Source organism: Nonomuraea polychroma (assembly GCF_004011505.1).
GTDB lineage: Bacteria > Actinomycetota > Actinomycetes > Streptosporangiales > Streptosporangiaceae > Nonomuraea > Nonomuraea polychroma.
This window is the reverse complement of the sequence record NZ_SAUN01000001.1, coordinates 2,854,108-2,968,180: the sequence shown is the minus strand read 5'-3', so window position 1 is coordinate 2,968,180 and position 114,073 is coordinate 2,854,108. Positions and strand designations below refer to the sequence as shown.

103 protein-coding genes and 1 riboswitch (2 of these 104 running past the window's edge) are annotated in these 114,073 nt (G+C 70.9%); of the genes, 51 read left to right on the top strand and 52 right to left on the bottom strand.

The window, feature by feature from the left end; all coding sequences use genetic code 11:
* From EDD27_RS13150 to EDD27_RS13130, 5 genes are all read left to right on the top strand, one after another.
* On the top strand, positions 1-52 hold the end of the coding sequence (locus EDD27_RS13150; protein ID WP_127932690.1) for an ABC transporter permease. It extends 752 nt beyond the left edge of the window; the window shows 52 of its 804 coding nt (coding positions 753-804); the start codon falls outside the window, past its left edge; it ends in the stop codon at positions 50-52.
* Positions 53-60: 8 nt separating this feature from the next.
* On the top strand, positions 61-567 hold the full coding sequence (locus EDD27_RS13145; protein ID WP_241564007.1) for a DUF1707 SHOCT-like domain-containing protein: 507 nt from the start codon (positions 61-63) through the stop codon (positions 565-567).
* A gap of 123 nt (positions 568-690) precedes the next feature.
* Positions 691-1,227 (top strand): GNAT family N-acetyltransferase, encoded by a 537-nt coding sequence (locus EDD27_RS13140; protein ID WP_241564006.1) that lies wholly within the window; start codon positions 691-693, stop codon positions 1,225-1,227.
* 182 nt (positions 1,228-1,409) lie between these two features.
* Complete coding sequence (locus EDD27_RS13135; RefSeq protein WP_206641379.1) at positions 1,410-2,834, top strand: serine hydrolase domain-containing protein; 1,425 nt, start codon at positions 1,410-1,412, stop codon at positions 2,832-2,834.
* 43 nt (positions 2,835-2,877) lie between these two features.
* Positions 2,878-3,597 (top strand): MerR family transcriptional regulator, encoded by a 720-nt coding sequence (locus tag EDD27_RS13130; protein ID WP_164903600.1) that lies wholly within the window; start codon positions 2,878-2,880, stop codon positions 3,595-3,597.
* 96 nt (positions 3,598-3,693) lie between these two features.
* On the opposite strand, the gene EDD27_RS13125 is transcribed toward EDD27_RS13130, so the two are convergent.
* The 5 genes from EDD27_RS13125 to EDD27_RS13105 all read right to left on the bottom strand — a co-directional run bounded on the left by EDD27_RS13125 (position 3,694) and on the right by EDD27_RS13105 (position 9,462).
* A complete protein-coding gene (locus tag EDD27_RS13125) occupies positions 3,694-4,656 on the bottom strand; it encodes a DUF7847 domain-containing protein (protein WP_127932686.1) in 963 nt (320 codons plus the stop codon).
* Positions 4,653-5,426: a hypothetical protein gene (locus tag EDD27_RS13120; RefSeq protein WP_127932685.1), complete on the bottom strand. Its 774-nt coding sequence runs from the start codon at positions 5,424-5,426 to the stop codon at positions 4,653-4,655. Before EDD27_RS13120 ends, EDD27_RS13125 begins: the two co-directional genes overlap by 4 nt.
* A 291-nt stretch (positions 5,427-5,717) precedes the next feature.
* The gene (locus EDD27_RS13115) at positions 5,718-6,926 is read right to left on the bottom strand and encodes an acyl-CoA dehydrogenase family protein (protein ID WP_127932684.1); all 1,209 of its coding nucleotides are present in this window, start codon (positions 6,924-6,926) and stop codon (positions 5,718-5,720) included.
* Positions 6,927-7,008: 82 nt separating this feature from the next.
* Positions 7,009-7,935: a glucosyl-3-phosphoglycerate synthase gene (locus tag EDD27_RS13110; RefSeq protein WP_127932683.1), complete on the bottom strand. Its 927-nt coding sequence runs from the start codon at positions 7,933-7,935 to the stop codon at positions 7,009-7,011.
* Positions 7,936-7,989: 54 nt separating this feature from the next.
* Positions 7,990-9,462 (bottom strand): helix-turn-helix transcriptional regulator, encoded by a 1,473-nt coding sequence (locus EDD27_RS13105; RefSeq protein WP_421915172.1) that lies wholly within the window; start codon positions 9,460-9,462, stop codon positions 7,990-7,992.
* A 237-nt stretch (positions 9,463-9,699) separates the two neighbouring features.
* Here EDD27_RS13105 and aceA point away from each other — a divergent pair, with 237 nt between their 5' ends.
* Positions 9,700-10,986: an isocitrate lyase gene (aceA, locus tag EDD27_RS13100; RefSeq protein ID WP_127932682.1), complete on the top strand. Its 1,287-nt coding sequence runs from the start codon at positions 9,700-9,702 to the stop codon at positions 10,984-10,986.
* Positions 10,987-11,086: 100 nt separating this feature from the next.
* On the opposite strand, the gene EDD27_RS13095 is transcribed toward aceA, so the two are convergent.
* Together EDD27_RS13095 and EDD27_RS13090 are read right to left on the bottom strand one after the other, a co-directional pair.
* Positions 11,087-11,923 (bottom strand): siderophore-interacting protein, encoded by an 837-nt coding sequence (locus EDD27_RS13095; protein ID WP_127932681.1) that lies wholly within the window; start codon positions 11,921-11,923, stop codon positions 11,087-11,089.
* A 90-nt stretch (positions 11,924-12,013) separates the two neighbouring features.
* Positions 12,014-12,889, bottom strand: a complete 876-nt coding sequence (locus tag EDD27_RS13090; RefSeq protein WP_241564005.1) for an alpha/beta hydrolase — start codon at positions 12,887-12,889, stop codon at positions 12,014-12,016.
* A 212-nt stretch (positions 12,890-13,101) separates the two neighbouring features.
* Between EDD27_RS13090 and EDD27_RS57690 the strand changes: the two genes are divergently transcribed.
* The 4 genes from EDD27_RS57690 to EDD27_RS13075 all read left to right on the top strand — a co-directional run bounded on the left by EDD27_RS57690 (position 13,102) and on the right by EDD27_RS13075 (position 15,652).
* Entirely contained in the window at positions 13,102-13,236 is a 135-nt protein-coding gene (locus EDD27_RS57690) for a hypothetical protein (protein ID WP_277750707.1), read from the top strand.
* Positions 13,237-13,424: 188 nt separating this feature from the next.
* On the top strand, positions 13,425-14,120 hold the full coding sequence (locus EDD27_RS13085; RefSeq protein ID WP_241564004.1) for an ABC transporter permease: 696 nt from the start codon (positions 13,425-13,427) through the stop codon (positions 14,118-14,120).
* Positions 14,113-14,901, top strand: coding sequence for an ABC transporter permease (locus EDD27_RS13080; protein ID WP_127932680.1), 789 nt, complete (start codon positions 14,113-14,115; stop codon positions 14,899-14,901). Before EDD27_RS13085 ends, EDD27_RS13080 begins: the two co-directional genes overlap by 8 nt.
* 1 nt (position 14,902) lies before the next feature.
* The gene (locus EDD27_RS13075; protein ID WP_127932679.1) at positions 14,903-15,652 is read left to right on the top strand and encodes an ABC transporter ATP-binding protein; all 750 of its coding nucleotides are present in this window, start codon (positions 14,903-14,905) and stop codon (positions 15,650-15,652) included.
* Here EDD27_RS13075 and EDD27_RS13070 read toward each other — a convergent pair.
* Entirely contained in the window at positions 15,646-16,047 is a 402-nt protein-coding gene (locus tag EDD27_RS13070; protein ID WP_241564003.1) for a hypothetical protein, read from the bottom strand. The two genes, EDD27_RS13075 and EDD27_RS13070, sit on opposite strands and share 7 nt — an antisense overlap.
* Before the next feature lie 193 nt (positions 16,048-16,240).
* Between EDD27_RS13070 and EDD27_RS13065 the strand changes: the two genes are divergently transcribed.
* Positions 16,241-16,786: an MFS transporter gene (locus tag EDD27_RS13065; protein WP_127932677.1), complete on the top strand. Its 546-nt coding sequence runs from the start codon at positions 16,241-16,243 to the stop codon at positions 16,784-16,786.
* Between the two features lie 47 nt (positions 16,787-16,833).
* Positions 16,834-17,547, top strand: coding sequence for a YcnI family copper-binding membrane protein (locus EDD27_RS13060; RefSeq protein WP_127932676.1), 714 nt, complete (start codon positions 16,834-16,836; stop codon positions 17,545-17,547).
* A 426-nt stretch (positions 17,548-17,973) separates the two neighbouring features.
* Here EDD27_RS13060 and EDD27_RS13055 read toward each other — a convergent pair whose 3' ends face one another.
* From EDD27_RS13055 to EDD27_RS13035, 5 genes are read right to left on the bottom strand one after another with little or no spacing between them, the layout of a single operon-like run.
* On the bottom strand, positions 17,974-20,634 hold the full coding sequence (locus tag EDD27_RS13055; protein ID WP_241564002.1) for a sugar-binding protein: 2,661 nt from the start codon (positions 20,632-20,634) through the stop codon (positions 17,974-17,976).
* A gap of 15 nt (positions 20,635-20,649) precedes the next feature.
* Complete coding sequence (locus EDD27_RS13050; protein ID WP_127932675.1) at positions 20,650-21,450, bottom strand: carbohydrate ABC transporter permease; 801 nt, start codon at positions 21,448-21,450, stop codon at positions 20,650-20,652.
* A complete protein-coding gene (locus tag EDD27_RS13045) occupies positions 21,447-22,331 on the bottom strand; it encodes a carbohydrate ABC transporter permease (RefSeq protein ID WP_127932674.1) in 885 nt (294 codons plus the stop codon). The genes EDD27_RS13050 and EDD27_RS13045 overlap by 4 nt, the downstream gene beginning before the upstream one ends.
* A complete protein-coding gene (locus tag EDD27_RS13040; RefSeq protein ID WP_127932673.1) occupies positions 22,328-23,689 on the bottom strand; it encodes an extracellular solute-binding protein in 1,362 nt (453 codons plus the stop codon). Before EDD27_RS13040 ends, EDD27_RS13045 begins: the two co-directional genes overlap by 4 nt.
* A gap of 5 nt (positions 23,690-23,694) precedes the next feature.
* A complete protein-coding gene (locus tag EDD27_RS13035; RefSeq protein ID WP_127932672.1) occupies positions 23,695-24,879 on the bottom strand; it encodes a carbohydrate kinase family protein in 1,185 nt (394 codons plus the stop codon).
* A gap of 133 nt (positions 24,880-25,012) precedes the next feature.
* On the opposite strand from EDD27_RS13035, the gene EDD27_RS13030 reads away from it, so the two are divergent.
* The 3 genes from EDD27_RS13030 (at position 25,013) to EDD27_RS13020 (ending at position 28,927) form a co-directional block, all read left to right on the top strand.
* Positions 25,013-25,771: a DeoR/GlpR family DNA-binding transcription regulator gene (locus EDD27_RS13030; protein WP_127932671.1), complete on the top strand. Its 759-nt coding sequence runs from the start codon at positions 25,013-25,015 to the stop codon at positions 25,769-25,771.
* Positions 25,772-25,781: 10 nt separating this feature from the next.
* Positions 25,782-27,122, top strand: a complete 1,341-nt coding sequence (locus EDD27_RS13025) for a 6-phospho-beta-glucosidase (protein ID WP_127932670.1) — start codon at positions 25,782-25,784, stop codon at positions 27,120-27,122.
* 287 nt (positions 27,123-27,409) lie between these two features.
* Positions 27,410-28,927 (top strand): protein kinase domain-containing protein, encoded by a 1,518-nt coding sequence (locus EDD27_RS13020; protein ID WP_164903599.1) that lies wholly within the window; start codon positions 27,410-27,412, stop codon positions 28,925-28,927.
* Between the two features lie 15 nt (positions 28,928-28,942).
* Here EDD27_RS13020 and EDD27_RS13015 read toward each other — a convergent pair whose 3' ends face one another.
* From EDD27_RS13015 to EDD27_RS13005, 3 genes are read right to left on the bottom strand one after another with little or no spacing between them, the layout of a single operon-like run.
* Positions 28,943-29,911, bottom strand: a complete 969-nt coding sequence (locus EDD27_RS13015) for an ABC transporter permease (protein WP_127932668.1) — start codon at positions 29,909-29,911, stop codon at positions 28,943-28,945.
* The gene (locus tag EDD27_RS13010) at positions 29,898-30,869 is read right to left on the bottom strand and encodes an ABC transporter ATP-binding protein (RefSeq protein ID WP_127932667.1); all 972 of its coding nucleotides are present in this window, start codon (positions 30,867-30,869) and stop codon (positions 29,898-29,900) included. The genes EDD27_RS13015 and EDD27_RS13010 overlap by 14 nt, the downstream gene beginning before the upstream one ends.
* Positions 30,866-32,005, bottom strand: a complete 1,140-nt coding sequence (locus EDD27_RS13005) for a LolA family protein (RefSeq protein WP_127932666.1) — start codon at positions 32,003-32,005, stop codon at positions 30,866-30,868. Before EDD27_RS13005 ends, EDD27_RS13010 begins: the two co-directional genes overlap by 4 nt.
* Positions 32,006-32,132: 127 nt before the next feature.
* Between EDD27_RS13005 and EDD27_RS13000 the strand changes: the two genes are divergently transcribed.
* Together EDD27_RS13000 and EDD27_RS12995 are read left to right on the top strand one after the other, a co-directional pair.
* On the top strand, positions 32,133-32,807 hold the full coding sequence (locus EDD27_RS13000; protein ID WP_127932665.1) for a response regulator transcription factor: 675 nt from the start codon (positions 32,133-32,135) through the stop codon (positions 32,805-32,807).
* A complete protein-coding gene (locus EDD27_RS12995; RefSeq protein ID WP_241564001.1) occupies positions 32,800-34,179 on the top strand; it encodes a sensor histidine kinase in 1,380 nt (459 codons plus the stop codon). Before EDD27_RS13000 ends, EDD27_RS12995 begins: the two co-directional genes overlap by 8 nt.
* 213 nt (positions 34,180-34,392) lie before the next feature.
* Here EDD27_RS12995 and EDD27_RS12990 read toward each other — a convergent pair whose 3' ends face one another.
* Complete coding sequence (locus EDD27_RS12990; protein WP_127932664.1) at positions 34,393-35,262, bottom strand: LysR family transcriptional regulator; 870 nt, start codon at positions 35,260-35,262, stop codon at positions 34,393-34,395.
* A gap of 559 nt (positions 35,263-35,821) precedes the next feature.
* On the opposite strand from EDD27_RS12990, the gene EDD27_RS12980 reads away from it, so the two are divergent.
* The 4 genes from EDD27_RS12980 (at position 35,822) to EDD27_RS12965 (ending at position 42,853) form a co-directional block, all read left to right on the top strand.
* Positions 35,822-36,793 (top strand): neutral zinc metallopeptidase, encoded by a 972-nt coding sequence (locus EDD27_RS12980; protein WP_241564000.1) that lies wholly within the window; start codon positions 35,822-35,824, stop codon positions 36,791-36,793.
* 134 nt (positions 36,794-36,927) lie between these two features.
* Positions 36,928-38,481: an LCP family protein gene (locus tag EDD27_RS12975; RefSeq protein ID WP_127932662.1), complete on the top strand. Its 1,554-nt coding sequence runs from the start codon at positions 36,928-36,930 to the stop codon at positions 38,479-38,481.
* A 560-nt stretch (positions 38,482-39,041) separates the two neighbouring features.
* A complete protein-coding gene (locus tag EDD27_RS12970; RefSeq protein WP_127932661.1) occupies positions 39,042-41,078 on the top strand; it encodes a spermine/spermidine synthase domain-containing protein in 2,037 nt (678 codons plus the stop codon).
* A 416-nt stretch (positions 41,079-41,494) separates the two neighbouring features.
* Positions 41,495-42,853, top strand: a complete 1,359-nt coding sequence (locus EDD27_RS12965) for a S8 family serine peptidase (RefSeq protein WP_127932660.1) — start codon at positions 41,495-41,497, stop codon at positions 42,851-42,853.
* A 66-nt stretch (positions 42,854-42,919) separates the two neighbouring features.
* Here EDD27_RS12965 and EDD27_RS12960 read toward each other — a convergent pair whose 3' ends face one another.
* Together EDD27_RS12960 and EDD27_RS12955 are read right to left on the bottom strand one after the other, a co-directional pair.
* Positions 42,920-43,645: an ABC transporter permease gene (locus EDD27_RS12960; protein ID WP_127932659.1), complete on the bottom strand. Its 726-nt coding sequence runs from the start codon at positions 43,643-43,645 to the stop codon at positions 42,920-42,922.
* Positions 43,645-44,385, bottom strand: coding sequence for an ABC transporter ATP-binding protein (locus EDD27_RS12955; protein ID WP_127932658.1), 741 nt, complete (start codon positions 44,383-44,385; stop codon positions 43,645-43,647). Before EDD27_RS12955 ends, EDD27_RS12960 begins: the two co-directional genes overlap by 1 nt.
* 66 nt (positions 44,386-44,451) lie before the next feature.
* Between EDD27_RS12955 and EDD27_RS12950 the strand changes: the two genes are divergently transcribed.
* On the top strand, positions 44,452-45,087 hold the full coding sequence (locus EDD27_RS12950) for a TetR/AcrR family transcriptional regulator (protein ID WP_127932657.1): 636 nt from the start codon (positions 44,452-44,454) through the stop codon (positions 45,085-45,087).
* Here the strand turns inward: EDD27_RS12950 and EDD27_RS12945 are convergent.
* Positions 45,084-45,398, bottom strand: coding sequence for a DUF4190 domain-containing protein (locus tag EDD27_RS12945; protein WP_127932656.1), 315 nt, complete (start codon positions 45,396-45,398; stop codon positions 45,084-45,086). The genes EDD27_RS12950 and EDD27_RS12945 overlap by 4 nt on opposite strands.
* A gap of 85 nt (positions 45,399-45,483) precedes the next feature.
* On the bottom strand, positions 45,484-47,214 hold the full coding sequence (locus EDD27_RS12940; RefSeq protein ID WP_127932655.1) for a zinc ribbon domain-containing protein: 1,731 nt from the start codon (positions 47,212-47,214) through the stop codon (positions 45,484-45,486).
* Positions 47,215-47,635: 421 nt separating this feature from the next.
* Here EDD27_RS12940 and EDD27_RS12935 point away from each other — a divergent pair, with 421 nt between their 5' ends.
* Positions 47,636-48,424 carry an ion transporter gene (locus tag EDD27_RS12935; protein ID WP_127932654.1) on the top strand — a complete coding sequence of 263 codons (789 nt, stop codon included), beginning with the start codon at positions 47,636-47,638 and terminating at the stop codon, positions 48,422-48,424.
* On the opposite strand, the gene EDD27_RS12930 is transcribed toward EDD27_RS12935, so the two are convergent.
* From EDD27_RS12930 to rpsD, 3 genes are all read right to left on the bottom strand, one after another.
* Positions 48,398-48,790 carry a hypothetical protein gene (locus tag EDD27_RS12930; RefSeq protein WP_164903598.1) on the bottom strand — a complete coding sequence of 131 codons (393 nt, stop codon included), beginning with the start codon at positions 48,788-48,790 and terminating at the stop codon, positions 48,398-48,400. The two genes, EDD27_RS12935 and EDD27_RS12930, sit on opposite strands and share 27 nt — an antisense overlap.
* Before the next feature lie 222 nt (positions 48,791-49,012).
* Complete coding sequence (locus tag EDD27_RS54130; RefSeq protein ID WP_164903597.1) at positions 49,013-49,150, bottom strand: hypothetical protein; 138 nt, start codon at positions 49,148-49,150, stop codon at positions 49,013-49,015.
* Between the two features lie 261 nt (positions 49,151-49,411).
* Positions 49,412-50,026, bottom strand: a complete 615-nt coding sequence (gene rpsD, locus EDD27_RS12925; protein ID WP_127940647.1) for a 30S ribosomal protein S4 — start codon at positions 50,024-50,026, stop codon at positions 49,412-49,414.
* A gap of 68 nt (positions 50,027-50,094) precedes the next feature.
* Here rpsD and EDD27_RS12920 point away from each other — a divergent pair, with 68 nt between their 5' ends.
* The 3 genes from EDD27_RS12920 to EDD27_RS12910 all read left to right on the top strand — a co-directional run bounded on the left by EDD27_RS12920 (position 50,095) and on the right by EDD27_RS12910 (position 52,876).
* Complete coding sequence (locus EDD27_RS12920; RefSeq protein WP_127932652.1) at positions 50,095-50,796, top strand: DUF2470 domain-containing protein; 702 nt, start codon at positions 50,095-50,097, stop codon at positions 50,794-50,796.
* Between the two features lie 77 nt (positions 50,797-50,873).
* Positions 50,874-51,380 (top strand): hypothetical protein, encoded by a 507-nt coding sequence (locus EDD27_RS12915; protein ID WP_127932651.1) that lies wholly within the window; start codon positions 50,874-50,876, stop codon positions 51,378-51,380.
* 92 nt (positions 51,381-51,472) lie between these two features.
* Entirely contained in the window at positions 51,473-52,876 is a 1,404-nt protein-coding gene (locus tag EDD27_RS12910) for an MFS transporter (RefSeq protein WP_127932650.1), read from the top strand.
* Positions 52,877-52,905: 29 nt separating this feature from the next.
* Here the strand turns inward: EDD27_RS12910 and EDD27_RS12905 are convergent, their stop codons facing one another.
* A complete protein-coding gene (locus tag EDD27_RS12905) occupies positions 52,906-53,556 on the bottom strand; it encodes a TetR/AcrR family transcriptional regulator (RefSeq protein ID WP_127932649.1) in 651 nt (216 codons plus the stop codon).
* A 75-nt stretch (positions 53,557-53,631) separates the two neighbouring features.
* On the opposite strand from EDD27_RS12905, the gene EDD27_RS12900 reads away from it, so the two are divergent.
* The gene (locus EDD27_RS12900) at positions 53,632-55,206 is read left to right on the top strand and encodes an ABC-F family ATP-binding cassette domain-containing protein (RefSeq protein WP_127932648.1); all 1,575 of its coding nucleotides are present in this window, start codon (positions 53,632-53,634) and stop codon (positions 55,204-55,206) included.
* Here EDD27_RS12900 and EDD27_RS12895 read toward each other — a convergent pair.
* Positions 55,203-56,399 (bottom strand): ROK family transcriptional regulator, encoded by a 1,197-nt coding sequence (locus tag EDD27_RS12895; protein WP_127932647.1) that lies wholly within the window; start codon positions 56,397-56,399, stop codon positions 55,203-55,205. The genes EDD27_RS12900 and EDD27_RS12895 overlap by 4 nt on opposite strands.
* Positions 56,400-56,542: 143 nt before the next feature.
* Here EDD27_RS12895 and zwf point away from each other — a divergent pair, with 143 nt between their 5' ends.
* From zwf to EDD27_RS12855, 7 genes are all read left to right on the top strand, one after another.
* Complete coding sequence (gene zwf / locus EDD27_RS12890; RefSeq protein ID WP_127932646.1) at positions 56,543-58,045, top strand: glucose-6-phosphate dehydrogenase; 1,503 nt, start codon at positions 56,543-56,545, stop codon at positions 58,043-58,045.
* Positions 58,042-59,994 (top strand): phosphogluconate dehydratase, encoded by a 1,953-nt coding sequence (gene edd, locus EDD27_RS12885; protein ID WP_127932645.1) that lies wholly within the window; start codon positions 58,042-58,044, stop codon positions 59,992-59,994. Before zwf ends, edd begins: the two co-directional genes overlap by 4 nt.
* Before the next feature lie 178 nt (positions 59,995-60,172).
* On the top strand, positions 60,173-61,138 hold the full coding sequence (glk, locus tag EDD27_RS12880; RefSeq protein WP_127932644.1) for a glucokinase: 966 nt from the start codon (positions 60,173-60,175) through the stop codon (positions 61,136-61,138).
* Positions 61,139-61,213: 75 nt separating this feature from the next.
* Positions 61,214-61,825, top strand: a complete 612-nt coding sequence (eda, locus tag EDD27_RS12875) for a bifunctional 4-hydroxy-2-oxoglutarate aldolase/2-dehydro-3-deoxy-phosphogluconate aldolase (RefSeq protein ID WP_127932643.1) — start codon at positions 61,214-61,216, stop codon at positions 61,823-61,825.
* Positions 61,826-62,026: 201 nt separating this feature from the next.
* Positions 62,027-62,818 (top strand): IclR family transcriptional regulator, encoded by a 792-nt coding sequence (locus tag EDD27_RS12865; RefSeq protein ID WP_127932641.1) that lies wholly within the window; start codon positions 62,027-62,029, stop codon positions 62,816-62,818.
* 190 nt (positions 62,819-63,008) lie between these two features.
* Positions 63,009-64,151, top strand: a complete 1,143-nt coding sequence (locus EDD27_RS12860; RefSeq protein ID WP_127932640.1) for a cytochrome P450 — start codon at positions 63,009-63,011, stop codon at positions 64,149-64,151.
* 138 nt (positions 64,152-64,289) lie between these two features.
* Positions 64,290-66,062 carry a serine/threonine-protein kinase gene (locus EDD27_RS12855; protein ID WP_127932639.1) on the top strand — a complete coding sequence of 591 codons (1,773 nt, stop codon included), beginning with the start codon at positions 64,290-64,292 and terminating at the stop codon, positions 66,060-66,062.
* A gap of 9 nt (positions 66,063-66,071) precedes the next feature.
* On the opposite strand, the gene EDD27_RS12850 is transcribed toward EDD27_RS12855, so the two are convergent.
* The 6 genes from EDD27_RS12850 to EDD27_RS12825 all read right to left on the bottom strand — a co-directional run bounded on the left by EDD27_RS12850 (position 66,072) and on the right by EDD27_RS12825 (position 72,141).
* Complete coding sequence (locus EDD27_RS12850; RefSeq protein WP_127932638.1) at positions 66,072-66,977, bottom strand: D-isomer specific 2-hydroxyacid dehydrogenase family protein; 906 nt, start codon at positions 66,975-66,977, stop codon at positions 66,072-66,074.
* Entirely contained in the window at positions 66,977-67,600 is a 624-nt protein-coding gene (locus tag EDD27_RS12845) for a bifunctional 4-hydroxy-2-oxoglutarate aldolase/2-dehydro-3-deoxy-phosphogluconate aldolase (protein WP_127932637.1), read from the bottom strand. The genes EDD27_RS12850 and EDD27_RS12845 overlap by 1 nt, the downstream gene beginning before the upstream one ends.
* Before the next feature lie 147 nt (positions 67,601-67,747).
* Positions 67,748-68,662 carry a sugar kinase gene (locus EDD27_RS12840; RefSeq protein WP_127932636.1) on the bottom strand — a complete coding sequence of 305 codons (915 nt, stop codon included), beginning with the start codon at positions 68,660-68,662 and terminating at the stop codon, positions 67,748-67,750.
* Between the two features lie 90 nt (positions 68,663-68,752).
* Positions 68,753-69,628 (bottom strand): carbohydrate kinase family protein, encoded by an 876-nt coding sequence (locus EDD27_RS12835; RefSeq protein WP_127932635.1) that lies wholly within the window; start codon positions 69,626-69,628, stop codon positions 68,753-68,755.
* Positions 69,629-69,640: 12 nt separating this feature from the next.
* Entirely contained in the window at positions 69,641-70,666 is a 1,026-nt protein-coding gene (locus EDD27_RS12830) for a LacI family DNA-binding transcriptional regulator (RefSeq protein ID WP_127932634.1), read from the bottom strand.
* Positions 70,663-72,141: a glycoside hydrolase family 13 protein gene (locus tag EDD27_RS12825; protein ID WP_127932633.1), complete on the bottom strand. Its 1,479-nt coding sequence runs from the start codon at positions 72,139-72,141 to the stop codon at positions 70,663-70,665. The genes EDD27_RS12830 and EDD27_RS12825 overlap by 4 nt, the downstream gene beginning before the upstream one ends.
* Before the next feature lie 231 nt (positions 72,142-72,372).
* On the opposite strand from EDD27_RS12825, the gene EDD27_RS12820 reads away from it, so the two are divergent.
* Positions 72,373-73,656 carry an ABC transporter ATP-binding protein gene (locus EDD27_RS12820; RefSeq protein ID WP_127932632.1) on the top strand — a complete coding sequence of 428 codons (1,284 nt, stop codon included), beginning with the start codon at positions 72,373-72,375 and terminating at the stop codon, positions 73,654-73,656.
* 6 nt (positions 73,657-73,662) lie between these two features.
* Here EDD27_RS12820 and EDD27_RS12815 read toward each other — a convergent pair whose 3' ends face one another.
* The 5 genes from EDD27_RS12815 to EDD27_RS55470 form a co-directional block, all read right to left on the bottom strand.
* Complete coding sequence (locus tag EDD27_RS12815; protein WP_127932631.1) at positions 73,663-74,307, bottom strand: Uma2 family endonuclease; 645 nt, start codon at positions 74,305-74,307, stop codon at positions 73,663-73,665.
* Positions 74,308-74,416: 109 nt separating this feature from the next.
* Positions 74,417-75,604 carry a hypothetical protein gene (locus EDD27_RS12810; protein ID WP_127932630.1) on the bottom strand — a complete coding sequence of 396 codons (1,188 nt, stop codon included), beginning with the start codon at positions 75,602-75,604 and terminating at the stop codon, positions 74,417-74,419.
* Between the two features lie 425 nt (positions 75,605-76,029).
* Complete coding sequence (locus EDD27_RS12805; protein WP_127932629.1) at positions 76,030-77,346, bottom strand: acyltransferase family protein; 1,317 nt, start codon at positions 77,344-77,346, stop codon at positions 76,030-76,032.
* A 488-nt stretch (positions 77,347-77,834) separates the two neighbouring features.
* Positions 77,835-78,824: a cation diffusion facilitator family transporter gene (locus EDD27_RS12800; protein ID WP_241563998.1), complete on the bottom strand. Its 990-nt coding sequence runs from the start codon at positions 78,822-78,824 to the stop codon at positions 77,835-77,837.
* On the bottom strand, positions 78,818-78,973 hold the full coding sequence (locus tag EDD27_RS55470; protein WP_206641377.1) for a hypothetical protein: 156 nt from the start codon (positions 78,971-78,973) through the stop codon (positions 78,818-78,820). Before EDD27_RS55470 ends, EDD27_RS12800 begins: the two co-directional genes overlap by 7 nt.
* A 108-nt stretch (positions 78,974-79,081) precedes the next feature.
* On the opposite strand from EDD27_RS55470, the gene EDD27_RS12795 reads away from it, so the two are divergent.
* Complete coding sequence (locus EDD27_RS12795; RefSeq protein ID WP_127932627.1) at positions 79,082-79,444, top strand: ArsR/SmtB family transcription factor; 363 nt, start codon at positions 79,082-79,084, stop codon at positions 79,442-79,444.
* Here EDD27_RS12795 and EDD27_RS12790 read toward each other — a convergent pair.
* Positions 79,435-80,049 carry an ACT domain-containing protein gene (locus EDD27_RS12790; RefSeq protein ID WP_127932626.1) on the bottom strand — a complete coding sequence of 205 codons (615 nt, stop codon included), beginning with the start codon at positions 80,047-80,049 and terminating at the stop codon, positions 79,435-79,437. The genes EDD27_RS12795 and EDD27_RS12790 overlap by 10 nt on opposite strands.
* Before the next feature lie 199 nt (positions 80,050-80,248).
* Entirely contained in the window at positions 80,249-83,362 is a 3,114-nt protein-coding gene (locus EDD27_RS12785) for a bifunctional cytochrome P450/NADPH--P450 reductase (RefSeq protein ID WP_127932625.1), read from the bottom strand.
* A 55-nt stretch (positions 83,363-83,417) separates the two neighbouring features.
* Here EDD27_RS12785 and EDD27_RS12780 point away from each other — a divergent pair, with 55 nt between their 5' ends.
* On the top strand, positions 83,418-83,978 hold the full coding sequence (locus EDD27_RS12780; RefSeq protein WP_164903593.1) for a TetR/AcrR family transcriptional regulator: 561 nt from the start codon (positions 83,418-83,420) through the stop codon (positions 83,976-83,978).
* Between the two features lie 220 nt (positions 83,979-84,198).
* Here the strand turns inward: EDD27_RS12780 and EDD27_RS12775 are convergent, their stop codons facing one another.
* The 6 genes from EDD27_RS12775 to EDD27_RS12750 all read right to left on the bottom strand — a co-directional run bounded on the left by EDD27_RS12775 (position 84,199) and on the right by EDD27_RS12750 (position 91,412).
* Positions 84,199-84,498, bottom strand: coding sequence for a hypothetical protein (locus EDD27_RS12775; protein ID WP_127932623.1), 300 nt, complete (start codon positions 84,496-84,498; stop codon positions 84,199-84,201).
* 140 nt (positions 84,499-84,638) lie between these two features.
* On the bottom strand, positions 84,639-85,889 hold the full coding sequence (locus EDD27_RS12770; protein WP_241563997.1) for a NosD domain-containing protein: 1,251 nt from the start codon (positions 85,887-85,889) through the stop codon (positions 84,639-84,641).
* Positions 85,890-85,949: 60 nt separating this feature from the next.
* Positions 85,950-87,722, bottom strand: a complete 1,773-nt coding sequence (locus EDD27_RS12765; protein WP_127932622.1) for a glycoside hydrolase family 13 protein — start codon at positions 87,720-87,722, stop codon at positions 85,950-85,952.
* Between the two features lie 5 nt (positions 87,723-87,727).
* Complete coding sequence (locus tag EDD27_RS12760) at positions 87,728-88,561, bottom strand: sugar ABC transporter permease (RefSeq protein ID WP_127940645.1); 834 nt, start codon at positions 88,559-88,561, stop codon at positions 87,728-87,730.
* 2 nt (positions 88,562-88,563) lie between these two features.
* Entirely contained in the window at positions 88,564-90,138 is a 1,575-nt protein-coding gene (locus EDD27_RS12755) for an ABC transporter permease subunit (protein ID WP_127932621.1), read from the bottom strand.
* Between the two features lie 5 nt (positions 90,139-90,143).
* Positions 90,144-91,412, bottom strand: coding sequence for a sugar ABC transporter substrate-binding protein (locus tag EDD27_RS12750; protein ID WP_127932620.1), 1,269 nt, complete (start codon positions 91,410-91,412; stop codon positions 90,144-90,146).
* 246 nt (positions 91,413-91,658) lie between these two features.
* On the opposite strand from EDD27_RS12750, the gene EDD27_RS12745 reads away from it, so the two are divergent.
* From EDD27_RS12745 to EDD27_RS12735, 3 genes are all read left to right on the top strand, one after another.
* Positions 91,659-93,152: a glycoside hydrolase family 13 protein gene (locus EDD27_RS12745; RefSeq protein ID WP_127932619.1), complete on the top strand. Its 1,494-nt coding sequence runs from the start codon at positions 91,659-91,661 to the stop codon at positions 93,150-93,152.
* Between the two features lie 65 nt (positions 93,153-93,217).
* Complete coding sequence (locus tag EDD27_RS12740) at positions 93,218-94,558, top strand: sensor histidine kinase (protein WP_127932618.1); 1,341 nt, start codon at positions 93,218-93,220, stop codon at positions 94,556-94,558.
* A gap of 47 nt (positions 94,559-94,605) precedes the next feature.
* Entirely contained in the window at positions 94,606-95,418 is an 813-nt protein-coding gene (locus EDD27_RS12735) for an SAM-dependent methyltransferase (protein WP_127932617.1), read from the top strand.
* Here EDD27_RS12735 and EDD27_RS12730 read toward each other — a convergent pair.
* Entirely contained in the window at positions 95,415-96,752 is a 1,338-nt protein-coding gene (locus EDD27_RS12730; RefSeq protein ID WP_127932616.1) for a cation:dicarboxylate symporter family transporter, read from the bottom strand. The two genes, EDD27_RS12735 and EDD27_RS12730, sit on opposite strands and share 4 nt — an antisense overlap.
* A gap of 110 nt (positions 96,753-96,862) precedes the next feature.
* Between EDD27_RS12730 and EDD27_RS12725 the strand changes: the two genes are divergently transcribed.
* The 5 genes from EDD27_RS12725 (at position 96,863) to EDD27_RS12705 (ending at position 103,391) form a co-directional block, all read left to right on the top strand.
* A complete protein-coding gene (locus EDD27_RS12725) occupies positions 96,863-98,377 on the top strand; it encodes a sensor histidine kinase (protein ID WP_127932615.1) in 1,515 nt (504 codons plus the stop codon).
* Positions 98,374-99,039 (top strand): response regulator, encoded by a 666-nt coding sequence (locus tag EDD27_RS12720; protein ID WP_127932614.1) that lies wholly within the window; start codon positions 98,374-98,376, stop codon positions 99,037-99,039. The genes EDD27_RS12725 and EDD27_RS12720 overlap by 4 nt, the downstream gene beginning before the upstream one ends.
* Positions 99,040-99,112: 73 nt before the next feature.
* On the top strand, positions 99,113-101,149 hold the full coding sequence (locus EDD27_RS12715) for an N-acetylneuraminate synthase family protein (protein ID WP_127932613.1): 2,037 nt from the start codon (positions 99,113-99,115) through the stop codon (positions 101,147-101,149).
* Positions 101,150-101,175: 26 nt separating this feature from the next.
* Complete coding sequence (locus tag EDD27_RS12710; RefSeq protein WP_127932612.1) at positions 101,176-102,156, top strand: glycosyltransferase family 2 protein; 981 nt, start codon at positions 101,176-101,178, stop codon at positions 102,154-102,156.
* Complete coding sequence (locus tag EDD27_RS12705; RefSeq protein ID WP_127932611.1) at positions 102,156-103,391, top strand: polysialyltransferase family glycosyltransferase; 1,236 nt, start codon at positions 102,156-102,158, stop codon at positions 103,389-103,391. The genes EDD27_RS12710 and EDD27_RS12705 overlap by 1 nt, the downstream gene beginning before the upstream one ends.
* Positions 103,392-103,658: 267 nt before the next feature.
* Here EDD27_RS12705 and EDD27_RS12700 read toward each other — a convergent pair whose 3' ends face one another.
* From EDD27_RS12700 to EDD27_RS12690, 3 genes are all read right to left on the bottom strand, one after another.
* A complete protein-coding gene (locus EDD27_RS12700; protein ID WP_241564797.1) occupies positions 103,659-104,819 on the bottom strand; it encodes a DUF6716 putative glycosyltransferase in 1,161 nt (386 codons plus the stop codon).
* A gap of 2 nt (positions 104,820-104,821) precedes the next feature.
* The gene (locus tag EDD27_RS12695; protein WP_127932609.1) at positions 104,822-105,766 is read right to left on the bottom strand and encodes a hypothetical protein; all 945 of its coding nucleotides are present in this window, start codon (positions 105,764-105,766) and stop codon (positions 104,822-104,824) included.
* Between the two features lie 99 nt (positions 105,767-105,865).
* The gene (locus EDD27_RS12690) at positions 105,866-106,600 is read right to left on the bottom strand and encodes a hypothetical protein (RefSeq protein ID WP_127932608.1); all 735 of its coding nucleotides are present in this window, start codon (positions 106,598-106,600) and stop codon (positions 105,866-105,868) included.
* Positions 106,601-106,735: 135 nt separating this feature from the next.
* Here EDD27_RS12690 and EDD27_RS12685 point away from each other — a divergent pair, with 135 nt between their 5' ends.
* From EDD27_RS12685 to EDD27_RS12675, 3 genes are all read left to right on the top strand, one after another.
* Positions 106,736-107,557, top strand: a complete 822-nt coding sequence (locus EDD27_RS12685; RefSeq protein ID WP_127932607.1) for an aldo/keto reductase — start codon at positions 106,736-106,738, stop codon at positions 107,555-107,557.
* A gap of 20 nt (positions 107,558-107,577) precedes the next feature.
* A complete protein-coding gene (locus EDD27_RS12680; RefSeq protein ID WP_164903592.1) occupies positions 107,578-108,531 on the top strand; it encodes a Gfo/Idh/MocA family protein in 954 nt (317 codons plus the stop codon).
* A 117-nt stretch (positions 108,532-108,648) separates the two neighbouring features.
* A riboswitch (cyclic di-AMP (ydaO/yuaA leader) is annotated at positions 108,649-108,784 on the top strand.
* 13 nt (positions 108,785-108,797) lie between these two features.
* Positions 108,798-109,490 (top strand): C40 family peptidase, encoded by a 693-nt coding sequence (locus tag EDD27_RS12675; protein WP_127932606.1) that lies wholly within the window; start codon positions 108,798-108,800, stop codon positions 109,488-109,490.
* Positions 109,491-109,723: 233 nt separating this feature from the next.
* Here EDD27_RS12675 and EDD27_RS12670 read toward each other — a convergent pair whose 3' ends face one another.
* Positions 109,724-110,542: an alpha/beta fold hydrolase gene (locus EDD27_RS12670; protein WP_127932605.1), complete on the bottom strand. Its 819-nt coding sequence runs from the start codon at positions 110,540-110,542 to the stop codon at positions 109,724-109,726.
* 57 nt (positions 110,543-110,599) lie between these two features.
* Here EDD27_RS12670 and EDD27_RS12665 point away from each other — a divergent pair, with 57 nt between their 5' ends.
* Positions 110,600-111,463, top strand: coding sequence for a LysR family transcriptional regulator (locus EDD27_RS12665; protein WP_127932604.1), 864 nt, complete (start codon positions 110,600-110,602; stop codon positions 111,461-111,463).
* Positions 111,464-111,525: 62 nt separating this feature from the next.
* Here EDD27_RS12665 and EDD27_RS12660 read toward each other — a convergent pair whose 3' ends face one another.
* Both EDD27_RS12660 and EDD27_RS12655 read right to left on the bottom strand, forming a co-directional pair.
* Positions 111,526-111,732: a hypothetical protein gene (locus tag EDD27_RS12660; RefSeq protein WP_127932603.1), complete on the bottom strand. Its 207-nt coding sequence runs from the start codon at positions 111,730-111,732 to the stop codon at positions 111,526-111,528.
* Positions 111,733-111,853: 121 nt separating this feature from the next.
* Positions 111,854-112,624 carry an aminoglycoside phosphotransferase family protein gene (locus EDD27_RS12655; RefSeq protein WP_206641376.1) on the bottom strand — a complete coding sequence of 257 codons (771 nt, stop codon included), beginning with the start codon at positions 112,622-112,624 and terminating at the stop codon, positions 111,854-111,856.
* A 144-nt stretch (positions 112,625-112,768) separates the two neighbouring features.
* Here EDD27_RS12655 and EDD27_RS12650 point away from each other — a divergent pair, with 144 nt between their 5' ends.
* Together EDD27_RS12650 and EDD27_RS12645 are read left to right on the top strand one after the other, a co-directional pair.
* Positions 112,769-113,209 (top strand): YciI family protein, encoded by a 441-nt coding sequence (locus tag EDD27_RS12650; RefSeq protein WP_127932602.1) that lies wholly within the window; start codon positions 112,769-112,771, stop codon positions 113,207-113,209.
* Positions 113,210-113,298: 89 nt separating this feature from the next.
* Positions 113,299-114,073 carry the 5' portion of an RNA polymerase sigma factor gene (locus EDD27_RS12645; protein ID WP_127932601.1) on the top strand. 476 nt of this gene lie beyond the right edge of the window, so 775 of the gene's 1,251 nt are visible here — the first part of the coding sequence; the start codon lies at positions 113,299-113,301; its stop codon lies off the right edge, out of view.

Sequence of the window (114,073 nt, the reverse complement as noted above, 5' to 3'; positions counted from 1 at the left end):
CGTGTTCGTGCCACTGGCCACGCGGCTGTACAAGAGGGCCGTCAGTCAATGAACCAGGCGATGGCACACGTCTCCGACGGAGAGCGTGACAGGGCGGTGGAGCTGGTCCAGCAGGCGTACGCGGACGGCCGGCTCAGCCCCGCCGAGCTGGAGCAGCGGCTTGAAGTGGCGCTCACCGCCACCTCCTCCCACGAGCTGGAGCCGGTCGTCGCCGACCTGCCGGACGAGGTGGTCCAGCTCGCGTCCACCGGCGGACGCATCACGCGGGCGGGCGACTGGCACGTCCCGCGCAGGCTGCGCATCGAATCCGAGTACGGCAGAGTGCGGCTCGACCTGTCCCGGGCCCACATCCCGCATGCGCGGATCGACATCGAGCTCTGGCTCGCCTACGGCGGTGCCACGATCATCCTGCCCGCCGGCGCGAGCGCGAACGCCGACGGGGTGCGCACCGAATGGGGCCGGGTGGCCTGCAAGGCCGCGGGCCGGCAACGTCCAGGCAAGCTGCACGTCCACATCACCGGAGAGCTCCCCTACGGCCGCCTGACCGTCCGTAGCGCGCGTAGGTGACGCGGCACCCATGCCATTGATCACCTCAACTCCAGCCATGCTCGCGATCGTCGCCGCAAGCATGGTGGACCAGGCCGGCCAGCGGTCGATCTCACTGGGCCAGTCGGTACGCAGCGCTTCCTCATGACTCATCGGGAAGCGTTCGCCATGGGCGGGACGGCCCGTGAGCCGGCCCGCTGGATGCTGCCCAGCAGGTCCAGCAGCAGCCGGGGATGCTCAATGTGCTACTTTCCCCGCATGGGGGAGGTCAACGTCCGTTTCGGCGGACCGGGCGATGTGGACGCCGTTGTTGATTTTTGGTTGTTGGCTGCCGAGGGCACCGACCGCCATGACTCGGCCGACAAAGTGATGGCGCTCATCGAGCGTGACCCGGAGGCCCTCCTGATCGCAGAGCTCGAGCGCGAGCTGGTCGGGACGCTTGTCGCAGGCTGGGACGGATGGCGGGCTCACCTGTACCGCCTGGCCGTCCACCCCGGCCACCGCCGTGAAGGCATCGCCTCGACACTGCTGGCCGCCGCCGAGGCTCGCTTCGCCGCGTTCGGCGCCTTCCGTGCCGATGCCATGGTCCTGGACGCCAACACGCTCGCCCACCCAGCCTGGTCCGCCGCCGGGTACGCTCCCCAGTCCCAGTGGTCCCGCTGGGTCAAGCCGCTGGCCTGACGCCGGCACGGGCACGGTCAGGCCCACCGCGCCGACAGCTTCGCGCATCGCAAGCTCTACGGCCGGACTGCCCAAACACACGATCATTGATCGCTCGCGCATCTGAGGGCGGGGATGCTCACCGGCTTTCTTTGTTTCAGGGCTTGACCCTGCCCTAAGGTCAAGGTTCGACGATGATGCGCATGAACGACAACGCACTGCACACAGTCGAAGCCCAGATCCGCGAGCAGGTCGCGGCCTCCTGCGAGGCCGACAACGTCCCCGGGTTCGTCGCCGGCGTCTACCACGCCGGCCAGCAGATCGTCGTCGCCCATGGCACCGCGAACGTCGCCACCGGCGCACCGATGCTGGAAGACACCGGATTCCTCTTCGGCTCTGTCACCAAGGTCCTGACCACCACGCTGGTCCTCCAGCAGGTCGAGCGCGGAGTCCTGGACCTCGACACGCCGGTGGTGACGTACCTGCCCGAATTCGCCCTGACCGCACCGGGCGCGGCGGACAAGATCCTGGTCCGGCACCTGATCTCGCACACCAACGGCATCGACGCGGACCTGTTCTTCCCTGATGCCAAGGGCCGCGACGCCCTGAAGACCTACGTCAACGGCCTCGCGAGCAACTGCGGCACCCTGTTCGAACCCGGCGAGCAGCTCAGCTACTCCAATGGCGGCATGATCGTTGCCGGCCGCCTGCTGGAAGTGGTGACCGGCATACCCTTCCCCGGCCTGCTCGAGCGCGATATCTACGCACCCGTCGGCATGAAGGACTCCAGCACCTCAGCCGAGCAGGCCATCCTGCGCAGCACCGCTGTCGGCCACTTCCTGGACCCCGAGACCATGACGGCCAAGCCCACCGGCATGTTCATGCTGCCCGACACCTGGGGGCCGGCCGGCGGCACGCCGATCGGCACCGTCGCCGACCTGCTCGCCTTCGGACGCACCCACCTCGCGGGCGGTGTGTCCCCATCCGGCACACGCGTCCTGTCGGCCGAGTCGACCGCGCTGATGCAGCAGGTCTCGCACGACATGGCCACCCCGAACGTCCCGCCGATGGGCCTGGGCTGGGTGCTGTACCCGTTCGGCGACACGACCGTCCTGGCCATGTCGGGCGCGTCGCCCGGCGGGGTGTCCATCCTGTGCGTCGTGCCCGAACATGACCTGGTCTTCACCGCCTTCGGCAATACCCAGGGGGCGATCATGCTGCAGGACCAGATCCTGCAGCGGCTCCTGAGCGAGCATCTCGGCGTCCAGATCCCCACTCTGGTCACCGAAGTGGGGCAGGACATCGACCTCACCCCCTACGTGGGCACCTACCGCTCCCATCAGCTCCGCATCGACGTCAGCGTCGTCGAAGGCCGGCTCGAGGAGCGGATGACCTACGAACCGGCGGACGAATCGCAAGAGCGGATCTTCACCGAGTTCGCCGGAGGCGCGACCTCCGCCCCGCCGCAGCGCTACGTGCCGATCCGGCCCGGCCTATTCGCCCCCGCCGGATACCCGCTGGAGACGTTCGACGGATACCTGCGACTGCTGCTCGTCTCCTACCACGACCTCCGCGACGGGCAGGCACGCTTCCGCAACGGCGGCGGCCGCCTGACCCGACGGGCCTGACCGTTCCTGCATGACCTGACCGCCGAGTGGAAGGATGCCCACCATGATCACGATTGGCCGGCTCGCGGACTACGCCGGAGTGACCATCAAAGCCATCCGCCACTATCACCAGCGCGGTCTGCTCGCCGAGCCCGACCGCGACCCGTCCGGCTATCGGCGCTACACCGCCAAAGACGCCATCGACCTCGTCAAGATCAGGACCCTCGCCCATGCGGGCGTGCCACTGGCCCGCATCAAGGACCTCCTTGACGCCGACCCGGACACGCTCACGGCAGCCATCGCCGAGATCGACCACGACCTCCAAGACCGCATCGCGCAGCTGCGGCGAGCCCGCGATCAACTCGCCCAGCTGCGCGGCGGCGACCGGCTTTTCGTCTCCCCGGAAGTCGCCGACTATCTCGACGATTTGCGCGAACTCGGCGTCAGTGAGCGCCACATACGCCTGGAACGCGACGGCTGGATCCTCATGCAAACAGCCTCACCGGAGGACGCTGCCGTGTGGATCACCGAAAAGCGCGAACTGATGACCGATCCCGAGTTCCGCGCCCTCTGCCTTGACCATGACGCCGCCTACGACTGGTCGCCGAACGATCCCCGCCTCCCCGCCCTGGCGGACCGTACCCGGAACTGGTTCGCCAACCGCCACAGCCGATCCGAGTCCCGCCCCGTCGACAACCCGGCTATCGCCCGGTTGGCCGAGCAGTCCCTGCCCGGAGCCTCATCCCCAGCCTGGGACCGCCTCGCCCAACTGATGAAAGGCTAGTCTCGTGAGTCATGTGCGGAGGTTGACGTAACCGTGGCCTGCACGGGTGTGGTGGGCATCCATTGTGGGGACGAAAGGCCCGGCCCGGGGACGGACTCACCGGTCCTCGCTGCCCGCCGCCTCCTGCTCATGGGCCGTCCAGCGGCGCCAGAGCTCCGTTCCGAGACCCTCGTAGCGTATGCGGAGGTCAAGATAGAGCAGGACGACGGCCGCGACGAACCAAGCGCCCATCGCGGCCACCACGGCATCGACCACCCAGGTCCACGCCTCCGCGGCCGTCGCGAGCGCCGCCGACCCGGTCCGCATGCTCGCCGCCGCCAGCGCCACGCTCACCACCATCAAAGGCAAGGACACGGCCACCCCGAGCAGCGCGTACGTGACCAGAGCAATCACCAGCACGCCGACGACGCGCAGCAGGTGACGGCCCGCCAGCACGAATGATCGGCGCAGCGCGCCACCCGTCCCCACAGGTTCCAAAGCGGCCGTCACCGGCGCGAACACCAGGAACAACATCAGCAGCAGGTATAGAGGCAGCAGCGCCGTCAGTGCGGCGCTCATCCCGCCCGACAGGAGCACGGCCGTCATCAGCTCGGCCCGCCACATGATCACCGCGATGGCCACGGCCAGCAGCAACATCACCATCTGCGGGCCGGTGAACAACGCCGCCGCCACGCCGATCACGGGCCGTACGCGGCGGCGCAGCAGGCCCAGCGCCGAGCGAAGCCGCACGGGCTCGCCGGTGATGGCCTGGACGACGAGCACCGCCTGGACTGCCTCGGCCAGCGCGAAGGCCAGCAACCCGACTGCGGCCGACAGCAGGAGCGAGAGCACGCTCGCCTGCGCCAGCTGCGCGGGGCCGGTGCCCGGGGCCTCGAGGGTGACGCCGGCCAGCCGGTCCCACGCCCACAGCACGAGGTCGGCCGAGACGCCGATCACCAGCGCGCTGCCGAAAAAGGGACGGGGATGGCGTCCCAGCAGGCGGAAGGCGCCAGTCCAGATGTCGGGCAGTGACAGCGGCCGGATCGGCACGATGGGCTGCCCGGCGGGAACATTCGTCACGGATTGCCCCCCTCGTCGTGGAGCCGGGCGTCCTGGCGCAGGTACTGCAGCAGGGCCAGCATGGAGGTCATCGACAGGACGCACGTGAGCACGAGCCACTTGACGGCGACGACAACAGCCCAGCCGGTCGGCCCCGGGTCGTGCGAGGCCACCTGCGCCGTGCCGGCCAGCAGCACGACGGCCGCGGTCCCCAGGATCCCGCCGAAGCCCTCCAGCAGCGCCCGGGCCAGGCACCGAACGGTCACGACCTTGACGAACAGGCCGCGCGTCAGCCGCCGGGACATCCTGAGGGCGTCCCGGCCCCGCAACCCCTTCAGTGTCACGCCGGGCGCGGCGAAACTGAAGCGAATCTCCACTGCGGAGATCGCAATGAGGCTGGCCAGGTAGAACGGCAGGCCGGGTCCCAGCCATGCCGACAGCGGCGCGTCCACGTCCTGGAAACTCGGAATCGCGGCGCACAGGCCCAGCGCCGTACCGCTGAGCAGGAAGGTCAGCCCACACAGGCGCGTCAGTCCACCCAGTCGCCCAGCCACCGGCCGGGATCCGGTGACGTGGGGAGCGAGCAGCCCGCTGAGCACGACGATCGCAACGCTGTTGACCACGAGCATCGTCGTCGCGCGCAGGGAGTCGGCGATGTCGGCCGCCGCGAACGGGTAGCCGAGCCAGACCAGCGGCCGCTCGGTGGCCCGCGCCAGCAGTAGCTGCGCCACCAACGTGGGAACCGCCACGACCGCGGCCCGCGCGACGATCGCTCGAGGACGTCGCCGCACCTCGCGGACGGCGTCGCCGACCTGCTCCTCGATGGGAGCCCACCGGGGCGGATCGGGTGGAGCCTCGCCCGGAGCCCCGGGGAGGCAGGCGGATAACGGAAGGTCTGCCGATTGTCTGCCGTCGGCCACGCGTCCATTCAACATCACGGCCGCGGCACGCGCGCCGTCCGGGCGCCGGCGCGGCCTACCGCGTGGAAACGGTCACATGCATGAACCGGGCGCTCTGCCGGAACACTGGCGGAACAGGCTGCATATCCCTCTCCAGGAGCAGCACACGAAGATCGGACATTTTCAGCGAACCTGCAGGCCGGTGACCGCACGCCCGATGATCAACCGCTGGATCTCCGACGTACCCTCGAAAATCGTGTAGATCTTGGCGTCACGGTGGAAACGCTCCACCGGATGCTCCCTCGTATACCCCGCGCCGCCCAGGATCTGGATCGCCTGCTCCGTCACCCACACCGCCGTCTCCCCCGCCACCAGCTTCGACATCGAGCCCTCCGCCTGCTCGAACTGCCTGCTGTGGCGGGCCATCCAGGCCGCCCGCCAGGTCAGGAGGCGGGCGACGTCCACGCGGGTGGCCATGTCGGCGAGGAGGAAGGCGATCGCCTGGTTCTCGCCGATCTTGCGGCCGAACTGTTCACGCTCGCGGGCGTAGTCCCTGGCGTACTCGAAGGCCGCCCGGGCGATGCCCACGGCCATGGCGGCGACCGACGGGCGGGTGGTCTCGAACGTCCGCATGGCGGCCTGCTCGCCGGACCGTTCGCCGTTGCGTACGCGGGCCAGCCGGGCGTCGAGCTTGTCCTTGCCGCCGAGCAGGCAGGAGCCGGGAACGCGGACGTCGTCCAGGATCACCTCGGCCGTGTGCGAGGCGCGGATGCCGTGCTTGCGGAACTTCTGGCCCATGGACAGGCCGGGCGTGCCCGGGGGGATGACGAAGGAGGCCTGGCCGCGGGTGCCGAGTGACGGCTCGACGGAGGCCACCACCACGTGGACGTCGGCGATGCCGCCGTTCGTGGCCCAGGTCTTGACGCCGTTCAGCACCCAGTCCCCCCGGTCGTAGACGGCGCGGGTGCGGATCGAGCCGACGTCTGAGCCGGCGTCGGGTTCGGAGGCGCAGAAGGCGCCCAGCTTGACGTCGTCCTCGGTGCCGAACATCTGCGGCAGCCACTCCCCCATCTGCTCGGGGGTGCCGTTCGAGGACAGGGCGGCGGCGGCCAGGCCGGTGCCGACGATGGACAGGCCGATGCCCGCGTCGCCCCAGAAGATCTCCTCGAACGCCACGGGCAGCCCCAGCCCGCTCTCCTCGAACCACTGGGTGGCGAAGAAGTCCAGGGAGTAGAGACCGATCTTGGCGGCTTCCTGGATGACGGGCCAGGGGGTCTCCTCGCGCTCGTCCCATTCGGCGCCTGCGGGGCGGATCACGTCGCGGGCGAACTCGTGCACCCAGTCACGTACCTGGATCACGTCATCACTGAGTTCAGGACAGAACCCGCTCATGCGCCGCACACTCCTCACCCGTAGGGGTTACCACTGGTAACACCTTACCCAGCGGTAGCGTCCTCCGGAACGACCGGGGTGGTCAGGCGGTCACGGTGATCATGGGTGGGCGTTCGGAGATCCGGACGTCGCGGTCAAGGATGTCGTGTCCGGCCGTGCCCCGCCGGAACTGTGCCAGCTCGAGCGACGGCTCGTGGAAGGCCTGGATCTTGCCCTGGCGTTGCAGGCGTGACCAGGCGGCCAGCATGATCTGGCACGCCATGCCGCCGAGCGCCTCGGTCGACTGCGGGGCGTGCTCCCGTGAGCCCAGGTCCACCTGCGCGAACGCGTCGAGCCCGGCCAGGTCGAGCAGGTCGATCAGGAGGCCCAGCTCGACGCCGTACCCGGTGAGGAACGGGACACGTTCGAGTGCCGAGCGGCGGCCGGCGTACTCGCCGGCCAGCGGCTGCACGAAACCGGCCAGCAGCGGCCAGTGCAGGTTGATGAGCGGGCGCGCGACGAGCTCGGTGACCCGGCCGCCGCCGTTGGGCGTGCCGTGCAGCGGGCGGTCGTAGCAGCCCTTGACGTAGCCGACGGTGGGATCGGCGAGCAGCGGCCCGAGCACCCCGCAGATCAGCGAGGAGCGGAATCCCCTGATGTCGGCGTCGGCGAACACGACGACGTCACCGCCGGTGACCGCCAGTGACTTCCACAGCGCCTCGCCCTTGCCGTCCAGTGGCTCGAGCTCCGGCAGGATCTCGTCCTGGGCGTGCACCCGGGCTCCGGCCCGCGTGGCCACCCGCGCGGTGTCGTCGCAGGAACGTGAGTCGATGACCACGATCTCGTCGACGAGCCCGTCCAGCTCGCGCCGGATGACGCGGACGATCTCGCCGATGGTCTCTCGTTCGTCGCGGGCCGGGAGCACCACGCTGACGGTGGTGTCGCCCTTGGCGGCCACCAGGTCCCGGACCGGCCAGTCCCCGGCGGACGAAGTACGGCGCCGCAACCATCCGGACACTTCTGGAAGCATGCGACACCTCCCCCCGAATCCCCCAACTCCTCCCAATTCCCGCTAGATGTCAACTTATGTACCGGCCGTATGGCGCTCCAGGAAGGTGTACACGTCCGCCTCGTCCACCCCGGGAAACGACCCGGGCGGCAGCGCGGCCAGGACGTGGGAGTTGGCACGGGCCGACGGCCAGGCGTACCCCTCCCAGCGCTCGGCCAGCTCGGTGGGCGGGCGGCGGCAGCAGTCGCCATTGGGACAGTTGGACTTCGTGCGGTTGGTGCTCTCACGGCCGCGGAACCACCGCGACTCCTTGTACGGCACCCCCAGCGTGATGGCGAAGTCCCGCTCGCGCGAGGGATCCACGTGCGCGACGCAGAAGTACGTCCCGGTGGGCGAGTCGGAGTATTGGTAGTAGACGGAGAACCGGTCCGGCGAGGCGAACACCTGCCGCCCCGACCACTGCAGGCACATCCGCTGGCCCTCGATGGCGCCCTGCTCGTCGGCGGGGAACTCGATGCCGTCGTTCTCATAGGCCTTGTAGATGGTGCCGCCGGCGTCATTGCGCACGAAGTGGCAGGCGAGGCCCAGGTGATGGGTGGCGAGGTTGGTGAAGCGGTGGGCGGCCATCTCATACGACACCGCGAACACGTCCCGCAGGTCCTCCACCGACAGCGCCCGGTCGCTCTTGGCCTCCTGCAGGTAGAGCGTGGCGGCCCGTTCGGGGACGAGGACGGCGGCGGCGAAGTAGTTGGCCTCGGTGCGCTGGCGCAGGAAGTCGGCGAAGTCGCGCGGCTTGTCGTGGCCGAGTGCCAGGTGTCCCAGCGTCTGGAGCAGGATCGTGCGCGGGGTGTGCATGCCGAGTTGCTCGTGCTTGACGTAGATGCGGCGGTTGCGCAGGTCGGTGATGGAGCGTACGGAGCGGGGCAGGTCCTGCGCGGTGTGCACGGTGTAGCCGAAGTGCGTCACCAGGCTCTGGATCATGCTCTGGGACAACGCGCCGGTGCGGTAGCCGACCGCGTCGAGCGCCTTGGCGGCGGCCTGCTCGATCTCGGGGAAGTAGTTGCCCACCTCCCGCTGGCGGCGGCGCAACTCGGCGTTGGCCGCCCTGGCCTCTTCCGGGGTGGCGGTTCGGCGGGCCTGCCTGGCGCGCAGCTCGCCGTACAGGCCGAGGATGTGCTCCAGCACGTCGTTGGGCACGCGGGCGGAGACCTTCAGCCGCGGCAGGCCGAGCCCGGCGTAGACGGGGTCGCGCTGCGCCTCCTCCAGGGCGATCTCGAGCTGGGCGCGGCGGTTGGGCGGCTGGCGGCGCAGCAGCTCCTCCACGGGCACGCCGAGCGCGGACGCCAGCGCTTTGAGCAGCGACAGCTTGGGCTCGCGCTTGCCGTTCTCCAGCAGCGACAACTGGCTCGGCGCCCTGCTGACGCGCGAGCCCAGGTCGGACAGGGTCATGCCGCGCTGTTTACGCAGGTGGCGCAGGCGCTGGCCAAACGCGATGAGATCCAGCTCTTGCGTCAAAGACAGCGGTTCTTCACCCAGCAAGGACGCCATGGCCCGATCTTAGACAGAAATTCGGTCCATCTTCTAGCCTCCAGCGCCAGATCGCCCGGCACGACGTGATTGGTCTAGTCCAACGGTAAAACTCACGATTTCTTCTTGCCTGAATACCCGCGAGTAATAGACAGATGAAGAATTTTCGCAAATCTTCTCACCGGTTGTGCCTATGGGACGAGCTGTCCCGGGCACGAGACTCGGCATAAGCCCCAGGGGACGACACAAGGAGTGAACATGATCGATCGCCTCAAGGGAGCTGCGGAGCAGCTGCGGGACGAATGGGAGAACGACCCTCGCTGGGCGGGCGTCGAGCGCACCTACAGCGCAGAAGACGTGGTCAGGTTGCGCGGCAGCGTCCAGGAGGAGCACACGCTGGCCCGGCTCGGCGCCGAGCGGCTGTGGGACCTCCTGCACACCGAGGACTACGTCAACGCCCTCGGCGCGCTGACCGGCAACCAGGCCGTGCAGCAGGTGAAGGCCGGCCTGAAGGCGATCTACCTGTCCGGCTGGCAGGTCGCGGCGGACGCGAACCTGGGCGGGCAGACCTACCCGGACCAGAGCCTGTACCCGGCCAACTCCGTGCCGGCCGTCGTGCGCCGTATCAACAACGCGCTCCTGCGCGCCGACCAGATCACCTGGTCGGAGGGCGTTTCCGACGCGCCGCACTGGCTGGCGCCGATCGTGGCCGACGCCGAGGCCGGATTCGGCGGCGTGCTCAACGCGTTCGAGCTGATGAAGGGCATGATCGCGGCCGGTGCCGCGGGCGTGCACTGGGAGGACCAGCTCGCCTCCGAGAAGAAGTGCGGCCACCTGGGCGGCAAGGTGCTGATCCCGACCGGCCAGCACATCAAGACCCTCAACGCCGCCCGCCTCGCCGCCGACGTCTGCGGCGTCCCCTCACTGATCATCGCGCGGACCGACGCCCAGGCCGCGACGCTTCTGACCAGTGACGTGGACCCGCGCGACCAGCAGTTCGCCACCGGCGAGCGCACCGCGGAGGGCTTCTACCGGGTCAGGAACGGCATCCAGGCGTGCGTCGCGCGCGGCCTGGCCTACGCGCCGTACTCCGACCTGCTGTGGATGGAGACCGGCACGCCCGACCTGGACGTGGCGCGCGAGTTCGCCGAGGCGATCAAGGCCGAGTACCCGGACCAGATGCTCGCCTACAACTGCTCGCCGTCGTTCAACTGGAAGAAGCACCTGGACGACTCCACGATCGCCAAGTTCCAGCGGGAGCTCGGGCACATGGGGTACACGTTCCAGTTCATCACGCTCGCCGGGTTCCACTCGCTGAACCACAGCATGTTCGACCTCGCCCAGGGGTACGCGAACGAGGGCATGACGGCGTACGTCGAGCTCCAGGAGGCCGAGTTCGCCGCCGAGTCGCGCGGCTACACCGCGACCAGGCACCAGCGCGAGGTCGGCACCGGCTACTTCGACCTGGTCAGCACGGCGGTGGCGCCCGACTCCTCGACCACCGCGCTCAAGGGCTCGACGGAGGAGGAGCAGTTCGCCCACTGACCTTCTGATCTCGCCGGCCACCTCCAGGGCATGGGATGGTTCCCCGGCGAACGGCCGCGCCGGTCTTCCCCCAGCGACCGGCGCGGCCGCTTTTTGCGCGTCAGCTCGCGATCGCGGCGGATTCCTCGGCTTCGACCTGGCTGTTCCAGTCGCGCTTGAGCGCGCGCCAGCCCTCGTCGTCCACCCCGGCCCGCCAGTATCCGGAGATCGACAGCCGGTCCAAGGAGACCCCCCGCTCCAGGCGCAGGTGACGGCGGAGCTGCTTGACGAAGCCGGCCTCACCGTGCACGAACGCGTGGACGTCCCCGTCCGGGAACTCCAGCTCGCACACGGCCTTCACCAGGACCTCGCCCACGGGCCGATCACCCCGGTACAGCCACGCGATCCGCGCGTCCGCCGCCGTGTCGAGCTTCAGCTCGTCCTCCGGCCCGTCCACCTCCAGCAGGACGTGCGCGAGCGCCCCCTCCGGCAGCGCCTCGAGCGAGGCCGCGATGGCCGGCAGCGCGCTCTCGTCACCCACCAGCAGATGCCAGTCCGCCTCGGGGTCGGGCGCGTAACCGCCGCCGGGGCCCAGCAGGAGCACGACATCTCCCGGCGCGGCGCGGTCCGCCCACGGCCCGGCCAGTCCCTCGTCGCCGTGGACCACGAAGTCGAGGGTCAGCTCGCGCGTGTCCGGGTCCCAGGCGCGCACGGTGTACGTGCGCAGCCGCGGCCAATGCTCGCGCGGCATGGTCTCACGACACGCCTTCACGCTGAACGGCTCGGGATATCGCACACCCTCATAGGGAAAGACGATTTTCACATAGTGGTCGGTCAGGCCCGAGGTGGCGAAGTCGGCCAGCCCGTCACCGCCGACCACGACACGGACCATGTGCGGCGAGAGCCGCTCGGTCCGCAGGACGACACCTCGATGATGGTCCGCGGGCTTTTCAGCCATAAAGAACATCCCCCTGACAGAGTTAGGTATGCCTAACCTTATACTCTGTCTCGCCGACCTCGCCAGTACGGGTCCAGATCTTCCTCGCACTCAGGCAGCCGCGATGTCGTCCGCCGACGCGGCGGGACCGGCCCCCACCGCGGCCAGGAACCTCGCCATGTGCTGGAACGCCAGCCGCGCCTCGGGCAACACGTCCGCCAAAAGAGGGAACACATGCGGCATGCGTCGCCATTCCTCATACCTGACGAGCACCCCGTCGCGCCGCGCCCGCTCGGCCACCCGCCGCGCCTCGTCACGCAGCACCTCGGTGGACCCGGTCACGATCATGAGAGGCGGCAGCCCCGTGAAGTCGCCGTGCACCGGCGACACGAGCGGGTCGCGCGGATCCAGCCCCGAGGTCCACCGGCGCGCCAGCCATCGCACCCGGCTGGCCGGCAGCAGAGGATCCTGCCAGCGGTTCGCGTGGCGCGGGATGTCGGTCAGGTCCGCCCAGGGCGACAGGCAGATCGCGGCCGCGGGCAGCGGCAGCCCCCGGTCGCGCATCGCCAGCAGGGCCGCCAGCGTCAGATGGCCGCCGGCGGAGTCGCCCGCGACGATGATGTCCTTGGGGGCGTGACCGCGCCGCAGCAGGCAGTCGTAGGCGTCCAGGGCGTCGGCCAGCGAGTCCGACAGCTTGTGCACCGGCCCCTGGCGGTAGTCGAGCGCCAGGACGGGCCGCCTGGCCACCACCGACAGCCGCCACGTGATGGACCGGTGCGTACGCGGCGAGCCCGAGAAGTAACCGCCTCCGTGGAAGTACAATAAGGCCTTGTTCTCGTCCAGCCCTTCGCCGGCGCGTACCCACTCGCCGCCGCAGTCCGAGAAGGCGGCGGGCACGATGGAGACGTGCGCCGGGTGCGGCACCTGCACCAGCCGCGCGAGCCGGCCGATGTGCGCCGCCCCCACCAGCGCGAGCGGATGGCGCATCAAGAGACTGGAAGCCGGCTTCAATGTCCCGCGCATCAGGCCGATCAACGCGCGGGCCTGCCAGCTCAAGGGGTATTCAGGTATCAGATCCCCGTCAATCCGCATATTTGACCCTCCGTTGACTGTCCTTCCCCGCTGAGCCGTTTTACTACCGGCCGGTAAGTATCTCGTCTCTTACACGGACATTTCGGCGTTGTGTCACGCTGAGGGACATGGCCGGATATTCGGGGACACCGCTGCCGCGCAAGCTCGGCGTCAAGCACGGGTACCTGGTCGACAACAAGGTCGCCGCCATCGACGCGACCTGGTCCGGCCTGCGCTTCGTTTATCGCGTTGCGGACCGCTGACGCCCCGACGGATAATTCCATGCTTTCTGTCGGCAGACCCGTGCACGGGTCCGGACACGGCATGTAGCCATGTCCTCACACTCCGGAGGTGCACAACCATACCCCTGTATGCCCGGCTCGTCCGGTACGGCTTCCGCAAACACGCCACTTACGTCTGGGCGGCACTCGCCGGCGCGTTCACCAACAGCGTGTTCGGCGTCCTGCGCGCCTACATCCTCATCGCCCTGTGGCAGAGTCGCCCGGGGCTGGCCGGCTACGACGTCACCGACGCCGTCACCTACTGCTTCGTCACCCAGGCCTTCATCGGGCCGATGCAGCTGTTCGGCGGCGGCCTCGGCATCCCCGAGCGCATCCGCAGCGGCGACATCGCGCTCGACCTGGTCCGCCCGGCCTCGCTCCAGCTCTGGTCGCTGGCCGAGGACCTCGGCAGGGCCGCTTACCTGTTCCTCGTCCGCGGCATCCCGCCGATGCTGCTCGGCGCGGCGTTGTTCGGCATCGTCGTGCCCGCCGACCCCGGCCGGTGGGCGGCGTTTCTGACCGGCTTCGCGATCGCGGTGGTGGTCAGCTTCGGCTGGCGCTACCTGATCGCGCTCTCGGTCTGCTGGCTGGCCGACGACCGCGGCATGGCGGTGCTGTCCCTCGTCCTGACCACGTTCTTCTCCGGGATGATGGTGCCGTTGCACATCTTCCCCGGCTGGCTCGGCGACCTCGCCGCGTCGCTGCCGTGGGCGGCCATGGTCCAGTTGCCCACCGACCTCTACCTCGGCAAGGCGCCGATCCTGGAGACCCTGGCCTTCCAGACGTTCTGGGCGGTGGTCCTGCTCGGGCTCGGCGCGCTCGGCACCCGGGCGATCCGCCACAAGGTGGTGATCCAGGGTGGTTAGGACCTACTGCCTGCTGGCCTGGACGTGGACCCGCGCCGCGGCCGCGTACCCGGCGTCGTTCTGGCTGATGACCGTGTTCGGCATCGTCATCGCGGCCCTCGACGTCGCCGTCATCCTGGTCATCTTCACCAACACCACCTCACTCGGGGGTTTCTCCCGCGATGAGGTGCTTTTCCTGTACGGCGCCTCCAGCGTCTCCTTCACCCTCTGTGACACGTTCGTCAGCAACATCGATCGGGTCAGCCAGCACATCAAGGCGGGCACGCTGGACACGTTCCTGATCCGGCCCGTCGGCGCGTGGCTGCAACTGGCCACCGACCGTTTCAACGGCAACAGGATCGGGCGGGTGCTGCAGGCGGTCGCGGTGCTGGGCTACGCGCTGGCCGCGCTCGACCTCGGCTGGGGGCGTGCCTGGATGATCCCGGTCATGGTGGCCACCGGGATCGTCATCTACACGGCGCTGTGGACGCTGGCCGGCGCGCTGCAGTTCGTGCTGACCGACGCCCCGGAGGTGACCAGCTCCTTCACCTACGGCAGCCACCAGCTCAGCCAATACCCGTTCAGCATCTACGGCCGCGACCTGGTCAGGGGCGTGACCTACGTGGTCCCGCTGGCCTTCATCAACTGGCAGCCAGGACTTTACGTGCTGGGCCGCGACGATCCGTACGGCACGCCGGAGTTCATGAGGTTCGTCGGGCCGGCCGCCGCGCTGGTCCTCGCCCTGCTGGCGGCGCTGGCGTGGCGGCAGGGCGTCAGGCACTACCGATCCACGGGGAGTTGAGATGATCGAGCTCGAGAGCGTGGGACGCTCGTTCAAGGTGAAGAGAAACCTCGTCCACGCCGTACGCGACCTGTCGTTCACCGTGTCAGCCGGGGAGTTCGTCGGCTACCTCGGGCCCAACGGCGCGGGCAAGTCCACCACGATCAAGATGTTGTGCGGCATCCTCACGCCCACCTCGGGCCGGGTGCGGGTGGCCGGGCTGGACCCGTCGCGCCGGCGCACCACGCTGGCGCGGCGCATCGGCGTGGTGTTCGGGCAGCGCACGACGCTGTGGTGGGACCTGCCGCTCGCCGACAGCTTCGAGCTGATCCGGCTGCTCTACAAGGTCGAGCGCGCCGCGTTCACGTCGCGGCTCGACGAGCTGACCGAGACCCTCGACCTGGGCGCGTTCATGCGCACGCCGGTGCGCCAGCTCAGCCTCGGCCAGCGCATGCGCGGCGACCTGGCGGCGGCGCTGCTGCACGCGCCCGACGTGCTGGTGCTGGACGAGCCGACGATCGGGCTCGACGTGGTCAGCAAGGCCGGCATCCGGGACTTCCTGCGGCGGCTCAACGCCGAGCAGGGCACGACCGTGTTGCTGACCACGCACGACCTCGGCGACATCGAACGCCTGTGTCGCCGGGTGATGCTGATCGACCACGGGCGGCTGGCGTTCGACGGGACGCTGGAGGAGCTGATGGCCACCGCCCCGGACCAGGCCACGATCGAGGACGTGGTCACCCGCCTCTACACGGGCAGCGCAGCTCAGTAGTAGGTGCTCTCGGACGCGGGCTCGTAGTCCTCGTCCATGTCGTCGCGCTGGCGCGACCAGCGCGACGGCATCAGCACCGGGATGAACAGCGCCACGCCGAGCAGGGCGAACACGCCCGTGGTCAGCATGGTCTTGGCGCCGAACCCGGCGTCCCTGATGATCTGGTTCACCGACGGCTCGGACGGGATGAGGGACAGCGCCCTGTTCACGTCCAGCGCGTAGATCACGGTCCACGCCAGCAGGACCATGGACGGGACGAAGGTCGCCAGGGGCGAGACACGGCCCGCGACCACGAGCCCGACGACGAGGCCGACGGCCGCCATCGCCCCGAGCGCGATCCACATCTGCTGGCTGTTCGGTGGAGCCGCCGCGGCACTGCCGACGGCTTGCTGCACAGCCCATCCCCCACCTGCAACCAGGGCCGCTGTCACTACAAGCCCGATGAGCAAACCCGCAAAGTGCCGCAACGTTCTCACCTCTACGTTCAACGTAATCGGCACGACCCTAGCGACAATGCCGCAAAGCGACCAGGCATTGCGTCATCAAGGTCTCATACACCCCTGCCCCATGAGAGCATGTGGCACACACATGCGCGCGCAACTTCCCCTACGGCTCGCGCGGACGGCGGCCTTCTCCGCCGTCTGCGTGGCCCTTGCCGCCCTCGCGCACGTGGCGGGCGGCGGCGCGGGTCCCGAGCCGTGGGCCGCCGGGCTGGGGCTCGCCGCAGTGGCCGGGCTCGGGCTTGCGCTGTGCGGCAGGGAGCGTTCGCCCGCCACGATCAACGGTGTGCTGGTGGTGGCGCAGCTCGGGCTGCACGAGCTGTTCGCCGGCGACGACACCGCCTACGTTTCCGTTTCGGTCTCCGTGCACGGACACGGGGACGGCCTGGCGGTCAACGCCGGGATGTTGCTCGCCCACCTGACGGCCACCCTCATCACCGGCGTGTGGGTGGCGCGCGGCGAGGCCGCGCTCTGGTCGTTGCTGCGCCGCCTCGGCCGCCGTCTCCTCCTGTTGCGCTCGGTGGCGGTGCCCGCCGTGCGGGCGTGCGTGCCGGTCGTCTTCACCCGTGTCGTCCCGCCCCATCCGGGGTTCCGGCACTGTCTGGCCAGGCGTGGTCCTCCACTTCCCGCCTGACCTTCTGACACCCCTTTTTCCCTCAATCAGCCAAGTGGAGTTTCGCCATGTCCTTCGTACGCCGTGCCGCGACCGTGCTCGCCGCCACCGCCGCCCTCACCGCCGGCCTCGCGCTGCCCGCGCTGGCCCACGTCACCATCCAGCCGGGCACGGCCGAGCAGGGGGCGTTCACCAAGGTCGCGTTCCGGGTGCCGAACGAGCGTGACAACGCCTCGACCACCAAGATCGAAGTCAGCTTCCCCGCCGACCATCCGCTGGCCTTCGTGTCGGTCAAGCCCGTGCCGGGATGGGCGGTGAAGGTGACGGAGAGCAAGCTGGCCACGCCGGTCAAGACGGAGTACGGCGACCTGGAGGAGGCCGTCACCACGGTCGTCTGGTCGGGCGGGAAGATCAACCCGGGTGAGTTCCAGGAGTTCGAGGTGTCCATGGGGCAGCTGCCCAAGGACACGGATCGGCTACTGTTCCCGACGAAGCAGACGTACTCGAACGGGGAAGTGGTGGACTGGTCGGAGGCGCCGAAGGCGGACGGCACGGAGCCGGAGCACCCGGCTCCGCTGCTCAAGCTCGTCCCCGCCGCCGCCTCCTCCCCGTCCGCGTCTCCCAGCACCGCCGCGGCGGCCGCCTCCCCGGTGGCGACCTCGGTGGTCTTGAACCCGGCTGCGTCTGACGGCACCGCGCGGCTGCTGGGCGGCGCGGGGCTGGTGGTGGGCGTCATCGGCGTCGTCGTCGGCGCCCTCGGCCTGCGCCGCCGCTCTGCCTGATCCGCCCGGCCTGTCGGGCGCTGCCTAGTGCGCCCGGACCGGCACGCCCAGCGCCGCACACCCGGCCCGGCGCGCCGCCTGCCGGACGCGGCCTGACACGCCCCATGTGACGCCCGGTCTACCGGAGGCGGCCTGACACGCCCTATGTGACGCCCGGTCTACCGGAGGCGGCGTGACGCGGGCGGCGTCACGCGCCCGGCGTGCGAATGGCGAGCCGCGTGGTGCGGGTCGACATTCAGGTGCAGGCGGCCGGAGAGGGAGGCACGACGTATTCCGAGATGACCGCGCGCGACCAGCGAGACGCGCGGTGCGGTGGGCCGATCTTCGGGTGCGGGCGGCCGGAGACCGGCGCGCGCGAGCGGCCTGTCGTGTGCCGGCCGAGAAGACGCCCGCCGGCTGCCGGAGTCCGCAGCCGGCGGGCGGCCGTTACCGGACCGGGGCCTGGGAGGCTGTGGTGCCGCCGCTCGGGGCCTGCCAGCCGGCCACCACCCTCGGGGAGGCGGTCAGGGCGCGGGTCAGGGGCACGGTCACGGTGGTGGTGCCCGCGCCGGACACGGTGACGACCCGGCTGCCCGCCGTCCCCTGGGCGTCGCGGACGAACAGGTGTGCCGTGCCTGCGGCGCCCGTACGGACCGTCACCTTCACTCCGTCCTGCGCGCCCGTGGCCGCGGTCACCCGGCCGCTCTCGGACGCCTGCGCCGCGGGCCCGCCGGCGAGCGGGACGTTCACGCGGACCGCCTGCTCCAGCGACTGCGGCGAGTCCAGGCTGGACAGGGCGGTGTCCGGGATCACCGGATCGGGCACCGGCCGGTCCGCGGGCGGCCGGTAGCCCGGCAGGGTGGCGACGCCCCACCGGTACGGGTCGCCCTGCACCCCGCCCCACGTCGACCAGCCGATCCGGGTCTGGCCGGTCTTGTCCTGGGTGTCGGAGTCGTACACCAGGATGTTGAGGCCGAGGTGCTCGGGGTCGACGGAGCCGGGCAGGACCTCCATCGGGATGGACATCTCCACCGTGTACGCGCCCGAGGAGACCGCCGAGGCGATCCGCACGCCCGTGGCGGGACCCTGGCGGTTGTCGGCGTCGCGCAGTGCGCACGGCGGGCCCGGTGTCGCGGACGCGGCGACGTTGGAGTCCGCCGTCACCGGCAACACCGCCGCCTTGAAGGTCGTCGAGGTGTTCTCGGACGTGCCGCGCGGGTCGAGGGCGACCTCCACGGCGTCGGTACGCCAGTGCCGCTTGCAGTCGGCCGCGGCCAGCCGTGTGCCGAGCACGTCGTCCCGCACGTGCACGAGCACGTACAACGTGTCGTCGCGCCAGGCGAGCTTGGCCGTGCCCGAGCAGTCGGCCGCCGACGAGCACGCGGTGCCCTCCCACCGGCGGGAGATGTCGAGCGCGGTCCCGGTGTACTCGCCGTCGCCCTCGGCGCCGTCCACCGTCGGCTGGGCCTGCGGGATCGTGGTGGCCGGGACGAGTTCGAGCGCGGGCCGGCCGGTGACCGTGCCGTCCACGGTGACGGTGTAGGCGTAGTCGCCGCCCTCGTTGGAGGTCTTGAGCGAGGTGTCGGTGTTGGTGACGGCGAACGGCACCGTCACCGAGGCCCCGGGGGCCAGGTCGCGGTAGGCCGCCTCGGTCCGGTCGGCGGCGAAGCCGGCGGGCAGGTCCACGCGTACGGTGCCGGACCTGGCGGCGTCGCTCACGTTGGTCACCACGACGCCGACCTGCCGGGAGCCGCCGGACGGCAGCGTGAGGACAGGGGTGACCAGCCCGCGCAGCTGCGGCACGCCCACCTCAGTCACCCACTTCTCGTACTGGCCGACCTGCGGGAGCAGCTGCTGCTGACCCCGTACGCCGGATCCGGCCTCGACCTGCCGATCGGTGTAGCCCCGTCCCCGTTCGGTCGTCAGGACGGCCCCGATCCTGGCTCGCCCGGCCGCGCCCGCGGCAGGTGTCACGGTGAAGGTCGCCGACCCCGTACGTCCGGCGGCGATCCTGCCGAGATCGCCGGAGCCCTTGACCACCCAGCCTTCGGGCACGCGCAACGTGGCGGAGGACCGGCCCAGCGGCTCGCGCGCGGCGGTCGCGGTGACCTCGACGGTGAAGGGCGTCCCAGGCCGGACGTCGAACGTGCTGGTGCGCAGGCTGAGCCGGGTCCCGAGCGGCACGCTCCCGCTGGGCCGGGTCAGCGCCCCGTCGAGGATCGCCGTCGGCGCGGCGGCCGCCGGGGTGCCCGGCTCGGGGAACGGCACCCGCGCGTCCACCTGGGTGAAGAAGTCGCAGCCGAGCTGGGCGGGGTCGGACGGCACGTCGGGGAGGACGGCCCAGCCCTGGGAGGCGTACGTGCGCTGGGCGTCACGCTCGATCGCGGCCCACGTCCGTCCGCTCTGCGACGGTCGCCCGCTCCACACGCCGTACACGTTCTGCGCCGGGTTGGCGGGCCGGAACGACGCGGCGCACGAGGGCCCGGTCTGCGAGGTGCCGCGCCCGCCGCCCGTGAGCAGCCGGGCGGGCGCGAAGGGACGCAGCCCCTCCCGGGTGATCTGCGAGGGGAACGCCTTGGGGTCGGCCGCCGCGTAGAACGCCTCGATGGCCAGCCGCGCGGCCTCCTGATGGTTGCCGTGATTGCCGGGCGTGGGGGCGGGGTCCATGGTCAGCAGGATCTCGGGCCGGGTCTGCCGGACGGTCCTGACGACCTTCTCCAGGGTGTCGCCGCCCCAGACCTGGTCGGTCAGCGGGGCGCTCACCGTGTAGTAGAAGTCGACGTCGTCGAGGTTGAACACCTCGCCGATCCCGGCCTTGGCGACCGCCGCTCGCTCCTCGGCCTCGCGCAGCAGCCCGAGCGCCGGGCCCTCCTCGGGGCCGACGGCGTTGCCGCCGCCCTCGCCGCGCGTGACGGTGACGACGCCGGTGCGCACGTCGTGGTCCTCCTTCCACTGGCCGAGGGTGGAAAGGGTGAACGCCTCGTCGTCCGGGTGCGCGCCGACGAACAACGCGTCCAGGTCCACGGGCGACTCGGTGGACTCGGCCTCGGCGGGGAGAGCGGACAAGAGGGCGAAAAGGGTGACCAACGCCATCAACAGTCGTCGCATGGAACCTCCGTGTGGTTACTCGCGGACTGCCCCCTGCAGCAGTCCGCGGACGAAGTGTCGCTGGAGGAACAAGTAGAAGATCACGACCGGGGTCGCCACGATGACGGACCCGGCCGCGAGGAGGGTGAAGCCGGAGGTGTACTGCCCCTGGAAGAACGCCAGCCCGAGCGGCGCGGTCCGCAGCGACTCGCTGGTCACCATGATCAGCGGGATGAGGAACTCGTTCCACGTCCACATGAAGACCAGCACGGTCAGGGTGACGAGGGCGGGGCGGGCCGGCGGCACCAGCACCTGCCACAGGATGCGCCACGTCGAGGCCCCGTCGATGCGGGCGGCCTCGACGATCGCCCGGTTGGAGGCGCGGAAGTAGGCCCGCATCCAGAACGTGCCGAACGCCACCGACAACGCCACCTGCGGCAACGCCACCGACCAGAACGTGTCGATCAGGCCGAGCGTGCGCAGGTCGAAGTAGAGCGGCACCGCGACGGCCTCGCTCGGCATCATGATCCCGAGCATGAACAGGTAGAACAGCACCGACTGGCCGCGGAAGCGCATGGTGCCGAACGCGTACCCGCTCATGATGGACAACAGGACGCTGACGACCACGACGAACGCCGACACCATCAGGCTGGTCCGCAGATAGGTCCCGAACCGGCCGATCTCCCACGCCGCCGCGAAGTTCCCGAGCCCGGCCGTGCCGCCGCTGTCGGCGGGCCCGAGCGCGGCCGCCAGGATGGTCACGATGGGGAAGAGCGCGAACGCGGCGAACACCGACAGGATGACGTAGTTGGCCACCCGTTCCCCGCGCGAGATCACGTGACCCTCCTGTCCGCGAACCGGTTGATCCCGAACGAGATCACGAAGATGACGACGGTCAGCGTGACGCCGATCGCCGCCGCCGAGCCGACCTGGCTGAGCCCGAAGGCCCGGTGATAGACCTCGTACGACGGCACCGACGTCGAGTCGCCGGGCCCGCCCCGCGTCGTGATGTACACCAGGTCGAACGTGCGCAGGGCGGCGATCACCGTCAGCGTCAGGGCGACCGCGATCTCCCCGCGCACCGACGGCAGCGTGACCGCGAAGAACTCCCGGACCGCGCCCGCCCCGTCGAGCCGCGCCGCCTCGTACAGCTCGCCGGGGATGCGGCTCATCCCGGCCAGCAGCAGCACGGTCACCAGGCCGGTCTCGAACCAGGTGCCGACCACGCCGACCGCGGGCAACGCGAACGTGTAGTCGCCCAGCCAGCCCCGCGTCAGCGCGTCCAGTCCCAGCGCGCCGAGCAGCGTGTTGAGCGTGCCGTCGGGGGCGTAGACGCGCCGCCACGCCACGGCCACCACGACCATGGCGACCACCTGGGGCAGGAACACCACGGTGCGGAAGAACCCCAGCCCGCGCACCTTGGCGTGGTTCAGTATCGCGGCCAGCCCCAGCCCGATCACCAGCGGCCCCAGCGCGTAGAAGACGATGAGGACCAGCGCGTGGCCGAAGGCGGCCCGCAACCCTTCGTCGGCGACGATCGCGGCGTAGTTGTCCAGGCCGACCCACCTGCCCAGGGACAGCCCGTCCCAGTCGTACAACGAGAACTGCACCGCCCGCCCGATGGGGAAGAGCAGGAACGCCGCGTACACGGCGAAGGCCGGCAGCAGGTACAGGTAGGCGACGCGGCGCGGCTCCCCCGGAGGCCGAGCCGCCGTCATCCGTTGCTCTCGGCGAAGCTCTTGTAGTCCTTCTCCAGCGTGGCCAGAAACTCCTGCGGCGTCGCCTTCTTGGCCAGCAGGTCCTGCAGCGCCGCCCCCAGCGTGTCGGCGAACGTCGGGGTGGCGTAGTCCAGGTACGGCACCAGCCCGTTCTTCGCGGTCACGGTCCCGAACGCGGTGAAGACGTCCTGCTGCGGCCCCTTGGCCACGCTCTGCTGCCCGGTCTCGGCCACCGGCAGGTTCCCGGTCGCGGTGAGCACCTTCATGGCGTCGGCGCTGGTGATGAAGTTGATGTACGCCGCCGCCGCGTCCGGGTGGGGACTCTTGGCGGTGATCGCGAACGGCAACCCGGTGCCGCCCGTCGCGACCGGGGGCGCGTCGGCCGTGGTGCCCGGCGGCAGCATGAACCCCAGGTCGTCGCCCAGGGCCTTCTGGAGGTCGGCCAGGAGCCAGGTGCCCGCGATCATGAAGACGCCCTGGCCCTTGCCGAACGCCTGCCACGCCGGGTCGTACCCCTGGCCGTTGAAGCCCTTGGCGAAGTAGCCCTTGTCGACCCAGCCGACGAGCTGCTCGGCGGCCGTGGTGTTCTCGGTCGTGTTCCACGAGGCGCCCTTGCGGCCGAAGGCCAGCGTGCCGATCTGGTCGGGCGGGACGTGGCGGCCCTGCACGGTGCCGAACACGTGGACGGCCGGCCACTTGTCGAGGTTGCCGAACTGCAGCGGCACCTCTCCGCCTGCCTTGACGGTGGCCAGCGCCGTCTCGAAGTCGGCCCACGTCTTGGGCGGCTGCAGGCCGAGCTTGGCGAGCTTGGCCCGGTTGTAGAAGATGCCGACGACCTCGCCGACCTGCGGCAGGCCGTAGAGGTTGCCCTCGCCGAACAGCTTGCCGTCGGCGCTGTAGCGCGAGTACCGCAGCACGGACTCCGGGTAACGCTGCTTCCACCCGTAGACGTCGGCGTAGGCGTCCAGCGGGCGCAGCTGGCCGGCCTTCACGAACGCGCCCATCGCGGAGCGGCCGTTGTTGGCCTCCACCACGTCCGGCGGCTCGTTGCCGCTCAACGCCAGGCGCAGGGTGGTGTTGAGGTCGTCGAAGGAGCGGGACACCCGGTTCAGTTTGATGTTGGGGTATTTGGCCTGGAAGGCGTCGTTGAGCTGCTTCATCTGAGCCGCCTGCCCGCCGCGTACCTCCTGGTCCCAGACGGTGAGCGTGACGTTGCCGAGTGCGGCGGCGTCGGTGCGCACCGCGCTCGCCGTCGCCGAGGTCGACGGTGCGGACGGCGGGGCCGAGGAGCCGGGCGCGCACGCGGTCAGGACCAGCACGCCTGCGGCGAGCAGGGCGAGTCGCGTCGGGGGGTTCATGGGTGTCACTCCTTCTGCGCAGGCACGCGAGGCGCGTCCGGGTCTTCGCCTTCGGGGGTGGACTTGGGCGGGATGCCCACGTCGGCGTAACGGGCGATGGTGGCGACGGCGCGGCGTACCGCGCCGACCGGGACGGTGGGCACCAGCCGGTCGAGGAAGGCGTAGCGGCGGGCCAGCGAGCTGCCGTACGCGCCGCTGTGCCCGGCCGCCTCCCGCACCTCGTGCCACCAGTCGGCGATGTCCCCCCAGCCCGGCGCGGCCAGCGACCCGCCGAACTGCTGCACCGCCAGCGCGGCGCACACCTCGGCGAACGCCAGCCGGTCCGCGAGCGGCCAGCGGCACAGGGTGCCGAGCACGAAGCCGGCGCCGAAGACGTCGCCCGCGCCGGTCGGGTCGAGCGCCGTCACCCGCGGCGCGGGCACGAACGCCTCCTCGCCTGTGATCGAGTCGATGGCCATGGCGCCGTTGGCCCCGTCGGTCACCACGGCCAGCGGCACCCGGTCGGCGATCGCGTACAGCGCGTCGCGGGGCGTGTCGGTGCGGGTGTAGGCCATCGCCTCGGTCGCGTTCGGCAGGAACGCGTGGCAGATCGACAGCTGCTCCAGCACGTCGGACGACCAGGCGCCGGACGGGTCCCAGCCGACGTCAGCGAAGATCAGCGCCCCGTCGCGGTGCGCCAGCTCGGCCCAGTTGCACGAGCTGCCCGGCGTGCCGAGCGGCTCTTCGGGGGAGAGCGTCACGATCACGGCCTTGGAGGGGGGCGGCTTGCCGATCATCTCGGACGCCGGCATGGGCGCGGGATGGCCGTGGGTCACCATGCTGCGGTCGCGGTCCACCGCCATGGACACGGTCACCGGCGAGTGCCAGTGCTCGAAACGCCGTGACCTGGACAGGTCGACCGACTCCTGCTCCGCGAGCGTGCGCCAGCAGAAGTCGCCGTAGTCGTCGTCACCGAACGCGGCCGCCAGCGACGTGCGCAAGCCCAGCCGGCTGGTCGCGATGGCGAGATTGGCGATGCCGCCCGGGCACGAGCCCATGCCCTCGGCCCAGATCTCGGTGCCGGCCGCGGGCATCGCGGGCAGGCCCGTGAAGATGATGTCCAGGAAGACCGTCCCGGCCAGGAACACGTCGAACTGCGGGCCCTCGGGGGTCCGCTCGCCGGCCAGAGGGTCGTACGCCTGGACAGACACGGGAATGGGTCCTCCTCGACACACCGAGATGTGCGCAATCTTGCACGTTTACTCGCACACTTCAAGTATTTCCACGCACGCGTTTAGAGCAAGATGCTTACTTCTGCGCGAATTTGGTTGATACACTCGCGCCGTGCTGCAGCGTCTGAGACATGCCGAGATCATGCGCCGCGTCCGGCTCTCAGGCGCCACGAGCGTTCGCGATCTCGCCAGCCAGCTCGGCGTGAGCCCGTCGACCATCCGCAGGGACCTCGAGGTGCTCGACCGCGACGGGACCTTGCGGCGCGTCCGCGGCGGCGCCCTGGCCAGCGTGGACGCCGACGCCGACCGGCCCTTCGCCGCGGTCGAGCCGGTCGACGAGCAGGACAAGGAGGCGGTGGCCGCGCGCGCCGCCCAGCTCGTGGCCGACGGGGACGTGATCCTGCTCGACATCGGGACGACCACGATGCGGCTGGCCAGGCGGCTGCGCGGGCGCCGCGTCACCGTGGTCACCTCCAGCCTCGCCGTGCTCGACGTGCTCCGCGCCGACCCGGAGGTCGAGCTGCTGCTGCTCGGCGGCATGCTGCGCCGCCCGTACCACTCGCTGATCGGGGTGCTGACCGAGGCGGCGCTGAGCCAGGTGGTCGCCGACCGCGTGTTCCTGGGCGCCAGCGGCGTGCGGCCGGACGGGCAGCTCGTCGACACCACGCTCGCCGAGGTGCCGCTGAAACGCGCCATGATCGCGGCGGCGCGGCAGGTGGTGCTGCTCGTGGACCGGCACAAGTTCCCCGGCACCGGCGCGTTGCGGGTGTGCGGGCCCGAGGACATCGACGTGATCGTCACGAACGAGGGCGCCGACGCGGCGACGCTGCGCCACTGCGCGGCCGCGGGCGCCGAGGTGCTGCTCACGTGAAGGGATGCGGATGAGACTGGCCGTCCTCGGAGGCGGGGGCTTCCGGGTGCCGCTCGTGTACGGCGCGCTGCTGCGCGACCGGGTCAAGCCGCGGGTGGAGGAGGTGGTCCTGTACGACGTGTCGGCCGAGCGGCTGGAGGTCATCGAGCACGTGCTGCGCCGGCTCGCCGCCGGGCACGACGACCCGCCTGCCGTGCGGACCACCACCGAGCTCGACGCCGCGCTACGCGATGCCGACTTCGTCTTCTCCGCCATCCGGGTGGGCGGCCTGGCCGGGCGCACCGCGGACGAGCGGGTGGCGCTGGACCTGGGCCTGCTCGGCCAGGAGACGACCGGCCCCGGCGGCATCGCCTACGGCCTGCGGACCATCCCGGTCGCGCTGCGCGTGGCCGAGCGGGTGGCCGCGCTCGCGCCCCGGGCCTGGGTCATCAACTTCACCAACCCCGCAGGCATGATCACTGAGGCCATGCGGCGGGTGCTGGGCGACCGGGTGATCGGCATCTGCGACTCGCCGATCGGCCTGATCCGGCGGGCCGCCGCCGCGCTCGGGCTCGATCCGGCCCGCGTGTCGCCCGACTACGTCGGCCTCAACCACCTCGGCTGGCTGCGCGGCCTCGTCCACGAGGGCCGTGACGTGCTGCCCGGCCTGCTCGCCGACGACGCGGCGCTGCGGCAGGTCGAGGAGGCCTGCATCTTCGGCCCCGAGTGGGTGCGCACGCTGGGGGCGCTGCCCAACGAATACCTGTACTACTACTACTTCACGCGTGAGGCCGTCGCCGCGATCTCCGGGCCCACCAGGGGTGAGTCCCTGCTGAGCCAGCAGGAGGCGTTCTACGCGGCCGTGCGGGCCCGGCCGGACGACGCGCTCGCCGAGTGGCTGAGCGCGCGCAGGCAGCGCGACGCCTCGTACATGGCCGAGGCCCGCGACGCCACCGACGCCGGCGAGCGGGACGCCGCCGACCTGGAGGCGGGCGGCTACGAAGGCATCGCGCTGGCCCTCATGGCCGCCATCGCCCGCGGCGAGCCCGCCACCATGATCCTCAACGTGCGCAACGGCTCAGCGGTGCCGGGCCTGCCCGAGGACGCGGTCGTGGAGATCCCGTGCACGGTCGGCGGCGCCGGCGTGCGCCCTCTGGCCACCCGGCCGCTCCCCGGGCGTTTCCTGGGCCTCGTCCAGCAGGTCAAGGCGGTGGAGCAGACGGCCATCGAGGCCGCGCTGACCGGCTCGTCCCGGCTGGCCGTCGAGGCGTTCGCCCTGCACCCGCTGGTGGACTCGGCGTCCGTGGCCCGCAGGTTGCTCGACGGCTACCGCGCCCGCATCCCCGAACTGGCGGCCGTCTTCCCGAGCTGAAACGCCGCGCTGTCGCAGCGGGCGACGGGGTCTGTGGCGCGGGACCGGCGGACGCTCCTGTGAGCGCCGTCATTCTCGCCGCGGTCACACAAAGGGCGAAACGCCACTTCAGGCCGTTAAATCACACCGCTTACTTACTTCGGAGGTATGACCGCCTTACCACCAATACCCCTTATGTAAGACATGCGGAAAGGCCCCGCGGATCCGGTCACAGTGTGCTTGCCGTGTCCAGATCAAAAAGAGGCGAGGGTCGGATGGCGCGTGGTGAGAGCGGCATGCCTCCTGGCGTGCGACCGCTTACGGTGGGCGACCCGGTCATCATCGGCCGATACCTGCTCCTGGGCCGTCTCGGCACCGGGGGAATGGGAGTGGTGTATCTGGCCGAACACCCTCAGGGTGGCCTGGTCGCACTCAAGACACCGCATGCGGTGCATCTCAACGATGCCACGTTACGGGCGCGCTTCGCTGAGGAAGTGGCATTCTCGCGCAGATTGGTGCCCTTCTGCACGGCGGCGGTCGTGGAGGACGGCACCGACAAGGACCGCCCGTACCTGGTCACCGAGTACATCCCCGGCCCCGCGCTCTCGCAGGTCGTCATGGCCAGGGGGCCGCTCACGCCCGACCTCGCCTACGGCGTGGCGCTCGGCGTCGCAGCGGCGCTGGTGGCGGTGCACGAAGCAGGGCTGGTGCACCGCGACCTCAAGCCGGGCAACGTCCTGCTGTCCACGAACGGGCCGCGCGTCATCGACTTCGGCATCGCCCGCGACGTGGACACGCTGGCCGCGCACACCCAGGCCGGGCAGGTCATGGGCAGTCCCGGCTGGGTGGCGCCGGAGCGGCTGACGGGCGGTCCCGCGCTGCCCGCGTCCGACGTGTTCGCGTGGGGCTGCCTGGTGGCGTTCGCCGCGTCCGGGCACCACCCGTTCGGCGGGGGCGAGCCGGACGTGCTGACCCGGCGCATCCTGTTCGACCCGCCGCGGTTGGCGGGCGTGCCCGCCATGGTGCGGCCCGCCGTCGAGGCGGCGCTGGCCAAGGATCCCGCCGACCGGCCCAAGGCCGCCGATCTGCTGCGGGCGCTGCTGGCCGCGGGCGGGGTCGGCGATCCCTGGGATCTGCGGCAGGCCGTGGCGAGCGTGCTCGCGGAGATCTGGACCCCCGTGCCCTATCCGCCCGGAGGAGGCCTGGTACGTCTCGTGTCGGCGCCCGGCGAAGCGGAGCCGGGCACCACCCCCCGGCGCGGGAACCGGGCCAAGAGCGGCCTGCATCTGTCGCACGCCACGTTCGCCGCCCTGGCCACCGTGTCGATCGCGGCGGTCACGGTGATCGCGGCCTCGGGCGGCGACGGGACGACCATGGGCGGCGGCGCGCTGCTGCCCGCCGATCCGGCCGTCGTCCAGCCCCACGGCAGCGCCGACTCCACCGTCCGCCGGTCCTCAGGTCCGACGGGCGGCCGGCCGCCCACGCGGGCGACCGTCGCCCCGGTCAACTCGACGCCCACGGTGCCCACGGCCTTCGTCACGCCCACCCGCACGCGGAACCCGATCGCCGTGCTCAGCCCCTCCCCCGGCAGGAAGAACACCATCCGCCCGGAGAACACCAGCGGCCCCGGCGACCCGGGCGGCGCCGACCCCGGCCCGTGCGCGAACCCGGCGGGGCGCAGGCGCGGCAACGCGGCGGCCCGGCGGGACTGCCCGCAACCGTCCAGCTCGATCAGCACGATTCCGCAGGACGGGCCCGGCGAGTCCCCCGGCCCCTCCGCGACGGTCTCCGCCACCCCCACGCAGACGGCCACCGGCACGCCCTGAGCGGCGCAGGGCCGCTCAGGACGTGATGTCCTTGCCGGAGAAACGGGCCCACGCGATCGAGCCGAAGAGCACGATGTACGCCCCGAACGCCAGCAGCCCGTCCCGCAGGACGGCGGTGTCGATGGGGCTGCGCAGGACCGCGTCGAAGTCGGTGAACCGGGTCGGCAGCAGGTACGGGGCGATCGGGGCGAGATCCGGGACGGCCCGCAGCACCTGGCAGACGATGACGAGCACCATGGTCCCGGCGATGGCCCCGATGGACACCTCGGTGAACGTCGACAGCGCCACCGCGACGGCGGCCAGCGCGGCCATGCCGGCGCCGACGTACCCGGCGGCGATGAGGATGCGCAGCAGCCCGTCCGCCATGGAGATGGTGGTGCCGGACAGCAGCGTCACGGACCCGCCGGGGAACAGGATCAGCCCGGTCAGCAGCGCCGACAGCGCCACCACCGCGGTGGCGGCGTAGGCGAAGACGACCGCGTTGAGGTATTTCACCGCCAGCAGCCGCGTGCGCCCGGCCGGTGCGGCCAGCAGGTAGCGCAGCGTCCCGGTGCCCGCCTCCCCCGCGATCGAGTCGCCCGCGACCACGCTGACGACCACCGGCATCAGCAGCAGCACGAGGAAGGAGAACGACAGGAACGTCAGCATGAGGCTGTTGCCCGCGACGTCCTGGATGATGCCGCTCATCTCGTCGTCACCGCCGGAGCCGGCGGCGATCCAGAGCCCGATGCCGAGGACGATCGGCACGACGCCGAGCACCGCGAGCAGCGCCAGATTGCGCGGCCGGCGGAACGTCAGGCCCAGCTCCGAGCCGAGCAGCCGCCAGAACGCCCACGTCCTCCTGGCGGGGGCCGGCGACGAGGCGATCTCCTCGGCGGACTCCGGCGCGCGGCGTTCGGTGGTGCGCATGGTCTCCTTCACCGGCACCAGCCCTGGTGTGCGGCGGAGCTCGCGGGTCTGCGTCCCGGTGTCAGCCGTCGACATCGAATCCCTCTCCTGTCAGCCCGACGAACACGTCCTCGAGGCTCGGCCGCACGACCGCCAGCCCTCGTACGGCCACGCCGTCCCCGACCAGCGCGGCGTTGATCTTCTCCGGGGCGTGCCCGCCCAGCTCGGCGGTCACCTCTCCGTCGCCCGCCCGCACGTCGGCCAGGCCCAGCGTGCCGAGCGTGCGCGCGGCGGCGGCCACGTCCGGCGTCTCCACCCGCACGCGGGCGACCAGGCCGCTGCTCAGCGAGGCGATCGTGCCCTGCGCGACGAGCCTGCCGGTACGCATGATCGCCGCGTGCGTGCACATCTGCTCGATCTCGGCCAGCAGGTGGGAGGAGACGAAGACGGTGGTGCCGTCGGCGGCGATCTCCTTGACCAGCGTCCGCACCTCGCGGGTGCCCTGCGGGTCGAGCCCGTTGGTCGGCTCGTCCAGGATGAGCAGCTCCCGCGGCCCCAGCAGCGCGGCCGCGATGGCCAGGCGCTGGCGCATGCCGAGCGAGTAGTTGCGATAGCGCTTGCCCGCGGCGGCCGACAGGCCTACGCGCTCCAACGCGTCGGCGACGCGCCGTTTGGCGGTGGCGCCGTCCGCTGTCGGGTCGGCGGCGTCGAAGCGCATGAGGTTGGCCGCCCCCGACAGGTACGGATAGAAGGCCGGGCCCTCGACCAGCGCTCCCACCAGGGGCAGGGCGTGGGCGATCGGCAGGCCGAGCACGGAGTACGTCCCCTCCGTGGGCGCGACCAGGCCGAGCAGCATGCGGATCGTGGTGGTCTTGCCCGAGCCGTTGGGCCCGAGGAAGCCGAACACCGACCCGCGCGGCACGGCCAGGTCCAGCGCGTCCACGGCGACCTGGCCGCCGCGGAAACGCTTGGTCAGGCCGTGCGTCACAATCGCGTCCCCCGAGGGCGGGGCCGCCCCGAAGGGCGCCCCCGCTTCCAGCGTGATGGCGGTCACTTGACGCCCGCCGCCTTGATGATCTCCTCGGGGGTGACCGCGCCGGCCAGGAGACGGCCGTCGTCGGTCAGCAGGGCGGTGACCAGCTTGGTCTTGATCAGCTTGCCGGAGCCCCACGTGCCGCTCACCGGGGTGGCGGACTTGAGCACCGTGTCGAGCATCGCGGCCGCGTTGGCCTCATCGCCGCCCTGCGCCGTCTGGGCCTGCAGGTCCGACAGCTTGAACGGCACGACGGCGACCCTCGACCAGCCGTCGCCGACCCACTTGGCCTCGCCGGCCACGTCGGCGGCGTGCTCGGCGCGTTCCTCGGCCTTCTGGCCGAAGCCCTCCTCACCGAGCGTCGCCTCCTCCACCTTCGCGCCCGCGGGCGGGGTGAAGGTGAAGTTCTCCTCCGCCGGCTGGGTGAACGTCACCTGCGTGAAGCCCACCTGGTACGCCGGCTCGGCCGATCCCTTGGCGAACAGCTGCACCTGGAGCGGCACGTACGTCTCGCCGTCGAGCGCGATGCGTACCTCCTGCACCAGCGAGCCCTCGTCCTTGGGCGCCAGCACGAGCTGGTAGGCCGGCCGGCCCGCCACCTCGGCCGTGTTGATCACCCGGATGGACGTGTGCTCGTCCACCCCTTCCAGCAGCCGCTGCGCCGCCTGGGACGGCGTCAGATCGGTCGGCTGCGGCAGCGGCGTGGCGGACCGCTGCTCGTCGCCGGCCTTGATCGTCAACTTGGTCGCGGTGTTGGTGGCGCTGTCCCAGTACCAGCCCTGGTCGCCGTTCACGATCAGGTTGGTCTCGTTCAGCTGGGTCGGCATGGCCACGCGGAACTTCTGGTCGCCGCCGTACCAGACCTTCACCTCGTGCGAGCCGGACAGCAGGCTGAGCGGCGTGGTGTTGCCGCCGGTCTGCGGCAGCGCGGGCAGGCCCAGCGACGCCGTCTGCTGCACGGTCCCGGACATCGGCGCGATGCCCTGCTGCTTGCTGGTGGCCGCCGCGGCGTCGGCGAGCAGTTGCTCGGCCGATCGCTCGGGCAGCACGGGGTCGCCGCTCACCGCGGCTATGACGGGGCCGGCGCCGATCGCGGCTCCGATCACGGCCGCAGCCGCGATCGGCACTCCCCACCTCACGAACGTGCCTCTGCGCATCTCACTCCTTAACGGTATGTCGATGCTCAGAGCCTGCGTCATGCATCCTGTGGCAGACCTGAGACTGTCTGAGACGGCTCTCAGTCTTCTCAGCGTCGTCTCAGCGCAGGAACGGGAGAATCGCCACATGAGAGTACTTGTCGTCGAGGACGAGCGGCGCATGGCCGCCGCGCTCCAGCGGGGGCTCCAGGCTGAGGGGTTCGCGGTGGACCTCGCCCACGACGGTGAGGAGGGGCTGCACGCGGCCAGGCACGGAGAGTACGACGTCGTGGTGCTCGACATCATGCTGCCCCGGCTGTCGGGCTACAACGTGTGCAAGCGGCTGCGTGCCGAGGAGAACTGGGTGCCGATCCTCATGTTGTCGGCCAAGGACGGCGAGTACGACATGGCCGACGGGCTCGACCTGGGGGCCGACGACTACCTGACCAAGCCGTTCTCGTACGTGGTGCTGGTGGCCAGGCTGCGGGCGCTGCTGCGGCGCGACGCGGGGCGGCGGCCGTCGGTGCTCGCGGCCGGCGACCTGACGCTGGACCCGGCGCGCCGCAAGGTGGAGCGCGCCGGGACCTCGGTCGAGCTGACGCCGCGGGAGTTCGCGCTGCTGGAATTCCTGCTGCGCAGGCGCGACGAGGTGGTGTCGAAGTCGGAGATCCTGGAGCACGTGTGGGACACCTTCGACACCGACCCGAACGTGGTCGAGGTGTACGTCGGCTACCTGCGCCGCAAGATCGACGCCCCGTTCGGCAGGAACGCGCTGCAGACCGTGCGCGGCGCCGGCTACCGGCTGGCGGGCGACGGTGGCTGATCTTATTAGCTCGGGAGCTCCGCTCCCTTCGCACTCCCCGCTGGTGTGGTGGCGGCGGCAGGGGCTGCGGTTCAGGCTCACGGTGGCCGCCGCCGCGGTGCTCGCGCTGGCGCTCGCGCTGTCGGCGTCGGTGCTGCTGAGCGTGCTGGACAGGGCCCTGATGGACACCGTGGACGAGAGCACCAGGCGGCAGGCGGACGCGGTGCGGGTGGCCGCCGACGCCGGCACGCTGACCAGCCCGATCACCACCCACGACGGCACGATCGTGCAGGTCATCGACGCCCAGGGCCGGATCACGCACGTCACGTACGGCGCCGACCGGCTCGTGCCGCTGCTGGACGCCCAGGCCAGGGCGAGTGCGCTGCGCGAGGGCGAGGCGAGGCTGCTGGACGGGCGGCCGTACGCGATCCCGGGGTTCCTGCGGGTGATCGTGCTCAGCGCGGACCACGGGCAGACGGTGGTGGCGGCGAGGCCCATCACCGAGATCCAGACCAGCCTGGCCACGGCCGGACGGGTCCTGCTGGTGGGCACGCCCGCACTGCTCGTGCTGCTGGCCGTGGCCAGCTGGCTCATGATCGGCCGGACCCTGCACCCGATCGCCGCGCTGCGCAAGGGCGCGGCCGACATCACGCACACCGCCAGGTCGCGCCGGCTGCCCGTGCCGCAGTCGCGCGACGAGGTGCACTCGCTGGCCACCACGCTCAACGGCATGCTGGCCCGGCTCGAAGAGGCCGAGCAGCGCCAGCGGGCGCTGGTCTCCGACGCCGCGCACGAGCTGCGCAGCCCGCTCGCCAGCATCCGGCTGCAACTGGAGGTGGCGCTCGGCCACCCCGACGGCCAGGACTGGCAGGAGACCGCCGAGGGCGTGCTGGAGGATGCGATGCGGCTGTCCAGGCTGGCCGAGGACCTGCTGGCCCTGGCGCGCCTGGACGAGCGCGGCGGCGTGCCGGCCAGGCGGGAGCCGGTCGATCTGGACGAGGTGGTGCGCCAGACCGTCGACAGGTATGCCGAGGCCCGGCTGACCGTCTGCGACCCGGTCGTGGTCCGCGGCGACGCGCTCGACCTCAGCCGGGTGCTGACGAACCTGATGGACAACGCGGTACGCCACACCGCCTCCAAGGTGGAGGTGGCGCTGACGGCCGACGGCGTGCTGACCGTGACCGACGACGGTCCCGGCATTCCTGAGCAGGACCGTGAGCGGGTGTTCAACCGCTTCACCAGGCTCGACTCCGGGCGCAGCAGGGACGAGGGCGGCGCCGGGCTGGGGCTGGCGATCGTCCGCGAGACCGTGCGGGCGCACGGCGGCACGGTCGCTCTGGAGGACGCCGCGCCCGGCCTGCGGGCCGTGGTGCGGCTTCCCGTGTCCCGCTGAGCGGGCGCCCGCCAACGGCCGTCACGGCGGGGGCACGCCGGCGGGTTCCGGCGAGGTGCGGAGGATGGGGAGCTGGGCGGGCGCCTCATGTCATCGGCGGCCCTCAGGGGCACGGCGTCGTCGCCGGGCCCCTCGGGCTCGGTGCTTCCGGGCCCAATGCGTCAGTGCGGTTCGGGGGGTGGACGGGGGGTCATGGAGCGTTCCGAAAAGTGGTCAGGCAGCTGTCCCCTTTTCGGCGGTGGCCAGGAAATCCTGGGCGATCAGCGGCAGGCGGCGACGGGCGTGCACCACGGCGATGACGCGGCGTACGGCGGGTTCGAGCGACCGCACCACCAGTCCGGCGCGACTGGCCTGCTCGGCCATGCCGCGGTACCACAGCAGGGACGCCTGGCCGGCGCGTACCGCGTTCAGCCAGCCGTTGCGCTCGTCGGTTTCGAGCACGACCACCGGGGTGACCGCGTACTTGCCGAACATCGCGTCGAGTTCCCTGCGCCGGGTGCTGCCGCGGGCCGGCAGCGCCAGGCGCATGCCGTGCAGCTTGCCCATGGGCACCGGATTGGGCAGATCGAGCCCGGGTGGGGAGATCAGCACGATCTCCTGGCGTTCGAGTGGATGCGTGACGAGGTCGGCGGGCACGGGAAGATCGGTGAGCCCGAGATCGGCTCGTTGATCCCGGATCGCGGTGACGACGCCCTCTCGGCCGTCGCAACGGACGATCTGGACGCGCACGCCCGGGTGCTCGGCCGTGTAGGCGGGCAACAACCGCCCGGCGAGGCCGGCCTCGAGGCTGGGCGTCGAGGCGATGCGGAGCTCCGCCTCGCTGACGCCGCTGTGGTTGGCCAGGCCCTCGATCTCGTGAACGGCGTCGAGCGCTTCCCTGGCCAGCTTGACCACCCGGCGGCCCTGTGCGGTGACGACCACGCCACGGCCGGAACGAGCGAACAGTGTCATGCCGAGCTCGCGCTCGAGATCGCGGATCGCGCGGGACAGCGCAGGCTGCGCGATGTAGAGCGACCTGGCCGCGTCGGTCATGGTGCGGTGCTCCGCAGTCGCGACCACATAGCGGAGCTGCTGGAGATTCATGCCAAAGAAGCTAGGACACCGCCCGCTCCGCGGATGGGGAGATAACCGAGATCACCTCGAATGATTTCGGACTGTAACCGAGCACTGCTACATCCGTGACGGGTGATACATCAGTATGCTTTTGCCCCAAATTTGCCAAGGGTCCGTCAAGTCGCGGCGCAAGGCTAGGCATTCCAGACAACCGGGTGAACGGGGATACACGGTGACAGGGAACGGGCAATATCCACCCCCGCCACAGGGGCCAGGGCAACCCCAGCGGCCTCCCTCGTTACCATGGCCGCCGCCGGGTTACCGCCAGCCGCAACGTCAGGGCGGCAACCCGTACGCGCCGCCGCCCCAGGCACCTCCGCCCCAGGGGCCCCCGCCGCAAGGACCGCACTACCCGCAGGGGCCTCCGCCGCACGACGGGCTGACGCGTCCGTACACACAGCACGTCCCGGCGCCGCCACCGCCGGCGTACGGGCCACAGTACCGGCAGCCCGCCCCTCCCCCGCCTCCGCCGCCCCCTCCGCCGATGCCGCCGCGGCAATGGCACCAGGCGCCGCGCAGGAAGTCGGGTATGGGCGTCGCCGGGGTGCTCGGCATCGTGTTCGGGTCGATGGCGGCGCTGTTCGCGCTGATCATCGTCGGAGCGGCCCTGCTGAAGTCCTCGTCGCGGTCGGAGACGACGAACCCGGTGGCGATCCCGTCGTACGAGCCGCCGTCACGCGAGACCGACGATCCCGAGCCCTTCCCCACGCGCACGCGGCCCACGCAGCGGGAGAGCCAGGAGCCTCAGACGCAGCCCAAGGTCACGCTCAACACGAGCCTGAGGAACAACACCGTCTACCGGGCGGGCGCGTTGCCGCGGCTCAACTGCCCGGCCGGCAACGCCAGCATCTTCAACCACAGCCAGCTCAAGGCGCTGATCCTGAAGACCGGCAAGTGCATGGACCGGGCGTGGGGGCCGATCCTGCAGAAGCAGGGCATCCCGTTCCGCCCGCCGGGCTACGCGATCGCGTCCAGGCGCGGCCGGGGCGCCTGCGGCGACTACCCGCACGCGGGCAACATCGTGCCGTACTACTGCCCGCGCAACAGCACGATCTACGCCTCCACCTCCGCCATGGCCCGGGGTAACGGCAACGCCCGCGGCTACGGCGAGATCATCAGCTGGCACGGCGGGATCGTCAGCATGATGGCCCACGAGTACGGCCACCACGTCCAGAACATCACGGGGCTGCTGAACTCCTGGTGGAGCAGCACGCTGGACTCCTCCAGCCAGAGCGGCAAGCTGGCATTGAGCCGGAGGCTGGAGCTCCAGGCCACCTGCTTCGGCGGCATGTGGATGCGGTCGGTGGCGGCGTCGTACCCGGTGAGCATGGCCGACCGCAGGCAGCTGTTCCGGTTCTACGGCCAGGTGGGCGACTATCCGGGCTATCCGCGCGACCACGGCTCGCCGCTGAACAACAATCGCTGGTTCCGGCAGGGGTGGGAGAAGAGCAAGGCATACCAGTGCAACACGTGGCTGGCGCCGTCCTCAACGACCTCCTGATGGTTACGTGGTGTTCATCTCAGCTTGGGCACATGTCTCTGATGTCCAGATATGGCGACTAGAATCCTGGCAATCTTGTGCCCAAACGGGGGGCAAAGGATAGTTTTGCCTGGTAGGCGTGCGAAGGAGCCGGTGTGAGGAAGCGCGATGGGGTCGACACCGTGCCGGGAGGCAGGAAACAGCGCCCCCCGCGCCGTCCGCGTCCGGCGCCCGGGTCACGTGCCCCGCGCTTCGCCAAGCCGCTGACGACCGCCTCCGTGCTCGGCTGGACCGCTCTGTCCGCCCTCGTGCCCGGCGCCGCACATCTGCGCGCCGGGCACCGCCGTACCGGGATGATCCTCGTCAGCCTGTACGCCGTGATCCTGCTCGGGGTCTTGGCCTACGCCCTGACCCGGGACAACCTCCTGGACAGCCTCACCGCCTTCGCCGACACCGGCATGATGGTGACGGTGATCGTCGTCGCCTCGGCGCTCGGACTCGCCTGGTTCGCGCTCCTGGTCGTCTCGTACGTGGTGCTCGGCCCGAACCGGCTCGACCAGCAGGGCCAGATGGTGACCGGCATCGTGGTGGGCGTCCTGTGCGTGGCGGTCATGTCACCGTTCGCGCTGGTCGCCCAGACCGTGGGGACCGCCCGGGGCGCGCTCCAGGCCGTCTTCCCCTCCGGCCCCGACTCCGAAGTTCCGCCCATCGCGCAGAACTCCGAGGACCCGTGGGGCGGCCGGACCCGGGTGAACTTCCTGCTCGTCGGCGGCGACGCGGCGGGCAACCGCACCGGCGTGCGGACCGACAGCATGACGGTGGCCAGCGTGGACGTCAAGACCGGCAACACAGTCCTGTTCAGCCTGCCGCGCAACCTCCAGCACGTGCGCTTCCCGTCGACCTCGCCGCTGGCCCGGCAGTTCCCCAACGGCTTCATGGCCGAGCTGCCGAACGGCGGCCTGCTCAACGAGGTCTGGCAGTACGCCAACGACCACCCGGACATCATGGGCGGCAAGAACAAGGGTCCGCGGGCGCTGATGGACGCCATCGGCCACACCCTGGGCCTGAAGATCGACTATTACGCGATGATCAACATGTACGGCTTCGCGGCGCTGGTCGACGCCATCGGCGGCCTGAAGATCCGCGTCGAGCAGGACATCAAGTGGGGCGGGCTGTACGGCACCGCGGGCACGATCAAGGCGGGCTACCGGAAGCTGACCGGCGAGCAGGCCCTCTGGTACGGCCGCTCGCGCGTGAACAGCGACGACTTCTCCCGCATGGGCCGCCAGCGCTGCGTCATCGGCGCCTTCGCCCAGCAGGCCACGCCCACGGTCATTCTGACGAACTTCGGCAAGATCGCCGGCGCGGCCAAGCGCATGGCTCAGACGAACATCCCGCAGCCGCTCGTGCAGCCGCTGGTACAGGTAGCCGTCAAGGTCAAGGACGCCAAGATCACGAGCCTGCAGTTCGTGCCGCCGGAGTTCTGGCCGGGCAGCGCGGACTGGGCGAAGATCCGCCTGGCCGCGAAGAAGGCGATCAACGACTCGATGCGCCCGCGCAAGCAGGCCCAGACGGCCGGCGTCAGCGCCTCGCCCAGCGTCACGGGGGCGACGCCGACGCAGACCCGCGCGGCCTCCCCCACGCAGACCCCGACCCGCAACAGCCAGAAGGCCGGCGCCAAGTCCCTGGACGAGCTCTGCGGCCTCTGACCGTCACACGGTCAGAGGAAGCCGCGGGCACGAGCACCCCCTGCCTGCGCGGCGGTGACCTTTCCGCGCTCGTTCCTGGCCGCGCCTTGCGTCGCCATTCCTCACTCGCGGACTGTGGGAAACGATTCCAGACACCAGGACTGGCGTAGGATCGCATAACTGATCAGAGACGCTCCCGTTTTTCGGTCCGTCACTGCGGTGAGGCAGCGTCGCTCGCTCCTCGGCCTACAGGCCATGACGTGCTCCCTATCTCAAACGGTGCGGGGCCCTGAGTGACCAGACCCGGCCACCACGCATAGGGAGGTGACCTTGGTGGCTACGTTGGACACCCGTCAGCGGATCCACTCCGCCGCGCTTCCTCAGCGGCGGAGCTTGGAATCGCGGCGTGCGGCGGTGGCCCGGCACACCCCCTTCGTCATCCGCGGGGCGCTGTATGCGGCGTTGACGGCGACCGGCCTGCCGGTGCGCACCCTGACGGCGAACCGCCTTTCCCTGCCCCGTTACGCGGGAGTCCATTTCCTCCCCGGTCTTAAGGCCGGAGTATCCACGGAGAATGTCCTATGACGCTCCAGGCGCACAAGCCGGTCGATGGCGAAGAGAAGGCTCACTGGCTGGCCGTTCGGCCGAGGCTCATCCTCGCCAGCGCCTTCATGCTCTTCCTCGAACTGGCGCTGATCCGGTGGACCGGGTCCAACATCGTCCACCTCAGCTACTTCACCAACTTCGTGCTGCTCGGCTCGTTCCTCGGCATCGGGCTGGGGTTCCTGCGCGTGGGGCGTTCGCGGCGGCAGCCGTACTACTCGCCGATCGTGCTCGCCGTCCTGGCCGTCGTCGTGCTGACCTTCCCGGTGACCGTGGACCGGAACACCGAGGGCGTCCTGTACTGGACGAGCCTGTCCACCAGCGGGCCGCCCGCGTGGCTGATCCTGCCGGTCATCTTCTGCGCCGCCGCCCTGATCCTCATGGGGCCCGCCGAGCTCGTCGGCCGCTGCTTTCCCGAGCTGCCGCGCCTGGAGGCCTACCGCTACGACCTGATCGGCAGCCTGACCGGCATCGCGGCGTTCACGGCGCTGTCGTTCCTGAGCGCGCCGCCCGTCTTCTGGGGCCTGATCGCCGCGATCTGCTACGGCATGCTGCTGGTCCCGCGGCCGCGCGCGCTCTACCTGGGCCTGGTGACCGTGCCCTCCCTGGTCGTGGTGGGGCTGCTGCTCGCCGAGACGCTGACGGCCGGGGCGATCTGGTCGCCGTACTACAAGGTCACCTACCGGCAGTTCCAGCAGCTCGGCGTCGGCGTCACCGACATCGCCGTCAACGGCATCCCGCACCAGCAGGCCGTGCCCGCCGCCGCCCGCCTGCAGTGGGAGCGCCAGTACGGGCTGCCGTACGAGCGCACCGCCAAACCCCCGAAGAACGTGCTCATCGTCGGCGCGGGCAGCGGCACCGACGTGGCGATCGCGCTGTCCAAGGGCGCGAGCCACGTCGACGCCGTCGAGATCGACCCCAAGCTGCGCGAACTGGGCGGCTCGCTGCACCCCGACCGGCCCTACGACGACCCCCGCGTCACCACCCACATCACCGACGGCCGCGCCTTCCTGGAGCGCACCGGCGACAAGTACGACCTGATCCTGTTCGCCCTGCCCGACTCGCTCACCCTCGTCTCCGGGGCCAGCTCGCTCCGGCTGGAGAGCTACCTGTTCACCGAGGAGGCCATGCGGGCCGCCCGCGAGCACCTCAATCCGGGCGGCACGTTCTCGATGTACAACTACTACCGCGAGAGCTGGCTCGTCGACCGCCTGGCCTCGACCATGCAGCAGGCCTTCGGGCACAAGCCGTGCGTCGACGTCGTCAGCACCGCGGGTCAGCAGGCCGTGATCACCGCCGGCCTGACCGCGGCCGACCAGCGCTGCGCCACCGCCTGGCCCGGAGCCGCCGCGGGCACCCCGCCGCCCGCCGACGACGACCGGCCCTTCCTCTACCTCCACGACGCCACGATCCCGCCGATCTACATCATCACGCTCACCCTGATCCTCATCGTCAGCCTGCTGGCCGTCCGCGTCGTCGCGGGACCGTACCAGCGGATGCGGCCGTACGCCGACCTGTTCCTGCTCGGCGTGGCGTTCATGCTGCTGGAGACCAAGAGCGTGACCGGGTTCGCGCTGCTGTTCGGCACCACGTGGGTGGTCAACGCCATCGTCTTCGCCGGGGTGCTGGTCGCGGTGCTCGCCGCCGTCGAGGTGACCCGCCGCTTCCGCATCCCGCCGCTGCCGGTCATGTACGGGATCCTGCTCGCGGGCCTGCTGCTGGCCTGGCTGGTCCCGAACGCGTGGCTGTTGTCCCTGCCGTTGCCCCTGCGCGCGGTGGCGGCCGTGACGGTGGCGTTCCTGCCGATCTTCGCGGCGAACGTCGTCTTCGCCAAACGTTTCGCCGACACGGCCGACGCGACCACCTCCTTCGGCGCGAACCTGCTGGGGGCGATGGTGGGCGGCTGCCTCGAATACGCGGCCCTGGTGATCGGCTACAAGGGCCTGCTCATCGTGGCCGCCGTTCTCTACATCGGCGCGCTGGCCCTGCTGCCCCGCAAACGCGCGCTGGCGTGACCGGTATTCGCTGTTCGCCCGCATAACACCTTGACGCATAGTCAGGTTAATTGTTTATGTCACGGGTCGAATGCCCCGGATCGCAAGGGCTGCAGCTTGCCACCATCTGACACGTGCTCGGCCTGCCCGCGGCCGACCGTACGGACGTCCAGCGGTGGACCACGGCCGTCGTCTCGTCCGACGAGGGGCGACGGCGAGGCCAGGCCGGAGGGGCGGAAGCGGCTCGGGGCGTTCGTGGGGAAGCTGGAAGGATCGTAGGCAATCCCCTGAGCCTAACGGCCCAGAAAAAGTCGTCCGCTTCGCTCCGATTCGGGAGTTCTCGCAGGTCACAACCCCTGGAATCCACTGGACGCGCGCCCCCGGATGAAGGAATGTTGGGAGGTTCCTTCCCTCCAGAGAACATTCGGTGGTGACACATGCGTGTCCTGATCCAGCTGCGCCCCTCCCCCGATCTGGTCGCGGCGGTGGCCGACCCCGGCCAGACAGCCACCACGGCCGACGTCGCCGACGGCCTGCCCGGGGTCGAGCTCGACACGGCCTTCGTGCCGGTGGCCGTGCCGCGCCCGGTTCCCACGGCCGGCGGCGATCCCCTCTCGCTCAACCAGCCGCTCGACTTCTCGCTGGCCGCCGAGGACGCCTCCGTGCTGGTACGCGGCACCATCTCCGACGACGAGCTGGCCTCCAGGGTCACGCTGCTGCCCACGCTCAGGCCGGACGTGGTGGGGATCTTCTCCGACCCGGTCATCGAATCGACGCCGACCTGCGGCGGCGACCCGCCGGTCGGCAACTGGCGAGACGTCGAGCGGCTGCTGAACGTGGCCGGGCTGCAGGCCGAGGGGCTCGACGGCGCGGGGGTGGCGCTGGCCGTGCTCGACACCGGCGTCAACGCCGCCCACACGGCCAGGCAGCTCGGCAGGGGCGTCACGCTCGACGCCGACCGGTGCTGGAGCCCGCCGGGGGTGTCGGGCAAGCCGGGCGAGTTCGAGGTCGATCATGGGACGATGTGCGCGTTCGACGCCCTCATCGCCGCCCCGCAGGCCTCGCTGATCGACATCCCGCTGCTGCTGTCCACCCGGCCGGGCGGTTCCGCGCTCGACGGGCTGCTGTCGGACGCGGTGTCGGCGTTCGCGCACCTGCGCACCGTGCTCGACGCCCAGCCGGAGGCTTCGCGGGCGCTGGTCGTGAGCAATTCATGGGGGTCGTTCTCGCCTGAGTGGGACTTCCCCGTCGGGCATCCCGGCAACTACTCCGACAACGCCGCCCACCCGTTCAACCTGATGGTGGCCGCCCTGGACCGGGCGGGGGCCGACGTGTTGTTCGCGGCCGGCAACTGCAGCCGGCAGTGCCCGGACGGCCGGTGCGCCTATCCCGACCGGCCCATCGTGGGCGCCAACTCCCACCCGAAGGTCCTGTCGATCGGCGGCATCGACGTCAACGGCGATCGGGTGGGCTACTCCTCGCAGGGGCCGGGGCGGCTGACCGCCCGCAAGCCGGACGTGTGCGGGTACACGCATTTCCTGGGGTCGGCGGCGTTCGGAAAGGATCAGCCGGACTCGGGGACGTCGGCGGCGACGCCGGTGGTGGCCGGGCTCGTGGCGGCGGTGCGTACCCGGTGGCCGGCGGTCGCGTTGTCGCCTGCCCAGCTGCGGGCGCTGCTGCGGCGTACCGCGGAGGACCGCAGCGAGGTGGGGTTCGACTACGACTACGGGTACGGAACCGTGGATCCGGCCGGGATCATGGCCGCGCTCCGGCGACGGGCCAAGAGCGCGGCCTGAGCCCCGCCCACGGCACATCGCCGTCCTCGGGCCGACGATCCTTCCGGAAGGTGCCTGAGGAGGAGCTCAGGCGTTCTCGCGGTTGAACACGCGGGTCCCGATCGTGAGGCTGACCACGGCGAAGACCGCGGTCACCGCCACGCCGGCGCCCACGGTGCCGGTCAGGTAGTGGCCATGGAACAGGTCGCGCAGCGCCTCGAGCACGTACCGGAAGGGGCTGATGTGGGAGATGGCGTCGAGCCAGCCCGGCGCCATCGACATCGGCAGGAAGGAGCCGGACAGCAGCACGAGCGGGACCACCGCCGTGGTCATCACCGGCGCGAACAGCTGCTCGTTGATCGTCAGCGCGATCGCGTACGACAGCGCCGCCAGGCTGATGCCGAGCACGACGATCAGCACGAGCCCGGCCAGGAGCCCCGGCACCGGGGCGCGCAGGCCGAAGGCGAAGGCCACCGCCAGCAGCAGCACCGTCTGGATGATCAGTGTGACCGCGTTGTTGAGCACCCGTCCGAGCAGCAGCGCCAGGCGGCTGGCCGGGGTGACGCGCATGCGCTCCAGCACGCCCGACTGCCTCTCGAAGACGACCCCGAACCCGGCCAGGCCCATGCTCAACAGCCCGAGCTGGACGATCAGGCCGGGCACCAGCGTCTCCCAGGTGCCGAAGGTGGTGAAGATGGGCCCGAACAGCACCAGGAACAGCAGCGGCTGGAGCACGCCGATGATGATGCCGAGCTTCTGCCGCAGCGTGACGCCCACCCCGTGGCGGAACAGCACCCAGGTGTCGCGCATCATCAGGCGCCCACCTCCTCACGCAGCGACCTGCCGGTGATGTCGAGGAACACGTCGTCGAGCGTGCGCCCGCCGGTCTTCAGCTCGGCCGGGGCGCCCTCGGCCACGATCCGGCCATGGTCGATGATCAGCAGCCGGTCGCAGAGGGCGTCGGCCTCGTCGAGGTAGTGGGTGGTGAGGAAGACCGTCATGCCCTTCTCCGAGCGCAGGGAGCGGATGTGGTCCCACAGGTTGGCCCGGCTCTGCGGGTCGAGGCCGGTCGTGGGCTCGTCGAGGAAGACCAGCGCGGGGTCGTGCAGCAGGGCGAACGCGATGTCGAAGCGGCGCTTCTGGCCGCCGGACAGCGCGACGGCGGGCTTGGACTCCAGTCCTGTGAGCTCCAGCAGGTCCAGGACCTCGCGGGTCCTGGCGGCGGCCTCCTGGCGGCTCAGACCGTAGAGCATGGCCTGGAGTTCGAGCTCCTTCTGCAGCGGCGCCCAGGGCGTCACCGCGCTGCCCTGGGACACGTAGCCGATGCGCCTGCGCACCTCCTCGGGGTCGGCCAGCAGGTCGTGGCCGGCCACCGTGGCGGTGCCCGACGTGGGCTTGAGCAAGGTGGTCAGCATGCGCATGGTCGTGGTCTTGCCGGCGCCGTTGGGGCCGAGGAAGCCGACGATCTCGCCGGGCTCCACCGTGATGTCGACGCCTTTGACAGCCTCCACGCCGCCGTCGAAAGTCTTCGTCAGACCTGAAGTCTTGATCATTTCATCGCCTCCAAAATTGAGGTAACCACAATTTTGGAGTCACTGCAAGTTCGATAGCATGGGCCTATGCGGGAAGGGCTGCGGGAGCGGAAGAAGCGCGAGACCAGGGAGCGCATCGCGGACATCGCGATGGGGCTGTTCATGGCGCGGGGGTTCGACAACGTGACCGTGGCCGAGGTGGCGCGGGCCGCCGACGTGTCGGTCAACACGGTCTTCAACTACTTCAGCACCAAGGAGGACCTGTTCGCCGACCGCCAGGAGATGGCCGTCGACCTGCCGCAGAAGGTGCTGCGGGAGCGGGAGCCGGGAGAGAGCGTGGTGCGGGCGTTCCGGCGCGACTACCTCGACGCGATCGACACCCGCCACTGGCGTCACGGGCTCAACCTCGGCAGTGACGTGTTCGCCAGGATCGTGGGCGCCAGCCCCGCGCTGGTCGCCCGGCTGCGGCAGATCCACGAGGAACGCGAGGAGGGGCTGGCGCGGATGCTGGCCGAGGAGCTGGACGCCTCCCCCGACGACCTCTCACCACGGCTGGTGGCGGCGCACATCCTCAACACCACGCGTATCTTGACCGGCCACGCGGTCGCCAGGATGCTCGCCGGCGAGGGGTGGGAGACCATCGGCCCCGATCTCAGGGAGCAGGCGGAGAAGGCGTTCGACCTGCTGGAGTCGGGGCTCGGCGACTACGGCCCGGGCCGCTAGGAGCTGCTGGAGAAGCCTCCGGAGATCAGCGCGATACCGAAGGCGAAGACCAGGAACGCGACGGTGAGCATGAGCAGGACGCTGCTGATGATCCCGCAGATGCGCCCCGCCTGGATGTGGCCGCGGTTTTCGTAGAGGTAGCCGCTCTGGTCGATCTCGCGTAGCGCCTTGGTGCCCATCGACCACGCGAACGGCCCGAGGAAGCTGCACACCACCAGGCTCAGGATGCCGAGCACCAGGATGGCGGTCCCGTTGGGATGCGTGTGGGGCTGCGGGCCGTAGTACGAAGGTCCGTAATCGGGATAGGACATAGTCGCCGTTTTATACCACAGCTCCGCCTTGATCATGTTGCTGCGCTATACCGATCCCTCTAGGAGCGTCTGCGATTCTCTGTATTTACCTCAGACTTTCTGGCAAATCGGGCGGGCGTGGCCGTGGCGGGCCGTTCGCGTACGGTCCCAGGGGGAGTACGGGGGTGGCCGCGACGCGGTGGAAGCCGGTCCGGTGTTGAGCATCGCGTACAAGCCCTGTGCGCCCCGCGGGTGGGCGGGTCGTCTGGGGTGCTTGGCCCGCCGGACGCTGTCCCGTCCCGGGTGTGCCGGGGACGGGGGCGGGCACCGTGCGCTCGGCCGCCGCCCAGTCCCGATCACACGACAGGTCACAGTCCGGGCACCAGGCCCACGCCCAGCCTTTCTCGGCGAGCCGGTCGGGAGCCGGGCAATGCGTCAGCACCGAGGTGCCGTCACCGCAGCGGGGGCAGTATCGGGAGGTGCCGCGGGCCGGGACGGTGACCACGGCGATCGCGTGCTTGGCCGCCAGATGCCGGATCGCCTCCACGACCTGCCCGCGTACCTGTCCCGACAGGCGTGCGTTCGCCCGTCCCCGGCGCCCGCGCGCCTCCAGCGTGGCCAGGTCCTCCAGGTAGATCACCGTCGCCCCGGCGGCGAGGGCTTGGTCGACTGCCCAGCGGGCCGCCGACCAGGCCAGCGCCTTGTTCAAGCGCCGGATCCGCGCGCACACCCGCTCATGCTCCACCCCGATGACCTCATACGCCGCGGCCAGTTCGGCGACGCGGGGGTCGGCGGGCGTGATACCGGCCACCAGCCGTTCCTGATGCTGTTTCTTGGCGGCCAGGTGCTCGCGCTGGTCCCGCAGCCGGTGCAGCTTGGCCGACACGCCGCTCGCGTCGTAGCTCAGCGGCCTCCCATCCGTGACGACCCGACCGCCGGCCGTCAGACGTCCGATCGTGCCGGTGAGCAGGGTGTTCAGCCCCCAGTCGAAGCCGCACCCGATCACATGACCGGTGGCGGGCGCGACAGCGATCGGGGTCTGGAACGGCAGATCGACCCGCACCCGGCCGTTGTGCACACGCAGGGCGGGGGAGCACAGTTTCGCCTCCGCCGGGACGGTCGGCGGCAGGGCGATGGGCAGCAGGTGCCAGGCCCAATCCCTTCCGGACGCGGGGCAGGCGATCACGGGCAGCTTCACCCGCAGCCGGGCGCTGCGCTCACCGGTCCGCTCCAAGGTGGCCAGTTGCCGGTCAGCCGCGGCCAGCACGATCTGCGCCGCACACCCCGGAGGCCCTTCCAGCGCGGTCAAATCCGCCGGCAGCACGCCGCCGTGCGCATCACGATAGGCGCGGATCTGCCGCGTGCGATTGCGGATCTCCGCCGCACCCACCCCGTCCGGCAACACCGCCCGCAACGCCGCCCATTCGGCCTCGGTCCGCCTACGCGGGCCGCGAGGCCAGGTCGCCACGATCGCCGCCACCACCGCCCGGCGGTGCAGCGCCAGCCGCAACAGCCGGGCCGCCTGCTCTTGGGCGCAGCGCAGCACACGATCACACACATGTACGCCCGGCGCCGGCCTCACGCCCCAGCCCAGCCGCCGCACAGCCATCCAGCCCTTGGCCGGCAACGCCCGCCCGTCCAGCCCCACCCCGGACCACAGCGCGTCCAGATCCGCCTTGCTCCACCGGGCGGCCACGATATCGGTAGTCCGGTCCTGCGCCAGGCCGGCCAGCCAAGCCACCCGCTGGGCCAGCAAACTTTGCGGGAGGACCTCACCGGTCTGCTCCACGATCGCGCCGTGGGCGGTGCACGTCGCAGTCGCGGTGAGCTTACTCATTCATCCACCGGCCCTGTTGCGGAGCAGCCGCTGACCAACAGTGCCAGGATCGGCCGCCGTCCGGCCATGCTCGACGACCGGCACGCCCGCATACCCGGACCCCCGTCCCGCTTGGGTTTCACCCTAAGTAACCACAAGACTACCAGCACGTGGGCCCTGCCGGATAGAACACGTGAACGACATGATGCCCGCCCGCCCTGACCCACCTGGCTGGAAACCGGCAGCCACCCATCGCATTGCAGCACGTGAAGCCTCGGCAGCGTCGCGAGACAACAAGATTAGGGGGCGCCTCACCGACGCGAACGGCCGGGCAGAATTATCCTGCCCGCGGCCTAGCCGTCGCCACCAACCCGAAGAGCGCCACCACGAGATCACGGCAGACGCTTAGGTAGGATTTCATAGCGGATATGATCAACAGTCCATGCGTGAACGCACCCAAGCCATCCTGACCCACCCGGGTTTCCAGCGGTTCATCGTCAGTGTCATCCTGGTCAACGCGGCCACGCTGGGCCTGGAGACCTTCCCAGCCGTCGTGGAGCGGCACGGTGCCCTGCTCACCGTGGTCGACCACCTCGCGCTCTACATCTTCGCCGCCGAAATGCTGGCCAAGCTCTACGTCGAGCGCTGGCATTTCTTCCGCGACCCCTGGAACATTTTCGACTTCATGATCGTGGCCATCGCCTTCGCGCCCTCGTCGGGCGGTCTGTCGGTGCTGCGCGCCCTACGCATCCTTCGTGCTCTGCGGCTGCTATCGGTGGTTCCGAGCCTGCGCCGGGTGGTGTCGGCACTGCTGCGGGCCATGCCGGGAATGAGCTCGATCGTCGTGCTGCTGGCTTTGGTGCTGTACGTGGCCGCGGTCATGGCCACCAAGCTCTACGGACAGACCGATCCCGAGCGTTTCGGCAGTCTGCCGACGTCGCTGTTCACGCTCTTCCAGACGATGACGGGCGACGACTGGGGCAACATCGCCAGGGAAGTGATGGCCGAGCACCCGTCGGCGTGGATCTTCTTCACCGTCTTCATCCTGGTCTGCACGTTCGTGGTGCTGAACCTGTTCATGGCCGTCGTGGTGAACGCCATGGACGAGGAGAACGCCGAGGAACTGGCCGCGATCGAGGACACCACGGCGCACACCGAGCGGATCCTGGAGGAACTTGCCGAATTACGCAAGGAAATCGCAGAGCTACGCGGCAGTCGGGCTGGCGACTGAGCCGCCCCGCAACCGGTAGGCCACCCGCCACAAGGCCACGACCAGCAGTAACGCCACCACCATCCAGCCCTCGATGAGGCCGGACAGTGCGGCCGCTCGAGCAGGGTGGGCATGGGGGAACCGCCCACCCCAGGTCCACCACCGCTCGGCAACCATCGCTATGCCAAGCGCCTTGGAGGCGGCGAAGCAGACGGCCAGCCCGCCGCCCAACACCCACCCCACGCCGTGCAGATGCGCGGAAGGGTCGGCGGTGACCACACCCACCCCGGCCGCGGTCGCGATGATGCCCGCAGTCATGGCGAAGTGCGCTGGCAGGGCCATGCACGCCCGCAGCCCACACTCCGGCACGAATGGCACGGTGGTCACGCCGTACCGGAATGTGAGCCACCACGGGCAGACGACCAGCCTGAACCCGACCAGTGCTGCCAGCCTCGCCTGCAGGCCGCCACGACTGCCCCGACGAGGCCATCACGACCTGCATGACGGCCTCGCCGAACATGATGGTCAGGAACGGCCCGAGTCGTCGGCCCCGTAGGCCCGTACCGCCACGGCGACGACTCCACCCGGACGGAGACAATCCACGGGGCATCAGCTCGCGCCAAGCTGGGCCACGGGCCAGGCGGTCATGACCGTACCGGCCCGCTGCAGGGTGCGCCAGGCGCTGATCCTGCAGAAGATGTATGCGGCCATGGACGAGCCGTCGCGCACGACGCAGGGCGCCACCACGCGCGCGACGCCAGCCGCAGCGGCGGCGGCCATTTAGGCGATGCCGATCAGCATGCTGCGCGTGCGGGTGCGCTCGCCGTGCACGTTGGAGTAGAGCGTCAGTGTGGTCCACACGCTCCACACGGCGTAGGAGAGGACCACGAAAATGGCCACGCCGCCGGATGCTCCAGCCGATGGGCAGTTGGATCACCGCCACGACCACGAGCAGGTCGAAGAACAGCTCTAACCGGCTGGCGTGACGCTCTTCCGGATCACTCACGGCTACCGCGAATAGAACTCCACCACGAGCTGCTCGTCGACGGGGACCACGATCTGCTCGCGCTCGGGCCGGTGCGTCAGCGTGAAGCGCAGGTCGGCGTGGTCGACAGTGAGGTAGGCGGCGGTGCGCTCATCGGCGTAGATGCCCTCGGCGGCGGCCACGAACGGCTGCATCGTGCGGGAGCGCTCCCTGACCGTGACGACCTGGCCGGGCTTGACGAGGTAGCTGGGGATGTCCACCTTGCGGCCGTCCACGGCGATGTGCCCGTGGTTGATGTACTGCCTGGCGGCGTAGATCGACGGCGCCAGGCCGGCCCGCAGCACGAGCGAGGCCAGGCGGCTCTCCAGCAAGGTCACCAGCTCGGCGCCCGACGCGCCCGACTTGCGTACGGCGAGGTCCCAGTAGCGGCGCAGCTGCCGCTCGGACACGTCGTAGTACCAGCGCAGCTTCTGCTTCTCCATGAGCCGCAGGCCGTAGTCGCCGGTGGTGCGGCGGTTGGTCTTACGGCCGTGCTCGCCCGGCGGATAGGGGCGCTGCTCGAAGTAGCGGACGGCTTTCCTGGTCAGCGGGACGCCCGCGCGACGCGACAGTCGCACCTTGGGACCGGTGTAGCGCACGTTCACCTCAATGTGATTAGGTATTCCTTACTTAGGTAAGGCTAACCTATCAGCTTCTTGGAGTCGTCATGCTGCCGATCCCCGAGCGGGTCCGCACTCTCGCCGCGACCGCGAGCGTCGCCAAGCTCTCCGTCGACGGCGCCCCCTCCCCCGCCCGCGGCGGCGTGGACGGGCGCGGCCGTCCCGTGCTGCTGGTGCTGCCCGGCGAGCCGCTGCACGGCGTGCGCGAGGACGCCGTGGCCGCGGTGAACCTCACGGCGATGCGGCAGCTGGGCGACGTCACCCACCCGCGTGGGCTGCTCGAGGTGCAGGGCTGGGCGGAAGCGGTGCCGGAGCGCGAGGCGCGTGCCGCGGCTGTGGCGGTGGCCGCGCACAGCGCGGACGAGAGCCTGTTCGAGGCGCTGGAGCGGTTCGGGGAGCGGGACGCGCCCCGGCTGCTGCGGCTGGACGTGGGCCAGGTGGTCTATCTGACCGGGCAGGAGTCGGGGCTGCTGGACGCCGACGACTACCTGGGGGCATCGCCCGACCCGCTGACCGAGACGGCCGAGCGGGTGCTCGCCCACGTCAACGCCGCCCACCGGGCGCAGCTGACCGCGGGGGTGTCCAGGCAACTGGGCGAGGCGGCCGGCGAGGTGTGGCTGTGGGAGCTGGACCGCTTCGGCGCCACCGTACGGGTCGACGAGTCCCTGGTGCGCTTTCCCTGGCCGGTCCCGGCGAAGTCCGGCCGCTGCCTGGAGACGGCCCTGCGCGGCCTGCTGTGCTCCTGTTGATCACGGTTCGATGTGGATTAAACGGACATAGGTCTACATAGGCCATAGGGGTGCTCTCGCGTCTCTAGCATTGCTGCGTGAGTGGAGCGCATCGATCATCGGCCACGGCGGTGTCCGCCGACCAGGGCGGCCGGCGCAGGCGTGTGCTGGTCATCGTGGGAGTGTTGCTCGGCACACTGATGCTGGCCATGGCCGCGGTGCTGATCGGCGGCTCGTTCAGCACGACACGGCTGGACGCTGTCGAGTGGCCGGCGGGCGACCCGGACAAGTCCGTGCCGGTCGCGACCAAGTCGAGCTCGACGGCGTCGCAGACGCCCCGGCCCATCACGTCGGTCACGGCCACGGCGCCGGTCAGGGCGTCGGCCACGCCGGCTCCCCGGCGCTCGACCACCCCGACGCCCACGCGTACCCGGGCGGCCGTGCGGCCGAGCACAAGCCGGTCCGCCACGCCCACCTCTGAGGAAACGACGCCGGCCCCGTCCGCGACCGCTCCGGCGGCGACCGGGACGGCGCACACCCCGCCCGGCCGGACGCGGCAGCCTCCGGGACAGAATCCGGACAAGACACAGGGCGCCAAGAGGTAAGCCGGCAATTCTTCGGGACACAGCTATGGAATGAAGCATTCCGTTCTGCTACTATCGGAACAGAACAAGCCGTTCCGATCCAGGAGGCAGAGATGACCGCCCTCGACATCCGGCCGGTGCACACGCCCGTCGAGCCGACGCCCTACAGGTGGCGCTGGCCCGCGCTCGCGGTGATTCTCGCCGGCTCGGTGATGGAGCTGCTCGACGCCACCGTCACCAACATCGCGGGCCCCACGATGCGCGCCGAGCTCGGCGGCGGCACCTCGCTCATCCAGTGGCTCGGGGCGGCGTACACGCTGGCCATGACCGCGGGTCTGCTGACCGGCGGGCGGCTGGGCGACATCGTCGGCCGCAAGCGCATGTTCCTCATCGGGGTCGCCGGGTTCACGGCCGGGTCGCTGCTGTGCGCGCTGGCCTTCTCGCCCGAGACCATCATCGCGGCCAGGATCGTGCAGGGACTGTTCGGGGCGGCCATGATCCCGCAGGGCATGGGGCTGATGAAGGAGATGTTCCCGCCCAAGGAGCTGGCGACGGCGATGGGGCTGTTCGGGCCGGTCATCGGACTGTCCGCGGTGGGCGGGCCGATCCTGGCGGGAGCCCTGACGAGCGTCGACTGGCGGCTCATCTTCGTGATCAACCTGCCGATCGGCGCCGTCGCCGCGCTGGCCGCGCTGCGCTTCCTGCCCGCCTCACGACCCACGCGGGGCGTGCGGCTCGACCTTCCTGGGGCGCTGCTGGCCTCGGCGGGCACCGTGCTCATCGTGTTCCCGCTGGTGCAGGGCGGGGAGCACGGGTGGCCGGCCTGGTCGTTCGCCATGATGGCCGCCTCGGGCGCGGTGTTCGGGCTCTTCGCCGCGTACGAGCGGCGCAAGGCCGCGGGCGGCGGCGACCCGCTGGTGGCGCCGAGCCTGTTCCGCAAGCGGGCGTTCGTGTCCGGCATGGCGACCGGCACCATCTACTTCGCCGCGTTCGCCGGGGCCTTCTTCGTCATCGGGCTCTACACGCAGCTCGGCCTGGGATACTCCCCGCTCAAGGCCGCTTTGACCGGCGTCCCCTCGTCGCTCGGCATGATCGCGGGCATGGGCGTGGCGCAGGCACTCCAGCGGCACGGGCGCCGGGTCTTGCTGGCCGGCGCGGTCGTCATGGCGCTCGGGGTGACCGGCGTGATCGCCGTCGCCTCACCCGGCGTCTCCCCGTGGCAGCTGGCGCCGATGCTCGCGGTGACCGGCTTGGGCAGCGGCCTGATCATGACGCCGTACTTCGGCATCGTGATGGCCGCGGTCGAGCCTGGCGAGACCGGCTCGGCATCCGGCACCCTGACCGCGCTGCAGCAGGTCGGCGGCGCGCTGGGGCTGGCGCTGCTGGGCACGGTCTACTTCGGCACCGGCTCGGCGCAGGCCACGCTGGGCGTCGCGGCCGGGATGATCGCCGCCACCTTCGCGGTCGGGCTGCTGCTGCCCAAGCAGGCCAGGGAGGGCGCGGACATCGCTTCCTGAGCTCCGCGAGCACCTGGACACCGGCCGGCTCACTGGAGCCGGCCGGTTCCCGTTTTCCGCGCCTGCTCCATGCCGGCGAGGAGATAGCCGAGGCCCTCGTCGAACGTGGCGTCCCATGCGTGGTCGAGCCCGTGCTCGGCCAGTGCCGGGTAGCGACGGGCCCGCTCGCGCAGGAACGCGCCGGTGTCCTCGCCGTCCTGGTCCTGCCAGGTGACCTGCATGATGACCGAACCCATGACGTAGTTGGACAGGCTGTAGGCGGCGGCCTGGGGCGCGGCGAAGCCGGCGCCGGTCAGCGTCCGGTAGAGGAACTCGGTGCGTTCCAGCGCGTTCGGGCCCATGAGCGGGCGGTCGAGGATGGTGGCCGACCACGGGTGCCGCAGCAGGGCCGCGCGCCACCCGCCGATCAGCTCGCGCACGGCCGCCTGCCAGCCGGCGGCCGGGTCCGGCAGCCGCACCTCGCCGAAGACGGCGTCCAGGGCCAGGTCCAGGACGTCGTCCTTGGTCTTGACGTGCCAGTAGAGGGTGGTCGAGCCGGTGTCCAGCCGCTCGGCCAGGCGGCGCATGGTGAGCCGGTCCGCGCCCTCCTCGTCGAGCAGCGCGACCGCCTCGGCCACGATCCGCTCCAGCGTCAGCGTCTGTCTCGGCGCCTTGCGGGGGCGCGACCACACGTTCTCCACGGGCCTGATAATACGTTGTGCGAGTGACCGGATCGATGGTCTAGTAGTAGAACGATGGTCGAGGAGGTGCCGGCGATGGGACATGTCGAGGCGAGCGGGGTGACGTACCTGCTGCCCGACGGACGGCCGCTGCTGCTGGAGACGTCGTTCAAGGTGGGCGAGGGGGCCAAGGCGGCGCTCGTCGGGCCGAACGGCGCGGGCAAGACCACGCTGCTGCGGCTGATCGCGGGCGAGTTGCAGCCCGCCGACGGCCGGATCGCGAGCAGCGGCGGCATCGGGGTGATGCGGCAGTTCCTCGGCGAGGGCACCGTGCACGACCTGCTGCTGAACGTGGCCCCGCAACGGATGCGGGATGCCACGGCCACACTCGCCGCCGCCGAGGCGGCCCTCGCGGCGCGTGACGACGAGCCCGCCCAGCTCGCCTACGCCCAGGCGATCGCCGACTACGCCGACGCGGGCGGCTACGAGCTGGAGGTCGTGTGGGACGTGTGCGCGACCGAGGCGCTGGGGCTGCCGTACCAAGCGATCAAGGACAGGAGCGTGGCCACGCTGTCGGGCGGCGAGCAGAAGCGGCTCATGCTGGAGGCGCTGCTGCGCGGCCCCGACGAGGTGCTGCTGCTCGACGAGCCGGACAACTACCTGGACGTGCGGGGCAAGCAGTGGCTGGAGCAGGCGATCAGGGGATCGGCCAAGACCGTGCTGCTCGTCTCGCACGACCGGCAGCTGCTGGCCGAGGCGGCCGACCGGATCGTCACCGTGGAGGGCCGCACGGTGTGGGTGCACGGCGGCGGGTTCGCGAGCTACGCCGAGGCGCGCAGGCGGCGCAGGGAGCGGCTGGAGGAGCTGCGGCAGCGCTGGGAGGACGAGCGGGCCAGGTTGCGCCGGCTGGTGCACATCCTGCGGCAGCGTTCGGCGAACAACGACGCGCTGGCGGGGGCGTACCAGTCGGCGGTGACGCGGCTGGAGCGCTTCGAGCGGGCGGGGCCGCCGCAGCGGGCGCCGAAGGAGCAGAACGTGCGCATGCGCCTGCGCGGCGGGCGTACCGGCAAGCGGGCGGTGATCTGCGAGGAGCTGGAGCTGACGGGGCTGCTGCGGCCGTTCTCCACCGAGATCTGGTACGGCGAGCGGGTCGGCGTGCTCGGCATGAACGGCACCGGCAAGTCCCACTTCCTGCGGCTGCTGGCCGGCGAGCCGATCGCGCACACCGGCGCGGCCCGCCTGGGCGCCCGCGTCACGCCCGGCCACTTCGCGCAGACCCACCTGCGGCCCGACCTGAAGGGCCGGGCGGCGGCCGACGTGGTGATGACCGAGCACGCCATGACCCGCAACGAGGCCATGGCGGCACTGGCCCGCTACGAGCTGGCGCCGGCGGGCGGGCAGCCGTTCGAGACGTTGTCGGGCGGGCAGCAGGCCCGGCTGCAGATCCTGTTGCTGGAGCTTTCCGGGGCCACGTTGCTGCTGCTCGACGAGCCGACGGACAACCTGGACCTGGCCAGCGCGGAGGCGCTGCAACGCGGGCTGGAGGCGTTCGAGGGGACGGTGCTGGCGGTGACCCACGACCGGTGGTTCGCGGCCGACATGGACCGGTATCTGATCTTCGGCGCAGACGGCCTCGTCCGGGAGAGCGACGAGCCGCGGTGGGACCTCTAGCTGGAGACGCGGCGCAGGGTCGAGACCGTCATGATCTCGTCGACGGCCTCCGGCGACAGCACGTGGTCGAGCACCATCACCGCGCAGCCGCTGATGCCCGCCCCCGCGCCGAGCCGGCTCGGCTCGATGCGCAGGCGCCGGGTCGCCAGGGCGGTGGAGCGGCGGTAGACGACCTCGCGGATGCTCGACACCAGCGGCCCGAACGCCTCGGCCACGTCGCCGCCGAGCACCACCACCGACGGGTTGAGGATGTTGACCGCGCCGGCCAGCACCTCGCCGATCCTGCGCCCGGCGGTGCGGACCATGGCCATCGTCTCGGCGTCACCGGCCCGCACTAACGCCGTCACGTCCGCGATCGTCTTGACGTCCTTGCCGGCCGCGCGCAGGTCGCGCAGCAGGGCGGTGCCGCTGGCCACGGAGTCGACGCAGTCGGTGTTGCCGCAGCGGCACAGCACCCCGGCGCCGTCCAGCACGGGGATGTGCCCGATCTCGCCGGCCGCGCCCAGCGCGCCGCGCAGGATGCCGCCGCCCGCGATCACGCCCGCGCCGATGCGGGTGGAGACCTTCACGAACATCAGGTCGTCCAGGTCGGGGTAGGCGCCGCGGTGCTCGCCGATGGCCAGCACGTTCACGTCGTTGTCGACGAGCACGGGGACGGGGAAACGCTCGCGGATGATCGGCGGGATCACCACGCCGGTCCAGGACGCCATCACGCGGGCGCTCTCCGTGCGGCCCTGCGCGAACTCGACGGTGGCCGGCACGCCCATCCCGACGCCCCTGATCATCGAGCGCGGCCGGTCGCCGAGCAGCTCGTCCCAGGTGTCCATGATCAGCGGCAGCACGACGTCGGGTCCCTGCTCCACGTCCATCGCGAACTCGCGCCCGGCCAGCTCGCTCCCGGCGAGGTCGCAGATCGCGACCCGGGTGCGGCTCGCGCCGAGCGCCGCCACCAGCACCACGCCGCCCGAGGCGTTGAACTCCAGCCGGACCGGCGGCCGCCCGCCCGTGGACGGGGCGTCGGTGCGCTCCACGACGAGGCCGCGCTCCAGCAGCTCACCGACGCGCAGCTGCACCGCGGGACGCGACAGGCCGGTCACCCGGCCCAGGTCGGCCCGCGTCACGGCCTCACCGGAGCGGATGAGGGCAAGCACCTCGCCACTCGTGGCGAGGGTCGCGGCGGTACGTCGTGGCATCGGCTAAGTGAACCACATGGGGTTAGGTCATGAAAAGTCAGAACTTTTTTATCTCAAATACCAAAACTCCGCTTGTCTATGACCCAAACTCTCGTTAGTGTCCGTTCTGTCCCTGCTTTGGTAGATCATCGGAGCCCCTCACCGTGTCCACCCACCCGGAACCCACCCCCGCCCACACCGCCGACCTCGTCGTCTTCGGCGGAACCGGCGACCTGTCCATGCGCAAACTGCTCCCCGCGCTGTACCACAGCGACAGGGAGGGCCGGCTCTCCCCGGAGACCCGCGTGATCGCCATGTCCAGGGGCGGACTGACCGACGCCGACTTCCGCGGCAAGGTGGACGCCGAAGTACGCGACGGCTTTGAATGTCGCCGAGTCCGCGACCAGGTCCCGATCGAGGACCTGGCCGTGTGGGAGCGGTTCCTGGCCCGCCTGCACCACGTGTCGGTCGACGTGGGAGGTTCGGACAAGTCCGGCTGGGATGCGCTGTCCGGCTTGTTGTCTGGTTTCGAGTCGCGTGACCGGGTGTTCTACCTGGCCAGCCCGCCGCGCACGTTCGGGCCCTTCTGCCGGGAGCTGGCCGAGGCCGGGCTGGTGACGCCGCGCTCGCGCGTGGTGCTGGAGAAGCCCCTCGGCCAGGACCTGCCGAGCGCGCAGGCGATCAACGACGAGGTCGGCGCCATCTTCGAGGAGCGCCAGATCTTCCGCATCGACCACTACCTGGGCAAGGAGACCGTCCAGAACCTCCTCGTCCTGCGCTTCGCCAACGCCTTCCTGGAGCCGGTCTGGAACTCGCTGTGGATCGACCACGTCCAGATCACCGCCGCCGAGACCGTCGGCACGCCGGGCCGGCGCGGCTACTACGACCACGCGGGCGCGCTGCGCGACATGGTGCAGAACCACCTGCTCCAGCTCCTCACGCTCACCGCGATGGAGCCGCCGGCCCGCAACGACCGCGAGGCCATCCGCGACGAGAAGGTCAAGGTCCTGCAGGCGCTGCGGCCGATCGCGGGCACGGAGGTCGATCGCTTCACCGTGCGCGGCCAGTACGTCGGCGCCGGCGACATGCCCGGCTACCTCGACGAGCCCGGCTCCACGCCGCCGACCGAGGCCTCGGCGCGGGTGGAGACGTTCACCGCGATCCGGGCCGAGATCAAGAACTGGCGGTGGGCGGGGGTGCCGTTCTACCTGCGGACCGGCAAGCGCATGCCGTACCGGCGCTCGGAGATCGTGGTGCAGTTCAAGGACGTGCCGCACTCCATCTTCCCCGGCGGCACGCCCAACCGCCTGGTGCTGCGGCTGCAGCCGGAAGAGGGCATCGAGCTGCACATCATGGCCAAGGAGCCGGGCGCGGGCGAGGTGACGCTGAAGCCGGTGCCGATGTCGCTGAGCTTCGGCGAGACGTTCACGGCGCGGGTGCCCGAGGCGTACGAGCGGCTGCTGAGCGATGTGCTGGCCGGTAACCCGACGTTGTTCATGCGCCGCGACGAGGTGGAGGCGGCCTGGCGCTGGATCGACCCGATCCTCGACGCCTGGAAGGCCGACCCCGCCCTGCCAGAGCCCTACCCGGCCGGAACCACCGGCCCCGCTGGAGCCCACGAACTGCTCGGCCGCAGCGGTCGCGCTTGGCACGAGGAGGACATGTGAATCCGATCATCAAGGAGATCACCGAACGCATCGCCGAGCGCAGCGCCGCCAGCCGCGCCGCCTACCTGGCGCGGATCCGGCGCGACGGCGAGGCCGCCAAGGGCAAGGGCCCGGCCCGCGCCCACCTCGGCTGCGCGAACCTGGCGCACGGCTTCGCTTCGGCGGACGCCGAGGACAAGCAAATCCTGCGGGGTGTCGGCAACGCAGCCAAGCCGGGCGTGGCGATCGTGACGAGCTACAACGACATGCTCTCCGCCCACGCGCCGTACGAGACGTACCCGCCGGAGCTGAAGGCCGCCGTGCGCCGGGCCGGGGGCGTGGCGCAGGTGGCGGGCGGCGTGCCGGCGATGTGCGACGGCATCACCCAGGGGCGGGCCGGCATGGAGCTGTCGCTCTACAGCCGTGACGTGATCGCCATGGCCACCGCCATCGCGCTGTCGCACGACATGTTCGACGCGTCGCTGCTGCTGGGCGTGTGCGACAAGATCGTGCCTGGGCTGTTCATCGGGGCGCTGCACTTCGGGCACCTGCCCGCGATCTTCGTGCCCGCCGGGCCGATGGCCTCCGGGCTGCCGAACAAGGTCAAGGCCCGCACCCGCCAGCTGTTCGCCGAGGGCAAGGTCGGGCGGGAGGAGCTGCTGGACGCCGAGGCCAAGTCGTACCACTCCCCCGGCACCTGCACCTTCTACGGCACCGCGAACTCCAACCAGGCGCTCATGGAGGTCATGGGCCTGCACCTGCCCGGCTCGACGTTCGTCAACCCGCACACCGAGCTGCGTCACGCGCTGACCGAGGCGGCCGGGCGCCGGGCCGTGGAGATCACCGCGCACGGGGCGGAGTACACGCCGATCGGCGAGCTCGTCGACGAGAAGGCGATCGTGAACGCCTGCGTCGCGCTGCTGGCCACGGGCGGCTCCACCAACCACACGCTGCACCTGGTCGCCATGGCGGCCGCCGCGGGGATCGTACTGACCTGGGATGACTTCGCCCGCCTGTCGGGGGTCGTGCCGTCGCTCACCAAGATCTACCCGAACGGCCAGGCGGACGTGAACCACTTCCGCGACGCCGGCGGCATGCAGGTGCTCATCGGCGACCTGCTCGACGAGGGGCTGCTGCACGGTGACGTCATGACCGTGGCCGGCCCGGGCCTCGACCGTTACCGCGAGGCCCCCTCGCTGGTGGACGGCTCGCTGGTGTGGGCGCCGGTGACCGGCGGCAGCAAGGACCTGGACGTGCTGCGGCCGGTGGCGCAGCCGTTCTCGGCCGACGGCGGGATCCACATGGTCGCGGGCAACCTGGGCCGCGCGGTCAGCAAGGTGTCGGCGGTCAAGCCCGAGCACCTGGTGATCGAGGCGCCGGCCAAGGTCTTCGACGACCAGCTGGACCTGCTGAAGGCGTTCGAGGCGGGCGAGCTGGACGGGCAGGACTTCGTGGCGGTCATCCGCTACCAGGGGCCGAGCGCGAACGGCATGCCCGAGCTGCACAAGCTCACGCCGCCGCTGGCGGTGCTGCTCGACCGGGGTCAGCGGGTGGCCATCGTCACCGACGGGCGCATGTCCGGCGCTTCCGGCAAGGTGCCCGCGGCCATCCACCTGTCGCCCGAGGCGGCCGACGGCGGGCCGATCGCGCTGGTCCGCGAGGGCGACGTGATCAGGCTCGACTCGGCGGCCGGGACGCTGGAGCTGCTGGTGCCGGCCGAGGAGCTGGCCCGGCGCACGCCCGAGGGGCGGCCGCTGAGCGACGCGCAGTGGGTCGGTACGGGGCGCGAGCTGTTCGCGGCGTTCCGCCGGATGGCGGGGCACGCCGAGCAGGGGGCCGGGATCTTCGGCGTGAGCGGCGCCGAGTCGCCGCACCACGGCCCCGGACTGGGCTTCCCGGCCGAGGCCGGCGCCTCCCACCTGGAGACGGGCACCCCGGTAGGCGCTCGCCCCGCCGGACTCGCCCGGTGACCGCCCCCGCGTTCGCTCACGCGTCCGCGGCCACCCCGCACCCGCACGCCGCCCGGCGCGACCGTCCCGCGCACGAAGCCGGGGCCGGCGCCCCCTTCTGGGGCGGCGGGAGCATCCATGGCATCCTTCCGTGTATGGCGAGCGATCTTGACGCTGCCCTGACTGCCGGAGGTGTGTGGTGAGTGCCTTTGACCTTCCGTGGCTCGTCGCCGACATCGGGGGGACCAATGCCAGGTTCGGCCTGGTCACCTCGCTGGGCGCGCGGCCTTCGCACGTCGCGGTCCTGGCCGGGGCGGACTACGCCACCCTCTCCGAGGCCGTGACCGCCTACCTGGCGGAGCACGCCGGCGGAGTGCGGCCGGGGGCGGCCTGCCTGGCCCTGGCCGGGCCGATCGATGGCGACCGTTACCGGCTCACGAACTCGGCCTGGTCCGGGTCCGTGCACGATCTCGGCATCCCCTACGTACGCCTGCTCAACGACTTCGAGGCGCTGGCCGTGTCCCTGCCCCACCTGGACGGCGACGACCTGGTGTCCCTGGGCGGGCCGGAGCTCGGCTACGGGGTCAAGGCCGTGCTCGGTCCCGGCACCGGGCTCGGCGTGGGCGGGCTGGTGCCGACCGAGCACGGCTGGACCCCGATCCCCGGTGAGGGCGGTCATGTCACCGTGCCGGTGGTGGACCGGCGGGAGCTGGAGATCGTCCGCGTGCTGCAGGCGCAGGGCCTGCCCCACGTGGTGGCCGAGCACGTGTTGTCCGGTCCCGGCCTGGTCCGGCTGCACCGGGCGCTGGCCCAGGTGAACGGCGTCAGCGCGCCCGAGCTGAACGCCTCGGACATCGCGGCCAGACTCGACGACTCGCTGTGCGCGGAGACGATCGAGGTGTTCTGCGGGATGCTGGGCAGCTTCGCGGGCAACGTGGCGCTGACTCTCGGCGCTCGGGGCGGGGTGTACCTGGGCGGCGGAGTGCTGCCACGTATCGTGGAACGCGTGCGCACCAGCAGCTTCCGCACGCGGTTCGCTGCGAATCCGGACATGGCCGCATACCTGGCGGCCATCGGGACCGCGCTGATCGTCGCGCCCCAGCCGGCGCTGACCGGCGCGGCCGCCTGGCTGAGCCAGCGAGCCCGCAGGGAGCTGGTGGGCTGACGAACGGCGCCGGCCCGCGCGGCCGGCGTTCGGTACTAGACGGCCTGTGAGGGGCCGAATGAGGAGAAAGAACCCATGAGCTTGCTCGATCTCGCCCCCGTGATCCCGGTCGTTGTGATCGAGGACGTCGAGACCGCCGTGCCGATGGCCCGGGCGCTGGTCGCCGGTGGGCTGCCGGTCATCGAGGTGACGTTGCGCACGCCGGCCGCGCGCGAGGCGATCGCCAGGATCGCCGACGAGGTGCCCGAGGCGACGGTGGGCGCCGGGACGATCCGGACTCATGACGACATCGCGGCGTCGGTGTCCGCGGGGGCGAGGTTCCTGGTCTCGCCGGGCACGACCCTGTCGCTGGTCGAGGCCATGGACTCGAGCGGGGTCCCGTACCTGCCCGGTGCCGCCACCGTGTCGGAGGTGATGGCGCTGGTGGAGCGGGGGATCAAGGAGCTGAAGTTCTTCCCGGCCGAGGCCGCGGGCGGGGTGCCGTACCTGAAGGCGCTGTCGGGGCCGCTGCCGGACGTGCGGTTCTGCCCGACGGGCGGCATCCGGGTGAACACCGCGCCGGAGTACCTGGCGCTGCCGAACGTGGGTTGCGTGGGCGGCACCTGGCTCACCCCTGCGGACGCGCTGGCGGCCGGCGACTGGGGCCGCGTGGAGAAGCTCGCCTCGGAGGCCGCCGCCCTGCGCTGACCCGCATGGCGTCAGCTCCAGATCGAGACGTTCCGGCGGGTCTGGACATAGGGGCCAGAACGCCTGGTGAGGTGGCTGTGTCGGTGTACGCAGAGCTCATCAGCACGGGTATTCGAGGGTGCGGCGGCCGGGTAGGCCAGGAAATGTAAAGCCACAGTCTCGGGGACCCCCCTCCTGCTCCCGGAGAGCGAAGGGACATAGATGCTCACGCAAACCGTCAGCCAAGCGCCACAGCTCGTCGACGATCGCCCGGTGCCGCAGCCGGGGAGCTTGGAGAGGGGGATCGACATCCTCCTCGCGCTGAGCGCGGCCTCCCGACCGGTCAGCCTGGCGCAGCTGTGCCGCAGCACCGGCCTGCCCAAGTCGACCGCGCACCGGATCCTGGGCGTGCTCTGCTCGCGCGAGCTTGCCACCCGGGTGGGCAACGGCTACGTGCCCGGCGAGCTGCTGGAGACCATGGCGGGCATCGCCCGGGCCCGGGTGCCCGGCACCCGGCGAGCGGTGCTGCCGTACCTTCTCTACCTGTACGAGACCACCAGGCAGACGGTGAACCTGGCCGTGCCCTCCGGCCTGGAGGCCCGCTACGTCGAACGGCTGTACGGCCACAACCGGGTCCGCTCCCCCTCCGACGGCCTGGACCGGACGCCGCTGCACTGCACGGCGGCCGGCAAGGCGTTGCTGGCGTTCGACCCGAAGCTGCGCGAGGAGGTGCTGGCACGCGGCTCGTTCGAGCGTATGACGCGCCGGACGATCATCACCCTGGCCGGGCTCGAACGCGAGCTGGCTCAGGTGCGCCGCCACGGCCTGGCCTACGCTTCGGAGGAGTTCGCCGAGGGCGTGGCCTGTGTGGCGGCTCCGGTGTTCGGTCCTGGCGGCCGCATCTGCATGTCCCTGGGGGTGGCCGCCCGCGCCCACACCGTGCCGCTGGGCAAGCTCGGCATCGCCGTACGCGGGGCCGCTCAGGCCATCTCGGCCGCGCTCCTCGGCGTGTAGACGTTCCGGCCACTGGAACGCTCCATAGCTCCGCGACCAAAGCGTTCCAGTGGCCGAAACCCGTGATTGCGGGCGGCGCGTCGCAGCGATCACATCGTGGTCATGGATTCCTTCCCCGCTCCGGCCATTCAGGAGATTCCCCCGGGCCGCCGCGCCTCGGGCTCGGCGGAGCCGGCCGGGGAGGCCTCGCGTGCCTAGGGGCCTGCCCCGGGCGACCGCGCTGGAGAGCCTGCGCCTCGCGGCCGCCTTCATGACCCACGGCGCGCCGCACGTGGTTCCCGGGCGCGACCCGCTGCGCGCCCGCCCTCTGCTGGCCGACCTGGAATCCCGGTACGGCGGCCGCCCCGTGCTGGTACGCGGCCCGCGGGGCCCGGCGCTGCTGGTGTTGTCCAAGCGCGACGTGCTGCGCGTGCTGGACGAGGAGCGGAACGCGTACGCGCCGGCCGAGGAGCGCCGGCTGAACGTCCCGACGGACGTTCTGCGCCCGGCGTTCATCGAGATCGCCCGCGAGGAGGCCGCGGAGCTGACCGACGGCGTGGTGGACTACCGGCGGCTCAACGCCCGCTGGCAGCGCGTGGCCAGGCGCTGTGTGTACGGCGACGGGGGGGCCGGCGACGAGGAGCTCACCAGCCTGCTGGCGCGGCTCACGCGGGCGGCCAGGCGGCGGGCCGGGCGCCGCAGGGAGATCCTGTCCGGCCGCTACGACACCCGCATCCTCGACCACCTGCGCCGCGCCGAGCCGGGCAGCTTGGCCGGTCTGATCGCCGAGACGTCCCGCGCGTCCGAGTCGCGCCGGCTCATGCAGGCGGCCTTCTGGCTGATGGGGCTCGGCGTCACCGCGACGGGCCTCATGCAGACGCTGGCGCTGCTCGCCACCCACCCCGGTCATCGCAGGACGGCCCGCGCCGAGCCCGACCATCTGCGGGCCTGCCTGCGCGAGGCGCTGCGCCTGTGGCCGCCGGTCCCCGCGCTGTCCCAGGTCTCGGCCGTGGCCACCGAATGGTACGGCACCACCCTGCCCGCAGGCACCGCCGTGCTGGTGCCGCTCGCGGCGCACCAGCGCAGCGCGCGCCTGCCGTACGCGAACACGTTCGCGCCCGAGATCTGGCTCGACGGCACCGCGGCGGACGAGTGGTGGGCCCGGCCGGGCTGCGACGGCGTGCACCTGACGCTCGCGGTGGCCGGCGCCTTCCTTGGCGGCATGGTGCAGATGGCCCGCCCCAAGCCGGTCGGCCGGATCCTCTCCCCGCACCGGCCCCTCCCGTACACGCTCGACGTCTCGCGGCTGCGGGTGACGATGCGCCCGGCCCGCCGCACCTCCGTCCGCCCCTGAGCCATGCCTGGTCAGGGCCAGTGGCCAACGTAGAGGCCTGACCTCCGTTAGAGTCTGGGGTACAAACGGGATGCCCCGGGCGGCCGTACGGTTCGGGGTTGCCACAACACGAGGGGCCGGCTGGAGGATCGGTTCGGGTTGAGACGGGATGACGACGGCGAGAGGACGGCGACATTGGGGCGCTCCGCAGGCACTCCGCTGAAGCCGGAAGACCCGCCGGCGATCGGTCCCTACGAGCTGATCAGCCGTCTCGGCTCCGGCGGCATGGGCGTGGTCTACCTCGCCAAGGCCGCCGACGGGTCGCGCGTGGCGCTCAAGGCGATCCGCAGGGACTTCACCGCCGACCCGGTCTATCGCGCGCGTTTCCACGAGGAGGTCTCCAACGCACGCAAGGTGGCCTCGTTCTGCACGGCGCGGGTGCTCGACCACGGCGAGGACCGGGGTGTGCTCTACCTCGTCACCGAATACATCGACGGCATCTCGCTGGAAGACCATCTGATCGAGCACGGGGCGTTGTCGCCGTCCGTGCTGCACGCCGCCGCCGTCGGCGTGGCGGCGGCGCTGACCGCGATCCACGCGGCGGGGCTCGTGCACCGCGACCTCAAGCCGGCGAACGTCATGCTGACGCTGGCCGGGCCGCGGGTGATCGACTTCGGGCTCGCGCGGTCCACGCACGTCGACTCCCGGCACACGAACGCCAACATGGTCATGGGCACACCCGGATGGATCGCTCCCGAGCAGGTCTTCGAGGGGCGGACCAGCCCGGCGGGGGACGTGTTCGCGTGGGGGTCGCTGATCGCGTACGCGGGGCTGGGCGGGCATCCGTTCGGCGAGGGGGACGCGTACGTGATGGCGGCCCGGGCCCGTACCGCGCCGCCCGACCTGCGGGGGTTGCCCACGCCGCTGGACCGGCTTGTGGCGGCGGCCATCCACCCCGACCCGGCGCGGCGGCCGACGGCCAGGCAGCTGCTGCTGGAGCTGGTGGAGGCCGCCGACGAGCCGGCGGCGCAGCTGGCGGCGACCAAGCACCTGACCAACGCGTGGAACCCGTCGGAGTTCGCGCCGCTCGCCCACGGGCCGCACGTGGTCCCGCCACCGGAACGCACCGGCCCCGTCCCGGGACCCGCCCGCCCGCCGCGCCCGGACGCCCGCGCGCCGCACGTGGACGGTCCCGGCCATGGCCCGCGCCCGGACGGTCCCGGCCGCGGCCCGCACATGCCGCCGCCGGCCGAGCGCACCGGGCCGACGCCGGGAGCCGCGCGGGGCCCCCAGCTGCCACACCCCGAGCGCACGGGACCCGTGCCGGGCGTGGCACCGCAGCCGCCTGGGCAGGTGCCGCATCCTGAGCGGACCGGGCCGTTGCCGAGGGGGCGGGCGCCGCTTCCGCACCACGCGACGACCGGCCAGGGGCCGTTGCCGGGCTACCGGCCCGCCCGCCCGAAGCGGGGCGTGTTCGCGGGCTGCCTGACCGCCCTGGTGATCGCGGCCGTGCTGCTGGTCCTGCTGCTGGTGGCGCTGGCCTCGTTATTCCGCTCCCCGCCGGCCGGCGCAGACGGCCCGGTGCAGGACGGCAAGCTGAGGTTCGCCGTGACGAGCACGACGTGCCCCAAGCCCGCCAAGGACGCGACGAAGCGCACCTGCCGGATCGGCGTGAAGATCAACAACGTCGGCCACGAGGCCAGGGTGCTCTACCCGGGCCAGCAGAAGCTGATCGACGAGGACGACGTGCTGCACGGCGGCACCATGCTGCTCGACAAGAACGGCAAGGAGATCATGCCGATCCGCATCGAGCCCGGCGGCGCGTTCACCGGCACGCTGGTGTTCGATCTGCCGAAGAACCTCAAGCCCACGGGCCTGGAGGTGCACGACTCCGGACTGAGCGCGGGAGCCAGGATCAACCTGGACTCCTAGAAGCGACTTCTAGAAGCCTTCGGACGGGCTGACCCGGCCTTCCAGCGGCGCACCCTCGGCGAGGCGCCGCACGTTGGCGGTGACGCGCTCGGCCAGGCCGCGCCAGTAGGCGGGACGCGGGTTCGCGCAGTGCGGTGTGATCAGCACGTTCTCCATGCCCCACAGCGGATGCCCGTCGGGCAGCGGCTCGGGGTCGGTCACGTCCAGCGCCGCGCCGCCGATGCGGCCCGCGCGCAGCGCCGCCACCAGGTCGTCGGTCACGACGAGCCCGCCGCGGGCGACGTTCACCAGCCAGGCGCTCTCGCGCATGAGCGCGAACTCCGGTGCGCCGATCATGCCTCTCGTGTCGGGCGTGGCGGGCGCGGCCACCACCACGTAGTCGGCCTCCGGCAGCGCCTCGCGGTAGCGGGCGCGTGGCACGACCTTGGCGGCGCCGGGCACGTCGCCCCGGTCGGTGACCGCGACGACCGTGCAGCCGAACGGCTCCAGCATGCGGATGAGCGCCCGGCCGATGCCGCCGCAGCCCACGATCGCGACGGTGGAGCCGGCGAACTCCTGGGACGCGTTGGGCCCCCACCGGGTGGCTCTGGCGAGCCGGTGCAGCCCGCGCGCGGCCGTCAGCATCAGGGCGAGCGCGTGCTCGGCCACGGCGGGGCCGTACGAGCCGGCGGCGGCGGTGAAGACCGGGTCATCGGTGATGACGCCGGCATCGGCCCACCGCTCGATACCGGCGTGCGGCAGCTGCACCCACCGGATGCCGTCGTGGATCATGGAGCGCACCTCGTCGGGATCGTCGTTGCCGTAGTAGACGATCGCCTCGGCGCGCTCCAGCGGCACCACTTCACCGCCGCCGCGGCGTACCGCGTCGATGAGGACCGGCACGGGCTGAGGCCCGACGTAAACGGCGACGGTCATCACCGCACCTCCTCGGCGAGCCTGGCCAGCAGGGCGGCCACGCGCCGGCCGGCGGCCTCGGCGCCGCCGGAGGTGAGCGCGGAGCCCATGCCGCAGGCCACGGCGCCGGCCGCGATCCACTCCGGCGCGTTGTCGATGGTGACGCCTCCGGTGGGGATGGCGGGGACCTGGGGCAGCGCGGCCCGTACGTCACGCAGCCAGGACGGCGACACCGCGGAGGCCGGGAAGATCTTCACCGCGTCCGCGCCTTCCTCCAAGGCGCGGACGATCTCGGTCGGGGTCGAGACGCCCGGGAAGACCGGCACGCCGTAGCGGTGGCCGGCGCGGATCACCTCGGGGTGCAGGTTGGGCGAGACGAGGAAACGCGCGCCGGACTCCACGGCGGCTCGGGCGGCGGCGGCGTCGAGCACGGTGCCCGCGCCGACGAGCGCTCCTGGCCGCTGTTCGGTGAGCCGCGCGACGGCGGTGAGGGCGCGCGGCGTGGTGAGCGCCACCTCGACGGCCCGCAGCCCGGCGTCCAGCACGGCCTCGGCGGCGGCCACCGCCTCGCCGGGCCCGGCGGCCCTGACGATCCCGAACACCCGCTGCTCGGTGACGGCCTGGACGATCTCCCAGCGGAACATGGTTTCCCTTCTCACGGTGTACGGTCCGCGCACGCGGTGACCGTTCTGCCCCGCCTCGGCGAACCGGCGTCAACGGTGCACGTTCTCCCCTGCCTCGGCGAACCGACGCTTAACGGGGCACGTTCCCTCCGCCTCGGTGATCCCGCGCTAACGGTGCACGGTCTCCCCCGCCTCGGTGGACGCGGCCAGCGCGCGGTCCAGGCCCGCCCGGTCGGGCAACCCGTCGATGTCGTTGGCGCACTGCACCACGAGCGCCGCCACGGCCGCGCCCTCGCGCAGGCAGGTCTCGTACGGCATCCCGCGCAACATCCCCGACAGGAACCCGGCCGCGAACGCGTCCCCGGCCCCCACGGGGTCGGTCACGGGCACCGAGAACGCCTCCTGCCGCAGCCCGGCGCAGCCGGCCGACTTGTCGCGGTGCTTGACCACGGCGAGGCCGGGCAGCCCGCCCGGGTCCACCTGGAGCAGCTCCAGCTCGTCCTCACCGGCGAACACCACGTCGGCGCGGGCCATGAGCGGCGCGACCCGCTCCCGCCACCGATCGGGCGGGCCGAGCTTGAGCCGGACGTTCGGGTCGATGGAGATCGTGGCGCCCGCGTCCCTGGCGAGATCGAGCAGCCGGACCGTGGCGAGGTGCGCCGAGTCCGACAACATCGGCGTGATGCCAGTGACGTGGACGAGCCGCGCGCCGTCCACCATCTCGGAGGTCAGCTCGTCGGGCGTCAGCCGGGAGGCGGCCGAGCCGGCGCGGTAGTACTGGACGTCGATCGCCCGCGAGGGGTGGCTGTCACGCAGCAGCAGCCCGGTGGGGGCGTGCGGATCCACGACGGCGTGGCGGGTGTCGATGCCGTCGGCACGCAGCATGGCCAGCACCGACTTGCCTGCCGGGTCCGCGCCCACCCGCCCGAGCCAGCGCACCGGGTGACCCAGTCTGGCCAGCCCGGCGGCCACGTTCGACTCGGCGCCCGCGACCGAGCGGCGGAAGGCGGTGGCCCGCTCGAGCGGGATGCCCGGCTCGGCCAGCATCAGCAGCATCGCCTCACCGCACACCACGACGCTCACGAACGGGACTCCTCAGCCAACCGCTGGATCATGTGTCCCAATAGTAGTACCAAATCACGTTTGTCCAGCGGGGAGGCACTCCGGCCGGCCTCAAACGGCGCTGGCCCGGCTCAGCAGGAGGGACTCCGTGATCGGGGACTCGTGGGTGCCGGCGACCGTGCAGGCGTGTGCCCCGGCGAGCGAGCCCAGCCTGACACACTCCTCCAGCGGCCTGCCGCGCAGCATGCCGTACAGCAAGCCGGAGACGAACGCGTCCCCCGCGCCGTTGCTGTCGGCCACCGGCCCAGGCAGCGGAGCGGCTGGGAAGGCGCGCACGTCGGAGTCGCGGGTCAGCACGAGACACCCGCCGGCGCCGCGCGTGCAGACGACCGTGTGGGCACGGCCGTGCGCGAGGATGCCGCGCATCGTGGCGGCCGGGTCCCGCAGCGCGGCGGCCGACAAGAACACCACGTCGGACCGGTAGGCGAAGTCCTTGTGGTAGTCGTCGGCGCCGTCCCAGTCGTGCAGGTCCGTGGAGGTCGGCACGCCGTCCAGATCGGGGAAGACGTGACGGCAGAAGTCCATGATCGACAGATGGGCGTGCCTGGGCCGGACGTTCGCGTACAGATCCTGGGGCAGGCGCTCGCCGGGCGTCACCTTGGCGTCGTAGAAGGAGGTGCGGCGGCCGTCGGGGCCCACGAGCAGCACGCTCCTGCGGGTGCCCGCCTCCGCCCGCCCCCAGGAGCAGTCAAGATCGCGCAGCGCGTGCCGGATCAGCGCCCCCTGCGGATCGTCGCCGATCAGGTCGGCGAACGCGACGTCCATCCCGAGCGCGTGGCAGCCGAGCGCCACCCCCGCGCCGGTGTTGCCGATCCGGTCGACGACGGGTGGCACCGGGTAGGTGTCCTTGTACGGCAGCGGCAGCTCCGGTACGTACACCGTCGTGTCGACCCCCGCGCCGCCGAGGACCAAGATGTCGTGCGTCACGTGTTCATGACCTCACCGGTTGACCAGGGGACCCGAGCCGGTGGAGCCGCGGACCACCAGCTCCGGCTGGAAGATCAGCTCGACGTGCTTGGCGGGCGCGCCGCTGACCTCCTCGAGCAGCGTCTGCACGGCCGCCGAGGCCATGGCGCCTATCGGCTTGCGCACGGTCGTCAGCGGCGGGTCGGTGAACGCGATCAGCGGCGAGTCGTCGAACCCGACCACGGACACCTCCCCCGGCACCGACAGCCCCTTCTCCCTGCAGGCCCGGATCGCGCCGAGCGCCATCAGGTCGCTCGCGCACACGATGCCGGTGCAGCCGCGGGTGAGCAGCTGGGCGGCGGCCGCCTGACCGCCTTCGACCGAGAACAGCGAGTGCGCGATCAGGTCGTCCACGTCGGCCGCGCCGAGCAACTGCGCCATGGCCTGCTTGAATCCCTCGATCTTCCTGATCACCGGCACGAACCTGCGCGGCCCCAGCGCCAGCCCGATCCGCTCGTGGCCGAGATCGACGAGGTGCTGCACGGACAGCCGCACGGCCATGCGGTCGTCGGGCGAGATGAAGGGCGCGTCGATGTGCTCGCTGTAGCCGTCGACCAGCACGATCGGCAACCCGCGGTCGACCAGGCGGGTGTAGCGGTCCATCCGCGCGGTCGTGTCGGCGTGCAGGCCCGACATGAAGACGATGCCGCTCACCCCGCGGTCCACGAGCAGCTCGGTGAACTCGTCCTCGGGAGCGCCGCCGGGCAGCTGCGTGCACAACACCGGCGTGTAGCCGTGCTGGGTCAGAGCCTTCTCGATGGCCTGGGCGAAGGCAGGGAAGATCGGGTTGTCCAGCTCGGGCGTCACCAGGCCGACCAGACCGTTGCTGCGCTGCCGCAGCCGCGGCGGGCGCTCGTAGCCCATGAGGTCGAGCGCGGTCATCACCGCCTGGCGGGTGGAGGCGGAGACCCCGGGTTTGCCGTTGAGCACCCGGCTGACCGTGGCCTCACTCACCCCGGCCTGGGCGGCGATGTCGGCAAGGCGAGCGTGACCATTCATGCTCCACACTTTACTTTCAACCAGGCCGCCGAATCGGCTGCTCCAGGCTCGGCCGAGGCCAGCAGCAGCTCTCCGTCGAGGCCGAAGTCCACGGGCGTTTCCGTCAGGTTGACGGCGCACACCAGATCGCCCCGGGAGAAGACCAGCGTGCCCTCCGGAGAGTCGTGCCAGGTCAGGTCCCCGTCGAAGGTACGCCGCAGCCGCAGCGCCGCCCGATACAGCTCGAGCGTCGAGCCGGGGACGCCGTCCTGGGCCTCCACGCTCAGCTCCGCCCAGTCCGCCGGGATCGGCAACCACGGGTTGACCCAGCCGGACTCCGGGCTCCGGCGCGTCCAGGGCATCGGCACCCGGCAGCCGTCGCGCCCGCTGTCGGGGTCGCGCAGCCGCTGCGGGTCCTGGCACACCTCGGCCGGCAGGTCGAGCACCTCGGGCAGGCCCAGCTCCTCGCCCTGGTAGACGTACGCCGAGCCGGGCAGCGCGAGGGTCAGCAACGCGGCCGCGCGCGCCCTGGCCAGGCCGCCGTAGCGGGTCACGTGCCGCTTGACGTCGTGGTTGGACAACACCCAGGTGGTCGGCGCACCCACGGAGGCGGCGGTGGCCAGCGAGGAGTCGATCACCTCGCGGAGCTCGGCGGCGTCCCACGGCGCGAACAGGTAATGGAAGTTGAACGCCTGGTGCAGCTCGTCCGGGCGGACGTACATCGCCAGCCGCTCGGGCGTGGGCGCCCACGCCTCGGCCACGCCGATCCGCTCGCCGGGATAGGAGTCGAGCACGCGTCGCCAGGCCCGGTGGATCTCGTGCACGCCGTCGTTGTCGAAGAACGGCACCGGCTCTCGTCCGACCATCCTGGCCTGGTTGCCCTTGCCGATGTCGGGCAGTCCCGGCGGCTTGACCATGCCGTGCGCCACGTCCACCCGGAAGCCGTCCACGCCCAGGTCGAGCCAGAACCGCAGGATCGACTCGAACTCGCCCCGCACCTCGTCGTTGTCCCAGTTGAGATCCGGCTGGGCGGGGTCGAACAGGTGCAGATACCACTGCCCGTCGGCGACCTGCGTCCAGGCCGGGCCGCCGAAGATCGACTCCCAGTCGTTGGGCCGGTCGCGGAAGATGTAGCGATCACGGTTCTCGCCCCGCAACGCCTCCTGGAACCAGGGATGAGCGGACGAGGTGTGGTTCGGGACGATGTCCACGATCACGCGCAGCCCCTGCTGGTGCGCCTCGTCGATGAGCGCCTTGGCGTCGGCGAGGGTGCCGAAGAGCGGGTCGACGTCGCGGTAGTCGGCCACGTCGTAGCCGAAGTCGGCCATGGGCGAGCGGTGGAACGGCGTCAGCCAGACGGCGTCCACGCCCAGCCCCGCCAGGTACGGCAGGCGATCGCGGATGCCGATCAGGTCGCCGACGCCATCGCCGTCCCCGTCGGCGAAGCTGCGCACGTACACCTGGTAGATCACGGCGTTCCGCCACCACGCGGTCATGGTCACCCCCCTGGAATGTTGCGACTATGAAAGCGGTTTCCGCAACTTTACGCAACTCCTTCCATCCACCACCAATACGGAAATTTCGGTGTACGGTCGCCCAAAACCCCCGTCCGAAACTGCCTGGAGGGAGATTCTTTATGTCAAGGGTGGACATGCGGCGTTAAGGCGCGATGTACTACCTCTTCAATCAGCCCCGTCACAGGTGACACGCGCGCAAGGTGTGGGCCCATGAGCTCGGTCGTTCTCGACAAAGTGACCAAGGTGTATCCGGGCGGCTACCTCGCAGTCGACCGGCTCAGCCTGCGTGCCGAAGACGGCGAGTTCCTCGTCCTCCTCGGCCCTTCCGGCTGCGGCAAGTCCACGTTGCTCCGGATGATCGCGGGCTTGGAGGAAATCACCCAAGGTGAGCTCTGGCTGGACGGGGAGATCGCCAACCACCTGGCGCCACGCGACCGCGACGTCGCCATGGTGTTCCAGAACGGCGCCCTGTACCCGCACCGGACCGTGCGGGGCAACATCGCCTTCCCCTTGGAGATCGCCAAGTCGGACCCGGCGATGGTGCGCGAGCGGGTCACGGAGTTATCGAAGGCGTTACACATCGACGAGACGCTGGATCGCCGGCCGGGCACGCTGTCCGGCGGCCAGCGCCAGCGGGTCGCGATGGGGCGGGCGATCGTGCGCCAGCCCAAGCTGTTCCTCATGGACGAGCCGCTGTCGAATCTCGACGCCGGCATGCGCACCGAGTTGCGCATGGAGATCTCCGCGCTGGTCAGGTCCCTCGGCGTCACCACGATCTACGTGACGCACGACCAAGTGGAGGCGCTCACGCTGGCCGACAGGATCGCCATCCTGAATCGCGGCGTCCTGCAGGACGTGGGTACTCCGGCCCAAATTTACAACGATCCAGCCACGGCGTTCGTGGCGGCGTTCCTCAACTCCCAGCAGTTGAACCTGTTGGCGGCCATGGTCAGGACGCCGCAGAACCAGTACGTGATGCTCGACTTCGGCCCGCACCAGCTGACGCTCCCGTGGAGCGATCCGCGGGCCTACGCCATCTCTCAGCACACGGGCGGCCACGTGCTGGTGGGGATGCGGCCCGACGGGCTGGCGCCGGTGCCGGAGACGTACGAGGGGCCGGCGTTCTTCGGGCGGGTGCGGGCGCTGGAGTACCACGGGCACGAGTGGCTGGCGTACCTGGAGTGCGGCATGCCCGCCGTCCCGGTGCCCGAGCCGCCGGAACGGACCGGGCGGGTCAACGGCGTCAAGAACGGCTCGGGCAAGCTGTCGGGGCTGATGCGGCGGATGTTCTCGCCTCCGAAGGAGGAGCATCAGGAGCAGGAACGCGTGGGCCACAACCCGAACAGCGGCATCCACCGCCGTTCCGACCTGATCATCCGCCTGGGCAACCGGCCGGTCTGGCGGGCCGGCGATGCCGCCAAGGTCGCTGTCGACCTCTCCCGCATCATGATCTTCACCCCCGACGGCGCCCGCATCGACCCACCGCGCCGCTAGCGCCGTTTACTCCACGCCCACGAGCATGGCCGGGTCGAAGGAGACAGGGAAGGGTTGGGTGATCATCAGCATGTCGCCCGCCTTTGCCTCTTCCACCAACTCATAGCCCTGCGCTCTCAGGTTGAAGACCTCCACACGCGGCGCATCGCCGCCCTGAAGATCGACCCTGACAAAGACCGGGATGCCTGCCGCAGCATACTTGGGCGGCTTGATCTCGTAGTCGCGCCGACGGTTCCCCTTGCCCGGACTGACGACCTCCACTACGCACACGACCTCGTCGGCAGAGACCTTGGCGAGCCCTGCCGCTATCGCCTTGGCATCCCCCACCACGATGTCAGGAATGAGGCCATCCTCGCCGGCCTGAAGGTTGAGCGTCTCAACCACCTCGAGGCCCCGGGGGCGCGCCTCGTCCAGAATACGGACCAGGCGCTTCGCCGCGAGTGCATGATCGGACTTTGGCATGGGACTCACGACGAAACTCCCGTCGATCAACTCGATCCGCTCCCCGGTTTCGGGCAGCTTGAGCCAGTCCTCGACGGTGTAGCCCTCGTTGGTGGACGGTAGCGCGAAAAGCCTGACACGCCATGGTGGCGGATGAGCAACCAGCCACCCATCCTCCGGCAAAGCAGTCATCGCCTCATCGCCTTCCATAGGTCGAGTCTCGCACGCACAGCAAGTGGAGCCAACTGTAGCGGAACGAGCACGCCTAGTGACGGCGTCACGTTACCGTGCCTTTACCGGCTCTGTCAGCTGATTCGGATCACGAGGCAAGCGTCCATCGGGGCCCGTCCGGGGTGTCCTCCACTGCGACGCCCCCTGCCAGCATCGCCGTCCGCAACGCGTCCGCCACGTCGTACTGCCCCTCCTGCCGCAGCTGCGCCCGGAGGGCGAGGAGCGACTCCACCAGCGAGCGCAGCCCCTGGGAACGCAGGCCGGCCGTCGAGGCGAGCTCGCCGAGGCGGGCGATGAGCAGCCGCATCAGCTCCCTGGCCTGGTCCACCCCACCGGCGTCCTCCTCCGTGTCGGCCGCCCACTTGACGAGTTCGGCCTCGAGGTCGAGCACGGTCTGGGCGGCCGCTACCATGTCCGGCCGGGCCGCGGCCGCCTTGAACCGCTCCTCGCAGGACCGGATCGTCTCCTCCAGCGTCACCTCGGCAGGCGCCGCCGCCGGGGCGACCGGCGGCGACGCGGAGCCGCCCGCGCCGCCCTCGGCCAGGCGTCGGATCCCGGCCAGATCGGTACGGGTGCCGGACGGCAACACCACCGCCGACCCCGGCCGCCGGACGGTCAGCCCGCCCCGGCCCGCGACCTGCACCGTCTCGCTCTCCAGGTCGATGATGACCGCCGTGTGCTCGTCGAGCCCCAGGACCGCGGTGCCGTCCGGCAACTCGCGCTCCATGCGGGACAGCCGGCGCTCGCCCAGGTAGCAGTAGCGGGTGTCGTGGGTGCCGCCCTCAGCGTTGTCGAAGTGCGGGATCAGCACGGCCTGCAGGCCCAGCGGCTCCAGCAGGCCGATGCCCTCCCTCCAATGGGGCTCCGCGCCGACCTTGTAGATCTCGTAGACCGGCACGGTGGCCAGCCCCGCCGTGCAGGCCGCCGCCGAGGCCAGCACGGTCACCCCTTGACGTGCGCGGACGCGGGCCCGCAGGTCGCCGGCCACGCCGGAGTCCGTCCACCGGTCCAGCGCGTACGTCGGGCTTCCCGGACCCGAGAACACCCAGTCGGCGCCAGTGATCCCAGCCGTCACCTCGACGTCCAGGCCGACGCTGCGGGCGAAGTATCGGCAGGCACGGGCGGAGATGTCGGCGCGGTTTTCCTGGAAGGCGTACGGAGTGTCGAGCAGCACGGCCCGCGCTCCGGCGCGCAGGGTCCGCACCGCGGCGCGGTGGACCTCGACCATGGTCGGGCTCGTCTCGCCCGACCCCATCAGCACCAGCAAACCCGGCATGGCTGTCGGCCTCTCTTTCGCACGCCATCGACTACAGCCGGGCTCGCCGCGCTGTTCAAGACCAGAAGACATATGCGTTGTGGACGTAGTTGCATATGATTAGCAGTAAGTCGTCGGTGGTGACGGGGAGACACGTGGTCTCGGTTGAGACGCTCATGCTACGGGTGGGCACCGACAATCGCTGGGCGTACCGGCATGCCATCACCCGGCTGGGACGCGGCGAGCGTCCGGACGAGGCCGCGCGGCGGCTCAGCGGCGTGCCGGCCGCCGATCCGGACACCGTCCTGCATTCCACCAGCTGGCGGCACGAGCCGGACGGCCGGATCGTGCTGACCTACGCCGTCTGCCCGGATCCGTCGCCCTGGCTGCCCGCGGTCGAGGTGCCCGTGCTGGAGATCGCCCGCGGCGAGTCGCCCGCCACGCCGTCACCTGACCACGTCGTCCTGGCCAACGTGGTCGCCCACGCCGTCAGGCACCTCGCCTTCCTGGTGGCGGAGGACCCCGTCGTCGCCCGGGTCCTGTCCGGCCACCCCCGGATCGGCCCGGCGCTGGAGCCCGCGGGCGTCCCGGCCTGAGAGCCGGCGGCCCAGCGCCTGGCCCGGCCGTTCGATGAAGCGGTAGGCCAGCGCGCTCACGCCCAGCACCACGGCCAGGGCCAGCGCCGCCATGGCCACCTGGTACGGCAGGTCCGCCTGCCGCAGGTCTCCGGTGATCTCCACGAAGTACTTCAGCAGCGGATGGTGCACCAGGTAGAGCGAGTAGCTGACCAGCCCCAGCCAGACGAGGATCCTGGGCAGCCGCCGCCCGCGCAGCGCCATCGCGCCCGCGAACGTGGCTCCGGCCAGCGCGATCGTGGTCAGCCACACGTCGGCCTGCACCCACCACCAGCCGCTCTCGATGGCCCACAGAGGCGCGATCGCCACCAGCGCCGTCGTGACCGCCACCGGCCACAGCCCGCCCGCTCCGCGTTCCCACCGGTGGATCGCCGTGCCCGCGAACATGACCGCCAGCACCGCCGTCCCCAGCCACGGCACCCGGCTGCTCAGCAGCAGCGCCGCCAGCGCCATCAGACCGAGCAGGCAGGCGGCGGCCGTACGGGCCCGGCCCCACATCACGCAGGCCAGCCCGGCCGCGAACACCCCGGCCGACACGTATGCCGGCCACCCGCCCACGAGCACCGCACCCGACGCCACCAGCCCCACGACCACGGCCCCGGCCGCGAACACCATGGACAACTGTCCGCTGCGCTGGTGTCCACCGGCCAGGAACAGCGCGGTGACCAGCAGGTAGAACACCATCTCGTACGACAGCGTCCACATCGTGTCGGCCACGCCGCCCACGCTCACGACGTCGAGCAACATGGTCGCATGCGCCGCCACCGCGCTCCCGTCGCGCGGCACCTCCCCGCGCACCGGCACCCACCATGCCAGGGTGAGCACCAGGACGATCACGCTCAGATAGAGCGGGTAGAGGCGGAAGATCCGGCTGATCCAGAAGGCGCGCACATCGCCGTGCCGCTCCAGCGACGTGGGAATGATGTAGCCGCTGACCAGGAAGAACACCAAGATGCCGTAGACGCCCAGATTGAACCAGTATGGCCTGAGGTCCGGGAGGAACCACGGGAGGAGGTGCTCGGCCACGACGGCTAGCGCGCCGATCCCGCGCAGCGCGTCCAGCCAGGCCAGCCTGGCGGTTGACGAGGCAGGCTGGGCGAGGGCGGGGGCGGCGGCGGACACCCGCATCAACATACCCGTACCGGGCCCGGTGATGCGGCGAGGTCCCCGCCCCCGGCCGGCCTTCCCATCCGGCTCCCCGCCCGCCGGCGCCCGCCCCGACGGCACAGCGCCCCCGCTGACACCTCACCCGACGGCACACGTCAGCGCCACCCGCCGGCCACACACCCCCACGGCACACGCCCCCGAGCCTCGGAGCCGCACGCCCCCGCGCCTGGGAGCCGCATGTCCCCGCGCCTCGGCGCCGCACGTCGGGGACGTGGAAGCACTCGGGTGGTGAGCAAGCTGACCAGCGCGCGGGCGACCGCGCGGCCCGGCAGACGGGGCTGCGGGCGGGCGCGTGACCGGGTGGACGGGCTGCGGCCGGCCGCATGGCGAGGCGGCCCGACCCCGGGCGGACGGGGCGCGGACCGCCGGAGGGACGGGCCGCGAACCGCTGCATGGCGGTGCGGCACGGCGTCGCGGGGCCGGGGACGTGGGCCGTGAGCGGCCCGGGGTCAGGTGGTGCGGTGAGTGGAGAGGGTGGCGTGGTGGTCGGCGCCGTCCGGGCCGTGGGGGTCCGTGTGGACGGTGGCGGCCCGCAGGCGGGGCAGGTCGTGGATCAGCCGGTGCTCGGCCTCGACCGCCACGGCGTGGGCGTCCACGACGGACATGTCGTGATCCACGAGGATCTCCACCTCGGCATGGAGCGCGTGCCCGATCCAGCGCAGCCGTACGGACCCGACCCGCTGGACACCGTCGACCGTGCCGATGATGCGTTCGGCGGCATCGACGAGCGCGGGATCCACGGCGTCCATGAGCCGGTGGTAGATCTCGCGAGCCGCATCACGCAGGACGAAGCAGATCGCACCCGTGATCAGCAAGCCCACGATCGGGTCCGCGATGGGGAAGCCGAGCCCGGCGCCACCCGCCCCCAGGAGGACGGCGAGCGAGGTGAACCCGTCGGTCCTGGCGTGCAGGCCGTCGGCGACCAGCGCGGCCGAGCCGATTTCCCGCCCCACTTTGATGCGGTACCTGGCCACCCACTCATTGCCGAGGAACCCCACCACGCCTGCGCCCGCCACCCACCAGACCGCCTGCATGTCCTGCGGATCGAGCAGCCGCTTGATCGCCTCGTACCCGGCCAAGCCCGCCGAGACGGCGATGAGCAGGACGATGACGATGCCCGCGAGATCCTCCGCCCGGCCGTACCCGTAGGTGAAACGACGCGTGGCGGCGCGCCGGCCGATCGAGAACGCGATGGCCAGCGGTACGGCGGTGAGCGCGTCGGCGAAGTTGTGCAAGGTGTCGCCGAGGAGCGCGACCGAGCCGGACGCCACGACGATCACGGCTTGGACGGCGGCGGTGACCATCAAGACCGCGAACGAGATGGCCAGCACGCGCATGCCGCGACTGCTGGATTCGAGAGCGGCGTCGGTCTTGTCGGCGCTGTCGTGGCTGTGCGGCGTGAAGGCATGCGCCACCCGGCCCAGCGCCGCCTTCACCACCCTCCGCCCCGACTCCTCCCCGCCCTCACGTCCATGCCCGTGCCCGTGTCCATGCCCGCGGTCCGTTCCGTGCCCGCCACCGTCTCCATGCCCGTGGCCGTGGCCGCGTTCATGCCCATCACCGTCTCCATGCGCGTGCCCGTGCCCATGAGCCTGTCCGTCCGGGTGAGGGTTCTGCGGTGTCGAGCCGGAATCCCGCTGATCAGACATGGCACCTCGCTTGCGTCCTTCATCCCTGTTGGCAAGGATATGTAGTCATGTACGCACGCGACAACGCCTCAGGTGCCAACCAGTCGCAAGAGCACGGCCATCCCACCCCCGCCCAGGTCAATGCGGCTGTGGACGCCTTCCGCATGCTCAGCGACGCCACACGTTTGAGACTGATGTGGCTGTTGTCGTCCGGCGAGCTCGATGTGAACTCACTTGCCGAGTCCATCGGCGCGCCCCGCCCGTCGGTGTCCCAGCACCTGGCCAAGCTCCGGCTCGCCGGCCTGGTGGACACCCGGCGGGACGGACGCAGGGTGCTCTACAGGGCCCGCGACTCCCACGTACGGGCCCTCATCGCGGAGGCCCTGTTCCACGCCGACCACGAGGTGTCAGGCCTCCCCCGTCACGACTGAGCCGGCGCCCGGGCGGCCAGCTTGGCGACCACGTCCACGATGCGGGCGGCACGTTCCAACTCCGCACGGTGGAACACCGGGCCTTCAGCCCGGGCCACGATCACGTGCATGCCCAGCGCCACCACGGGCAGCAGCATCAGCCGCAACTCGCGGGCGTCGAGGGAGATGGCCCGCGGCGGCGGCTCCGGCAGGTCGAACTCGGCGGGAGCCGCCAGGGAGGCATGCCGTACGGCGCCGTCGGCCACCGCCAGCGACCACTCGGCCCCGCACAACCCCGGCAGCGCGTCCACGAGCGTGGCGAAGCCCCGCGCCGGCTCGGACACGACGTGCATGAGCAGGTCGTAATCCAGCGCGGACCCGGGCACCTCCTTGGTCGCCCAGACTCCCTCAACCCGTACGCCGGGCACGGCGGACAGCCGCTCGCGCGCCTCTGACGCGGTCACCGGGCCGGGCCACGATACGGTGAAGTCGTCCACGGCCCGCCCCGCCTCACGTTCGAGCACCGTGACCTGCAGGATGTCGGCTCCGAGCGTGCCCAGCGCCTTGGCCACCTGCCCCAGCCCACCTGGCCGGTCCGGCAGCGACACCCTCAGTCGCAGCAGCATTGCCGCCCCCTTTCCAGAGGCTTTCACAGTGCCGTGGAAAGGTTTCGAGTATGTTCCACGGATATGTCGCGCATGCTGCGGTTATATCCCAGGATGAAGGCTTAAGTCCGGATTGTCGAGAAGGCTCTACCAACTGTCAGCCGCGACTTTTCCCAGGTCACGGTAGGATCGCCCGCCCAGGTGGGCGACCATACCAGGGTCAAGCGAACACGTCCTGCTGATAGCGGCCATCCGCCTCCAGACCGGCCAGCCACACTGCGCCGTCCCCGCCGGTCCGCTTCTCGTAGAGGTCCAGCAGCGCCTGCCGCACGGCGGGCGCCATCCTCAGGCCGTCGCCGCAGACGTACACGTGGGCGCCCTGCTCCAGCAGCTCCCACACCTCATCGGCGTGCGCGGCGACGGCGTCCTGGACGAACCGGTAGGGATGCCCCGGCAGGGCCGAGAACGCCGTGTGCACCCGCACCTCGTCCCGCTCCGCCCAGTCCGCCAGCTCGCCGGCGTACAGCAGGTCGTGCTCCGGGTGGCGGCACCCGGTGAACAGCTCGGCCCGCCCGGTGGCGCCCGTCAGCGCCCGCTCTTCGAGGAAGCCGCGCAGCGGCGCGAAGCCGGTGCCGGGGCCGACGAGGATGACGGGAGTGGCGGGGTCGTCCGGGAGCCGGAACGGCGGCGCGGGGACGCGGACGTACCCGTAGAAGACCTCGCCTTCCTTCAGCCCGGCCAGGTAGGCCGAGCACATGCCCTGGTACGTGCCGGCGCCGGACCAGGCGGGCCCCTCGACGAGCCCCACCGTGAGCCGCACCAGCGACGGGTCGGTCAGCGGCGACGAGGACACGGAGTAGTAGCGCGGCTTGATCGGCCCGGCCATCTCCAGGAACGCCGGCAGCGGCAGCTCGATGGCGGGGAAACGTTCCAGGAGGGCCAGCGGGGAGACCCGCTTGGCGAGGATCTCGTCGGCGTAGTTCGCGGTCAGCTCGGCCAGCTGGCCGCGCGTCCATGGGCAGGCGGTGTGAGCGGCCAGCGCCTCCAGGTTGGCCCTGGTGGCCACCTCCTGCAGCTCGGCGAACTCGGTCAGCAGCAGCCCGGCCGTCACCGGCGTGTCGACCGGCAGGTGGGTGGCTCCGGCGGCACGCAGCCGCACGAGCTGCTCCCGGGGGACGCGCAGGCAGCGCAGCGCCCATTCGACCAGCTCGGGGTCGTTCTTGGCGAAGACGGCCACGTGGTCGCCGGCCGCGTACGTGACGCCCTCGGGCAGCCTGGCCACGATGGAGCGCACGCCGGGGCGCGGCGCCTCGATCGAGAAGTCCCACAGGCCCGTGGGGTCGCCGGTCAGTTCCTCGTTGGAGACCACGGTGAGCGGGAAGGCGCGCTCGGAGACGACGGCCGGCCGGACCTCCGCCTCGGTGAGCACCTCCATCTCATAGCGCGGCCCCGCCGACTCGGCGGTGGCGCTGTACTCCTCGGCCAGCGCCGCCCACAGCTTGGCGGTCCACGCCGACACGTCGCCGTCGAAATCCCCGTCGGCGTCGGCCTCGCCCCGCTCGATCAGCGGCACCGCTCCGGCGGCCGTCAGCTTCTCGTACGCGCGCCGCGGGAAGGCCTGGTATGTGGGCCACTGCGTGTTCCCGCAGCCCAGCACGGCGAGCCGGACCCCGGACAGGTCGGGCAGCGCCTCGAGGGCGTCGAAACGCTGGGCGTTGTCGGGCGCCTTGCCGTTGTAGGAGGAGGCCACCACGACCAGCAGGCCCTCGCTCGGCGCGGCCAGCTCGTCCAGCGTGGTCAGCGTGGTGGCGAATCCGGCCCGCCCGGCCCGCTCGGCCAGCCGCTCGGCGATGTCGGAGCTGGTGCCGAGGTTGGAGCCGTACGCGACGGTGAGCGGCACGCCGGTGACGGCGATCTCCTGCTCCTCGGCCTCCTGCACCGTCTCCTGGATGACGGCGGCCCGCTCATGGGGGCGGCGCTCGCGGACCTTCAGCGTGAACCCGTCCGGCTTGAGCGTGAGCGTCTGCTTGATCTTCATGCGGTAGGCGTCCGGGTCGGACAGCGCGAAGCGGCGCAGGATCATCGCCAGCGCGAGCCTGGCCTCGGTGAGCGCGAACTGGCGGCCGATGCAGGCCCGCTCGCCGTTGCCGAACGGCTTGTACGCGGCCGGGTGGTGGTGCTGCCTGTTCTCCGGCAGCCAGCGGTCGATGTCGAACTCGCCGGGCCGCTCCCACGCCTTGGGGCTGCGGTGCAGCGCCGGCAGCAGCACGACGACCCCCTGGTCCTTGGGGATGGGGTAGCCGCCGAGCGTGGTGTCCTCGACCGCGCTGACGCTGAAGGCCGGGATCGGCGACCACACCCGCAGCGTCTCCTCCAGGATGCGCGCGATGACGTCGAGCTTCATCACGGTCTCGTACGCCGGCGGCTCGTCGCCCGGCAGCAGCCTGTCCACCTCCTCGTAGGCGCGGGCCAGGGTGTGGGGCTCGCGCAGCAGGTTGTACAGGGCGAAGGAGAGCAGGCCGCTGGTGGTCTCGTGGCCGGCGATGAGGAAGGTGAGGACCTGGTTGCGGATGTTCTCGTCCGACAGCCGCGCGCCGCTCTGCGGGTCGGAGGCCTCCAGCATCAGGCCCAGGAGATCCTTGGAGCCGGTGGCGCCCCCGGCGCGCCGCCGCCTGATCACGTCGTCGACGAGCGCCTGCATGGTGGCGATGTCGCGCCGGTAGGTCTCCTCCTGCTTGCGCCTGAGCCGCGTGACGAACGGCAGCTGCTGGTTACGCAGCATGGCCTCGGTCAGCGCGCCGCCCATGGCCTGCAGGAACGGGTGCAGCTCGGGCGAGTCGAAGGAGTTGAACCGGTAGCCGAACCCGGTCAGCGAGATCGTGTCGAGCGTGAGCCTGGTCATGTCGTCGGCGACCGGCAGGTCCTCCCCCTGGCGATCTGCCCACGACGCGACGAGCTGCTCGGCGACCTCCAGGAACTGCGGGTAGTAGGCCTTCATCGAGCGTTGGCTGAAAGCGGGCATCAGGATGCGGTGCGCGTGCCCCCACACCGGCTCGTCGTGGTCGGCCGTGAAGAGCCCGTCGCCGCCGAAATCGCGCACGATCGACAGCGGCGGCCTGATGCGCTTGACGAACCGGCTCTCATCGCACACCTGCGCGACCAGGTCGGGGTCGAAGACGAGCACGATCGTGCGCCCGGCGACCTCGAGCCGGAAGATGCCCTCCGCCTGGTATCGGGAGGCCACCTGGACGAAGTGCTCGATCGGCGCGTGCGAGGGAATTTGCAGCGTGTTGCCCAGGATGGGCAAGCCCTGTGGGGCGGGGATACGCGACATGAGTGCTCCCGGATGTGTAGCCATACACCGTATGGCTGACGCTACCATACGGTGTATGGCAGTGAGCGCGCGCAGGGGTGAGCCCCTGACTCTCGAAGAGATCAGCTCCACGGCTCTGCGTCTGATGGACGAGGGCGGCGTGGAGGGCCTGTCCATGCGCAAGCTGGCGGCGGAGCTGGACGTCAACCCGATGTCGCTCTACCACCACGTGGAGAGCAAGGAGGCGCTGCTCCGGCTGGTCTGCCACGGGGCCGCCGAGCGCATGCACCTGCCGCCGGACGACGGCGCGTCGTGGCAGGACCAGCTCAGGGCGCTGGCACTCACCTACCACCGGCACGCGCGGGAGCACCCCGCCCTGTGGACCTACGTCCACAACCATCCGGAGATCGTCTCCGACCGGCGTATGAGGCTGTGGCAGGTGCTCTACCGGATCCTGCGGCTGGCCGGGGTGCCGGAGGCGGAGCTGTGCAGGACGGGGGACGTGCTGCACGCGTTCGTCTCCGGCCTCGTGCTCTTCGAGACCCAGGGGCATATAACGGACGATCCCGAGGAGATCGACCGCACCTTCGACACGGCCGTCAACCTGATCGTGCGCGGCCTGGAGGGATCCCGGTAGCCGCTTGGTCCCCAGGATCCATCCTTTGCCGTCGAGATCGTTGAAGAAGACGAACGTGTTCCAGCGGCCGCTTTCGCCTTCCGCCAGGTGGCAGTCCGTGAGCACGCGGTCCATGCTCTCCTCCTTTCGGCCTGTCACCAGGGCGTCGGTCACGTGGTCCCCGGATCGACACCCTGTGGTGAAGGTGTTTCGCCCGGCCCCGCCCGTCACCGGCAGGTCCTCAGCCCGACGCCTGCCAGACGGCCTCGAAGGCGTCCTCGGGGATCTCGGTCAGCTCCCAGATCTCCAGCGGCTGGTCCGTGAGGAAGCCCCGCTCGTCCTGCAGGTGGCGCCACCAGTAGCGGCGGGCGACCCGGTCGGCGCCGACCTCGACCTGCCGGATCGCCCAGTGCTCGCCGTCGCCTTCGACGCTCTCGAAGAGCCAGACGCGGCCGTCCTCGTCGGCCATGTGCCAGTAGTGGCGGGGGGCGTCGGACTCGGCCAGTTGCCTGACCAGCGGTTGCCGGAGATCTTGTTGCACGGGCCCCACTCTAGACACCGCCACTGTCAGAACGCGCCGCTGCCGTCCCGGCCCCGACGGCCGCCGGAGCCCGGCAGCGCCGAGCGGGTCGAGGCCGTCCGTGGCAGGCGTTCAGCGGGATCCGGGCGATCGGCGCCGGGTCAGCGCTGGTACGCCCCGGCGTCCGGTGATCCGGTCACGGGCTTGCCCGCCGCGTCCTTGGCGAAGGCCTTGCCCCCGTACCACGTGGCGGTGAGCGTCAGGCCGCGGCCGAGCGCCGGGGAGCCGGGCCGCAGGCGCAGGTCCGTGCGGGAGACGAACTGCGGGTTCGCCATGACGGACTTGGGCCCGAGCTTGAACTTGGCCGTGCGGCCCTGGTAAACGCTGCCGGACTCGTCCGCGCCCTTGCCGTCCTCCCAGCCGGCTGCGCCGCCCACGACGATGACGTTGTTGCGGAGCTTGAGTATCGACGGGGAGCAGCCGTCGTGGCAGGACCAGCCGACAGTGTCCTTGGCCGGAAGGTAGACCGAGTTGTGCACGGCGACGGTGCCCTTGACGGGTCCGACGATGTGGCGGGAGCCGCGGGTGATGAGGAAGGAGCCGCGGCTGCGCGAGGAAGTCACGACGTTGAAGGCGAACACGTTGCCGGTGGCGGTCTTGCCCTTCTGCGCCCCCAGCTCGGTGAAGGTCTCGTTGTTCCTGGCGACGTTGTGGGTGACGCGGTTGCGGTCGCCGTTGAAGATCTCGACGGCGGCCCCGTCGGTGCCGTAGTCCTGGCTCTTGGCGAAGCTGCCGGTGATGGTGTTGCCGGTGACCACGTTGTCGTCGCCGTTGAGCAGCACGCCGAAGGCGCCGGAGTCGTTGTCGCCGCCGTCGTCGTTGACGCTCATCCGGTTGTTGTCGGTCAGCACGCTGTCGCGGACGGTGTTGCGCGAGCCGGAGGCCGTGACGAACACGCCGGCGATGTTGCGGTCGGCCTGCACGCCGGACAGCTCGTTGTGGTCGCCGTCGATCTGGAAGCCGGCCCAGCGGCAGCCGGAGGCCCGCAGGCCGCTGACCCGCCAGTAAGCGCCCGAGATCACGACGCAGTCCGTGTCGTCGCCGCTGATCTTGGCGAGCGGGCCCTTGCCGTACGCCTTGATGGAGATCGGCCGGCCCGCGGTGCCCGTGGCCGCCAGGGTGAGCGTCCCCGTGAAGGTACTGCCGCGCTTGACGGCGACGGTGTCGCCGGGCTTGAGGTCGGCCGCGTTGATCTTGTCCAGCGACTTCCACGGCGCGGTCGCGCTGGTCCCGGCGGCCGCGTCGTCACCTGCCCTGGAGTCCACGTAGTACGTCGTGCCCGCCTGGGCCGATGCCGCGACCGGTACGGCAGGCAGGAGCGAGGCCATGACGGCTACGGAGAGCACCCTCATACGAGCACACCACTATCTAGTTGAAATGACTAATAACGGACGGAGGCCACCGTAGCGTGATCAATGCGTGAGACGCCAGACACGCAGGGCAGGTCCGTCACCCGGGATGACGTCGCCGTCCCCGGCGTTGTGGACGCCTTCCGCCCGCATCCCGATGGCCAGCGGCTCGCCGGGCGCGCGACGCGCGCTGACCAGCAGCGTCTCCTGGTAGGTCTCGCGCGCGAACACCAGGCAGTCGGCGTCGGCGTGCAGCCACCGCAGGCCACCGTGACGCAGCGCGGGCTCGGCGCGGCGCAGCCCGAGCAGCTCGCGATAGCCGGCGAGGGTCACCATGTCCTGGTCGGCGGGCCGGTTCCAGGGCATCGGGGTGCGGGAGTGCTCGCCGTTCACCCCGGTCAGGCCGAACTCGCTGCCGGCGAAGACCATCGGCGTGCCGGGCAGCGTGGCCTGCAGGCCGAGGGCGAGCAGGTGCCGCTCGCGTGAGCCGGTGACGGTGCGGATGCGCGGCGAGTCGTGCGAGTCGAGCAGCTGCCAGGAGTGCCGGTAGGACCGCCAGGACATGTGCGCGGCGAACGAGCGGAACGTGGCCAGCGTGGCCAGCCCGTCCCGCGCGGGCACGCCGCCCGGCACCCCCAGGAAATGCTCCAGGTCCAGCTCGGAGCCGCGCAACCAGGTCCAGACGGGCCGGGTGAAGCCGCCGTAGTTCAAGGTGCCGTGCCAGCCGTCGCGGTCCAGGTCGGGCGTGGCGTCGTGGTTGTGCTCGGCGATGAACGCGGCCTGCGGGCCGAGCGTACGCCGCAGCATGGCGGCGACCTCGTGGTTGTGGTCGACCGCGCCGAGCCTGCCGGTCATGTTGGCCACGTCCACGCGCCAGCCGTCCAGCGGCCCGAGCCACTTCGTGAGCACCTCCCGCATGGCGGCGCGCACGCGCTCGCTGGCCCAGTTGAGCTTGGGCAGCGACTTGACGCCCCACCAGCTCTCGTAGTCGCCGGTCTCGGGGTCGAAGTAGAACATCTCCCGCTCGGGCGCGTTCACGTCGGACACGGCGGCGGTGAACCATTCGTGCGCGTCGCCGCAGTGGTTGGTGGTGATGTCGCCGAGCAGCCGCATCCCGCGCGCGTGCAGCGCGTCGGACAGGCGGTGCAGCGCCGCGTCGCCGCCGAGGAGCGGGTCGACGGTGTCGAAGCTCGCGGCGTCGTAGCGGTGGTTGGAGCGGGCCGGCCAGATCGGCGTCAGGTAGACGGTGTCGGCGCCGAGGCTCTCGATGTGGTCCAGCCGCTGGACGATGCCGTCGAGGTCGCCGCCGTAGAACTGCTCGGCGGTGCCGGGGCCGCTCGGGATGACCGGGTCGCGGTCCCAGTCGCGCGGCTGCGCCCAGTCCGGCAGCTCGCCCATAGGACGAGAACGGTCGAAGCGGTCGGGGAAGATCTGGTAGACGATCGTGTCCGCCATCCACGCGGGCGGCGGCTGGTGGCACACCAGGCGGAAGTCGCTCGCGTCGGTCAGGTCGTGCGTGACGAGCCCGGCCGCGGTCAGCCATGCCTGGCCGCGGCCGGTGGTGAGCAGGAACCGGTACGGCGTGACCGGGTTGACCGCGGTGATCTCGGCCCGCCACCAGACGTCGGTGCCGCCGAATCCCCGGATGTCACGCGACGTCCGCGATGCCTCGAAATACCGCGGCTCGCCGTCGTGCACCGTACGCACGTGCACGCCGGTGACGCCGACGGCCAGCGGCGCCCGCAGCCAGAGCGTCACCCGCGAGCCGAGCTCGGGCGCCTGCTCGGAGACATACAGAGCCGAGCCGTCGTGATGCGGCTCCCCGATGTAGCGCAATGCACCTATCCCTTGACAGCTCCGGCGGTCAGCCCGGAGACGATGTACTTCTGCAACCAGAGGAACACACCTACCGTGGGAACGGCGGTCAGCAACGTCGCCGCGGCGAACATGCCGAAGTTCGCATTACGGTGGTCGCCGGCGATCATGCCGTACATGCCGACGGCGAGGGTCTTGCTCTCGGGGTCGCGCAGGAACACGTTGGCCATGAGGAACTCACTCATGGTGCCGATGAACGCCAGCAGCGCGGTGACCGCGAGGATCGGCGTGACCAGCGGCATGATGACGCGCCAGAAGATCTGCGCGTGCGTGGCGCCGTCCACGGTGGCGGCCTCGTCGAGCTCCTTGGGCACGGTGTCCAGGAAACCCTTCATCAGCCAGGTGTTCACGCCGAGCGCGCCGCCGAGGTAGAGCAGCATGAGCCCCCACACGGTGTTGAACCCGAACGCCGGGTACAGCTCCGTCACCCTGGTGAAGATCATGAAGATCGTGACGATGGCCAGGAACTGCGGGAACATCTGGATGAGCAGCAGCGCCAGCAGCCCGACCCGGCGGCCGGCGAAGCGCATGCGGCTGAAGGCGTACGCGGCGAACATCGACAGCAGCAGGCTCGCGAACGACGCCACCAGCGCGATGAACACCGAGTTGAAGAACCACCGCGCGAACGGGTAGGTGTCGGAGCCGAACAGGTTGGCGAAGTTGCCCGCGCTCGCCCCGTTCGGCAGCAGGTCGGTGGAGGCCAGCGTGCCCAGCGGGTTGATCGCCGCGGAGACCACGAACAGGATCGGGAACACCGCGAACGCGCACACGGCGAGCACGAAGAGGTGCCTGAGGGCCATTTTCACGCGTAGACCTCCTCCTGCTTGCGGGTGCGCCGGAACGCCACAGCCGAGACGACCGCCACGATCGTGAAGATGAACACCGAGATCGCGGCCGCGAACCCGAACTGCGCCCCGCCCGCCCCGAACGCCAGCCGGAAGGTGTAGGTGATCAGCAGGTCGGTGCTGCCCACCTGCGGGCTCTCGGCCGGGAACGGCCCGCCGTCGGTGGTGAGCGCGATCGCGTTGAAGTTGTTGAAGTTGTACGCGAACGACGAGATGAGCAGCGGCGTGAGCGCCACCAGCAGCAGCGGCAGCGTGACCCGGCGGAACGCCTTCCAGGGCGTGGCCCCGTCGATGGAGGCCGCCTCGGTCAGCTCACGCGGGATGGCCTGCAGCGCGCCGGTGGTGACGAGGAACATGTACGGGAAGCCGAGCCATAGGTTGACCAGGATCACCCCGAACCTGGCGGTCATCGGCTCGCCCAGCCAGTCCACGTTGGCGCCGAGCAGCTGGTTGATCAGGCCGAAGTCGCGGTTGAACATGTCACGCCACACCAGCAGCATCGCGAAGGAGGGCATCGCGTACGGCAGGATCAACGCGATCCGGTAGAACCGCGTGCCTCGCATGCGCGGATGGTGCAGCGTCAGCGCCATCGACATGCCCAGCGCGAACGTGCCGAGCACGGAGCCCAGGGCGAAGACCACGTTCCATCCGAGCACTCCCACGAAATATCCGGAGATCGTGGGATCGGTCAGCACGCGGGCGAAGTTGTCGAGCCCGACGCCGACCTGCCAGCCCTGCGCCAGGTGCTCGCCCTTGGCGTTGACGAAGTAGCCCTGGTCCTCGTCGGCCGTCCAGGTGTCGCCGTTGCCGCGGACGCAGTCGCAAGCGGCGTCGTACACCAGCGTCGCCCGGCCCTCGACGGCCCGGCTGAGCCCGTTGGCCTTGATCACGCCGCTGCCGGTCGGCACGGCCAGCGCGGAGACCTGCTGGGCGCGGGCGGCCGCCTCCGGCGCCTTGAGCACGGTCAGGCCCGGCGCCCTCAACACCTTGCCGGTGACACCGACCTCGGCTCCCGCCAGCGGCGTCAGCCCCTTGGAGGTGCCGAGGGAGACCTGCTTGGTCGCCGGGTCCACCAGCAGGAACACCAGCTCCTCGCCGCGCAGCGCGACGGTCAGGCCGTACTCGGGCGAGCCCGGGGCCTGCCGCACGGAGCCGGTCTCGATGGCGGTGATGGCGGCGGCCTTGTCGCCGCGGTGCCCGTCGCCGAAGTTCGTGAACGCGGTGGTGACCGTGTAGACGACGGGGAACACCTGGAACGCGATGAGGAAGACGGTGCCCGGGATGAGGTATTTGGCCGGGATGAAGCGGCGGGTCAGATAGAGGGAGGCGATGGCCGCCGTGGCCGCGCACAGCAGCGCGAGCGACACCCACGACCCGGCGGCGATCAGCGGCGGCACGGCGTAGACCAGGATCGCGGCGGCCACGGCCAGCACCGCGATCCTGCTCACCAGGAACGCCGTGGTGATCTCCCTGCGGGGCCGCACGGGCGCGCTCGCCCGTGCGGCCTCACGTACGTCAACAGACGATTGCATGACCGTCAGTTCTTGAGCGCGCCGTCGATGGCCTTCTGCGCGGCCGCGGCCGCCTTGGCGGCGTCGCCGCCCTTGACGACGGCGGTCTCGGCGATGCCGAACGGCTCCCAGATCGCGGCCATCTCGGGGATGGCGGGCATCGGCATGCCCTCCTTGCCGGCGTCCATGAACTTGATCGCGTCGGGGTCGGTGGCCTGGACCTCCTGCAGGGCGGCGGTCAGCGCCGGGGGCCGCGGGTCGGCCTCGTACAGGGCCTTGGCGACGTCCTTGTTCGTCACGTAGTTGGCGACGAACTCCTGCGCGAGGGCCTTGTTCTTGCCCTTGGACGCGACGAAGAACGACTGGACGCCGACGAACGGGGTGGCGGGCTTGCCGTCCTTGAACGCGGGAACGGCCGTGATGTCGTAGGAGATGCCGCCCTTCTTGACCTCGCTGATGGCCCACGGGCCGGAGACGAGGTAGGCGCACTTGCCGGAGGCGAAGTTGACGATGTAGTTCTCGTTGGTGATCGACGTGCGCAGCGCGCCGTCGCCCTTCTCGCCGAGCGCCTTGAGCTTCTCGAACGCCTTGACCGAGTCGGGCGCGTCGAGCAGCACCTGCTTGGGGTCGGGGTCGCCGGTGGAGGTGGCGCCGAACAGGGCGCCGCCGCCGGAGGCGAAGATCGGGTAGACGTGGAAGGCGTCGCCCTTCTGGCCGACGGGGATGCAGAGCACTTCCTTGACCTTGCCGGCCTTCTTGAGCTCCTTGCCCTTGTCGATCATGTCCTCGATCGTGGCGGGGGCCTCGGGGGCGAGCTTGGTGTTGCGGATCAGGGCGATGTTCTCCACCGCGTACGGCGCGCCGTAGATCTGGCCGTTGAAGGTCACCGCCTGGATGGCCTTCTCGGAGAAGGCGCCCTTCTGCTCCTCGGTCAGCGTGACCGGGTCGATGGCGCCGTTCTGCACGAGGTTGCCGATCCAGTCGTGTGCGCCGATCATGATGTCCGGGCCGCTGCCCTGCTGGGAGGCGGTGAGGAAGGTCTGCTGGTTGTCCTTGCTGATCTCCTTCACCTCCACCGTCACGCCGTTCTCGGTGCCGAACTGGTCGGCGAAGGGCTTGAGCGGCTTGACGCGGCTGGGGTCGGCCCAGATCACGAGGTTGCCGGCGGTGGTGGCTGCCGGGGCGGAGGCGGACGCGCTGGGCGCCGCCGGGGAAGCCGGCTGGGAGTTGCCGCAGGCCGTGGCGGCGAACGCGAGGGTCGCGAAGGCGGCCGTACCGAGAGCCCGCATGCGCATGGGACCTCCTGAGGTCACGCAGGAGCGGCGGCGCGCATGGACACGCACCGCCGCAACGAGGAAAGCCAGTTTTCCGGGACGTTACTGTCTCTTTGCAAGAATTGGAAGAACTTGCGCAAAGCGTTACAGAAGCTCGACGTGAGATCTGCAACTTTCCGAAAGTTGCACTTGACCGGCTCTGCGTGATCGGGACATCCTTCACCAGAACATCACCCGACATCTCGGGCACCCGGGGGAAGGACAACCATGCTCGGCAACGACGATTGGTGGCGCGACGCCGTCGTGTACCAGGTCTACCCGCGAAGCTTCGCCGACGCCAACGGCGACGGCATGGGGGACCTCGAAGGCGTGCGCGACCGCCTGGACTATCTCGCCGGCCTGGGCGTGGACGCCATCTGGCTGAGCCCCTTCTACACCTCTCCCATGGCCGACGGCGGCTACGACGTGGCCGACTACCGCGACGTGGACCCCATGTTCGGCACACTGGCCGACTTCGACGCGCTGGTCGCCGACGCCCACGCCAAGGGCATCAGGGTCATCGTGGACCTGGTCCCAAACCACTCCTCCGACCAGCACCCCTGGTTCAAGAGCGGCCTGCGCGAGCGCTACATCTTCCGCGACAAGCCGAACGACTGGGAGTCGATCTTCGGCGGGCCGGCCTGGACGCAGGTCGAGGACGGGCAGTGGTACCTGCACCTGTTCGCGCCCGAGCAGCCGGACCTCAACTGGGACAACCCCGACGTGCGCGCGGAGTTCCGCGACGTCCTGCGCTTCTGGCTGGACCGCGGCGTGGACGGCTTCCGGGTCGACGTGGCGCACGGCATGATCAAGGCCGACGGGCTGCCCGACGTGGGCCCGAAGGACGGGCCGCAGGCCGAGATGCTCGGCGACGAGCAGGTGCCGTACTTCGACCAGGACGGCGTGCACGACATCTACCGCGAGTGGCGGCCGATTCTCGACTCCTACCCGGGCGGGCGGATGGCCGTGGCCGAGGCCTGGGTGTCCTCGCCGGAGCGGCTGGCCCGCTATGTCGGCCCCGACGAGCTGCACCAGGCGTTCAACTTCGACTTCATGATGGCCGACTTCCACGCCAAGTCGTTCCGCACGGTCATCGAGAAGGCGCTCAAGGAGGCCGAGCTGGTGGGCGCGCCCACCACGTGGGTGCTGTCCAACCACGACAAGCCCCGCCACGTCACCCGGCACGGCGGCCTCGCCCGCGCCCGGGCGGCCACGCTGCTCATGCTGGCGCTGCCCGGCTCGGCCTACCTCTACAACGGCGAGGAGCTGGGCCTGCCGGAGGTGCTCGACCTGCCCGATGAGCTGCGCCAGGACCCGGCGTTCCTGCGCCGGGGCGAGAGCCGCGACGGCTGCCGGGTGCCGATCCCGTGGAGCGCCGCCCCTGGCTGCGGCTGGCGGGACCCGTGGCTGCCGATCCCGGAGGAGTGGACCGGGCTGTCGGCCGAGGCCCAGGAGGACGACCCGGACTCCACGCTGAACCTCTACCGGGCGGCGCTGCGCATCCGCAAGCGGCACCCGGCGCTCGGCGGCGGCAGCCTCACGTGGCTCGACTCCTCCAAGGACGTGCTGGTCATCGAGCGTGACCCCGGCCTGGTCGTGGTGCTCAACACCGGCGAGGAGCCGGTGCGGCTCGACTGGACCGGTGAGGTGCTGCTGTCCAGCGGTCCGCTGGAGGCCGACGGATCGGTGCCGCCGGACACCGCGGTCTGGTTCCAACGATGACCAGTTGGCGGAATCTTTCCATTAATGCGACATATGGCGGAAATTACCCTCGGTAGTGTCGGTGGGTGTCTGCCCTCTGGGCGAGGTCCTTGCGGGGCCGCGTCACCCTCATCGCGACGGCCGTAGCCGCCCTCGTGCTCATCCCCGTGAGCGTCGGGGCGGTGCTCGTGACCAAGTCCCTGGTCGAGGCGAGCGTGTACGAGGCCACCAGGGACACCGCCGAGCGCATCGCGTACGAGATGCGCAGCGGCGCGCTGCCCCTGGGCGCCTCCATCCCCGTGCCCGACCCGTCGGTGGATCTCATCCAGATCGTCGGGGCGGACGGGCGGCTCCTGGCCACCAGTGACGCCGCCAGGAACCTGCCGCCGCTCAGCGACGTGCGTCCCACGGACGAGAACCGGGTCATCAGCGCCACCAACTGCCTGCCGACCGAGTGCGTGCACCTGTCGGCGGTCCGGGTGAGCAAGTTCACCGACTCCCCCGTCGTCTACGCCGGCCGCAGCACGCCCGATCTGCTCGCCACGCGCATGTTCGAGGTGATCGTCTTCGGCGAGATCGCCGTGCTGATCGGGCTGGCCGGATGGGCCACCTGGCTGGTCACGGGCCAGGCGCTGCGCCCGGTGGCGACCATGCGCGCGGAGCTGGACGCCGTGCACGCCGGCGACCTGAGCAGCCGCGTCAGCGAGCCGCCGGGCGAGGACGAGGTGGCGGAGCTCGCCAGGTCGGTCAACAGCACGCTGGCCCGGCTCGAACGCTCCGCCGAGCAGCAGCGGCAGTTCGCCTCCGACGCCTCGCACGAGCTGCGCACTCCCATCGCCGGGCTGCGGGCCCAGCTCGAGAGCGCCCAGCTCTACCCCGAGGACACCGACGTCGAGACGCTCGTCTGCAGTGCCCTGCGGGACACCGACCGCCTGGAGGCCATCATCACGGACCTGCTCCTGCTGGCCAGGATCGGCTCCCGGGTGGACGTGGCCAAGGAGCGGGTGGACCTGGCCGAGCTGGTGCGCCAGGAGCTGTCCGTCCGCGCCGACAAGCTCCCCGTGCGCGCCGACCTGGTCGAGGGGGTGCAGGTGGATGGCGTACGGCTGCAGCTGGCCAGGGTGCTGACGAACCTGCTGGACAACGCCCAGCGGCACGCCGAGCACTACGTCCAGGTCACCGTGTCCAAGGAGGACGGCATGGCGGTGCTGGCGGTGGAGAACGACGGCGTGGAGATCGCCGCGGAGGACCGCGAGCGCATCTTCGAGCGCTTCACCCGCCTGGACGCCGCCCGCAGCCGCGACGCGGGCGGCACCGGCCTGGGCCTGGCCATCGCGCGGGACGTGGCGATGGCGCACCGCGGCCAGATCACCGTGGAGGACTGCCCGGGCGGCGCGAGGTTCGTCCTGCGACTTCCCGCCGTTTAGGCAGTGTTTTCTCAGTATTTGTCGGCAATCAGTGTGATCATGGGGCGATGACGGAGCAGGCACCGCAGGGCGTAGACCCCCATATCCCGAACGCGGCCCGCATGTACGACTACTTCCTCGGCGGCAAGAACAATTTCAAGGCCGACCGGGACCTCGCGGACCTGGTGCTGAGCGTGATGCCGGAGGTCAAGGTAGGGGCGAGGGAGAACCGGGCGCTGATCGGGCGTGTCGTGCGCTACCTGTGCGAGCAGGGCATCACGCAGTTCCTGGATCTCGGATCGGGATTGCCGGCGGTGGAGAACGTGCACGAGGTGGCCTACCGCCACGCGCCCGACGCACGAGTGGTCTACGTGGACAACGACCCGGTGGTGGCCGCCCACGGCCGCGCGATGCTGGCCAACCCCGACCGGGTGGCCATCGTGCTGGGCGACATACGCCGGCCGGAGGAGATCCTGAAGGACCCGGAGGTGCGCGGCCTGCTGGACTTCGACCGGCCGGTGGCCGTGCTGATGATGTTCATCCTGCATCTCATCCCCGACGAGGACGACCCGCAGGGCTTCGTGGCCGCCTACCGCGATGCCCTCGCGCCCGGCAGCTATCTGGCGCTCTCGCACGGGACCAACGATGTAGCCACCGAGCGGGTGATGAAGGTCAGCGAGTTCTACAAGCGGGCCAACGCCTCGTTCACGCCGCGGCCCGGCAGGGAGATCGGCGCCTTCTTCGGCGACTTCGAGCTCATCCCGCCGGGCCTGGCCACGGGGCCGGGGATGCCGTGGCCTTTCACGGATCCCGGCCACCCGCTGTTCATGGACGAGGAGATGACCCGCATGGCGTACGCGGGCATCGGGCGCAAGCCCTAGACCTTCGTCAGCTCCTTGTCGCCCGCCTCCGGCTCGGCCGGCTTCTCCTCGTCGTCATCGAGCAGCGAGGCCTCGTCGAACGGGGCGTGCCCGGCCAGCACCTGGCCGGCGCGTTCCTTGTCGAACTCGCCCGTCCAGGTGCCGACGAGCACGGTGGCGACGGCGTTGCCGGCGAAGTTCGTCAGCGCCCTGGCCTCCGACATGAACCGGTCGATGCCGACGATGAAGCCCACGCCCTCGACCAGCTCGGGCCGGTGCGCCTGCAGACCGCCGGCAAGCGTGGCCAGGCCCGCGCCGGTGACGCCCGCCGCACCCTTGGACGCGACCATCATGAACAGCAGCAGCGCCACCTGCTCGCCGAACTCCAGCGGCGAGCCGGTCGCCGAGGCGATGAACAGCGTGGCCATGGTCAGGTAGATCGCGGTGCCGTCGAGGTTGAAGGAGTAGCCCGTCGGCACCGTGATGCCGGCCACGGTCCGGCTCACGCCCAGGTGCTCCATCTTGGCGATGAGCCGGGGCAGCGCCGTCTCCGAGGAGGAGGTGGACAGGATCAGCAGGAACTCACGGCCCAGGTAGCGCAGCAGCGACCACAGCTTGATCCGGGCGACCAGCCACAACATCGGACCGAGCACGGCGCCGACGAACAGCAGGCAGGTGATGTAGAAGGCGGCCATGATGATCGCCAGGCTCTTGAGCGCCTCGATGCCGGTGGCCCCCACGACGGCGGCGATCGCGCCGAACGCGCCCACCGGCGTGGCCCACATGATCATGGCGAGAATCCGGAACACGAGCCGCTGCAGGTGCTCCACGCCCCGCAGGATCGGCGCGCCCTTGGCGCCCATGGCCTGCAGCGCGAACCCGGTCAGCAGCGCCACCAGCAGCGCCTGCAGCACCGATCCCGAGGTCAGCGACGACACCAGCGTGTCGGGGATGACGCCGAGCAGGAAGTCGACCGTGCTGCCGCTCTCGGCGCCCTTGGCCGCCTCCGCCTCGGCCGCCTGCCGGGCGGCGTCGGTGAGCTGGAGCCCCTCACCCGGATGGATGATGTTGCCCACCATGAGGCCGATGATCAGGGCGACCGTGGACATCACGATGAAGTAGCCGAGCGCCAGACCGCCGACCTTGCCGACCTTGGCCGCCTGCCGGACCGAGCCGACGCCGAGCACGATGGTGCAGAAGATGATCGGGCCGATCACCATCTTGATGAGGGCGACGAATCCGGTGCCGAGCGGTTTGAGCTCCTTGCCCACGTCCGGCCAGAGGAACCCGACCAGGATGCCGAGGAGGACCGCCACGATGACGGCCACGTAGAGGTAGCGAGTGCGATCACGCATAGGGCGGTTCTCCAGCCATTTGGAGGGAAGTTCCGGTTGTGCGACTATGCGCTGCACAAGTGACCCAGGTCACGATTGCGTAAGTTACGTTCACGAAAGAAGTCGTTAACATGCGGCGCTGGAGCCTGGCGGGGCAGATGTTGGTCCTGCAGCTACTGGTGGTGCTGGTCACGGCCACCGGCGGGGCCGTGCTGGCCCTGGTGCAGGCGCACGATCTGCTCACTCACGAGGCCCGGAGCACGGCTGAGGCGGTGGCGGTGGCCGTGGCCACGACGCCCGAGGTGCTGGAGGCCCTGGACGGCCCGGACCCGAGCGCGCGGCTGCAGCCGCTGGCGGAGGGCATACGCAAGAGCACCGGCGTCGACTTCATCACCATCATGAAGACGGACGGAACCCGCTACACCCATCCGAACCCGGCCGAGATCGGCAGGAAATTCCGCGGCAACATCGGGCCGGCGCTGGCGGGCAGGACGTTCACCGAGACCTACACCGGCACACTCGGCCCGTCCGAGCGGGCGGTCACCCCGGTCTTCTCGGACGGCCGGGTGGTCGCGCTGGTCAGTGCGGGCATCACGGTCGAGAGGGTCAGCGGCTGGCTGCGTGACCGGCTGGCCTGGGGCGGGTTCATCGTGGCGCTCGCGCTCGGCCTGGGCGGGGCCGGCACGTGGCTGGTGACCGCGCGGCTGCGCCGCCAGACCCACGGGCTCGGCCCGGTGGAGCTGGGCCGCATCCACGACCACCACGACGCGATCCTGCACGCCGTCAGAGAGGGACTGCTGCTGATCGGCAAGGACGGCACGCTGACGCTGTGCAACGACGCCGCCCGGCACCTGCTCGGCCTGCCCGACGACGCCGAAGGGCGGAACGTGGCCGAGCTCGGGCTCACCGACGTGCTCGCCGGGGAGGACGAACGCGTTCACCTGGTGGGCGACCGCGTCCTGGCCGTCAACAGCGCCGCCAGCCGGCTCGGCACGGTCGTGACCGTACGCGACCACACCGAGCTGCAGGCGCTGAGCGGCCAGCTCGACGCCGAGCGCGGCTTCGCCGACACGCTGCGCGCGGCCGCGCACGAGGCCGCCAACCGGCTGCACACCGTCATCACCCTGGTGGAGCTGGGCCGCACCGAGCAGGCGGTCGCGCTCGGCACCGCCGAGTTGCGCGCCGCGCAGGAGCTGACCGACCGGGTGGTCGGCTCCGTACGCGAGCCGGTGCTCGCGGCGCTGCTGCTGGGCAAGAGCGCCGAGGCCGCCGAACGCGGCAGCGAGCTGGTCATCAGCGAGGACAGCGAGCTGGACGACCTGGGCCTGGACCCGCGGGAGCTGGTCACGATCGTGGGCAACCTCATCGACAACGCCATCGAGGCGGCCACCCGCGTGGAGGTGCACCTGAGCGCGGACGACCAGGAGGTCCTCATCAGGGTCGCCGACAACGGGCCCGGGCTGGCCGACCCGGCGGCGTTCGCCAAGGGCTGGACGACCAAGGGCGACGGCCGCGGGCTCGGCCTCGCGCTCGTCGGGCAGGCGGTGCGCCGGTTGGATGGCACCATCGACGTCCAAGGCTCGGTGTTCACCGTCAGGCTGCCCATCCCGGCGCGGCCGCACCCGGACCGGGAGGGAGCACGATGATCTCGGTGCTGGTGGTCGAGGACGAGGAGATCACCGCCGAGGCCAACCGCATCTACGTGGAGCGGGTGCCGGGCTTCGAGGTGGCCGGGGTGGCCCGCTCCGGCGGCGAGGCGCTGCGCTTCCTGCGCAAGAGGCCCGTCGACCTGATCCTGCTCGATCTGTACCTGCCCGACATGCACGGCCTGGAGGTGTGCCGGGCCGTGCGCGCGGGCGGCCTCATGTGCGACATCATCGCCGTCACCTCCGCCCGCGACCTGGCCATGGTCCGCTCGGCGGTGTCGCTCGGCATCTCCCAGTACCTTCTCAAGCCGTTCACGTTCGCGACATTGCTCGAAAAGCTCACCCGTTACGCCCGGTTCAAGGAGGAAGCGGGGGTCGCCGTCGGCCAGGGCGACGTGGACCGGGTGCTCGGCACCCTCAGAGGCAGCTCGGAGCTGCCGAAAGGCATGTCCAGGGACACCCTCGACGCCGTCGCCGCCAAGCTGCGCGAGCGGCCCGAGGGCATGGCGGCCCAAGCCGTGGCGGACGCGATAGGAGTGTCCCGCGTGACGGCCCGCCGCTACCTGGAACACCTGGTGGAGCTCGGTGTGGCGGCCCGCATGCCGCAGTACGGCGCGGTGGGCCGGCCAGAGCTTCTCTACCGGATCCCCATGGAAAGTTAATGACGGTGACGCTGGCCGTTCAATCCGGCCCTCTAGCTTCTGGGTGCAATCCGATCCTTTGAGGAGACACACCTTGCGAGTCTTGGCCGTTGTTCCCGCCCGCGGAGGTTCGGCGGGCGTTCCCCTGAAGAACCTCGCCCTGGTCGGGGGCGTCCCGCTGGTCACCCGCGCGGTGCGGGCCTGCGTGCGCGCCGAGCTCGTGGACCAGGTCGTGGTCAGCACCGACCACGCCCAGATCGCCGAGACCGCCCGCGAGGCCGGCGCGCTCGTCGTCGAGCGTCCCGAGGAGCTCAGCGGCGCGACCGCCTCCAGCGAGTCGGCGGTGCTGCACGCGCTCGACGCCCTCGGGGAGGACCCCGAGGTGGTCGTGCTCGTGCAGTGCACGAGCGCGTTCATCGACCCTGACGACCTGTCGGCCGCCGTGCGCAAGGTGCTCGACGGCGAGGCCGACTCGGTCGTGTCGGGCCTGCCGACGCACGAGTTCCTCTGGACCGCCACCGGCGGCGGCGTCAACCACGACCCCGCCGTCCGCCCGCGCAGGCAGGACCGCGACCCCGAGTTCCGCGAGAACGGCGCCTTCTACGTCATGCGCACCTCCGGCCTGCGCGAGTACGGCCACCGCTTCTTCGGCGCGATCGCCGTGCAGCCGGTGCCGCCGCAGCACGCCATCGAGGTCGACAACCCCGAGGACCTGGAGCTGGTACGCGCGCTCGCGCCGTTCGTCGACAAGCCCGAGCCCATCGACGTCGACGCCGTCATCACCGACTTCGACGGCGTGCACACCGACGACCGCGCCTACGTCGACTCCGACGGCCGCGAGATGGTGCTGGTCAGCCGCTCGGACGGGATGGGCGTGTCGCTGCTGCGCCGCTCCGGCGTCAAGGTCCTGATCATGTCCACCGAGCACAACCCGGTCGTCGCCGCCCGCGCCCGCAAGCTCGGCGTGCCGGTGCTGCAGGGCCTGGCCGACAAGCAGACCGTGCTGCGCGACTGGCTGCGCATCGAGGGCCTCGACCCGGCGCGCGTGGCCTACGTCGGCAACGACGTCAACGACCTGGGCCCGATGGCCGAGGTGGGCTGGCCGGTCGCCACGCCCGAGGCCCACCCGCGGGTGCGCGCCGCCGCCCGGGTCGTGCTGACCAGGGCCGGCGGGTCCGGCGCGGTACGCGAGCTGTGCGACCGCGTCGTGGCCGCCCGCCCCGAGCGGCCGGTCCTGGAGGTCAAGGAAAGGCCCTCGCTCGGCCCGGTCGCTATCGGCGACGTGCTGGTCGGCGACGGTGAGCCCGTCTACGTCATCGGCGAGATCGGCATCAACCACAACGGCGACCTCGACATCGCCCGCAGGCTCATCGACGTGGCCGCCGACGCCGGGTGCCAGGCGGTCAAGTTCCAGAAGCGCACCCCCGCGATCTGCGTGCCCGAGGAGCAGAAGGGCCAGATCAGGCAGACGCCGTGGGGCGAGATGACGTACCTGGAGTACAAGGAGCGGACCGAGTTCGGCCGCGATGAATACCGGCAGATCGCGAAATACTGCGACGAGCGTGGCATCCACTGGTTCGCCTCGCCGTGGGACGTGCCGTCCGTCGAGTTCCTGGAGGAGATGGACGTCCTGACGCACAAGGTGGCCTCGGCCAGCGTGGCCGACCACGAGCTGCTGCGGGCCCTGGCCGCCACCGGCAAGCCGATCATCCTGTCGACCGGGATGTCCACGTTGTCGGAGATCGACGCGGCCGTGGAGATCCTCGGGACCGATAAGCTGATCATGATGCACGCGACGTCCACGTACCCGCTGCCTCCAGAGGAGGCGAACCTGCGCACGATCACCACGCTCAAGGAGCGGTACGGCGTCCCCGTCGGCTACTCCGGCCACGAGCGCGGCCTGCAGATCTCACTGGCCGCCGTCACGCTCGGCGCGGTGACCGTGGAGCGGCACATCACGCTCGACCGGACGATGTGGGGCTCCGACCACGCCGCCTCGCTGGAGCCGTCCGGCCTCGAGCACCTGGTGCGCGACATCCGGATCATCGAGCAGGCCTTGGGCGACGGCGTCAAGCGCGTCTTCCCCGGCGAGGAGGCCCCCAAGGCCCGCCTGCGCCGGGTGACCGTCTGACCGTCACCACCCAGGAGAACGAACCCTTGATCACGCTCTCGGTCGTCGTGCCGATTCGAGACGGCGAGCGTTTCATCGCCGACGCGCTCACCTCGCTCTGCCGTAACGCCCGGCACGACTTCGAGTTCATCGTCGTCAACGACGGGTCCGTGGACGCCACCGGGGACATCATCGACGACTTCCGCGCCGATCTCCCCGGCCTGACCGTGCTGCGCAATCCCGCGCCGGTGGGGCTGGCCGACGCCCGCAACACGGGCCTGTCGGCCGCCTCCGGCCGGTACGTGACGTTCATGGACGGCGACGACTGGCTCGCCCCCGGCTACCTGGCACAGCTCGTCGACGCCATCGACGGGCTCGGCTGCGACTTCGTACGCGGCGACCATGTGCAGGTCGAGGGCCGAAAGCGGGTCGTGCACCGCGCCCCCCTGGCGCGAAGGGGCGCGGTGCTCAACCCCCGCGACGCCATCCTCCCGGCGAACGTGCGGACCATGGTCGACTACCCGTACGCCTGGGCCGGGATCTACCGGCGCTCGCTTGGAGACCTGCTGCACTTCCCCGGCTCGCTGCACACCGCCGAGGACCGGCCGTGGATCTGGCGGCTGCACCGGGAAGCCGCCACGTTCGCCGGGGTGTCGCTGGCCGGGGTGTTCTACCGGCGCATGGTGTCGGGGTCGCTGACGCAGGTCGGCGACGAGCGCCAGCTGCATTTCTTCGACGCCTTCGAGCTGGTGTTCAAGGATCTCGAGCCGGAGTTCATGCCCAAGGCGGTACGGAACTTCTGCGCACTGCTGGCCCACCATCTGGAGATCGGCGACCGGTTCACGCCCGCGCTGCGCGCCCGCTTCGAGGATCGCGGCGCGCAGATGGTGCGTTCGCTGCCGCCGGAGATCGTGTCGGAGGCGGTGTCGCGGATGTCCGTCGAGCGCGAGGCCACACTGCGTGGCCTGGTGCCTGACCTGCCCCCCAGCCCGCACGTCCGGGTCCGCCGAGACCGGGAGGACACATAGTGAAGGTCTTCTACGCATCGACGTTGTTCGGGGCGATGTCGCTGGCCGCCGCCATCGACGACGGCCGCTTCGGCGACGGGAGGCGGGTCCTGGTCGTGTCCAACAACGCGGCCATCCCCGAGGTGGCGACCCCGCTGGACAAGACGCCCGGCTTCGCGGTGCTGCGCTCGCGCTTCGACGAGGTGCACTCGTGGAACGAGCTGATCGCGCCGCTGCACCCGTCGGACTGGAAGGCACGCGTCATCGAGGTGCCGATGATGGAGCGCCTCATCCGCTCCCACTGGGGGCTGGACGGAGTCGAGGAGCTCGTCCTCGAGTCGATCGCGGTGGCGCCCGCGCGCACGATCGCCGGGCTGGTGCGCGACTGCCCGATCACCGTCTACTCCGACGGGCTGATGAGCTACGGCCCGACCCGGGACCCGCTGCCCGCCGAGATCTTCCGCCGCATCGAACGGCTCATCCACCTGGACCTGGTGCCGGGCCTGACGCCACTGCTGCTCAGCGAGTACGGCGTCGCACCCGAGATCCTGCCCGGCGAACGCTTCCTGGCGATCGTGTCCGAGGTGGCCGCCACCGCCCCCGACATGCTCGCCGGGCAGGCCGTCATCCTCGGCCAGTACCTGTCGGCCCTGGAGATCGTCACGCCGGAGGAGGAGGCGGCGCTGCACGAGACGATGCTCAAGGCGCTGGCCGCCCGAGGCTTCACCAACATCGTGTTCAAGCCGCACCCGGCCGCCGGGCGCCGGCACGCCCAGCTGATGCGGGCCGCGGCCGAGCCCCTCGGGGTGCGGCTGTCGGTGCCCGGGGAGAGCGTGCCGGCCGAGGTGTGCTTCGCCGCGCTGCGGCCCGAGCTGGTCGTCGGCTGCTTCTCCACCGGTCTGGTGACCGCGCAGCGGTACTTCGGGCTACCGGTGGCCTCGTACGGCACGGATCTCGTGCTGGACCGGCTGGCGCCGTACGAGAACAGCAACCGGATCCCCGTCACCATCGTGGACGCGCTGCTGCCCCGGCTGTCGGCCGAAGGGCACATCGAGCAGCCGCCGGCCGTGGACCTGCCGGCGCTGGTGCGCTCGGTCGGCTACTGCATGCAGGCCGAAACCTACCCCGACCTGCGACCGGCCGGCATCGCGTTCGACGCCCGCTACTTCAAGCGCAAGCGCCTGGAGACGCTGGGCTTCGTGGCCAAGCCCGGCACCCTGACCCGGCTCCGCCGGAAAATCCGCTCCGCGATCTGACCGCCCGCCTCCCGGCCCCCGGCTCTCCGCCGGGGGCCTGCTTCATGAGGAGCTCCTCTTCCGGAGGCAGGGGCCACCCGCCGAACCCCACCGATGAGCCCCGAGTCGACCAGCCGCAACCCGGGGGTGTGACCTGCGCCAAGGCAGAGCGCGCCGCCACGGGGCCAAGGTCAGGTGAGGAGGCCAGGGTCAGGTGAGGGGGCCAGGGTCAGATGAGGGGCGAGGGTTGTCGAGGGGCCAGGGTCAGATGAGGGGCCAGGGTCAGGGTCAGGTGAGGGCGCGCAGGTAGCGGCGCATGCGGCGCTTCGCCTTGTAGCCGGCCCGCAACATCGTGGGCGGCACCTCCACCCGCAGCCTGGCCCGCCGCCGCGCCGCCGCGAACTCGGGCCCGTCGAGCAGCGACTTGGCCGGCACCCGCGGCCGGGCGATCACGAGCCCGGTCAGCAGCCCCGCCCAGTCGTTGCGCTCCACCGGATGGAAGTAGTTCGCCGCACACCACACGGCCGAGGCGTTGCGGAAGTCGCCCGCCGCCAGCTCGTCCAGAGTGCCCAGCAGATCGCTGCCCTCGAACACCAGGTTGATCATCTCGGCGCTCACGCCGAAGTCGCGCAGCACCAGTGACGGCACGTCCAGCGCGATGGCCTCGAGCGCCGCCGTCGAGCTGACCGTGACGAATCCCGCCGCCCGCATCAGCTGATCGTGCATCGACCCGGCCTCGAACACCAGCCGCCCCGGCTCCCCCATCTCCCGCCACAACCGCTGGTAGTGGTGGCGCTCGTTGTGCGTCTGCCGCTCGTCCTCCAGCGCCCGCAGCTTGACCACCACGTCCAGATCCGGCCGGCGGCCGGCCAGCTCGGCCAGCGCCAGCAGGATCCGCTCACGCTCCTCACGCTCGCGCGGCACCTTGGCCTGAGTGGCGAACACCACCCGGTTGCCGCCTTGGGCGGCCACCTTGGACCGCAGGAACGGCAGCCGGGCCAGGCCCACCGCCCCTCCCCCGCCCAACCGGCGGGAGATCTCGCCGAACTCGGCCACTTCCCGCTCGCTGTGCACCACGAACAGGTCGCAGCCGCTGCGGAACTGCCACGCCTTCTCGGTCGCGGGCACCGAGATGCCCGGCAGCCCGCTCACGAACACCGGCCGAGGCCGCAGGTCGGCGAGCACCTCGGCCACCAGCACGTCCACGACCGGACCCGTGCAGGCCACGAGGATCACATCGGGCCTGCTGCGCTCGGCCACCCGGCGTACCGACCGGGCCGACATCACCGGCGGCGCCTCCCGCTCGCCCACGGCGGCCGCGATCTGCTCCGGCGAGGGCGCGATCGGCGTACGCACCACCACCAGGTCCGTCACGCAGCCTTCGGGCAGATCGGCGAGCAGGCAGGCCGCCCACTTCAGATACGAGTCGGAGTCGGCGACCGCCAACACTTTCAACCGGACACTCCAGTCAGATGCGAGCGAAGGGCGGGAGCCGCCCTGCTGGTCCACCAGTCATCGGGAACGTCCACGGGCTCGACGGCGACACCGCGCGGGCTGAGCAGCACCCGCAGCGAGGTGATCGCGGTCGAGGGGAGACTGAGCACGCGCTGGCCGGGATCCAGGCCGCGCAGGGTCAGCTCGGCGGGGGCGCCGGCGTCGTGGACGGTGATGCCGGGGCGTTCCCGGATCAGCGCCACGTCCACGGGATCCTCACGGCGGTGCGGGTAGTAGGCCACCGGCTCCTGCGAGGCCAGGTCCGTCAGCCAGCGCAGGTAGTGGTCGCGGTGGACCAGGCCGTTCCTGACGAGCGAGGTGCCGAGGACGACGGTGCGCTCGGCCGGGCCCTCGGCGCTGGGGGGCTGGGCGCGCAGCCAGGCGAAGTCGTGGCGGACCAGGTCGACGCCGGCGCGGCGGACGGCGTCCTCCAGCTTCTTGTCGACGTCCAGCGCCGTGAAGACGGAGACCTTGCTCAGGCGCAGCCGCAGCGCGGCCGCCAGGCCGAGCGCGGCGCGCAGCGCGGTCGGATGCGCGCGGGCCCGCAGCAGCGGCCGGTACGGTCCCGCGGCCAGCAGCTCCAGCAGCCGGATCGTGGCCAGCCCGTCGTCGACGATGACGATGCGGCCCGGGTTGGAGGTCAGCCAGCGCAGCTGCACCTTGCCGGAGAAGGCGTCGCCCACCGCCTGCACCCGCCGCGGCATGCGCTCACGCGGCTCGGCCAGCTCCAGGCCTTCGGGCAGCCCGAGCCTGCGCAACTCCTTGCGTGTGGCCTTCAGCGGCCGCAGGCCCGCTCGAGGCACGACGGCCGTCTCGGGCCCGAGGAGGCCGGCGTGGTGGGCCTCGACGGCGCACAGCATCTGGAGCGGGGACTCCACCCAGGCCGACGCCTGTTCGACCACTCGTTGCCCTCCCAGCCGGGTGATGGCCCGTTCATGACCGCTCTAAGTTAGCCCGGCCGCCTTAATCGGCCTGGAACGCAACGTGAACAATGGAGGCTGTCAACTACCAACGGCTGTAGCCGGTGGGTTGCTCTCACGGTTCCGTCTGGCTGAAGGGAGGCCGGTAGCGTGCGGCTGGTTGACAACAGCCCAGCCTGCAACGCCGCGTGCAGCGACGTTGCGGGCCGCGATGTGGCCGGCGTGCCCAGCGAGGCCACACCAGGTGCAGGCGAACCGGCCCCGGGCACGCATGTGCCCGTTGCCATGGATCGGGCCGGGCAGCGCGGGGCCGGGCAGCACCGCGCCGTCATTGGTGACCGCCAGGTCGGCCACCCCTTGGTCCACCCCGAGGAAGCCATTGACCGGCTCGCGCACCGCAGGTTTGGGCAGGGTGACGGCGACCTGCAGCGGCCACACCCGGCGCCGGCAGACCAGGTCGGCCTCGCCGAGCGGCAGCGTGTCGACGGCCTTGAGATCCTCCGGCCGTCCGGAGCACGGCACGGTGACGCGGCCGGTGGGGGTCCACAGCGACACGGTGCGGGCATCGCGGTTCCGGCTCATCAGCCGCGCATCGTAGGAGACCGCGCCGTACGGGCGAAACACATGAGCCCGCGTCTTGGCGGCACGCCGGTTGGCATACGCGCCGGCCACCCGGGCGATCGCCCGCGCGGCCGCCTGATTGCCCGCCTGCACCGCCGCTGCCAGCGCGTCGGCCTGGGACTGGGTAGGCATCAGCCGGAGCTGCACGACCGAGGGCAGTCCGTGCCGCTTGGTGGTGGAGCGGCGGACCGCCATCGCACACCGCCTGTCACAACGCGCTCACCCGCCGCACGTGTTACTTACAGTTACCGATGTATTCCATACTGTTTTCGAAAGGAGGGTGGCGCTTCCTTCCGGCCATGAAAACCGGGTCTCCGCGCCACAATTCAGATGAACTCGCTCATGCTCAACACCGACGGCGTGCAGATCCCGCAGCTCGGATTCGGCGTCTGGCAGATCCCGAACGACGAGGCCGAGCAGGCCGTGGCGACCGCTCTGGAAACCGGTTACCGGCACGTCGACACCGCCTCCGCGTACGGCAACGAGGAGGGCGTGGGGCGGGCCGTGCGCAGCGCCAAGCGGCCGCGCCAGAAGCTGTTCGTCACCACCAAGTTGTGGAACTCCGACCACAGCCGCGCCGAGCAGGCCTTCGACGAGAGCCTGGCCAGGCTGGGTCTCGACTACGTCGATCTTTTCCTCATCCACTGGCCGGTCCCGCAGCAGGACAAGTACGTCCAGGCGTGGAGGGCGCTCGAAAAGATCTACCGTGACGGGCGGGCCAAGGCCATCGGCACCTCCAACTTCACCGTCAAGACCCTCACCCGGCTGATGGACGAGACCGACATCACGCCGTCCATCAACCAGATCGAGCTCCACCCGTACCTGCAGCAGCGCGAGATGCGGGCCTTCCACGAGGCCAACGGCATCCTGACCGAGGCGTGGAGCCCGCTCGGCCGGGGTCAGGGGCTGCTCGACGACCCGGCGCTGAGCGTGTTGTCGGGCAAGTACGGCAAGACGCCCGCCCAGATCGTGCTCCGCTGGCACCTGCAGCTCGGCAACGTCGTCATCCCCAAGTCCGCGAACCCCTCGCGGATCCGCGAGAACTTCAACGTGTTCGACTTCATCCTCGACGCCGAGGACATGGCCGCGATCGGCGCCATGAACAGGAACAAGCGCATCGGACCCGACCCCGACACCTTTAACATGACCTGACAGGTCTACGATCTCCGTTTGTGCGGGACTTTGCGTGGGGAATAGCGGCGACAGGCGGCATCGCGCGGACGGTGGGAGCGGCCATCGCCGCCGAGCCCGGCATGCGGGTGGCCGCCGTCGGCTCCAGAAACCTGGGCCGCGCGCAGGCCCTGGCCGCGACGCTGGGCGCGGAGTCGGCCTACGACTCCTATGAGCGGCTGTGCGCGGATCCGGCCGTGGACGCGATCTACGTGGCCACTCCGCACGCCCAGCACCTGCAGGTCGCCGAGGCCGCCATCGCCGCGGGCAAGGCCGTGCTGTGCGAGAAGCCGCTGGCCGCCACCGTGGACGACGCCGAGAAGATGGTGCGCCTGGCGCGGGATGCCGGTGTGTTCCTCATGGAGGCGATGTGGATGAGGTTCAACCCCCTCATCCAGAAGATCGCCTCCGATGAGCGGTTCGGCGAGATCCGCTCGGTGCAGGCCTCTTTCGGCTTCACCCTGCCCTACGACCCCGCGCACCGCCTGTGGGCGCCCGAGCTGGGCGGCGGCGCGCTGCTCGACCTGGGGATCTACCCGTTCGGGCTGGCCCAGCTGCTCCTCGGCATGCCGACCGACCTGCGTGTCACCGGCTCTCTGGCCCCGAACGGGGTGGACGCGGAGGCTGCCGGTGTTTTGCTCTATCCCGGCGGCAGGCACGCTCTCGTGGCGACCTCGTTGCTCGGGAATTACCCGAACGATGCCCGCGTTGTGGGTACTCAGATGCGCGCCGACATCCAGGCCCCGTTCTGGGCGCCGCAGCGGATCCTCCTCACCGGGCCCTCCGTGGAGCCGGAAGAGCACGTGCTCGATCCGGCCGACAACGGGTACGCCGGGGAGCTCCGCGAAGTCCGCGCTGCCACGGCCGAAGGCAGGACCGAGAGTTCGATCATGCCGCTTGACGAATCCCTTGCCATGATGGGGCTTCTGGCCGACGCCCGCGGGCAACTTGCCTAACTGGGCTTTTATCTAGTTGTAATCCTCTTGCCGCATGTATTACCTTATGGGGCATCTTGAGGCATGCGTCCGGTTTGTCCGGTCGTGTCCGACCATCGCACGAAACATCACAGGACAGTCCTGTGACCGCTGAATCCGCCTTGCGCGGAACCGGGGACCCAGTCATTTGGGGCGAATCGGCACTTCGGTGCCGTAGGGCAGCTTCCACGCCCGAGCCCGTCAGCTAACCCGGTAAGCGGCATGGAAGCAAGGAGTAAACCCCCTCGATGGCCAAGTTCCGCATCCCCGCTGCTGCCAACAAGATCAACATCGCCCGCGCCGCCCTCGGCGCCACCATCCTGGCCTCAGCAGTCACCGCCCACGTCACCGGCACCGCCGTCGCCGCGACGGACAAGCAGCCGGTCGCCACCGCCGAGCAGGCCGGCGCCAGGACCGACGAGTCGAAGACCAACGAGAACAAGATCAACGTCACCGCCGATCAGGTCCTGGCCCTGGCTAGGTCCCAGGTCGGCACCAGCGAGAACGCCGCCGGCGGCGGCACCCCGTACCAGCAGTGGTACGCCAACTCCCAGCGCGCCGCCGAGACCATCGCCCGCGACGGCGGCAACCGCGCCGCGTACCTGAACGCTCCCTGGTGCGCGATGTTCATCTCCTGGGTCGGCGAGCAGACCGGCGCCCGCCCGCAGCTCGGCTGGGACGCCTGGACCGTCGCCCACGCCAAATGGTTCAAGGCCAACAACCGCTTCGGCACCGACGTCAAGCCCGGCGCCGTCGTGTTCTTCTCCTGGAGCGGGAGCAAGGACATCCGCGACATCAACCACGTCGGGTTCGTCGTGAAGGACAACCAGGACGGCACCATCTCGACGATCGAGGGCAACACCGGCAACGGCAAGGTCGAAGAGCGGACCCGGCCGAAGTCCCAGGTCGTCGGCTACGGCTACCCCGAGTACGCCGCCTGACCCTCCTCATCACATCCGAACGAGCGCGCGTCCCCACCCGGGACGCGCGCTCGCCGCGTTCCGGTCGACCCGGCCCGGAGCCCTATGCCCTGCCCTTCCACCCGGCCGAAGTCGGCAAGGCGACCCCGGCCGAACGACCGGGAGCAGATGGGGAACCCCGGATCTTCCGCTACCAGCCCGACGGCTCGATCAAGGAGATCGAGTGGGACGAGCTGAGCTGACCCCGTCCAGGGTCACTCCGCGAAGAACCGCGCCAGGGCGGCTGCGACCGCGCCCGGGTCGTTCTCCATCGGGATGTGACCGGCGCGCCGGATGCGGACCAGGGAGGTGTTCGGCATCTCGGCGGCGAAACGCTCGGCGTACCTGACCTCCTGGAAGGTGTCGTCCTCGCCCCACACCAGCAGCTTCGGCGTCCCGTCGGCCTGCAGCGCGGGCACCAGGTCCAGCGTGTAGCGGCTGTCGGCGGCCCCGGCCAGCGCCATCCATGACCGTCGCACCCGGGCGTCGTTCCACGGGTCCAGGTAGTCGGCCAGCTCGGCCTCCGTCGCCGGACGGGCCAGCGCGGTGGTGACGGCCGTGCGGCGGGCGGCCAGCAGCTCCTCCGCGGTCACCGCCGCCACCACGGCCGGGTCGCGGAAGCGGGCCACGCCCGGCACCGGCCACGAGTCGTACGTGACCGAGTTGACCAGCGCCAGCCGCCCCACCTTCACCTCGCCCGCGGCCAGCAGATGCTGCGCCACCGCGCCCCCGATGTCGTGCCCCGCCACGGCCAGCGGTTCGCCGGCGCCCACCGCCGCCGCGAACCGCGCCACCCACCGGGCCAGCGCCGGAACCGCCGCCGTCGCCATCGTGAGCTCCCCCTCGGAGCGCCCCAACCCCGGCAGGTCCACCGCGACGGGACGCAGCCCCGCCGCCGCGAGCTCGTCCAGCACCGGCTGCCAGACCCGGCTCCAGTACGTCCCGTGCAGCAGCAACACCACCGGACCCCGTTCGCCCGCCGTCAGATAGCTGGCCCGCCGCCCGTCGATCTCGATCGTCATTCGCTCAGACATGGCATAACCATCGGGTTCTAACGACCCGGGGTCAAATACCCATTAAGCTATACCGCTATGACATTGGCGCAGCTCCGCGCGTTGATCGCGGTGGCCGAGCACGGCGGCTTCACCGCCGCCGCCGACATGACCGGCATGTCCCAGCCCGCCGTCAGCCGCGCCATCGCCGCGCTGGAACGCGAGCTCGGCGCGGCCCTCTTCGTACGCCACCGCGACGGCATCGCCCTCACCGAGGCCGGCCGCCGCGCGGTCCACCGGGCCCGCGAGGCGCTGCGCCACTTCGACCTCATCCGCGCCGACGTGGCGGCCGCCGCCGGGGAGATCACCGGCGAGCTGCGCCTGGCCAGCCTCCCCAGCGCCACGGGGACGCTCATCGCCCGCCTGCTGCGCACGTTCACCGACCGCTACCCGCAGGTGCGCGTACGGCTGTTCGAGGGGGTCGACGACGACATCCGGGCCTGGCTGCACCGGGGCGCCGCCGAGGTCGGCGTCGTCACCCTGCCCGCCCCCGGCCTGGACACCGTCCCTCTCAGCACCCACGACATGGTGGCCGCGATGCCCGCCGGCCACCCGCTGGCCGATCAGGAGGTCGTCCACGTCGCCGACCTCACAGGCCGGCCGTTCATCCTGACCACCGCCGGCTGCCGCCCTCTCATCATGGCTGCGGCACGGGAGTCGGACGTACGGCTCGACATCGCCTTCGAGGCCAGCGGTCCGGCCGCCATCCTCGAGATGGTGGCCGCGGGGCTCGGGGTCAGCATCGTCCCCACGCTGGGCCTGCCCGCCGACCTCGGCGCGGTCGTCACCCGGCCGCTGGAGCCCAGAACGACCCGCTCGCTCGCCCTCGCCGTCCCGTCGCTGGCCGACTGCCCTCCAGCCGCCCGCGCGTTTCTCGACCAGCTGGCCGCCTTTACAACGTAGATTTCTCCGCGGTCATCCGGCTCAGGCTTCTTGTCACTGTGATGAGCCGAGCGCGATAGGCGTCAGTGAGTTCCCTTCCATGAGCAGAAGGCGCCGTCCAGATGCTCGAAAGTATGGGCGACGGGATCGCCTGACGGCTCCACGTTGTCGAAAATCCGGGCAGGATCGCTCTGCGGGCTCCAGACGTAGCCGCAGGGGTCCAGTCCCGCGACCAGCCCCCGCTGGAGGAAGATCACCCCGTGCTCACGGCTCACCTCCTCGAACGCCATCCCGCCGATGGTTCGAGGGCCGCGAGCACGAGGACCCCGAAGAACACCAACACGCCCGTACGCGAAACACCGACCGGCATCACTCCTCCAGATGATCGGTGCTGGTCGGCGATCTGTGCCGCTAGTCGAACAGGTGGCGGTTTGCTCGGCTCCAGGCCAGCCTTCGTCCCGCTTCGTCGAGGAAGCCGTCGGCGACCCAGTCGGCTTGGGGCTGGTGCCCGACATCGGCCAGCCGGCGAACCTGCCCGATGACGTCCCGTTGAACGCTGATGACCGCATCGATCAGACCCGCGGTCGAAGTCAGGCCGTAGGCGGCGGCAAACAGCTCCAGGCGATGACGCCGGTCGGGCGGCGTGGGGTAGCGCAGCCAGCGCAGGCATTCGGCATCGTCGCGAAATGGCGCAACGTACTCCAGCGCGTAGGCGATGTCGTGCAGCCGAGGTCTGGGCCGGGCGTAATCCCAGTCCAGGATCCCGACGGGGCGGGCACGACGCCAGACGATGTTCCACGGGCCGAAGTCCCCGTGGCAGATCACCTCGTCATCGCGTGGTTCTGCCTCGCCGCTGGACCATCTGACTCCCTCGGGCGGGCGAAAGCCGGCGACCGCGTCGTGATAGTCGCGTAGCAGGCGGGCAAAGGACGTCAGACCTGAATCCTCGACCACCTTGGCCCAGCTCTGGGAGCCGGATTCGCCGTCCAGGTAGGTGAGGATCTCACGACCCTCCTTATCGATCCCCAGCACCCGCGGCGAGTAGGGGAAACCCACCTCCTCCAGATGCCGGAGCAACGCATGGACGGCCGGCGTCCACGGCTGCGTGGGCCTGCGAACCGTGTCGCCGACGCGTATCACCCTGCGATGCGCAGAATCCTGCAAGATCTCCTCATCCGCCACGTGTTCAGAGGCTACAGCGGTTCCGAGGTGGCAGGTCGCGACCGAACTCGAGTACGTTCGGCTTCTCGCGAATGCGTGTCGATTCGCCCGGCCGCCGTTCGACGCGTTGCTGAGACGCGGCACGCGTGAAGGGAGACAACACCAATGAAATTCATGATTGTGGGCAAGGCGAACGCGGAGACCGAGGCCGGGGTGCTGCCCAGCCAGGAGCTCGTCGACAACATGCACGCCTACAACGAGTCGCTGGCCAAGGCCGGGGTGCTGCTGGCTGCCGAAGGGCTCTACCCGAGCTCCCAGGGCGCCCAGATCGCCTACAGCGGCGGCAAGGCCACGGTGATCGACGGGCCGTTCGCCGAGGCCAAGGAGCTCATCGCCGGGTTCTGGCTGATCCAGGTGAAGTCCAGGGAAGAGGCCATCGAGTGGGCCTTGCGCCTCCCGGTGCCGCCTGGCCACGAGGGGGTGGGGCTGGACGTGTGGCGGGTGTTCGACCCCTCGGACGTACCGGACGACTCGATGCCCGCCGAGGAGCGCGAGCGCGAGGAGGCCCTCCGCGAACGCCTCAGCGTCGACCAGCCAGACGACTGACGCACACCCAGGCGGGGGCCTGCGGCGGCTCGTCAACGAGAAATGACCCCAGGTTGCCAGGCGAGCCACCGCCCTGGTCTCATGGGCGCGTGACAGCTTCCGACACTCATCGCGCGATCGAGGCTGTATGGCGGATCGAGGCGGCCCGGCTCATCGCCGGCCTCGCCCGGATGGTGCGCGACGTCGGCCTCGCCGAGGAGCTGGCACAGGACGCGCTGGTCGCCGCCCTGCAGCAGTGGCCCGAGTCCGGGGTGCCGCGCAACCCCGGCGCCTGGCTGATGACGGTCTCCAAGCGCCGCGCCATCGACCTGATCCGCAGGAACGAACGCCTCGAGCGCAACCTGGTCGAGCTCGGGCACCGGCTGGAGCACGAGGAAGAGCTCCCCGAGGTCGACGAGATCGAGGACGACCTCCTGCGCCTGGTGTTCACCGCCTGCCATCCCGCCCTGTCGATGGAGGCACGGGTGGCGCTGACGCTGCGCGTCCTCGGTGGCCTGACCACCGAGGAGATCGCCCGCGCGTTCCTGGTCCCGGAGTCCACGGTGGCGCAGCGGATCGTCCGCGCCAAGCGCACCCTCGCCGACAAGCAGATCCCCTTCGAGGTCCCGCAGGGCGCCGAGCTGGCCGGCCGCCTGGCCGCCGTCCTGGAGGTCATCTACCTCGTCTTCAACGAGGGCTACTCGGCCACGGCCGGCGACGACTGGATGCGCCCGGCCCTGTGCGAGGACGCCCTGCGCCTGGGCCGGGTCCTCGCCGGTCTGATGCCCAAGGAACCCGAGGTTCACGGGCTCGTGGCGCTGATGGAGATCCACGCCTCGCGATCCGCCGCCCGGGTGGGCCCCTCCGGGGAGCCGGTCCTGCTGC

Bases quoted from the DNA above. Each gene is read 5' to 3' on its own strand.
- EDD27_RS13145 (WP_241564007.1), top strand. From the start codon at position 61: ATGGCACACGTCTCCGACGGAGAGCGTGACAGGGCGGTGGAGCTGGTC.
- EDD27_RS13140 (WP_241564006.1), top strand. From the start codon at position 691: ATGACTCATCGGGAAGCGTTCGCCATGGGCGGGACGGCCCGTGAGCCG.
- EDD27_RS13135 (WP_206641379.1), top strand. From the start codon at position 1,410: ATGAACGACAACGCACTGCACACAGTCGAAGCCCAGATCCGCGAGCAG.
- EDD27_RS13130 (WP_164903600.1), top strand. From the start codon at position 2,878: ATGATCACGATTGGCCGGCTCGCGGACTACGCCGGAGTGACCATCAAA.
- EDD27_RS13115 (WP_127932684.1), bottom strand. From the start codon at position 6,926: ATGAGCGGGTTCTGTCCTGAACTCAGTGATGACGTGATCCAGGTACGT.
- EDD27_RS13110 (WP_127932683.1), bottom strand. From the start codon at position 7,935: ATGCTTCCAGAAGTGTCCGGATGGTTGCGGCGCCGTACTTCGTCCGCC.
- EDD27_RS13105 (WP_421915172.1), bottom strand. From the start codon at position 9,462: ATGGCGTCCTTGCTGGGTGAAGAACCGCTGTCTTTGACGCAAGAGCTG.
- aceA (WP_127932682.1), top strand. From the start codon at position 9,700: ATGATCGATCGCCTCAAGGGAGCTGCGGAGCAGCTGCGGGACGAATGG.
- EDD27_RS13095 (WP_127932681.1), bottom strand. From the start codon at position 11,923: ATGGCTGAAAAGCCCGCGGACCATCATCGAGGTGTCGTCCTGCGGACC.
- EDD27_RS13090 (WP_241564005.1), bottom strand. From the start codon at position 12,889: ATGCGCCATCCGCTCGCGCTGGTGGGGGCGGCGCACATCGGCCGGCTC.
- EDD27_RS57690 (WP_277750707.1), top strand. From the start codon at position 13,102: ATGGCCGGATATTCGGGGACACCGCTGCCGCGCAAGCTCGGCGTCAAG.
- EDD27_RS13075 (WP_127932679.1), top strand. From the start codon at position 14,903: ATGATCGAGCTCGAGAGCGTGGGACGCTCGTTCAAGGTGAAGAGAAAC.
- EDD27_RS13065 (WP_127932677.1), top strand. From the start codon at position 16,241: ATGCGCGCGCAACTTCCCCTACGGCTCGCGCGGACGGCGGCCTTCTCC.
- EDD27_RS13060 (WP_127932676.1), top strand. From the start codon at position 16,834: ATGTCCTTCGTACGCCGTGCCGCGACCGTGCTCGCCGCCACCGCCGCC.
- EDD27_RS13055 (WP_241564002.1), bottom strand. From the start codon at position 20,634: ATGCGACGACTGTTGATGGCGTTGGTCACCCTTTTCGCCCTCTTGTCC.
- EDD27_RS13045 (WP_127932674.1), bottom strand. From the start codon at position 22,331: ATGACGGCGGCTCGGCCTCCGGGGGAGCCGCGCCGCGTCGCCTACCTG.
- EDD27_RS13040 (WP_127932673.1), bottom strand. From the start codon at position 23,689: ATGAACCCCCCGACGCGACTCGCCCTGCTCGCCGCAGGCGTGCTGGTC.
- EDD27_RS13025 (WP_127932670.1), top strand. From the start codon at position 25,782: ATGAGACTGGCCGTCCTCGGAGGCGGGGGCTTCCGGGTGCCGCTCGTG.
- EDD27_RS13015 (WP_127932668.1), bottom strand. From the start codon at position 29,911: ATGTCGACGGCTGACACCGGGACGCAGACCCGCGAGCTCCGCCGCACA.
- EDD27_RS13005 (WP_127932666.1), bottom strand. From the start codon at position 32,005: ATGCGCAGAGGCACGTTCGTGAGGTGGGGAGTGCCGATCGCGGCTGCG.
- EDD27_RS13000 (WP_127932665.1), top strand. From the start codon at position 32,133: ATGAGAGTACTTGTCGTCGAGGACGAGCGGCGCATGGCCGCCGCGCTC.
- EDD27_RS12990 (WP_127932664.1), bottom strand. From the start codon at position 35,262: ATGAATCTCCAGCAGCTCCGCTATGTGGTCGCGACTGCGGAGCACCGC.
- EDD27_RS12980 (WP_241564000.1), top strand. From the start codon at position 35,822: ATGGGCGTCGCCGGGGTGCTCGGCATCGTGTTCGGGTCGATGGCGGCG.
- EDD27_RS12970 (WP_127932661.1), top strand. From the start codon at position 39,042: ATGACGCTCCAGGCGCACAAGCCGGTCGATGGCGAAGAGAAGGCTCAC.
- EDD27_RS12965 (WP_127932660.1), top strand. From the start codon at position 41,495: ATGCGTGTCCTGATCCAGCTGCGCCCCTCCCCCGATCTGGTCGCGGCG.
- EDD27_RS12960 (WP_127932659.1), bottom strand. From the start codon at position 43,645: ATGATGCGCGACACCTGGGTGCTGTTCCGCCACGGGGTGGGCGTCACG.
- EDD27_RS12955 (WP_127932658.1), bottom strand. From the start codon at position 44,385: ATGATCAAGACTTCAGGTCTGACGAAGACTTTCGACGGCGGCGTGGAG.
- EDD27_RS12950 (WP_127932657.1), top strand. From the start codon at position 44,452: ATGCGGGAAGGGCTGCGGGAGCGGAAGAAGCGCGAGACCAGGGAGCGC.
- EDD27_RS12945 (WP_127932656.1), bottom strand. From the start codon at position 45,398: ATGTCCTATCCCGATTACGGACCTTCGTACTACGGCCCGCAGCCCCAC.
- EDD27_RS12940 (WP_127932655.1), bottom strand. From the start codon at position 47,214: ATGAGTAAGCTCACCGCGACTGCGACGTGCACCGCCCACGGCGCGATC.
- EDD27_RS12935 (WP_127932654.1), top strand. From the start codon at position 47,636: ATGCGTGAACGCACCCAAGCCATCCTGACCCACCCGGGTTTCCAGCGG.
- EDD27_RS12920 (WP_127932652.1), top strand. From the start codon at position 50,095: ATGCTGCCGATCCCCGAGCGGGTCCGCACTCTCGCCGCGACCGCGAGC.
- EDD27_RS12910 (WP_127932650.1), top strand. From the start codon at position 51,473: ATGACCGCCCTCGACATCCGGCCGGTGCACACGCCCGTCGAGCCGACG.
- EDD27_RS12900 (WP_127932648.1), top strand. From the start codon at position 53,632: ATGGGACATGTCGAGGCGAGCGGGGTGACGTACCTGCTGCCCGACGGA.
- EDD27_RS12895 (WP_127932647.1), bottom strand. From the start codon at position 56,399: ATGCCACGACGTACCGCCGCGACCCTCGCCACGAGTGGCGAGGTGCTT.
- eda (WP_127932643.1), top strand. From the start codon at position 61,214: ATGAGCTTGCTCGATCTCGCCCCCGTGATCCCGGTCGTTGTGATCGAG.
- EDD27_RS12865 (WP_127932641.1), top strand. From the start codon at position 62,027: ATGCTCACGCAAACCGTCAGCCAAGCGCCACAGCTCGTCGACGATCGC.
- EDD27_RS12850 (WP_127932638.1), bottom strand. From the start codon at position 66,977: ATGACCGTCGCCGTTTACGTCGGGCCTCAGCCCGTGCCGGTCCTCATC.
- EDD27_RS12845 (WP_127932637.1), bottom strand. From the start codon at position 67,600: ATGTTCCGCTGGGAGATCGTCCAGGCCGTCACCGAGCAGCGGGTGTTC.
- EDD27_RS12830 (WP_127932634.1), bottom strand. From the start codon at position 70,666: ATGAATGGTCACGCTCGCCTTGCCGACATCGCCGCCCAGGCCGGGGTG.
- EDD27_RS12825 (WP_127932633.1), bottom strand. From the start codon at position 72,141: ATGACCGCGTGGTGGCGGAACGCCGTGATCTACCAGGTGTACGTGCGC.
- EDD27_RS12820 (WP_127932632.1), top strand. From the start codon at position 72,373: ATGAGCTCGGTCGTTCTCGACAAAGTGACCAAGGTGTATCCGGGCGGC.
- EDD27_RS12815 (WP_127932631.1), bottom strand. From the start codon at position 74,307: ATGGAAGGCGATGAGGCGATGACTGCTTTGCCGGAGGATGGGTGGCTG.
- EDD27_RS12810 (WP_127932630.1), bottom strand. From the start codon at position 75,604: ATGCCGGGTTTGCTGGTGCTGATGGGGTCGGGCGAGACGAGCCCGACC.
- EDD27_RS12805 (WP_127932629.1), bottom strand. From the start codon at position 77,346: ATGCGGGTGTCCGCCGCCGCCCCCGCCCTCGCCCAGCCTGCCTCGTCA.
- EDD27_RS55470 (WP_206641377.1), bottom strand. From the start codon at position 78,973: ATGGGCACGGGCACGCGCATGGAGACGGTGATGGGCATGAACGCGGCC.
- EDD27_RS12795 (WP_127932627.1), top strand. From the start codon at position 79,082: ATGTACGCACGCGACAACGCCTCAGGTGCCAACCAGTCGCAAGAGCAC.
- EDD27_RS12790 (WP_127932626.1), bottom strand. From the start codon at position 80,049: ATGCTGCTGCGACTGAGGGTGTCGCTGCCGGACCGGCCAGGTGGGCTG.
- EDD27_RS12785 (WP_127932625.1), bottom strand. From the start codon at position 83,362: ATGTCGCGTATCCCCGCCCCACAGGGCTTGCCCATCCTGGGCAACACG.
- EDD27_RS12780 (WP_164903593.1), top strand. From the start codon at position 83,418: ATGGCAGTGAGCGCGCGCAGGGGTGAGCCCCTGACTCTCGAAGAGATC.
- EDD27_RS12770 (WP_241563997.1), bottom strand. From the start codon at position 85,889: ATGAGGGTGCTCTCCGTAGCCGTCATGGCCTCGCTCCTGCCTGCCGTA.
- EDD27_RS12760 (WP_127940645.1), bottom strand. From the start codon at position 88,561: ATGGCCCTCAGGCACCTCTTCGTGCTCGCCGTGTGCGCGTTCGCGGTG.
- EDD27_RS12755 (WP_127932621.1), bottom strand. From the start codon at position 90,138: ATGCAATCGTCTGTTGACGTACGTGAGGCCGCACGGGCGAGCGCGCCC.
- EDD27_RS12750 (WP_127932620.1), bottom strand. From the start codon at position 91,412: ATGCGCATGCGGGCTCTCGGTACGGCCGCCTTCGCGACCCTCGCGTTC.
- EDD27_RS12745 (WP_127932619.1), top strand. From the start codon at position 91,659: ATGCTCGGCAACGACGATTGGTGGCGCGACGCCGTCGTGTACCAGGTC.
- EDD27_RS12735 (WP_127932617.1), top strand. From the start codon at position 94,606: ATGACGGAGCAGGCACCGCAGGGCGTAGACCCCCATATCCCGAACGCG.
- EDD27_RS12730 (WP_127932616.1), bottom strand. From the start codon at position 96,752: ATGCGTGATCGCACTCGCTACCTCTACGTGGCCGTCATCGTGGCGGTC.
- EDD27_RS12725 (WP_127932615.1), top strand. From the start codon at position 96,863: ATGCGGCGCTGGAGCCTGGCGGGGCAGATGTTGGTCCTGCAGCTACTG.
- EDD27_RS12720 (WP_127932614.1), top strand. From the start codon at position 98,374: ATGATCTCGGTGCTGGTGGTCGAGGACGAGGAGATCACCGCCGAGGCC.
- EDD27_RS12690 (WP_127932608.1), bottom strand. From the start codon at position 106,600: ATGGCGGTCCGCCGCTCCACCACCAAGCGGCACGGACTGCCCTCGGTC.
- EDD27_RS12685 (WP_127932607.1), top strand. From the start codon at position 106,736: ATGAACTCGCTCATGCTCAACACCGACGGCGTGCAGATCCCGCAGCTC.
- EDD27_RS12675 (WP_127932606.1), top strand. From the start codon at position 108,798: ATGGCCAAGTTCCGCATCCCCGCTGCTGCCAACAAGATCAACATCGCC.
- EDD27_RS12670 (WP_127932605.1), bottom strand. From the start codon at position 110,542: ATGTCTGAGCGAATGACGATCGAGATCGACGGGCGGCGGGCCAGCTAT.
- EDD27_RS12665 (WP_127932604.1), top strand. From the start codon at position 110,600: ATGACATTGGCGCAGCTCCGCGCGTTGATCGCGGTGGCCGAGCACGGC.
- EDD27_RS12660 (WP_127932603.1), bottom strand. From the start codon at position 111,732: ATGGCGTTCGAGGAGGTGAGCCGTGAGCACGGGGTGATCTTCCTCCAG.
- EDD27_RS12650 (WP_127932602.1), top strand. From the start codon at position 112,769: ATGAAATTCATGATTGTGGGCAAGGCGAACGCGGAGACCGAGGCCGGG.